Genomic DNA, 98,327 nt, shown 5'->3' on the forward strand with positions numbered 1-98,327 from the left:
CCTGAAAATCATGAAGGCATGGTTTATGTGGTCATGATTCGGTTGATGCTGAGGCGGTTAACAAACAACCGACGAACGAGGAACTTGAAACCTGCTTAACCAGCATTTACAAACACTTTCTTACGATGTGAAGATGCCTTCAAAGCTCATGTGAATAAGTTTTAGGGAAATTGGGATTGAGCGATCGCACTCAAGCTGCAATTGTTGCAGTTAAACGGGGGGCTGCCAATTTGTAAGCAAGCTCACCTAAGGTTTGCATCTGCATACCAATTACGCTTTTTCTCAGAGGTAGCAGTGATTCTACGACGACTACTTAGGCTGCCATGTCGAGAAGCTTGCAAGATGTCCCCAGTAAGCGCCCAAGCCAATAAATGCAAAGATGAGCGCTGCCACAAGTAACACAATGCTTCCAATCGTTCGCAAGAGCCGGTTTTCCTTGAGATGGAGGGCTGGTGCAGAAAAAACGCCTCCTAAGCCAACTAAAACAAACCCAACGCCTGTCAATAAAGGAGTTTTTGTTAATCCCAGGTTGATGATGCGAACGCCAATGAGCAGCGATACAAGCCCTGCAAAGAAGCCATAAACGCCCAGAGTAAAGAGATCCCAACCCATTGCCAGCGTGAGTGAAGTTGCGACAAAGAGAATGCCAAATAGGACAGTTGTTTCGCCGAAGGCAATATTGAAGCTGCCAATAATGGGCCAGGTCAACGTCATGTGTAAGCCAGTGACTAACGCGATCGCACCGACGACACCAAAGCCAGGCACCCAGCGTTTCTGATTTGCCTCACCCAGCCCAAAGTAGACATAGGCAGCTAACAGGGCGAGTCCAGCCGCTAAGTTAATGAGCATGAGTGTAAGGTAATCGACAAACATGAGACTGCCTCCAAATGAATGTTTAGTTTTACCGGAACTTAGACAACTGAAGCAAAATGCTTATTGCCTTTTTGTACGTCAGTTTAGGCTTCCTGAAGCCCTACAACAACAGCATCTATCCACTAACCTCAGAATCTTGCCAAGACTTCGCAACCCTATCACCTTCAAACGCTCATCAGGCTAACTTTGTAATGACTGTTTAACCTGTATCAGGTGCTGCCTTTATTCCCCAGTGATGCTCAAGAGCAGTCGCCGCCGCCACTATCACTGCCACAGCCACCACCGCCCCAACCACCATCGGTGCCGAAGTTAGGGCTTCCATCTGAATACCCGACCGTAGCATTGCTGTAGTCAACGGTTGCTCGATAACCAAGCTTGTGTAGCAGCAATTGCAGGCGATCCACAGAAGCCACTGCAATTACCCCAAACGTAATAAAAAGTGCGCTCAAAAAACTGATGCTGCTTACTTGTGGGTTTTGCTCCTTCATTAGTACAGCCATGATTGAGGCGCTGACAATGGCTAAAAGCGCATAGGTGCCCCAAAACTTAAGCGTTAAGAATGGAAAGAATGCAATCAGACTAATGATGAAAAAACTAGCGCCTAAGAATGTCAAGCTATCGAACTTCGGATTATCCCTATTCAGAAGAGCTATACCAATAACCAGAACCGCACTGACGAAAAACATGAAGAGCGCAGACTTAAGATGACTTGCTTTAGAATTCGGTTGGGTTTCTGAGTTCATATTGATTAACCTCGATCGCGCCCTTTCATCAAACGCTAGCCTTTATTCTCGCACAGACCTTTAAATGAAATTTTTGGGCATCGACTTGGGGTGGAGTTCCGGGGCAAGTGGGTTATGCTGCCTCGATTGGCAGGCTGGCAGGCTAGAACTGGTGGATTTGCGACGAGAGGACGACACCGCAGCCATTCTTGCCTGGGTGGATACCTGCATGGCACCCGATGAATCTGGCGTGATTGCGGTTGATGCGCCAACGCTGATCCCCAATGCAACCGGAATGCGGCTGTGCGATCGCCTCACGCACAAGCATTTTGGTCGCTACCATGCGGGTTCCTATCCTGCCAATTTGGGCTTGCCTTTTGCGGCGCGTACCGTTGCCTTTGGTTTGAGCTTGGAAGCAAAGGGATTCCACCATGCACCTGCGATCGCACCACAGCAGTCTGGGCGACACCAGATTGAGGTCTTTCCTCATCCCGCGATCGTTCATCTCTTTGGGCTAGAGCGAATCTTGAAATACAAAAAAGGCAAATTGGCAGACCGACGTGTGGAACTAGCTCGGCTACAGCAGTATCTGTGCGATCGACTTCCAACCTTTGAACCAGCACTCGATGTCAACCAAAGCAAATGCTTGCCAAACGAAATCCCGCTTAAAGGAACCGCTTTGAAAGCGTTGGAAGATCAACTGGATAGTCTGATGTGTGCTTACGTCGCCGCGCACTGGTGGTACTGGGGTTTAGAACGCAACCTCACCCTTGGCAACCTCGCCGAAGGCTACATCATTGTTCCAAACCTAGTTACAGCGTCCTAATCAGGCGAAGTAGAGCCGGGATAAGGCAGGAGGCAGAGGGCAGAAGGCAGAAAGAAAGAGGAATGAGGAATGTGGATTCCCTTCTACCTCCTGCTTCTACCTTAAGAGATTTCTGAGAGAGAATGTACCGCTTGTAGGGGGCAGGTTTTGCCAGAAGCTTGGCTCATAGCCGATCACGTTGGTATCAAACCTGCCCCTACGGGTCTTTTGTTTGCTAGAAATCGCCTTGAAAACTACAAGCTTGTCTCTCGTTCAAACAAGAACTGTTACATCGTTCAATAATCAACAACTAACAACTAACAACCTCCTAGCTCACTGGAGGCACCTGCGGCAATTCTGGGTCTTGATCTAAATTGCCCATGTTGGGAATATCGACCTCGCCCGTCGTTAGAAAGCGGAACGTTTCTTGATACAGGCTTTGCCAGAAGCGGTTGCTCATATTCTGGCTAACTTCTGTCGGGTCAACCATCGGATGTGGCACCAGATCCATAGCGCGATAGAGATAGTAGCGGTTGCCGTCCTGCTCTGCGCCCGTCTTTTCGTAAAAGTCTTGATTCGTTTGGACGTCTGCTGCATCTTCGTTTTCGGTCAGCACCATGAAAATGGGCACTTTTTTGAGCGAGTTGAGCGATGCAGGACTCATGACCACACCGCCGCCAAAGCGGTCGGCTGCCGTAAAGCAACCCACTGGAAACAGCAGATTTGGATCCCAGCCCATTTCCTTAATGTCGAGCGGACCCGTGAGGTTGACGTATTGCCGCCGTTGCTCGTCATATACTCTTAATAAAGGCGCATAGACTACAGCCTTCCGCACGCGATCGGGCTTTGCTGCCGCCAATGCCAACGCTACGGCTCCACCTACCGATAAACCCACGGTATACACCGCTCCAGGGATCGACGCGATATCTGCCAACCGAGCCTTTGCGTGGGTCAGGTACTCCAAATGGGACGAGGTGAAGTATTCATCGAAATCGGGATCATCGTAGGTTTCGATCGACTGCACAATATCCAACAGGCGTGGCTCGATGCTTACCAACCGCTTGACTAATGCAGCTTGCTGCAACGGGTTCGGCTGGGCGGCAACATTAGGATTGCTAGCAAGGTTAGCAAAGTAAGTCTGTAACACTGGATCTTGTGCCACTTTTGCCTTCAGCGGCACGGCAATTTCGGGCTTAAGGTCAACTTGCGCCCAGTTTTTAGCAGGATTAAGCAGCGAATGTCCAAAGATTGACGGCTGGTAGACATTGAACCCGTTTTGGAACAAGTAATCCGCCAAGCGCCACATTTGATGCGGTTTGGCGCTGAACCCATGAAACAGCATCACCGTACCGAGAATGGGTTTCCCAGGCTCATGAAATAAGTAGTAGGGATAAGCACCCTCGCGTCGATCGGGGTGGCTAGCAAGGCTGGTAATGTAAGCAGCGATCGCCTGCTTTGCCTGGTCAAGTTGCGTTGCTGTAGGGGTTACAGATGGCATTATGCAAAATACTCCTGGGGGCTAGACGGATAAACCGGGTTGCTTGAGAAACGCTAACGCTTCAGGCATAGACTCACGATCGAGTCCTTCATCAGGACAAACTACCCTTCGCCTTGACGTTAAGAAGCTAAAAGAAGCTAAGCGTTTGGAATGGGTATTGTGTTGCCTGCATAGTTACAACTACAAACCTCGCCCAGATTATTCCGCACATCAGAAGATATTGCAATTGCTGCACGCGACGCTTCCCATGTCCCATTAAACCGCTCTGCCATTTCCTACTAAAATTCCCCGCTCTCAGTAAATGCTCTGGCTCACAATTGCCAAAGCCTCCACTAACAGCGGGGAAGCTATTTTACGAACGGTTCTGTGCCCTGCTCTCTAGACGTTCAAGACATAGCTTGAATAATGTAATCAAAGTAGGGCATGGCTTCTGCCGCATCATCTGTCGAAAGTAGCTCTAGAGAAGCCGCTTTCAGGCAGCGAATGGCTTCTGCCATACCAGGAACAGGTACACCCAGAGCGTTGTACATTTCTCGTGCACCGACCAGACCGATCGCTTCGATCGGTTGCTTATCTCCTGCTAGAACACCATACGTCACCAGACGCAGGTACCAGCCATAATCACGCAGGCACAGGGCACGCTGCTTGTCGCCATAGGCATTGCCGCCAGGAGCGATAAAGTCTGGACGCTTTTTCCAAAGTTGCTTACTGGCTTGCTGCACAATTTTTTTCTCATTTTCCGATAGCGTTGCCGCAATGCGGGTACGCTGCTCGCCCGTTTGAAAAAATCCTTGCAAGCCCTGAAGCTCACCCGTGGTGGGATAACGCAGTTCATCGTCGGCTTGCAGAATGACTTGGCTAACTACACTCATAATTATGGTTGTGTCTCTGCGGATATCTCTTTGTAGTTTAACGACTCAAGGGGACACAGCGAAAGGGTAGAGAAAAAACCCTGAGCACAGTTTTACAATAGTTAACATTTGCGTTAGAGAAGAAGGAGCCGGAAGTGGGAGTGAAAAAGGCGATCGCGCCCTCTTTCATCCCCTTGGTTTCAGCAGAATAGTGCCGGTCTGTCGCCATCCACTCATCTAAAACTTCGTGCAACCCGCCTTGCTGAGAGAGTTGATAGTATGGAGGCTTACAGTAATTTTGAAGTATCGTTCACACCGAAGGCGACAGAACGTGTGGTCTTCATCATGCTGTGCCCCTTTTACAATGAGGTCGTGTGTCTTTAACTTCCCTGCCGTCTGAAGATAACTTAGCTGCACCAGTGGAACCTTGGCAGCAAGGACAGGTCGTTGACGTGACCATTACTGACCTGAGCGATAGCGGTGATGGTGTCGGTCGATCGCATGAGCGCGTAGTTTTTGTGCCCGACACGGTGACGGGCGATCGGGTGCGCGTACGACTGTTGCGTGTCAAGCCCCAGTATGCTCACGGCAAGCTGCTAGAGGTGCTGGAACCCTCGCCTCATCGCATTCGCGCTCGCTGCATCGTGGCAGACAAGTGTGGCGGCTGCCAGTGGCAGCACGTTGATTACCCCTACCAACTTGCTGCCAAACACAATCAGGTTGTGCAGACATTAGAACGCATTGGTAAGTTTAGCCAACCGTTAGTCTCTCCCATTCTGGCAGCAGAGGCAGATTTGGGCTATCGCAACAAGGCGACTTACCCACTGGCGCGATCGCAAGCGGGGCAAATTCAGGCAGGCTATTACCAGAAAGGCAGTCATCACATTGTTAACCTCAACCAGTGCCCGATTCAGGATGTCCGGCTGAATCCCCTTCTAGCAGAGGTAAAGCAAGACCTGTACGATCGTGGCTGGGGCATTTATGACGAAAAACTCCATCGGGGCAAGGTGCGCCATCTAGCACTCCGCATTGGGCGACGTACGGGTGAAATGCTGCTGACGCTGGTGGTGAAAGACAAGAACCTATCAGGACTTGAGGAACAGGCAGAGGCATGGCTGGCACGCTATTCCAAGCTTGCAGGTGTGTCGCTGAACGTAAACCCCGATCGCACCAATGCCATCTTTGGGCGCGAGACTGTTTGCGTTGCCGGACACCCCTACCTGCACGAAACCTTTGCGGGGTTGACCTTTCAACTGCGACCCGACACCTTCTTCCAGATCCACACCGAGCAGGCGGAAGCGTTACTGCAAACGATCATCGACGAGTTGCAACTGCAAGGGCATGAGCTGTTGCTGGATGCCTATTGTGGTATCGGGACATTTACCCTGCCGCTAGCAGCACGAGTTCGGCAGGCAATCGGGCTAGAGGTGCAGCCCGAAGCGGTTGAGCAAGCCAGACTTAGCGCCAGCTTGAACCAGTTAGAGAATGTCACCTTTATCGAAGGAGCCGTGGAAACGCTGCTGCCTCAATTGGATGCAAAACCTGATATTGTGCTGCTTGATCCGCCCCGCCGAGGCTGTGATGCTGCGGTGATTGAAGCACTTACTCAGTTGGCACCCGATCGCATTGTCTATATCAGTTGCAATCCTGCTACGCTTGCTCGTGACCTAAAACTTCTCTGCCAGGACAACCAATATCGGTTAGCGCGAGTCCAACCTGTCGACTTCTTTCCTCAAACACCTCATGTTGAGTGCGTCGCCTTTTTGGTACGGTAAGGGCGGTGGAGCGTGATGACGAGCGGGGGAAGGATGAAAATTAGTGAACTGATCGAGAAACTGAGTGCCATCATCGGTCAGCCGTTGCAGTCGGCAGTCAGTGAAGATGCGGAGCTGACGGGTGTTGCTGCGGTCGATGACGCGATCACAGGGCAAATTAGTTACATCGAAGGCGCAAAGTTTGCAGCACAGATCAAAACGACGGCTGCCAGTGCGCTCATTTTGCCCAAGGATGCAGCACTCCAGGCAGCAGCCAGTGATCGTAACATTGCCTGGATCGAAGCACCCGAACCACGGCTGATGTTTGCTCAGGCGATCGCGCTGTTTTACCAACCATTTCGTCTGGCACCATCGATTCACCCTAGCGCTGTGATTGATCCGTCAGTGCAACTGGGAGCGGATGTGGCGATCGGCGCTCATGTGGTACTTCAGGCAGGCGTGCGCGTTGGCGATCGAGTCTGCATTCACCCTAACGTAGTGGTCTATCCAGAGTCACAGCTTGGCGATCGTACGGTTCTCCATGCCAACAGTGTCATCCACGAACGGACCCAGATTGGTGCAGACTGTGTGATTCATGCGGGTGCAGTCATCGGCTCTGAAGGCTTTGGCTTCGTCCCAACTCGTGACGGCTGGTACAAAATGGAGCAGTCGGGCTACGTGGTCTTAGAAGATGGCGTAGAAGTTGGCTGTAACTCCACCGTTGATCGTCCGGCAGTCGGCGAAACCCGCATTGGACGCAGTACTAAACTGGATAATTTGGTGCATATTGGTCATGGTTGCCAGATTGGGCAAGCGTGCGCGATCGCCGCTCAGGTGGGTCTAGCAGGAGGGGTAGAAGTTGGCGATCGCGCAATTCTAGCTGGGCAAGTTGGCGCTGCAAACAACGCAAAGATTGGCGCAGGCGCGATCGCAACCTCCAAGACGGGCGTACACGGCACCGTTGATGCAGGGCAAGTTGTCTCTGGTTACCCCGCTGTTGATCACAAAATTTATCTTAAGTCTTCTGCCATCTACAGTCGCTTGCCGGAAATGTATCAGACCTTAAAGCGGTTGCAGCGACGGTTGGAAGGGGGCGATCGTCCGAAGTCATAAGACGCCACTTGTAGAAGCAAACCATGCAAAGCTCAAGAGCATGAGATGACCCAATAGAGCGCTAGCCATTAAGACTTACCAAGTCGAGCGTCATTCCATGTGACTAAGAACAGTTCACTGCCCTCTGTTCATCGCCCAGCACAGACACTGGATAGCAAATATTTCTCTAGCGAAGGTAACATCGCTCACTTTTATCTTTCCGGCTGGAGAAAGAGATAAAGTACATCCTGAGCTCTGTCCCTCCTACTGTTTAGCTAGCGCCTGCTAACACCACTCAGCTTCAAAACATCCATAAACGTAGCGCAGTAGGTCGGCAACCCAAACGTTTCTGGACTAACGACATGGCGATGGGTGAAGTGCCGATAATGCATGGAGAAACGATCCCAGTCTGCCATCTTGATGCGGAAGAGGGCGATGAAGAGATTTGCCAGCTTTGGTGTAAGAGGAATGCGAAAGTAAAGGCGCTTATTAAGGTAAAGGCAGGTTTCTTCGATCGCCTGATTCACTGTCACCATTTGATTGCCCAACACAAGCTGGCGACGTTCGCCCTCAGCAGGCGGATGATCAATTAAATGACGCACGATCTGAGCAATATCTTTGCCGTGGATAAAGTGAAAACTGCCCTCTGCCTTCAGGAATCGCAGTAGCCACGCCCAGTTAGCAACCTGTACAACGCCAGACGAAACGTGTGATTGCGGTTTGTTAGCATCACCACCTAGCAGGAGCGTGGGAAATAATGTGGTAATACAGGGTGCAATTTTGAGCTTAGGAAACTGTTGAAAGCAGGCGTACTTAGAGCGGATATAGTCTGTGCCGATGCTCTCCGCTTCTTTAAGCGGTTGATTATTGCGATCGAGAATGCTGGCAGTCGCAAAATAGATTGCTTGCTGGCACACCTCTGGGTCAAGCAGGCTCAGAAGGCGAAGCGTTTTCACCACATTGGTTTCGTAAACCTCCTGCGCCCCTCCCCATGCAGTCGCAATCAGCACAGCGCAGTCGATCGTCTTCAGCAAGTCACTGAACTGCTCGATATCGCGCAAATCTGCCTGTAAAATGTTGATACCAGGGCGAGCGTGATAGTCAAACTTCAGCTTCTCTGGATTTCGCACCAGCAAAAAAAGCTCGTGGTTAGTTTCCTGAATCAGAGCTTCAACTACATAGTGACCAATACAGCCACTTGCACCAGTCACAAAAATCCGCTTAAGCGTCATCGGGGTTAAGCATGAACGGCTAACAATTGATCAGCCTGTTTGCCAATTTCAAAGAAGAAGGCAGCATTTTCTTCAGGCGTGTTCGGTAGAATACCATGCCCTAGATTCAGGATGTGCTTTCTATTGCCAGCTTTACGGATTGTGTCAAGAATACGATCGCGGATAAAGTCCTTAGAGCCAAAGAGAACACCCGGATCAAGGTTACCCTGCACAATCATTTCTTTGCCTAATCTTGTCCGCGCATCTGCCATGTCCACCGTCCAATCAACGGTTAAAATGTCGGCTCCAGACTGCGCCATGCGCTCTAGCAGTCCGCCGCTCTCACTCACCAACAAAATCAGTGGCGTGTCAGGATGGGTTTCCTTAATCTGGCGAAAGACTTGCTGTTGATAGGGTAGCGCAAAGGTTTCGTAATCTTGAGGACTCAACTGCCCTGCCCACGAGTCAAACATTTGCACAACTTGTGCGCCACAGTCGATTTGGTAGCGGGCATAAACGGCGATCGCATCCGCTAACTTTGCCAGCAGTTGATGCAGAACCGTTGGGTTGGAAAACGCCATGTGCTTGATGATGGAGTAGGTTTTCGACCCTTTCCCCTCAACTGCATAGGCTGCCAGTGTCCAAGGTGCGCCTACAAAACCTAAGACAGTAGACTGGTTGCCCACTTCTGCCCGTAGCGCTTGCAAGATGGGCTTAATAAAGGGTAAGGAGGCTTCTGGTTCCAATGCATGTAGTGCATTAATCTGCGCTTCGGTACGAATAGGATCAGCGATGATTGGACCTTTGCCTTCAGCAATATCCATCTCAATGCCCAGACCAGGTAGAGGGGTTACAATGTCCGAAAACAAAATAACACCATCGGGACGAAAAGCTCTCCAGGGCTGCAACGAAATCTCGATCGCGACTTCGGGGATTTCTGAGCGCTCACGAAAGGATGGATACTTCTCTCGCAGGTCCCGATAGGCTTTCATGTAACGTCCTGCTTGCCGCATCATCCACACAGGCGGACGGTCTAACGCTTCGCCGCGAGCTGCTCGCAGCAAGTAGGGAACCTCGGTTAACCCGGTCATTTAAGCTTGTCCTAGCACTTTAGTTGCATTCGTTAGCTTATCATCCTGAGAACACCGTTTGGACGATCGTTCCGAGTTCTTAGTATGAAGTCGTCACAAGACATAGAACGAGCGAAAAGTACGACGGCTCAACGAGTGCTTTAGCAAATTAATCAGTAGGCACGATCGAGCATAACGCGACAGAGTTTGTTAGTATGTTTTACTGATGGTGTGCTGGTGTAGCTCAGTTGGTAGAGCAGCTGATTTGTAATCAGCCGGTCGCAAGTTCGAGTCTTGTCACCAGCTTATTGATTAATACGTTTGTACGTCGAAAGATCGTAATTCACAGCTTACTGCTGCTGTTAGTGCAATGAGGCATCCCGTGATCCCTCATTGCACTAAATGTTGTAGCCAAACGCAAGTGGAGCAATGAAACGCTGGTTTAAGCGGTCTGCCACCCTTATATAAGTCATTCTTCAGCTCTAGTGACTGAGGCTGAAGCATAGATTTGACTTATAGCCCAGGTAGAGACAACTAACGGACGATCGCTAATTTCTCCCTCAATGACCTTCAATTCTTAGTTAGCACAAAGCTCTGTCGAACGGTGGGAAGCCCCTATACATTCTCTATCGTAAGAGATGCCTGGTGCATTGCCTGACCCCTCTATGGAAAGACGCAAGCTTCTAACAACTCGCACTAAGCTCAAGGAGTGGACTGAAAAGTCCAAGCAAGATGTTCATTTACTGCTGACCCTTGTACGCTTAACAGCTACGGGGTCAGCGTTCCTGATGCTATACCTAGCTAAACAAAAGCCCCTGCTTGTGCAGGGGCTTCACCATTAGAGATTGAAAGTGATTCAAGAACTAAGCAATTAGTAGGAAGCACTCCGACGGGTCACAGCATAGTAGATGAACAGCGCTACAATCGCGCCCAGTACCGCTACTGCAATGCCACCAATGCTCAACCCAGCTGATGTTAACGCCAGTGTTCCAGTGGTCAAGAAGCTGAAAAGACTACCGCCGACGAACGCACCAACAATACCCAGAATCATGGTGCCCAAGATGCCGCCACCCTGATGCCCAGGAAAAAGAGCCTTTGCGATTGCGCCTGCAATTAAACCTAAAACGATCCAAGCCAAGATATTCATGATGTCAACTCCAGTTGAATAGTGGTCTGAAAAACCTTTGTCATGCTCTTAAGTTAACAGGCGACCTACAGTAGCTGTCCCTATCTAGAGCAGGATTCTATATCAAGCGGAAGGAAGAGAAATAGTCTCTAAAACCTCTGCCCTGAGTTGCAAGGAGAACAAATAAGAGTTGCTGTTAGTTGCCAACTATGTTTAAGCAATTTTAACAAGTGGTAAATCGAGATTTAAATCAAGTAAAAACAAGGTTAGTAAGCCTTCTGGCTCTGGAATAAGGGCAACATGACTAGCAATGCCCAGTGTATCGCTGTGGCGGTAAGACTCTGGCAAGAGCCGCAGCGTTGGTAAGGGAATGTCGATCAAGGTAGGAAGTAGTGCTACCGGGATGCCACGAAATTCATTAGCGGTATTGCGAACGACAACAAGATAGCCAGTTTGAGCTGTATCCATGTTGCTAGTTTGAAACAAGTGCCGCTCTAAATCGAACACAGTTACTTCGCGATCGCCCACATGGGCAATGCCAACACTATTTAAGCCACTGCTGTAAACAGGTGTCTGCTTCAGAATCTTATCAACCGATTCGATGCGAATTGCCAAATTGAGATGCCCAATTTTGCAGGCGATCGCTTTCAGGGTAGGCGCTGTCACGGTTGTCTTTGCTTGCCGAATGTCAGTCATAGACGCATTCACTGAATGATGATTCATGGTTAGTTCCTCTAATTCACGTTGCTACAGCCATTGCAGGTTGCTCAACAGGCTTTAAGATCTGGGTGAGCATCGCGAGAAATTCACGCTCAATATAGGGCTTGGTTGTATAGGTGCTGGCTCCCAGGTGCATGGCTAACTGTCGATGTTTATCACTGCCACGAGAGGTCAACATAGCAACTGGGATGGCTGAAAGCGAGGCATCTTGACGGCGCTGAGTGAGAAATTCAAAGCCGTTCATGTTCGGCATTTCAATGTCGCAAATAACCAGTTGAATGGTTGTATTTTGCTGAAGTTGCTCGATCGCCTCCCGACCATCGCGCGCTTGCAAAACCCGATAGCCTGCTTTCTGCAACGTCAATGCCAGGGTTTGGCGCAGTGCAATCGAGTCATCCACAATCAAGAGTGTGGGTGTTTTGGCTGAGACAAGAGTGGGCTTCGGCTCGGTAGCGCCTGTACGAGACGTTACCGTGGGCAAAGCGGTAGACGACGGAGCAGGACTGGTCAGCTGAGTGCTAGCGGTAATTTGACTAAACAAGGCAACACCGTCAATCACAGGAACCAGGCTTCCATCGCCTAAAATAGTGCAGCCGTAGATATAGCTTGGTGGTGCGATCGCGGCTCCAAAGGGTTTGATGACCAACTCTTGCTCTGTCACCAAGCGATCGATTTCGAGCGCTAGCATTTGATCACCCTGACGCAGCAGGAGTAGCGGGGCTGCCCACGTCTCTGGTGTTGGCACAGCTACTAACGCTTGATTAGGAAGGCTTTCGGGTAAGGGATAGGCGTAATCTAACAAACCAGATAAGGGTTGTACTGGCACGAGTTGATTACGCCAATGGAGAAACGATTGTCCATTGGACTGTTTAATTTGATCAGCTTTGGGAATCAAGATCTCTTCGATACTGTCGGATGGCAACGCTACGGCTGTTGCCCCAACTAGACAAACCAGTAGCTTGGCGATCGTGAGCGTGAGTGGAATCCGCAGCGTAAACGTGGTTCCTTGTCCAGGCTCAGAAGCGACAGTGACAGTACCCTTAAGTGCTTGCAGTTGAGCACATACCACATTTAACCCAACGCCCCGACCGGATAAATCACTGACCTCGCTAGCAGTAGAAAAGCCTGGTTCAAAAAGCAAATTCAAAAGACGGTCATTGGACATACCAGCAGCTTGTTTTGCTGTGAAGTAGCCCATTGCGATCGCCTGCTGACGAATCTTTTCCAGGTTAATACCGCGTCCATCATCCCGAATCTCAATGATGGTTTGGCTTCCACGGTGGTAGGCTCGAATCTCGATCCGACCTTGTTCTAGCTTGCCCTGTTGCAACCGTATTTCAGGCGGCTCAATACCATGATCAAATGCATTGCGGAGCAAGTGCAGTAAAGGATCCTGGAGTTTTTCTAGTACCGCCTTGTCAATTAAAACACCAGTACCACTTAGCTTTAGATTAGTTGGTTTGCCATGTTTGGTCGCTAAATCGCGCAAGGTGCGTGGAAACCGATTGAGTACTTCGCTAAGAGGCAGCATTCTTGCCCACATCAGGTCATCACGTAAGTGATTAAGTTTCTGACGTTGTCCTTCTAACGTTTGATTGGATTGACCGCTCAACAGCACAATGTCACCAACCGTTTCCTCCAATTGGGCAATTTCTTCCAATGTGGCTTGCAGAAGTAGATGGAGGTCGCTGTAGCTATCGAGTTCGAGTGAATCAAAGTCTGCGGAATAAAACCCACGCTGTTGGCTAGTAGGCTGAGTGGTTAACTGTGCTGTGCCGTTAGTCACGCCAGTTGTAATACCATTTCTCGCTTGAGAGCGACTCCAGGAGCTGTGACGATCGGGCGCTATCAACATTTGATCGGATAGATCGCGCAACTGAGTTCCCATAGACTGAAACTTGGCAAACCGACGCAACAATTCCTGAACCGCCGTTTGTAGCTGTTCGTTTTGCAGTGATAGTCCGTTACGGTTAATGGCAAGCTCGCCAACGAGGTTATTCATCCGCTCCAGGCGATCGAGATTCACCCGTACAGAAAGCTGATTGACGGCTTCTGAGGGTGCGGTTGCCCCTGCTGCTGGCTTCTGATACTGCTTGTAATTCGCTGGAATCGAACTGGCGGCTGCGATCTCCGTCTTTACAGGACTGGCGGCAGGCGACATAGAGAGGGGTGGGATTGCCTCAACTGTTGGCAAGTGATCGAAGTCTTGTGTAATTGATTCCATCAAAGCTTGAACACGATCGCCTTTGGTCTGAGATATTGCCTCAGATTCTGGTTGCAGCTCTCCTACTACTGGTAGAACTGGATCAGCACTTTCACCAACTGCTAAATCACCAAAAATAGCATCAAGCGCGAGTACGGCAGCAAGTGGATCAGTTAAATGATTTGGCTCCGCTGTAACAGAGGGTAGCTCGATTGGCGCGATCGCCTGATTTTCAAGCCCGTGATCAACAAACATCTGCTCTATGAGCGCCGTAGGCATCACTGGGAGAGCTTTCCCATTCAGTGCATCGGCATCAAGTTCATTAACCCCGAAAGAGTCTAGAAAAGCGAATTCGGTTGCAACTGGAGCATCACTCCAAACATCATCTAAGGTAGCGCCTGCTGTAATGGAGTCAGTACCGGGCTTGGTAACGGCTGTCTCGCCCCAAAGCTCATCCAGCATTGACAAGGTAGCCATGTCTTCTAGCCCAGCATCTAAAGCAATGTCGTCTAAAGCAGCATCTGAAACAAGATTGAGATCTTCAAGGACTGTAAGCGATGGATGCGTTGAGATGGGAGCCACGATCGCAAACTGGGTCAGGGCGGGGGATGGTGCTCCGCCTTGAGTGCGATCGCCTGCCAATACCTCTAGTTGGGCAACCTGAAAATCTGCCAATGCCAGTGGAGCAATGTCCAACGCTCGATCAGGATGGGCTGCTAGCGCTGCCAAAACGGTTGTAGCGATCGAGCCAAAGCCCGGTAGGGTCAATAGTTCTGCAATGCCTGCAAACACTTCTGCCTGAGCGTGAAGTTCGGCTGCCATCTCATTATTTTGACGACGAGCTAACACCCGTTTCATGCGTTCCATGCCCTCCGCCACATCCACCTCAAAAATGGATGCAGCAATATCCACCCCTAACTCAATGGAGCTAGGTAGGTTGGCACTGGCTCCCAAAAAGTTGTGCAGTTGTGCTTCAAGCTGAGCAAAGACAGGTTCTGCAAGGGCGATCGTTTGTTCGGCATCAGGTTCTTCTCCCGTAGCAATGGCTTCTAACAGCGGCAGGCGGAGACAGTCATACGCTTGTAGTAAACCGCTTTCGAGTGCGTCATCAATCTCCAACTCATCGTGGTGTAACGCTTTGAAGATATCTTCAAGACGGTGAGCCACCATTTTGATCGTTTCCAGCTCAACACAGGAAGCACCCCCTTTGATGGAATGAGCAGCCCGCATCATGTTGTGTATCTTTGCTGTGCTGCGCTCTTGCCTGAGGGTTAGCAGTTCTGTTTCGATTACTTGCAGTAGCTCAGGCGCTTCCTGAATGAAAAACTGGTACGCCTGATCGCGAATATCAGAGTCGATCGCCATAATCTTGCGGGGAATGAAGGGAAGAACGGGCTGGGAGTGGGGAGTAGGGCGTAGGGAGTAAGCTTCGACGTGAGTGCTCAGCCGAACGGGAGTAGGAAAAGGGCGTAGACAATTCCTCAGTCTTTACGCCCTAAACTGTTTGGCAACTCAAGCCTTTAGTTCACTTTGAACTGACCCACGTTAGCTTGTAGCGCTTGAGCTACTGCCAAGAGGTCTTTGAACGAAGTGGATACCTCAGCGGCTCCGGTGGATGTTTTGTTAGCGCTGGCTGCAACATCGTTCATCGTTTGGGACACGGCTTCAGATGCCTGAGACTGGGTTACGGTTGCCTGAGCGATCGCTTCCACCAGGGCACTAATCTGGGCACTGGCAGCAGTGATTTTGTTCAGACTCTGCCGTGTTTCATCCACCAGCTTGGTTCCAGTCACAACCTGCTCTGTACCTGCTTCCATCGCAGCAACCACATCATTGGTTTCTGTTTGAATGTCAGCAACTAGCTTTTCAATATCGGCAGTGGCTGCGGCAGATTGACGTGCCAGCGATCGCACCTCATCAGCAACGACTGCAAAACCACGACCTTCTTCACCAGCACGCGCAGCTTCAATGGATGCATTCAACGCCAGAAGGTTGGTCTGAGCAGCAAACGAACCAATGAGGTTCACGACTTTAGAAATCTTCTGGGACGATTCACCCAACCGCTTCACCTTCTTAGACGTTTCTGCCACTGTTTCTCGGATAGCGATGATGCCATCAACAGTGCGGTTCATAGCGGCATCGCCCTCTTCTACCGTTTTAGCCGCTTGTTGTACGGTTGCTTCGGCTTGCTCAGCGTTAGCAGCAACGGCTTGAATGGAGAGAGACATTTCCTGAATGCGATCGAGCGCAATCGTAATTTCCTTTACCTGCTGCAACGCTTCGCTCGATAGCACTTGTACCGAATCTTCACTGCTTCCCGCCGTTGCCGCTACTTGCTGGGCGGCTGCCTGTACCTGGGTCACAATTTTCCGCAAGCTGCCAACTGTAGCGTTGTAAGAGTCGGCGATCGTCCCGATTTCATCTTCTGTCACTTTGGCGCGAGTTGTCAGGTCACCTCTACTCACTGGGTCAACTTCAATAAGCAATTCCATGGCGCGTTTTTGGAGTGCTTCCTTGCCTTGCCGTTGTTGGATAGCCTCTTGTCCCCGTAGTTCTTCCTGATAGCGGGCTGCTTCCAGGTTGGTTTCAATACTGACCGTCATCTGATTCAATTCGCGGGCAAGAATGCCAATCTCGTCTTGACGTTCCGTTGCTTCTAGCCGTACACCTGAATTTCCTTCTCCCACCTGTTGGGCAAAGCGAGCCAAACGCTTCAACGGACGCGAGAACGTGCCAGCAACGCCAACCGCAAACAAACCTGCTAATGCCAGAGAGCCAACACCAATACCATGACCAATCAACTGCTGCTTCTGCAATACCTGATTAACTTTGTTCTCAGGGTCGCCAACATACAAAATACCGATCGGCTTAGCTTGGGCTGGGTTTAGCGTTCGGCGATGGTCGTATAACGGCTTGTAGAGCGTGAGGTAGGTATCGCCAACAATGTTTGCCCGACCCGTAAAGGTCTTTCCTTGAGTAAGCACCTGATCTGCGACTTCTCGTGAAGCACGAGTGCCAATGGCACGGGTACTTTTATCGCTATAAGGCACATTGGTATTGACGCGCCAATCTTGAGCAAACAGGGTAGCAGTGGCAACACCAGCAGTCTGTTTAACGCGATCCACTACACCAAAGTCACGATTCAAAACTCGACCGACAATCGCACTACCAACAACGCGCCCCTTCACTGATAAGGGGTGAACCGCCATCGCAACCAAACCGATCTTGCCCTGGTCAATGTCGTAGGTGCCTTCTGGTGCAGGCTGCTTAGCTTCTGCCAAGCCTTTTGTGTCTTGCGATCGCACATTAATTGCGGCTTGCTCTGCCAGCCCTAGACGTTTGAGTTGGTCGCTCTTTAACAGCTCTACGCCATCTAGCAGTTTGTTGCGGCTCAGCGCCTCTTTGAAGATGGGTAGATCAGCGAGTGATGCTCCGACTGGCACTGTCACGGGGCGGAAAGTCGCTGGTGCTGGAGCACTACCGTCTTTGGGCAAGGCTGGATAGCTAGCAAAATTCTCTGCCAGAATTTGGTTGTTTTGAGCAATGACTCGCCCTTGGGCGTCAGTCAACACAATAAAGCTTTGTTGCTCCCCCGCTTCCAGGATGTTTGCATCAGCGATGAAGTATTGCAGCCGCGATCGATTAGCAGCAACCTCCTTAGGATTGCTCAAATCAATGGCGGCTGTTTCCACCAGGTGACCGATCGTATTTGCATCAACTTTACTGTCTTCTTGAGCGCTACGGATGCCCTCATCCAACGTATCCATACCGCGTTGCAACCCTACTTGCAACCCATCAATCAGGTCATTCTGAGCAATCCGACCGATACCCTCTGTCACAATTACGGCAGGCACTGCCGCCGCCGCTACCAGCAGCAACGTCAGTTTTAGCCGAATACTAAGGTTATCCCAACTTTGATTGAACTGCCGCCACCAAACAGCGGGCACCTTAGCATTTGGTGATACCTCTGCTGACTCTAGTGGCTGAGGCTGGGAGGTGAGGAGTGAGTCATCTAACGATGTTGGCACTTTGCCATTAGAAGCAGAGGGAGTTGGGCGTTGATCTAGCATGAGCTGTTGTCCTTAAAATTCAGTGATGGTAGAGAGGCTGTCTTGAAGTTTTAGTTGGGCTAGTTGGAGAAAGATTGAACGATCGCATCACCCTCTAAAACCAGAGCAAGTTCTGCCTGAGCGTTCAACCAGTGACCCCGTAGAAATGGTGCTAAAGCGGGTGAAATTGCAGAGGCAGGAGGCGATTGAATTAAATCTGGATTACACCATTCCATGTCTTCTACTCGGTGAACCACCAAGCCCAGCATTTTTCCAGCCTGAATTTGGCTGCTAGTTTGTCGGGTCGTTGCTGAAGGGTGAATCACGACAGCCGTGTAAGTGGAACCGCTCAATGCCTGCTGGTACAAGGGTGTTAATCCGATCAAATGACCCAAATCCACCATCCACAAAATCTCGCCGCGCCAGTTGTGCACACCCATCACACAGGCGGGCAAATGTGGAATTGGGATAATCTGCTCGATCGCAATGGTTAGCACTTCGGTCAATTGGTTCACAGGCAATAATGCTGTAGTGGCTAGTTCCAGATGAAACCGTAAAAACTGTTGACCCACACCTTTAGTTGTTTCGTCAGGCTGGATGAGCGGATCGAGAAAGCGGGTTGTTTCGAGTAGAGACTCAGGTAGCATGGTTATCCTTAGAGCACCAAATACAGGGTTGCTTTAGCCTTTAACTAATTGCTTAACTGTGCGAACGAGTTCTTCCTGGTCGATCGGTTTTGTGATGTAAGCATCGGCTCCTTGCTTCATGCCCCAAAACTTGTCCATGTCAGTGCTTTTAGTTGAACACATCACAACCGGAATCTTGTTAGTAAGAGCATCAGCTTTTAACTCACGGCAAAGCTCAAAACCACTGCAACCTGGCAAAACCACATCCAAAATAATGACATCTGGCTTAATATTGCCAACTTTGGTTAATGCCTCTTCACCACTACTAGCTGTCGCAACATTGAAACCACCCCGTTGCAGGCAAGCGGTGAGAATCTCCATCTCGGTCGAAGAATCTTCAACAACTAAAACAGTACTCATGGAATTTATCCCCTTAAAAGACTAGCGACCGCGCTTAAACCGACGACATCAACCTGAAACACACAACCAACCGAAACAAAGCCGAAACACAACGCGGAATCACACGACTAACCAACTATCAGAGAACTGTTTTGCTGCAAGTGCTTGAGGTGCTTGTGAGCCACCGCCAACACGGTTTCAGCATTCACTGGTTTGCCAAGAAAATCAGACGCGCCGACCATCTTGGCACGCACTCGATCGACGATGCCGTCATTGCCCGTAAGGATGATGATCGGCGTATCGCGGAAAGCAGACACCTTCCGCAACTGGCTACAAATTTCATAGCCATTGGTGTTTGGCATCACCAGATCGAGAAAGATCAGATCGGGTTTGCGGATTAACAGCGTGGCGATCGCCCGTAGCGAGTCCTGCACCCCTATAAAGCGGTACCCAGACTGAGTGAGGATTGTTTCCATCACGCGGCAAACAGCTGGACTATCATCCACACAAGCAACCAGCAAGCCTTCCATTGCCGTTGTAGAGGTACCCACCGTAGAAATTGGTGTCGCGGCAGTCGGGAGACCCGCAAACGGTACAGGAGAATCAGAAACATCTACAAGTTTGACAAAGCCAGCTTGAATGTAGGGTAAGAGAGAACGGGTAACCTCTGCGACATCGCGTTGCCGCTTAACAGCTAAATCTCTCAGCGTGCGCTTACCGTTTAATAAGGTCGCGAGGGTTTGATACGAAACTGCCGAGATTTGCTGCTGTAGTCGCTCTGGCTGTTGAATGATGGGCGCTTGATTGGGTGAGCGATCGACAACCTTTGCTTGCTGCCAGAGTTGCCATTTTTGTTGCACGTCGGCAATCAGCCTTTCAGCATCAAACAAGATTAAGGGCGTAAAAACAGAATTGCTCGACTCAACCAAATAGATAATTTCATTTGCCTGAGTGACATCAAATAGCACCTCAGAAACAATTGACCAGACCACCTTCGAGGCTTGCTCACGGGTAATTTTTTGTTGAGCCACCCAAGAGCACAATGCCTGATACTCCCAACAAACCTTCATGGCTTCTATCGCAGGGCTAGCAAGATCGCTCATGGATTTGAACTGAGCGACATCGAGTTGGGGGCAGTAAGCGGTTAGATTTCGCATCCACCGTCTCACTGGATGGGTTCCGCCAGTAGCATACAAAATACGACCTAGGTAAAAGTAAAACGTCCAGACACTTCCCAAGGGGCTTTTTAGCGACAGTTGCCCACTAAAACGAATAGTCCTCAAGCCATCAAAAAATTGAACCTGCTTTGAAGCATTAAATTCGGTAATGGAAATGTGATCTGGAGATGTTTTACCGTTAGCCATACTCGTTCCTTCTTGTCGGAAATCTTGCTGCTGGTGCTGCGATGACAACTGACCCGTGCTCTGCTGCTGTTGCTGCCTGGTTAAACCTGTTACAGTGCTTGTTATTGCGGGGGTGGATGTAGCCATGATTTCAATCACACGCCTTGAAATGGGGTATTGAGGCGCTTGATTACAAAAGTAGACGGACAAGGTGAGGAACTCGGAAAGACGGACAAGGTTATTCGCCTTTGGGTATGATTCGAGCCGTTCCTAAAAAAGGGATGCCAGAACTAAACACCACCCAGAGTTCCCAGGTTCTTCGGCAACCAGTGAAGATGGCACCTTTCTTCGTTACAGCTTGAGGCTGTTTGGGCACCTTTAGAAGGTTGCAGCCCATCTTGCAGCCCTCACAAAAGTGCGCTGATACTAAGGGTCAGTTTCATGAACTGCCTTTGTTGCTGCCTATGTGATGATTGTTGCGGACGATCGCTCTCAGGGTTCATGCAACGGCATTCAGCTATAGGATCCTTCTAAACCTCAAGCAACGTTTGCAATGAGAATTCTGTTAGTGGATGATGATGAGCACCTTGCCGAATTACTCAGAACGACTCTGACTGAGCAACATTATGTCGTTGATACGGCTGCCGATGGTCAAGCAGGATGGGCACTAGCCGAAAGTCTGACGTATGACTTGATTTTGCTGGATGTAATGCTGCCAAAACTAGATGGCATTAGTTTTTGCCGCCAGTTGCGTGCCCAGGGCAAACAAGTGCCCGTACTGTTACTGACGGCTAGAGACACCAGTAACGACAAAGTAATGGGTTTGGATGCAGGCGCTGATGATTACCTGGTGAAGCCGCTCTGCCTGCAAGAGCTAGCGGCAAGAATGCGGGCGTTACTGCGGCGGGGATCAGTTGTCACCGCTTCGGTGCTGGAGTGGGGCAGGTTGCGTCTTGACCCTAGTAGTTGCGAAGTGACCTACGATCGCGCACCGTTACGCCTCACGCCCAAAGAATATGCGTTGCTAGAACTATTCTTGCGGAATAATCAGCGAGTCTACAGCCGTAGCGCAATTTTGGATCAGCTCTGGTCGTTGGATGACGATCCACCAGGGGAGGATACTGTGAAGACCCACATCAAGGGACTACGGCAGCGGTTGAAAGCAGTTGGAGCCGCCGATTTAGTCGAGACAGTTTATGGTTTGGGGTATCGCCTGAATCAGTCATATGCTCAAACGCCTGCCCAGTCTTCAACACCAGCTTTAGCAGCACCAGATGACCAGCGGCAGCACCAGACTCAGGCTGCGGTGGCAAAAATTTGGCAGCGTGCTCAAGGCAAGGTGCTCGATCGCATCGCTGTTTTAGAACAGGCAGCCCAGGCGCTACAGATGAATCAGCTTGACAGCGCACTGCACGATCAGGCACTGCAAGAAGCTCACAAGCTTGCAGGGTCTTTAGGCACCTTTGGTGCTGACGAAGGTTCTCAGCTAGCACGACAAATCGAGACGCTTTTGCAAGCTAAAGGAGCGCTAAAAAAAGCACAGTTAACCGATTTGCTAGCACTGATAGCCCGTTTACGAGCATCGGTAGACAGTGTACCTTCCCAGCCCTTAGAGCCGAGCAGCGAAACGACAGTGGAGGCACTTACAACGCCAGCAAAAATGCAGCCGCCCAGCGAGCCGTGTCAAGTAACAGAGGCAAGCATTTTCGCGATCGATGATGATCCTTTAATCCTAACGGTACTGCAAACAGTACTAGAACCTTGGGGCTTTCAAGTCACCCCCCTGGACGATCCGCAGCGCTTTTGGGAAATTCTGCCCACCGTCGCACCCGATCTCGTCATCCTCGACATTGAAATGCCTAAGATTGACGGCATCAAACTATGCAGCACACTTCGTAACAATACTCGTTGGGGTTGGGTACCTGTGCTGTTTCTTACTGCCAAAACGGATGCTGCTACGCTCCATCAAATCTTTGAAGCTGGAGCCGATGATTATGTAGGCAAACCGATCGTGGCTCCAGAGTTAGTTGCCCGCATTTGCAATCGCTTGAAGCGCACTCGTAGGCTACGGCATGAGAGCAGCAGCCCTTAAGATAAGGCAATAAGCAGCGATGGCAACGTTTAAATGAATCAGCCGCAATCCTTCGTTAGCAGTCAGCGATCAGTTAGCTATTTTTCGTCAACTGCTGATCGTTCGCTCAAAATTATGTTCACTTCAGTGAAAACTGCTGTAATACCAATTCCCTTTTGACACGCTACAAATCAAGATTCTTCTGCCTGCGGCATTCCCTTTTGAATTGTTATTAGCCTTCCCAAGTTCCTCACAGTTTGAGTTTAGATTTAAACAAGTTAGGTCTGCCTTGAACCACCAACACTGGCAGACAAAAAGCTTGTAAGCCGTCTGGAACTTCGCAGCCGATTGCATATGCTAGCTTCATCAAACCGCCCAAAGTAGCCTTTTAGCTCTTATAGCAATATCACCAAGGTCTAGCAAAACGTCCATGACCCAGGCTCCCCTACCAACCAATGAGTTAGCAAGACTGGCAGCATTGCATCAGTGCCATATTCTTAATACACCTGCTGAGTCTGCATTCGATGATATCACTCGTCTCGCTGCTCATATTTGTGGCGTTTCCATAGCGATGGTGAGTTTAGTTGACGCTGATCGGCAATGGTTTAAGTCAAAAGTAGGCATAGAAGTTAATGAAACGCCACGTGAAATAGCCTTTTGTGCCCATGCTATTTTACAACGAGAGATTTTGATTGTTCCTGATGCTGCTGCGGACGAACGGTTCACCACTAATCTCCTGGTTACGGCTGAGCCTCATGTCCGCTTTTATGCTGGTGTGCCCTTAATTACCTTAGAAGGTCATGCACTGGGAACACTTTGTGTGATTGATCGCGTACCACGCATACTTAGCCCAGAGCAAATTGAAGGATTGGAGATCCTGGCACGCCAAGTAGTGAAGCAACTTGAGTTACGCCGCAATCTTGACGCTTTAGAACGATCGGCGGTTGAGTCAAAACAAACAGTACGAAAACGCATTGGCTTCGCTAGCAGTGTTATTAGCTTTGCAGGTATTACAGCCGCGTTAATGGCACTCAGTGCAATATTTTATCAGAGCGCGATCGACTTCCAGCAGCAGCCCTGGTCGCAAGCGTTGCATTCTGATTCAACCGTTCGGTTTCTTGCTGCCACGTGCTTGGGTTTTGTCATTCTCTCTTTGCTTTTCTACCTAGGCTACGCTGAACTCCAAAAACGTTACTACGCAGAGGAGACGCTGGAGCAAGAGCGTGATTTTACCGCTGCTGTTTTGGATACAGTCGGTGCGTTAGTGCTTGTTCTTGATGCTAAAGGTCGCATTGTACGGTTCAACCGAAACTGTGAGCAGACGACCGGTCATGCCTTCGCCGAAATCAGACACCGACTTTTTTGGGATATTCTTTTGCTGCCGCAAGACGTGGAGCCTGTGAAAGCAGTTTTTGCAGATTTAAAAGCAGGGCAGTTTCCCAATGCCCATGAAAACGCTTGGATGACGAAGACGGGTGAACAGAGGCTCATTGCCTGGTCGAATACAGCGCTGTTAGACGATGATGGTGCTGTCGAGTACGTCATAGGCACAGGGATTGATATTACTGAACGCAAGCAGGCAGAAAATGCCCTTCGCAAAAGTGAGGCAACCAATCGTGCACTGGTTGAAGCCATTCCAGACTTGATGATTCGGATGACGAAAGATGGCACATACCTGGATTTTATTCCTGCTAAAAGTTTCACAGTATTAAAACCACATAATGAGATGCGGGGCAGAAATATTCACGAGGTCATGCCACCCGACATCGCGCAGCAACGCATCCATTACACGCAGAAAGCATTGCAAACTGGTGAGACGCAAGTCTATGAATTTCAGCTACTCCGAGATGACAAAGCCTGTACTGAAGAAGCTCGCATTGTAGTAAGCGGGGAGGATGAAGTGCTGGTCATGGTTCGTGATATCAGCGATCGCAAACAAGCAGAAGAAGCGCTGTTTCAACTAGCGGCGATCGTCGAATCCTCTTGTGATGCCATCATCGGTGTAGCGCTAGACGGCAAAATTACAAGCTGGAATGCCGGTGCTACGAAAATCTATGGCTACTCGGCTGAAGAAACCAGAGGGCGATCAGCGATCGTGCTTCTAGCCGTCTCAACTCACTCAAACGAATGGCTAGAAATGATTGCTGATGAAAATCCAGCGCAGTACTTAAACTATTGCGAAACGCAACATAGCCGCAAAGATGGCAAGTGGATTGATGTCGCGTTGACGATCTCTCCCGTTCGGGATGCAGCAGGCAACAGAACTGGGGCTTCGATTATTGCCCGCGATATTAGCGATCGCCGCGCCATGGAACGTATGAAGGATGAATTTATTTCGGTCGTGAGCCATGAATTGAGAACACCCTTAACGTCGCTTAAAGGCTCACTTAGCCTGCTGCAAACCGGACAAATCGGTAGCCTCTCTGCTAAAGGACAACGGATGCTAGAGATTGCTTTCAGTAGCGCCGATCGCCTCGGTGTCCTCATTAACAACATCCTTGATCTGGAGCGGCTAGGCTCTAGTCAATCTCTGCTTACCAAGCAAACCTTTGATGTTACCGATCTAATGCAACAAGTCGTTAGTGAGATGCAGTTAAGCGCCGAAAAAGCAAATATTGCCGTCTCTATTGCCTCGGCATCCACTCAACTGCATGCCGATCGCGATCGCCTGGTACAGGTTCTCACAAATCTACTTAGTAACGCCATCAAATTCTCCCCACCTGGTACAACAGTTTGGCTAACGGCTGCCTTAACTCAAGAGACAAGCGAAAAGTCAGAGCCAGGGGTGGGCGCTCCAAACCCTGCTGTGACGGTTCAGCCGAACCCTTCGAGCGCAAGTAACCTAACCCTTAACCTTCAACACACCCAGACACAGCACACCCAGAGCCTAACACCCGGCACCCTACTGCTTACCGTTAAAGACCAGGGACGCGGTATCCCAACCGACAAACTAGAGGTAATCTTCGATCGTTTTCAACAGGTTGATGCATCAGATGCTCGTCAGAGAGGTGGTACGGGCTTAGGTCTGACAATCTGCCGGAGCATAGTCGAGCAACACGGCGGGCAGATCTGGGCAGAGAGTGTCCTGGGTAAAGGAAGTACGTTCTACATAACGTTGCCGATAGACATCGCAATGCCGCGATCGCCCGCCTTACTTCAGGGGCAAACTGAAGTTGAAGTTAAACGCTAGCGCTTTTGACACCCCGTAAGCAAAAGCAGTTTTTCATTGACTATAAAGTATTACAAATTATTAGCGAGGTGATGAGTCGTGACAGTTAAACGAGTTTTGATTATTGATGACGAAGATGATATTCGAGAGGTCGCCCAAACCAGCTTAGAAATTATGGGAGGATGGAACGTTTTCACAGCCGCCTCTAGCCACGAAGGCATTACAATGGCTGAAGCGGAACAGCCAGACGCAATCTTGCTTGATGTGATGCTGCCTGATATGGATGGTCCCGCCACTTTTCAAAAACTGCAAGCCAATCCCACAACAGCTCAAATTCCAGTTATTCTACTAACGGCTAAAGCGCAAGCCTCTGACCAGCGCTACTTTGCTGACTTAGGTGTTATGGCTGTGTTAACCAAACCATTTGATCCTGTTACCTTAGCTGATCAGGTTGCAGAAGCACTTGCTTGGAATGTATGATCCCTTGCTGGTATCTATGATCACCCAACGCATCTATGACCAGCTAACGTTAGAATCTTCTCAAGTTCTTCACCTTGCAGGGGTAAATTCACGGTTGAACGATGCGTTGTCCCTGCTCCTACCTTTCAGCATCGTTTGAAGTGAATGGTTCTTTAGCCAAATTGCAAGATGAAAGAACAGAGTACAAGTTTCCCTCCTCATAGTGCAGCCTGCGAACCTCCCGTTGCTCCAAGTCCAAGTAGCGATGATATCGCCGCTTTGGTGAGCTATGAACTCCGCACTCCGCTTACCTCCATTCGGGCAGCACTCGGTTTGTTGATGACCGGAATGCTAGGCACTTTGCCCGAGCGAGGGCAACGCATGTTAGAGATTGCATTAAGCAATACTGACCGCTTAATGCATCTCGTTGAGGTGTTAGAGCGTGAACCAGAGGTAGCCAACAGTTTGACAGTTCCGCTACCTGTAGAGAATGCCCCCGATCCAAATATACAGAGGCTTTTACCTTTAAGCCTTTGGCGACGTCAAGCTTACTACGACAGTCTGACTGGCTTACCCACCCAAGCATTGTTTCTCAGTTGGCTCAACCAGTCTTTTGCACCACTCTCAACCGTAAACCAGCCACAAACGCCACCGCTCATTGCGGTGCTTCTGGTTGATCTGGATCGGTTTCAGGTGATCAACGACAGTTTGGGCTATGACATGGGAGACCAATTGCTGATGAAGATTGCCGATCGTTTAGCTGCTGCTCTCCCAGCAACAGGCGCGGTCGCTCGCTTGCAAGCAGACAAGTTTGCGATTTTACTGCGAGATGTTGCTGCTATGGACCTAGCAGTGGCGGCAGCAGACGATATCCAGCAAGCGCTCACTGCCCCGTTTAACCTGAATAATCAGGAAGTTTTTGTGACAGCTAGCATAGGCATTGCCTGGAATCAAACAGTCTACGATCGTGCCGAACATCTCCTGCATGATGCTGATACAGCCATGTACCAAGCCAAAGCACTGGGTAAAGCCCGTTGTGAAATTTTTGATGTTGGCGTGCGACTGGAAGCAACCTCCCGTTTACGCCTCGAAACAGATCTCCGACTTGCCCTAGAGCGCCAGGAGTTTAAACTTTACTATCAGCCGATCGTCTCCATTGCGACTCAACAAATCACTGGCTTTGAGGCATTGATACGCTGGCAGCATCCAGAAAACGGACTGGTATCACCATTGAAATTTATTGCTTTGGCTGAAGAAACTGGTTTAATTAACCCGATTGGTCAATGGGTATTGCGCGAAGCGTGTCGGCAGCTCTGCCTTTGGCAAGCACAAACCCTGATGGAACCACCTCTAACCGTTAGCGTGAACCTTTCAGCCCAGCAATTCTCGCAACCTGATTTGGTTGAACAGGTGCAACAAAGCCTTGCAGAAACCGGACTAGATCCACGTAGCCTCAGGTTAGAAATCACCGAAAGCGCCATTATGGCGAATCCTGAAACTGCTGCCAGGATGTTGCAGCAGATCAAAACTCTAGGTGTCCAGCTCTATATCGATGATTTTGGCACTGGCTATTCTTCGCTAGCTTATCTACACCGCTTCCCCATTGATACGTTGAAGATTGATCGATCGTTTGTTAACCGCGTCGATGTTGACCTAGAGCAACTGGAAATTGTCCGTACAATCATTCAGCTTGCCTGGAACCTCGGTATCAATGTGATTGCTGAGGGTGTAGAAACATCCAAACAACTAATGCAGCTTAAGGCGCTTAAATGTGATTACGCTCAAGGCTTTTTCTTTTCAAAACCGCTTGATAGTGAAGCTGCTGGTGCCTTTATCAAGCAAAGCTTATCACCCCAAGCTGATGCCATTTAGATAGCTGTCAGCGAACTCTAAGGACGGAGCTTAGAACCGAATAATTACCACCTTATGTAGGAGAAATGCCTCTCTTTCCAAGTTCCTCACCTTTTAGCTTTAGATTCAAAGTAATGCAGTTGTTGGTTTGCCCTCAACCCAACAGCATTCCCCTTGAATCAGTTAATGCTTAGGATGAGCTACAACGATGGAACCTTTGCTAATCAACGAAAAACTTGTTTCACTCTTTAATTTTTGGGCTGATGGCAAATTGCAAAGCGGCATGCGTTGCTCAAACGAATTATTTCGTCAGGTACGCACTTTCGCGTTTGATCAGCGTCAGAGAGTTTACTCGTTGGGCTGGGCGTTAGCAGAGCGAGGCATCCAAGTTGTTATTACCTGGTCGCATCGGGGGTATGGGCTTTGGATTTGCCTCCGTGTACCTCAGACGCTACCGAAGCCTGTGCAAAGAACCCAACCAGGCAGTCGTACAGTGCCTGTTACAAAGCTTGTGGCTACCAAACCGCACCAGATGCGCTCTAAGTATGGGAATGTAAAAAAACGTTCCCTGGCACAGGTAGTTTAGGCGATCGACCAACCATTTCTGGTAATTTAAGGCTGGCTTAGTTGTGCTTGCACAGGGCTGAGTAAGCTGTCACCCGCTGAAAAAGTTCTCTAAAGCAGATTTTGTTGTTTTGCTTCACTGGTAAGTAGGAGGGCTAAATTAAGCACCACTGAGAGACTGGGTTTCGACAGCGCTCAACCCGCCAACACCTAGGACTGAGAGCATTTCGACTTCGCTTAATGTGTCTTATGGATAATTACGCCTAGCTACTTAGTACAACCTTAAAGATCGATCATTCATATATGAAACTGGGTACGTTAAATGAGGCTGAATCGCCTACAGTATTGGACAGAAGGGACTGATGCGTAAGTCAACGAGTGAAAATCGCTCTCAATCTAAGACGATTTCAACTAAATATTTTCTGCTAACGACCCTTCCCTTCCTGGTGATGTTTATGTTTGCAGCCGCGGATAACAGCGGCTCCAATACCGTGCCTGTTAGAGTAGACCGGTGGCTAGAAATTCAGCAGATGGCTGGTCCAGTTACTCTATATCGAGGACAATCCTCTCAACCAGCGCGGGTCGGTCTGCGGCTACAGGCAGTTGGCGATGGAATTAAGACTGGGAGCAAAGCAAAGGTGGTGTTAGCTGCCGATACAGGTATTGGCACCATTAGCGTTTCGGAACAGACCAGCCTACGCATTCAAACATTGCAAGTGGCTCCTGGAAACGGACGCATCACGCGGCTCCAGGTGACAGGTGGGCAAGTGCGCTTGAAGGTGCGACCCTTTACTAATCCTGGCTCTCGCCTAGAGATTCAAACTCCAGCCGGTGTGAGCGGTGTACGAGGCACTGAGTTCGGCGTGAGTATTCAGCCCGATGGCAAAACTGGGCTGGCGACGTTGAGCGGCAGTGTCGTCAGTAACGCACTAGGGAAAGCGATCACAGTGAATGGAGGGTTCCAGAATTTAGTGGTTGCAGGCGAACCGCCGTCTCCTGCAGTGCCCTTGCGAAACGATACCAGCTTGAAAATTGAGATTCGCAAGGAAATTAAAGGCAATGTGCGCTGGGCGCGTCTCATCGGTCAAATCGACTTTGTGAATGGGTTGACGATCGCAGGGCAGCCACAAGTTACTGATCGCAATGGTCGGTTTGACCTGACCTTACCCATTGCCTCCCAAGCACGGGTGCAGGCAGTCGTAACAACGCCGTTAGGCAAAAAGCAGGTGTATGACCTGGCAACCTGGTAAGTTAGGCTGGCGGCTACTTCCCGGTACTGCCACAGCTCTTGTCGTCGGATTGCTGTTTAAGTTGAGCGCCTGGTATCCCCTGGAGCAGCTTTCCTATCAAGCCTTGTTTCGCCTTCGGGGACCAACTGCCTGGGATAAGCGAGTGGTGGTAGTGGTGATCGACGATGCTAGTTTAAAGGCGCTGGGGCGGTTTCCCTGGTCGCGCCAGCGCTATGCTCAACTGCTGAAGGTGTTAACTAAAGCAGACGCCAGTGTGGTTGCCTTCGATATGTTGTGGTCTGAGCCGAGTGCTGAAGATACACAACTGGCAAGTGCAATGGAACAACATGGGCGCGTGGTAGTGGCTCAAGCGCGGGATGACACAGGCGTACCATTGGTGCCAACCCCACTATTGCAGGAAGCAGCGATCGCGGTTGGGCACATCCTTAAACATAAGAACTTAGGTAATCTAACCCAGCAAGTTGATCTTCAGATTCCTGAGCAGGCAGCGCTAGGCATTGCAGCAGTACAGTCCTACGGGCTAGTTCAAGCCCCAGTGAACTTACCTGACCTTAAGCAGCCGTTTTGGATCAATTGGCCGGGTCCGGTGGAAGAAGCAACGTCCTATTCCTTTGTCGAGGTGCTTAAAGGGCAAATTCCACCTCAAGCGTTTAAGGACAAAATTGTTTTAGTTGGCTTGACGGCAATAGGGTTTGATCCATTAAATACGCCATTTAATAGTAATCCGGCTACAGGTGGTGTTTATGAGCATGCTGCTGTCGTTCATAACCTACTACGACAAAACCCGCTGCACCGTGTTCCAGACTACTGGCTGGTACCCATCCTGCTCTTTGGGGGACCGGGCTTGAGCTTCTTTTTAAGCCATTGGCGGTTCAGGCTCCGGTTCGGTAGTTGGTTGTGCTTGAGTGTAACCTGGGTAGGCTTGAGTGTACTGTTGCTTTGGGTTGGCTACTGGTTGCCCGTTGCCTTGCCGTTAGCATTGTTCACCGGGACACTGGGCACAACCTTGCTTTGTGAGCAACTGAGAATGAGTGCCTTGCTGCAACGGCAGGTCAAACATCTTTGGCAGACGTACACTCCAGAGGTGGTGCTTGACAACGTGCGATCGCTGCAACCGACGCTAGCCAACTACTTGCAGCAACCAGTATTAGTCCAGCAGGCAAGCCAACTAGCAGCTTTAGCAGAACAACTGGGGCGATCGCAGTCGGCTCAAGCGGCGATCGCCCGCAGTCTTTCTAGCGGTTTGCTTGCTGCTGATTTAGATGGGCTTGTTTGGTTTTGCAATCCTGTAGCAGCGACTTTGTTGCAGATCCAGGTGGGCGATCGTCTTGACGATCATTTGGTGCCTCAGTGGCTCTCTAAGGCTCAATGGCAGGCAGATCTACAAAGTTTGAAAGCGCAGCAACCCATGAGCGTTCATGAGTTACATCGCGGTGAGCACTGGTTAGAACTAAAGTTAGAGCCACTGTTTTATCAACCGCTGACTGGAGAAACCGCAGGTCAAATGCAGCCCTTAGATGGTCTGTTGCTGATTCTGAATGACATTACAGAGCGTCGTCTTATTGAACAAATGAAAAGTGAACTGGTTGCGCTAGTCAGTCATGAACTTCGCACACCTCTCACATCGATTCAAGGTGCTTTAAAGCTGCTGCAAACTGGGAAGCTGGGCACTCTGCCAGCTAACGGACAGCGGATGCTTGATATAGCCGCCAAAAACACGAACCGCTTGATGCGTTTGACTAACGACCTCCTTGACCTAGAGCGCATTGAGTCAGGGACGGTTAGTTTATCCCAACAGTGCTGCCAGATTGCGGCTCTCTTAGAGCAGGCAGCAGCAGTCATGCAAACATTGGCGGATGAGCAGTCTGTAGTTTTAGCGGTGCATTCCGTCAGTGCAAATGTTTGGGTTGATTCCGATCGCCTACTTCAAGTGCTGATCAATTTGCTGAGTAACGCCATCAAATTCTCCCACCCGGGCGGCAGCATCTGGCTCAACGCTGAGTTCCGGACTGAAGCACTAGAGCATGGCAGGACGATCGAACTGAAGAGCCAAGGTGCAGAACGATCGCCGCACTTATCTGAAGTGGGTCAACACCCAGCACCTTACCTTCTCATTCGTGTCACAGATGAGGGGCGAGGCATTCCCGCTGACAAGCTTGAGGCAGTCTTTGAACGCTTTCAGCAGGTAGAAGCGGCAGATGCTCAACAAAAAGGTGGCACAGGCTTAGGGCTAGCAATTTGCCGCACCATTGTGCAGCAGCATGGTGGACACATTTGGGTAGAAAGTGAATCAGGTCAAGGTTGCACGTTTTGTTTGACCTTACCAAGTCATATTAACCACTGTTAGAGCAGTTGGACAGGCTGAAAGCGGTCGCTCATAGCCAACAAGATTGGCACCTTAAAGCAGTTTTTTATGGTTTTGGGTTGTCAATTTTGCATCGTTGAGCTTTTTAGCCTGCCCTGTTTTAGCTGTTTATTGTATGCACCTCAAGATCAATCGCCAGTTATAAGGTGACGGCGAACTAGCGGGTTTATTGAGGTTGGGCAATGCGCCGATAGCGCGCTTCAATCAACGAGTAAAAGCTGTAAGCGATCAACCCTAGAGCAACGATGCCTAACAACCAGGCACCATAGGGTTGCTGTGCTAACGCCGCTAAGGCACCGCCTAACCCGATCGCTTCGGTGGCATCGTCATGCAAGGCAGCAAGAACGAGAAAGCTCCCAATGATGCCAAACACAATGCCGCGTGCCGCAATCCCAAATTGCCCCAGCCATTTCGCCCACTTGCGCTCGGTCTCACTCATCTGATGGCGTTGAAAATGACGTTGAAAATCAGCTTTATAGGCTTGATAAAGGTACGAAAGCCCTACCCCAATCACCACTAGCCCTGCCAAACAGACTAACCCTTGCCCCCAGGGTTGAGCGATCAAGCGGGCTGTCCAATCCTGAGTTGCATTACTATTGCCCTTGCCATTGCCCATGATGAGCTTTACTGCCGTCAATGCCAACCCAATATAAGCGGTTGCGCTAAAAGCGTAGCCAAGACGCTGCACAAGCTGCTTTGCCTTCATTGGCTCACCAGCGTGTTCCGGATCAAAAACGGTTTGGACAACGCGCCAGAGCGCATAACCTATCAACCCGATCGCCACTAAAGCCAGTAGAAATTTCCCAAAAGGCTGGTCGAGGATAGTTTCTAAGGCTCCGCTCGTATCGGTTGTTTTACCCCCAGTTGTAAAGGCTGCCTGTGCTGCTAAGAATCCAACGACCAAGTAGACAACGCCTTTGGCGGCATAGCCGCATCGTGCCAGTGGTTCAACCCAGGGCTGGGCGGCTGCCTGCCGTGCTGGTTGTTGAAGGTCAGAGAGAGAGGACTTTCGGCGGGACATAAGGATTGTGCTCCAGTGGTGCGATCGAGCGCGTGGCTACCGCTTTGCTTGCTCTATGCCTACAGTTTATGCAGCGGGCAAGAAAAGCGAAGGTTGAGTTGCCAAGCGAAAACAACAACGGGGTTTAAGTTCCTCTAACCTTAATCTAAATAGCATCGTCCTCCCTGTACCTTGCGGGAAGTGAAACCACCTCAGGCAGAGTTTGGTAGAAGGTGGTCATCAGTTTAACGGTCGCGGGTATACATCTATCTAGCTCAGTTCGGTTGCCCACGGTACGCGAGGCTGAGCTTTAGGCGGTTTCGTGACTTTGGTAAACAGTTTGCCTGCTTGCTTCAGGTCAACGTTGCCGCCGCTAATGATGACCCCAATGCGGGCACTGGGAACGTTGACGATGCCCTCTAACAAAGCGGCAGTCGCCAAGGCTCCCGTGGGTTCAACGACGAGCTTCAGGCGTTCCCACAAAAAGAACATAGCGCGCAGGATGGCGGCTTCGGAAACCGTCACCATATCGTGAACGTAATGCAAGACCAGTGGAAAGGTGAGCAGCCCAAGAGACGCAGTACGGGCACCATCAGCGATCGTGTCTGGGTTCTCTACGGTTTGTAGCGTTTTGGCATAGAACGATCGTGTGGCATCATCAGCACGTTTCGGCTCCACGCCAATGACACGACACGAGGGCGATAGGGCATGAGCGGCGATCGCGCAACCCGATAACAAACCACCACCGCCACAGCAAACCAGCAACAAATCCAGCGCTCCCACTTCTTCAATGAGTTCCTTTGCGGCAGTGCCCTGTCCCGCAATCACATAAGGATGGTCGAAGGGCGGAATCAGCGTAAGTCCTCGATCGCCTGCTAATTGCTGACCCAACGCTTCCCGCGATTCAGTCGAGCGATTGTAAGTGACAACTTCGGCACTATAGCCGCGTGTTGCTGCCAGTTTGACGGTGGGCGCATCCTCTGGCATAACGATCGTCGTAGGGATGTCAAGCAGTTGACCCGATAGCGCGATCGCCTGAGCATGGTTCCCTGATGAAAACGCTAGCACCCCGCGCCGACGCTGCTCTTCTGGCAACTGCACCATCGCGTTGTATGCCCCTCGAAACTTAAAGGCTCCAATGCGCTGAAAGTTCTCACACTTAAAAAAGACTTGACTACCGGTTTGACGATCGATTGTCGTTGAAGTCATGACTGGGGTGCGATGTGCTTGCCCCTTGAGGCGCTCGGCTGCGGCTTCGACATCGGCATACGTTACGGGCAGAATGGCATCGATGCTTGCTTCTAAGCGCTCTGGCTGTGTGTTTGGCTGCATAGAATCTGCCATAGCAATACGGTTAAAGACCACTCTTACACCTTACACAAAGCACCCGACATACTTCAGCAACGGCAACGGTTAGCTCCTGTCCATTAGCCCTACAAGCTCAATGCCCTGCTTTAAATTGATTGTTGTTATTCCAGGGCTTCTCGTTCTAGCAATGCCCGTTTGCGCTCAATGCCCCAGCGATACCCGCTCAAGGCACCATTGCTGCGAACTACCCGGTGGCAGGGGATGACAACCGCAAGCGTATTGGCGGCACAGGCTGCCGCAACGGCTCGAACGGCTGTGGGATGCTCAATTTGCTTAGCGACTTCGGTATAACTCATAGTTGTTCCCGGTGGAATTGCCTGCAACGCTTGCCAAACGCGCTGTTGAAACGCGGTGCCCTGAATATCTAGCGGCAGATCAAGTCCACGATCAGGGGTTTCAATCAAGGCGAGCACCTGTGCAACCCAGTGAGAGAAAGCCGGATCAGATGCTTGTAATTGTGCCTTGGGAAAGCGAGCCTGCAACTGTTCTGTCAAAATTTCTGGTGTGTCGCCAAAGTTGATCGCGCAAATGCCTCGGTCGGTTGCTGCAATCAAAACCAAACCCAAAGACGATCGCTCGATCGCAAACCGAATCGCCACGTCTGTTGCCCCTGCTTTGTATTGGCTGGGTGCCATGCCTAGCATACTGGTTGCTCCCCCATAAACCTGACTGCTCGAACTAAACCCAGCGTCGTAAATAGCTTGAGTCACAGAGCGACCTTTTTGCAAGTCATCACGTAGACACTGTTGACGTTGAGCGATCGCATACGCTTTGGGTGTTACGCCCACGATCGCTTTGAACAACCGTTGCAGGTAATAGGGGCTGAGTCCCGCAACTATCGCCAACTCGCTTAAGGACAGTGATGTTTCGGACGTTTCAATCAGGTTACAGAGATGGGTCACCAATTTCACTTGTGCCTCGTGAGGTGATGTAGCGTTTGGCTGGCACCGCTTGCACGGACGAAAACCTGCTTCCTCTGCCTCAGAACAGGTTTGAAAAAAGCGGACATGCTCACGCTTCGGCAGCCGTGACGCACAGGCCGGGCGGCAATACACACCCGTTGTTGTCACCGCATAGAGAAACGCGCCCTCCGCCTGCTGATCGCGCATTAAGACTGCATCCCAGCGCAGTGCCTCAGTCGAAAATGGTTCAGCGATCGTGGGTCGCATAATGTAAGTTCCTCAACATTAACTGGCCTTACGCTACAAAAGGCGCAAACAACCTTTAACCATGATGTTACTCATGGGGCAGGCAACCCACTATCAGATTCTTGCGGTCTCATTCAACTACACCATTCAGCACTTCATGCAGGACAACACTTGCCAAATGATTGCAGCAACTTAAGCGAGCCTTTAAGGCGAATTTTACGTCATCAACCTACGGTAGTTAAAGGACTCGCGCCTCCAGGCTCTTGTGAGCAAGAAGGTAGGGGACAAAAGTAACTCTTTATAGCGTTTCAAGTATGTACTTTCAGCGTTTTAAGTATACAAATGTCAAGCAAGCTGTATCAATCTAACTCACTGTATCGAAGCGTAAATTGCTGAAGGGGGCAACTTTTCACAGGGAATAGTAAACCATTACCGGTTGAACCTACGTTTAAAGCTATGGCTAGCTACCCTTCCACACTGGTCCCTGAAGGTTGTGAACTGTTTTATGACGAAGTAGTTGCTTTACGCAGGCGAGTGGCAGAGCTAGAACATACAGAAGAAACATTGCAGCGATCGCTCAAAGATCTCGCAGATGTCAAATTTGCCCTTGACCAGTCTTCCATCGTAGCGATCACTGACCCAAAGGGTGTAATTACTTACATTAACAATAAGTTCTGCCAAATTTCAAAGTATGCTCCCTGGGAACTAATTGGAAAAACGCATCAAGTAATCAATTCTGGCTATCATCCCAAAGAGTTTTTTATGGAGATGTGGAAAACTATTACAAAGGGACAAGTCTGGCAAGGTGAGGTTAAAAATCGCGCTAAGGATGGATCTTATTACTGGGTAGACACAACCATCGTGCCGTTTCTGAGCAAGCCAGGAGAACCCTATCAATATGTGGCAATTCGCAACGACATTACTGCGTTTAAAGAGACGAAAGAAGCACTACAACAATTGAACGAGCAGTTGGAAGTCAGAGTCGAGCAACGTACAGCAGAACTACAAGCCTCTCAACAAATTCTGAAACGACAAGCTGATGATGTGTCTCAAACGTTGCAAGCACTGCAGCAGACCCAGACGCAACTGATCCAGAGTGAAAAGATGTCTAGCTTGGGGCAATTAGTTGCAGGCGTTGCCCACGAAATCAACAACCCCGTTAATTTTATCTATGGCAATCTAGTTCATGCCGATGAATATACTCAGGATTTGTTGCGTCTTATGGAACTGTACCAGCAGTACCATCCTCAGCCCCATCCTGCCGTTCAAGCAGAATTAGAAGCAGTTGACCTGAACTTTCTAATTGACGATCTCCCCAAGCTCTTGAGCTCAATGCAAGTGGGCGCTGATCGCATTCAAAAAATTGTTTTGTCGCTGCGAAACTTCTCCCGCATGGATGAGGCGGAAATGAAAGAAGTTAATTTGCATGACGGCATTGATAGTACATTAATGATTTTGCAAAGTCGGCTCAAAGCGAAAAGCGATCGACCCAGCATTAACGTCGTCAAGGAATATGGGAACTTACCTGGCATTGAATGCTATCCCGGGCAATTAAACCAGGTATTTATGAACATCTTGAGTAATGCGATCGATGCCGTAGACGAGCGGTTAGAGCATTGTCTTGAGCATCCTGAAACCTACACCCCCACCATTACGATCCAGACCGAGTTGCTGAATGATAACCAAGTACAGATCGCGATCGCGGATAATGGCTTCGGTATTCCTGAGGCAGCGCAACGTCGCTTATTTGATCCTTTTTACACGACCAAGCCAGTCGGCAAGGGAACAGGCATGGGCTTATCGATTAGCTATCAAATCGTGACTGAAAAACATCAAGGCACATTGAGATGCAAATCTAACCCAAATCAGGGTTCCCAGTTTATTGTCACAATTCCACTGGGTCAAACGGTAAGCGGCACCTAGAGCCAAGCCTGAGAGTTAACCAAGAAGTAGAACGATTGAGGTGAGAAGCGATGACACACCCACTCTTCACCTCAATGACTACGGCAGCAACATCTACTTAAACCAGAGCAATTACTATTACAAGCCGTTTCTTTCTAGTTCCCATGGCACAAAAAATGTGACGTACAGTAGTTGAAACAAGGCGTTACAGCTTTACCTTTCACTCTTTGGTTGATTCTCAATACGAAGCCTTAAGCGTCGCAGGTGCAACCTGTATGACCACAACCTTGCCCAGCAGGATGACCATTGGCGCACGCTTCGCCACAGTAGGCTTTGTCATCTTTCATCACTGCATCAGCAACAGAAACAACGCACAGGCAGTTGTCGCAAGCACATTTCATTTGGGTCACAGTAGCCATAGTTTCCACCTTGTTTGGTATACCGATTACCATAACATATGAGCAACTATTCAGATATTAGTTAAAGTGTTCTTTTACACTGTGCCTTGTTGCCGCTGCTTCGTTGCTCCGAACCAGCACTCAGGCTGCTAGCAGTTGGCTGATTTCCTGTGGGGCAAGGTGTGGATGCACAACACCACCATCTTTAAACCAAATCACTCGATTCGTTCGGCGCGCCACATCTGCTTCGTGTGTCACCATCACAACGGTCATACCACTAGCGTTTAGCTCAGTAAAGATATTGAGAATTTCTACAGTAGTGTGCGAGTCTAAAGCACCCGTTGGCTCATCTGCTAGCAGTAGCACAGGACGGTTGACGATCGCCCGTGCAATCGCGACCCGTTGCTGTTGACCACCTGATAACTCAAACGGTTTGTTGTTCATGCGGTTTGCCAACCCAACGCGGGTCAGTGCTTCAACGGCGCGATCGCGGCGTTCACGCTCGGCTACACTGGCATACACCATCGGCAGCATGACGTTTTCGATCGCCGATAGCTGCGGCAACAGATGAAACTGTTGAAACACAAACCCCAGCTTACGATTCCGCACATGAGCCAGAGCCGTATCGTCTAGTTGGGCAACGTCTTCACCATCGAGATAGTAGCGCCCACGTGTCGGTCGATCGAGGCAACCAATCACGTTCATCATGGTGGACTTACCCGAACCAGATGCCCCCATAATGGCGCAGTATTCGCCCTGTTCGACAACTAGATCAACGCCCGCAAGCGCCTGCACTTCTGTTTCGCCAGAACCGTAGATTTTGTAAATGTCTTCGAGGCGAATGATGGTGGAGGTAGGCATGGGGAGGGGGAGAGGAGTGAAGGGGTAGGAGGGTTAGAAAGGTAGGGGGAGAGGGGCGAAGGGGTGGTAAGGATGCAGGGGAAGCAGAGGGAGAAAGGATAAAGTATGAAGGATGAAAGAGTAGTTGGAGTTAGTTCTGGCTTCTGGCTTTATCGGCGTTTCGGCTGAATTCAACGTTGCAACCTGATGCTCTAAGAAACCGGATTTATGGCTCTTAACTCCTAATCCCGCTTTTTAGCCTTTAGCCTTCCGCCTTTTGCCTTCTATCAAGTGCTTCTCAACGCGACGATCGGGTCAAGTTTCGCGGCTTGGCGGGCAGGAACGACACCAAAGAATAAGCCGATACCGCCGGAGACACCGACTGCAAGAGCGATCGCAACGGGTGAAACGCTTGCTTGGAGGGGAGTAATGGCACCAACGGCGAGAATGCCACCGACGCCGATCGTAGTGCCCAGTAGACCGCCTGCTGCCGAGAGCAGTACTGCTTCAATAATGAACTGAATCAGGATGTCTTGCTGCGAGGCACCGATCGCCTTGCGTAAACCAATCTCTTGGGTACGCTCTGTGACAGAGACAAGCATAATATTCATAATGCCAATGCCGCCGACCAGTAGAGAAATACCTGCGATCGCTGCCAGCATTGCCGTCAACCCGCCTGTAATGGTGCCTACAATACGCAGCACGTCCTTTTGCGTTTGCACCGTAAAGTCATCCTGATCAGTAATTTTGTGCCGCAGCCGCAGTAAGTTTGACACCTGAAATTCGGCTGCTCCCACGCTGGCTTTATCTTTAGCAGAGAGCGAGATAAAACTTAAGTCCAAGCCATAGGGGGAGTTGCGTCCTGTCAGGCGGCTGGCTTGAGTGGTCAGCGGTATGTATGCCGCATCATCCTGGTTGCTGCCCAAAAACGCACCTTTTGCCTGCAACACACCAATTACCTGAAAACTGATGCCGCCAATGCGAAGCTGCTGTCCGATCGGGTCTTTGTTGCCAAAGAAACGGGTAGCCATATCGGCTCCTAGCGCTACAACCTGCTTGCTACCATCCACATCTTGCTGCGTCAAAAAGCGTCCTTTTGCCATGTCAAAGCTCCGCACTACCAGAAACTCTGGTGTCGTACCCACGACCAAGGAATTGCTATTGAGATTACGATAGACCACTGGCAACTGGCTCTGGCGTTGAGCAGCCACTTCCGCCACAGAAGGCACTTGAGCCGCGATCGCCTTTGCATCCTCCCAAACCAACGTGCGCGGCATATCATAGCTTCGATTCCTGGCTTCGCCGCTACCCGGTGTAACAAACAAGACGTTGGGTCCCAGCGATTCAAACTGTTCTGATGCCAGTTTTTGGGCACCCTGCCCAATGCCGACCATCGCAATTACCGAAGCATTGCCAATAATGATGCCCAACATCGTCAACGTACTACGTAACTTATTTGCAGTCAGCGTTTTGACTGCCATTTTGCCGCTTTCGAGTAAGTCCATTGGAAGAACGAATGAAGGGGTGAGGAGAGAGGAGTGAGAAGGAAAGAGGGAGGGGGTAGAAGGAAGAGGGCAGAAGGCAGAAGGGAGGAGGCAGAACTAAAAAGCAAAACTTCCTCTGCTTCCTATGCTCACCTGCCTCCCCACTCCCTAATTCTTCTGGTCCACACCCTTCGTAATGTTTTCCAGTTTCTGACCTTCGGGTAGTTCGACGAAGACCTGATTGCCAGCCTGAATGCCGCTAAGGATTTGGGTTTCGTTACCGATCGTTGAGCCGACTGTCACCAATTGGAACCTAGGCTTGTTTTGGGCATCGGGGACAAGTACACCCGTTTGTCCTTTATCAGTGACGATCGCCACGGTGGGTACAATCAGTGCTTGCGGAATTGGCTTGCCAAAGAAGGTAAGGTCAATATCCTTCATGCCCGATCGCAGTAAGTCTTTACCAGAATTCAGCCCGACCCAGACGGCAAACGTCACAACACCCCGTTGCGAAGCGTCTTCTTCAGCTTTAGGAGAAATCCGCTGTACAGTGCCTTTAAACGACTGGTCGGGATATGCCCCTGCCCGAATTTCAACCGTCTGCCCCAACCGAATCTGAGCAATGTCTACTTCAGGCACCTTAGCTTTGATCTCCAGATCACTGGCAAGGTTGGCAACGTACGTCGCTGAAGACGTGCTAGAGGCAAAGCTAGTCGGTGCAACAAACGCACCCACTTCTGCACCTGTCTGCGTGATCACACCATCAAACGGAGCAACGATCACCGCATCCTCTAGCTGAACACCAATCCGATCGAGGCTTGCCTGAGCTGCTGCCACTTGCGCCGCTGCTTGCTGAATTTCTTGAATGCGAGAACCGTTTTTTTGCTGATTGAGCTGCTGCACGAGGCTGTTGTAGCCCGCTTGAGCCTGCTCCACATTTGCTCTGGCGCTCCGTTCTTCGTTCAGCACTTCATCAAGTCGATCGCGACTAATCGCTCCTTCGGCTGAAAGTGCCTGGTTGCGCTGCGATCGCTGCAAAGCCAGATCTAGCCGTGTTTGGGCAGCGGCAATTTGCGCCCTTGCCTGGGTGGCGCTAGCTTCTGCCTGGCTGATCGCTTCGGGGCGGCTACCTGCACGTAACAAGGAGAGATTTGCTTGTGCTTTGGCAAGTTCTGCCTGCGCCTGAGCACGATCGGCTTGTAGTTCTCTCGTTTCCATCCGCGCTACGACCTGCCCTTTTCTAACGCGATCGCCCCGCTGCACTAGCAACGCTTCTAGCCGACCCGCCGTTTTCGGGTTCAAGTTCAGTTCTTTCACTGCCTGCACCTCACCGCTGGCAGTAATGCGCGCCGTAATATCTTTTGCTTGTACAGGTACAGTCAGTTGACTAATGGACTGCTTAGGAGCGGCATTGCGCGCCAGTGGCACAGCTACCGCAGAAACACCAACAATACCTGCTACTACCAGTCCTATTAGCCAGGGAGTGCTTTTGGCTTTACCAACAAGAGGAAGTTGCATAGGGAAAGAGAATCTGTAAATAGAGCGTGAACAGAGCAAGGAGAGAGAATCAAAAATAAAGCCGTTGTCTATTGAAGCAGCGGGGTACATAAAGTTCGGGCGCTAACCAACCTAGGTAGGGCTATCTGTTGCTGTTGGCATCACCTGAGACGTATGCTGCTGCTCCCATCGCTCCATCATGAGCGGCAGTTCTTGCTCTAGAAAGGCATGAATCGCGTGCATTTCTTCAAGACGCTGGCGCAATGGCGGTGCGCTGTCATCAATCAACTTCAACCCCTGTTCAGCAATTTGACGAAATGTTTTGATCTGCGTGATGCGTTGCTTCGTCAACTCAGCCCAGGCATTGGGCTTAATGCGAAAGTAATCTCGCCGTTTGCCAGGCAGACTGGTGCGTTCAATTAACCCCAGTTGCGTAAGTAGACGTGTCATGGTGCTAATTGAGCCTTTGCTCGCTTGCAAAACAGTGGCTAATTCACCCGGCGATTGGTGTGTCGGGTTAGAAATGAGCAACCAGCCCAGAATGCGCCCTGCCATGCGTGGCAAACCGACTAGCTCAAACGAAAGCCCAACCGTTTCGATGAACTGCTGCTGCTCAAGGGGCGGAAACTCAAACGGCAGAGGCTCAAGCAGTGGCTCAGGTTTCATCAGGCTTGGGTCAGTGTTTGGCAAGGATGTTGCACTCATAGCCACAAGCTAACACATCAAGTTCAGTCATTACTGAACAATTAGAAATAACTGGCACGTTTTAGTAATGCTGCAGCGATCACCAAAGGACACGCTGCTTCCTTTATGACCCTGATGTAACAACAAGTGAACACCGTTGTATTGATATTGTCAGGTACTGCAGACGGTTGGTTGTAACCCCCTTCTGTTAGAGTTTTCAGCATCTTTAGATAGATTGCAGCGCCTTACTTTTGAGTATGATGAAATCTATTCATCTTGCTGCTAGTCGATCGCCCATGTTAAGACTGAGTTCTCTATGTCCAATGCATCCGTCCTGGAAGCGTTCGACTTGAGTACTCTTTAGAAAGAACCGAAAGAACTGTCCATTCAATGCTTTTTTTGTAAACATTGCCCAAACCTTTCGGATTAGTCCACCGCTTCGATGCATTCAGTACAATATGCTGACCGATGCCATGGAGCGCTCAGACTGAGTTAAAGCCTATGAGTCCTTCGCCTGACCGTTTCCCCCAATCCTCCAAGCCTCCCTTGCCTGACGAAACTACTCCCACTCCAGAACAGCCCTCTGCTGCTGATCCGACATCAGCGGCTGTTTCTAGGTCTAACGAAGCCAGCATTGATCGCACCTCTACCTCAGGGTCTGATGAGGCATCTGACACATCGCCGTTAGTACCCAAGCGACCGTTAATGCGTCCCGTTAGCCGTCCACAGCCACCAGCAACACCACCCGTTGCTCAAAAGCCTGTAGAGCTCACGGCTATGCCATCCAAGCCTGAGGTGCCATCAGTAGTTGAGAGTAGCCCTGCGGCAGCGCCCGAAGCGATTGCTGGAGATGCCTTGATTCGACAGCAGCCTATTCCACCACCTAGCGAACCGAAGCAATATCGTGCGATCGGGCTAGTGCGGGGTCGGTACACTCCGACTGACGAGCAGTTTACTCGTGGTGCAATGCTGACGAGTGATGGCACGGAAGTGGAAGCGGTGCTACTGGGACGTGTGATGAGCCTGGTGCGAAACCATCTAGATCTAGAGCAACAGCATCTCTGGGTCGTTTATCCCCGCACTCGTGAAATGCGGCAGGACTTGCACGTACAAATTGTCGGCGTTTGGGAGCCAGAGAAGCTGAATAAAGAGGGTGAAGATGCGTCTGAGCTAGAAGCCTCGCCTCAGTCTGATTCCTCCCTAGCAGCACCCGCTAGCAGCACCCCTGAAGACTCAGGGTTTGACGAAAACTACTTCTCGATTCGGGGTGAAGTGGTGTTTTACTCTGCTGAAGAGCAGCAGATTGTGGTTAAAATCCAGCAAGCTCCCCGCAAGACAGCTGATCGTGAAAAAGCCTTCAAACTACGCTTAGACGGTGTTTTAAGCAGCCCTAAAGCACTCGGTTATTTTTGGGATCTTCAGGTCGAACGGCGTGGTGCAGCTCTAGTGGTCACAAGTGGCACCCCGATCGGGTTGGTGCCACCGAAGAAAAAGACTGCTAGTGCTGGGTTCAAACGCACGGGCGATCGTCGTCCGCCACAACGCAAAACACGCCCTGTCGGCGCCAAAAGTGCTGCACCGACTGGCGCACCGCGTCGGGAGCCATTGCCAAAACCAGTCAAGCGTGCTGAACCAGCCAGCGAAGGCTAATAGAGCCACCTTAGTCGATCGCAATTTGTGAACCCCAGGCATCCTGTGGTCGAAATGTTTGGTCGGCTGGTATCGGCGCGACAAACTCTGTCAGCGTAAAGGTTCCGGCTTCAATCCACTGCTTTAACTCCATCGCGACCTGGCGGGAGCGGAACAGGCTGGCAAGCGGCGCGACCCGTACGTTTTTGCCGTCGATCGTTAGCCGTCCTGACTTGAGTTGAGCATAGCTAACCAGCCCAAACGTTGGACGAACTCGTCGTGGAATTGAGAAATCAACCACAGGTGCCACCAGATCTTGATCCTGAACGGCACAATGCGCGACCACCTCTTCTTGCAAAACAGGAAACGGTACACCCACACCCAGCATCAGCGATGGACCATAATTCTTGAAATAGCAACCCCGCACCCAGCGGGTATCCATTTGTTTGGCATCACCAATCAGCGCCAGCGTCGCAGCGGGTCCGATCGGTGTGCGGTTAGGTAGCCGTCGCTGCAACGGAAAATGTTGAGTGCCTTCCCAAGCGACGTAGCCAATGCCGCCACCTAAAAAGATACGGGTGCCAATGCCTATAAGCTGGAGATCGGGATCATTCAGCAGGGGCGCGATCGCACCAGGGTTTGAATAAACGGCGTTACCCAGACGAGGCTGGAGTGGTCCAAGATAGGTCGCCAGGGGACGATCGCCCCCATTCACCCCCACGATAAAGTTTTGATAGAGATTGCGCGGATTGAAGAGATAAAACTGATTAATGGTCTCTCGTGTAATGGTGGTTTCAAATGAGCCACGCGGGTAGCAGTCTGTCACCTGTCCGAGCGCCCGCAGGTGTACTGGATTCCCTGCAATTAAGTCCTCAATCACATAGCCGCCGCCCTTCTCGCGGATTTCTTCGCCATCGATCGCCTCCCCCACCTGCGTTGCGCCCAGGTAAAGATCGACCGCACCAAAGCCCGAATAGGCAGGCACACTGTCCAACCAGCATTGACGAATTTTGATTGGCGGATCGGTGTGTCCCAGGTTGATCATTGCCCCAGACGACTCCATCGGCTCAAAGGTGCCAGTGGTAATGACATCCACCGCCTTCGCCGCCTGAGTGACACCTACCTCAGCGACACGTGCTTTTAGCTCCTCCACCGTCCACACAACGGCACGCTGCTGGCTGATTTTGTCATTAATTTCGGCAATGGTTCGCATAGGGTCAGCGCTAGTTTCTGCTACACCCTACACCCTACACCGTCCGGCTGAATGCTTACAGGAAAGCCCAAACCCTATCCTATGTGGTTACGTCTTCGCACGTTGAGCTAGCGCTGGAACCCGACCCATTAACCCAGTCATGAGCGCCAGAGCAATGCGTCTAGCTAACTGGCTAGTACGCAAAAGCCGCAAACCCAAGCCACGCAGTACAACAAGCGGCAGAATGTTGTTTGAAAAAACGCGGTTGAGAATATCCGTAAAGCCCAAAATCACCACGTTTTCTAACTTGCGCCAGCGTTCGTAGGTTTTTAATACCTGCGCTGCACCAATATCTTTGCCCTGCTGATGCGCTGCCTGGATAATTTGCGCCAGCGCTGCAGCATCGCGAATGCCAAGGTTCACGCCCTGCCCACCAACGGGATGACAGCAATGAGCCGCATCACCAATTAACGCTAACCGGGGCAGCACGTAGCGATCGCTCTGCATAAGCTGAACGGGAAACACATAGCGATCGCCCACAAGTGACAGAGAACCCATTTGATCGCCGTAGCGCTGTTGCAACGCTGCAAGAAAGGCATCATCATCCAATGCCGCGATCGCGGCAGCTTCAGCTCTAGGAACCGTCCAGACGATGCGACAGAGATTGTTAGGCAAGGGCAGAATGGCAAAGGGACCATCTAACTGGAAACGCTCGTAAGCAATATTGTTGTGCGGCTGCTCAGGCTTGATAAAGGCAACGACGCACGCCTGCCAGTACTGCCAGCCATGAGTGCGAATGCCTGCCTGCTGCCGTAGTTGCGACCGTGTGCCATCTGCCGCAACTAGCAGACGAGTCCGCCATTGCTGGGTTGTGCCGTCCTGCATCACGTCTAGCGTTACACCATCATCCTGCATGATCGTCTTAACGAGTGTGGCAGGGCAGAAATAGGTCACATTGGAGCTAGCATTCACAGCCTTTTGTAGCGCCTCTAGCAGTACACGATGCTCTGCCACATACCCTAAGACCTCCGTACCCAGATCCTTTGGCAAGCACTGTACAACTATGGAGTTGGCAGCATCAGAAAGCTGAATCTGGTCGATCAGGTTCACGTCAGCACGCATCTGAGCCCAGACACCGATGCCGTCGAAAATATGGCTGGACAGAAGGTTGATGTGGTAAGCCTGCCCTCTAGCGATCGCGGCAGACTCAGCTTTCGCTTCCAGCAGCGCAATTTGCAAACCAGACTCTTGCAACGCACAGGCTAGCGTCAGACCGACCAAGCCGCCGCCCACAATCACAACATCGTAATCAATCCGTTTCTTAGCGTCCTCATCCAACGTAGTGACAGGAGCAAGGGACGCACTGGGGATTGCTGCTTGTGAGCCGCTGGAAGGCGCGATCGTGTCTAATTGCTCAAGCGTCATCTTAAAGAAACGTCATAAAGAGACTGAGGCTTCGTTACATTCCTTTATTGTGGCGCGAATCAGCACGGGGAGCAAGGTAGCGGTCAGCGATTAGCAGTCAGCTTTTGGAGGCAATACCAATCTCCTTCTACAGCACAAGCTTAAGGGGTTCTCCGTGTCGCCTGTTCTAGTTTAGAGACACGGTTCTCTAGCGCACTGAGCCGATCCTTAGCTTCGATCGCCAGCGTTGCCAGACGATCAATAATTTGGGGATCAGTGGGATCAGTTGGACTGCGTGGAGTTCGGCTAGGCGGTGCACCACGGACGCTGGAAGGATTCTGCCGACTCAGTTGATTTACCTGTGCACGAAGTTGACTGAGCTGCGATCGCAACTGGAAAATATCGGCTTGCAGATTTGCTGCCGACTGAGCAGCAGTGCGTCCCTGCCAGAGCAGTAACGTCAGCAGTGCGATCGCAACCATTAACCCTACACGGCGTAACATTCATCACCTCACGTTGCATCGTTAGAAAACAAGGTTTGGATAAATGTCCAGAACGCCCAGACAAAAACAGAAGCAACCATGAAAAGCATTAGCATCGCCAGTGCTGAGAATGGTGCAATGACGACCATCAGTAGCGCTACGAGCAGGAATAATGTCCAGAGGGGATTTTTCATCTCGCTTCGTTTAGAGATCTACGTTTCTTAGCCTAGCGAGTGAGCTTGCTCATGCCCTCTAGCCTTAGCAGGAGCACAAGCATAAAGTCATTGTTGTGGGGAGCCGTCTACACCCAAGACGGTTAAATCATTGACTAACGTGGGATAGGGGAGCGTTGCTGCAAATAAACCCACAACAGTAAGACAGAGCAACGTTGGCAAAAGCTTAGGTTTAACGAGTTCCATGGTAGTTAGGATGGGAAACACAAAGGAAGAGTTACAAACTATTGCAATTGCTTGACAGCAGTAGTCGTTCTTTCAGTGTGACACATTACTTAGAGTACATAGAGGATCTACATAGGCAGCAAGTGCGATTACGTACGTGACATCAACAAAGGACGATCGCAACTTGCCAGCCTTAACGCTTGCATCACCGTATATGCTCAGTATTGAACTTTGAATTGCTATGCGCTTGTATCGCAGCCCCAGTCCATAAAATCCCTAATAGCTAGGTTTTATAGAAAGCACGGTATGCCAGAGGCTGGGGCAACAATCGTACAACGGTCACAGGTAGCTAAAAGCACACTGATCGAGACCCAGCAGACGATCGCGCTTAGCCTCTCTCGGCAATGCTTAGAACTACTTAAAGATTCTCTTCGTCTGGAGCAAAGTGCAGTATTTTTACGTCATGCCTTACGCAGCGCACCTAATTAGGCGATAAATTAGATTACTCCTATGCAAAAGCCAATGCCGATCCGATCGTACAAAACTGCTTTATGGATCGCCCTTGCTGCCGTCATCGGAGCAGTATGCCTTTACATTCCAATTGCTTTTCTGTCTAATCAAGCGGCTTTGGTGACGGAACTTAATCACCTGGGCGCCAATGCGGCGTTCTTCTTTGTAGTGGGGTTTGCAATCATTACTACCCTCGGCTTCCCTGGCAATCTCTCAACGATCGCGGGGGGTGCCGTCTTTGGGCTGTTTTGGGGCACACTGTGGTCATTAATTGGTGCCACGCTAGGAGCCATCGGTGCCTTTTTGCTGGCGCGCTTCTTTGTCTACGATTGGGCAATGCGTCGCTTTGGTCAAAAGCCATTGTTGCAGCGGCTTAACCGCGCGATCGCTCACCGACCCGTCAATTTTATTTTGGCAGTGCGTTTCTCGCCCTTGTCGCCCTTTAGCCTCGTCAACTTCCTGTTTGGCTTAACGCCTGTTGACCTCAAGACTTATACAATCAGCACCTTCTTTGGCATTATTCCCCTGACGATCGCTCATACCTGGTTGGGGGTAGCTGGTAAAGAGGCATTGAGCGGGGGCGATCGTGTGCCCTTCTTTCTAGCGCTGGGTATGCTGACGCTGCTCTCGGTGCTGCCACTGCTGGTAAAGCAAAAACCTGTAGTGCAAACAGCAAACCATCCCCGTCGAAGCCTGCGACTCTTTAAATAAGCGTTAGGTTAAGCTGCTTTGCTCAACTGCAAGAAAATCCCTACAGTCATCCGAACATGAAGCGCCTCAAAGGCTCCTTGATTGGTTGGTTGTACTACCGAATTGATGATTGGCGAATAGTGTATCAAGTTGAGGAGACACAGCAACGCCTTACGGTGCTACTCATTGCTCATCCGAGTGAGGTGTATCAGTAACCAACTGACAAAAGGCGATCGCACCTTCCCATCGCGCCTTAAAATCAGGAAATGCAAAAACCGCGATCGTCCGTCGAAATTCCTGCCTGTGCCTGGAGCCGTCCCATTGGCTTAGGTTGGGAAAAGCCGTATACCGTCCGCTATATCAGCAATCTGGATGATGGTCCCTGGCATGGAATGCCGCTGGGTGGTTTTGGTGCAGGCTGCATTGGGCGATCGCACCGTGGCGACTTCAACCTTTGGCATATCGACGGTGGTGAGCATATCTTCAAGCCGATGCCAGCCTGCCAATTTAGCGTTTTCGAGCAAGTGGGCGATCACACTCAGGCGTATGCCCTCTGCACTGAGCCGCCGGAGGATGGAACGCTAGGGGCATGGCAATGGTATCCAGCGAGTGGGGAGGCAGAAGGCAGAAGGCAAAAGGCAGAGGAAGCAGGAGAGGCAAGGGGTGTAGGGGAAGAAACTCAAAACTCAAAACTCCCACCTCACACTGGCACTTACCATGCCCTTTACCCTCGCAGTTGGTTTGTTTACGAAAATGTCTTTCAGGCAGAGCTAACGTGTGAGCAGTTTTCGCCGATTTGGGCGCATAGCTACCAGGAAAGCAGCTATCCGGTGGCAGTGTTTCAGTGGCGGGCGCATAATCCCACTGATAAACCCATCACCTTGAGCATTATGCTGACCTGGCAAAACATGGTGGGCTGGTTTACCAATGCGCTGAAGTCGCCAGACGTACAGTTGCGGGATGACGGCAGCCCGTTTTACGACTACCAACCGCGACTAGGCGAAAGCGCAGGAAACTTCAATTCTTTGATCGGCGATGAACATCGGCTCAGCATCGTTATGGCGAAGTCTGAAGATGTTGATACAAAGAATTTAACGTCTCTAACTGAGCCAACCCACTACACACCTAAAGTTTCTGAGGGCGACGGTCAGTGGGCAATTGCTACTCATCTCAACCCCAACCTCTGCGAAGTTTTTTACCATACACGTTGGAACCCTGCTGGAGATGGTTCTGACCTCTGGCAAACCTTTAGCCAAAATGGCTCTCTACCTGATGTCGATAAAGATGATTGTGCGGGGGAGAAAGAGCAGATTGGAGCAGCGATCGCCGTTCGCTTTACTCTACAACCGGGGCAAACACGCCACATTCCCTTTGTGCTGACGTGGGATCTTCCGGTGACAGAGTTTGCACAGGGCATTGAGTATTTTCGGCGCTACACCGATTTTTTTGGACGCAGTGGACAGAATGCGTGGGCGATCGCTCGGACTGCTCTCAAGCATCATCAAACCTGGCGCGAAAAAATTCAGGCATGGCAACAGCCGATTTTAGAGCGAGGTGATCTGCCTGACTGGTTCAAACTAGCGCTGTTCAACGAGCTATATAACCTGACCGATGGCGGGACGCTGTGGAGTGCTGCCGATGAGCGCGATCCCGTTGGTCAATTTGCTGTACTGGAATGCATCGACTATCGCTGGTACGAAAGCCTCGATGTACGACTCTACGGCTCCTTTGCGCTGTTGATGTTGTTCCCCAAGCTCGAAAAAGCGGTGATTCGTGCGTTTGCGAGAGCCATTCCTGCTAGCGACGATCGCACGCGAGTCATTGGCTACTACACGACGATCGGCTCTGAAAGCCCAGCAGCAATCCGCAAAATTCCAGGCGCAACCCCGCACGATCTGGGCGCACCCAACGAACACGTCTGGGAGAAAACCAACTACACCAGCTATCAAGACTGCAACCTTTGGAAAGACCTGCCCAGCGATTTTGTCCTGCAAGTTTACCGCGATTACTTACTCACAGGCGCAACCGATGTGGAGTTTCTTGCTGAATGCTGGGAGGCGATCGTCCAAACTCTCACCTACCTCAAAACCTTCGACTTAGACGGTGATGGCATTCCTGAAAACTCCGGTGCACCTGATCAAACCTTTGATGACTGGAAGCTGCAAGGCGTGAGCGCTTACTGTGGTGGGCTGTGGATTGCGGCGTTAGAGGCAGCGATCGCGATTGGGAAGATTTTGGAGAAGGCAGAAGGCAGAGGGCAGGAAGCAGAGGGGCAGAGGGAGCAGGGGGAGGTTAATCTTTCATCCTTTAGCCTTCAGCCTTCAGCCTTCAGCCTTCAATGCCAATCCTGGCTCGACCAATCCCGCACTGTCTATCAGGAAAAGCTTTGGAACGGTCAGTACTACCGCATTGACAGCAACAGCGGCTCTGATGTCGTCATGGCAGACCAACTCTGCGGTCAGTTCTACGCTCGGCTGCTAGGGCTACCGGATGTGGTGCCAGACGAATGTGCCAGAACGGCATTGCAAACGGTCTACGATGCCTGCTTCGTCAAGTTCAACGAATATCTTGCATCTGGTGCGCTAAGTGCCCAAACATTTACATCTGTGCAGGAAGCAAGAGCGGCTGAGGAGAGAGGTGTAAGGGCGGAGGAAGCAGGGGAAGCAGAGGGAGAAACTCAAAATTCTTCCCCCACTCCCCACTCCCCACTCCCCATTCCCCAATCGATCGGTGCTGCTAATGGTGTTCGTCCCAACGGTGCTCCCGAAAACCCCAATGCGACCCATCCTCTGGAAGTCTGGACGGGCATCAACTTTGGGCTAGCAGCGTTTCTCGCGCAGATGGGCATGACAGATGAAGCGATGCAAATTACCGAAGCGGTGGTGCATCAAATTTATGACAATGGCTTGCAGTTCCGCACACCGGAGGCAATTACTGCCAGCGGCACGTTTCGCGCCTGCCACTACCTGCGGGCGACAGCAATTTGGGCTATTTATGGTGTGTTGAATGGAGAACTGACAAAAGACTAGGCGATCGCCAGTTCCGCTTGTTCCACCTCGACATCCTCCGCTAACCGCTCGATCGCTCGATCAATGAGATCCAAGCCTTGCTGCACGTTCTCGATCGTGCTCAACTGTCCCCGTAGGTCAGCCGCTCCAGCAAAGCCTTTGGAGTACCAGGTCATGTGTTTGCGAGCCTGACGCACCCCGCGATCGCCCTTATATTCCCACAGCATATATAGATGCTCACGGGCACACTGGAGCCGTTCTACAGGCGTTGGCGTTGGCTTCAGGATGCCAGTCTTCAAAAACTGATCGACTTCGCCTACTAGAAACGGGTAGCCCATCGTTCCGCGCGAACACATCACGCCATCGGCACCCGTTTGCTCCAGGCAATTGACTGCTGCTTCCACCGAGAAGATATCACCATTTGCAATCACTGGAATCGATAGAATCTCCTTCACTTTGGCAATCCATTCCCACTTCGCATTCCCGTTGTAGCCCTGCGATCGCGTGCGTCCGTGAACAGTAATCATCTGCGCGCCTGCATCCTCCATCCGTTTGGCAAAATCCAGGATCGTAATTTCTTTATCTGTCCAACCAATGCGGGTTTTGACGGTGACAGGCACATCAACGGCTTTGGTAACGGAACGAACAATCGCCTCTGCTGTTTCTGGATCGCGCAAGAGCGAGGAACCACCACCATTTTTGGTAATTTTGTTCACCGGACAGCCCATGTTGATGTCTACGGTGTCGGCTCCTTCTGCAACTGCCATTTGCGCCGCTTCTGCAAGAAAGTCGGGACGACAATCAAACAACTGAATGCTAATCGGGCGCTCGTTGGGATCGACCTCCATGATGATGGGCAGCTCTTTTACATAGTGCAGCCCCGTTGCATTGACCATCTCGGTATACATCATCGACTCTGGCGCATGACGACGCACCAATCGTCGAAACACCAGGTCGGTAACGCCCGACAACGGCGACTGCAATACGCGACTGTTGACCTCAAAGTGTCCAATCTTCAGTGGTGTGGCAAGCCGTGCTTTGAGGGTAGGAGAAAGGGAGAGCATTGAACCAACGAACCTGATAAGCATCAAGCTCCATCTTATCGTTGCTGAGTTTGCAAAAACTACTGTGTCTGTTGTCTCCAGTGTCTAGCTGCCTCAAAAGCTGACTGAGACAGAGCATCAGCAATTGCCCTACTGAGCAACGATGGCTACGATCGCCGTTCTTATTTAGATGCACGATCGTACAGACTGAGCGTAAATCTAAGCACGATCGCGAATATTCTACTTGCTACTTAATTCAAAAACTATCTGAGATCAGGATTATCGCGATGATTTACTCTCCTCTAAGAAAGCAGTTTGGCTCTTTAGACACCGCTGCATAGAATCACTTTTTGACTCGGAAAATTTATTATCAACTTCCCAGGAATTAAGATTATGTAACGTACCATAGAGCAAATTTCCGAGCGTTGGTTGGTGCAAAACAAGCGTTTCTTTTGTGTCCGCAGTCTTGAAATTAACAACAAAAAAATCAGGTAATGTATGGGGCGAGATCGAAGCAGTGGTGCTGGCTGTTGCCGAGAATCCTTGATAGCAGACACGATCGCCACTAGCTGCAATTTGAATGTATCTGGAGCCAATGCGATACATACCTTCCTGAAGGGGCAAAGCTATAACAGGAACAGTCGAGCAGAGAATTGTTAGAGTGGAGCATAACGTACCCCACAGTGGGACGAAAGAAATTTTCAAATCAATCGTCTTTCCTAAAAGATTCATCATTAGTTGAAGCCTAGCCAGAAAATCTTCGCTTGCATTATATTCAAGGCACTGTTAAATAAACTTTTATGTATAGAAAGTTTAATAAATTGGTGAACTTGAAGAGATAACTTTTCACACTGCAACTAAAACTGCAGCCTATCTAAACAATGGTTAGATGTGCTTCATTCGTCTATCTATTCTAGTTAGGGTCTTTAGACCAATCCTTGTGGTCAAGAAAATTAGTTTAGGCGATTAAGACCAGACCTATCTAGAGATTAGTTTTGAGAGAGAAAATTTAGTAGCTTAGATTACTTTTATTAAAGAGATACATCTACTAAAGCTCATATTCATTTTATGTTTGCAAGCCTGCTAGTCGCTTCGGCAACGAATTTAAGCGATCGCAAGCTAAAAATCTTGCAACGTGTACCCGTTTCTTGATTTTCGACAAGCATTTATTGATTTTGGGTTTGCATTCGTTGAATTTGCATAAGCATTCATTGATTTTAGGTTCGCGTTTCTTGAATTTGCATAAGTTTTACTTAATTCGGGTAAACGTTTCTTGATTTCGGGTCTAGGTTTGTTGATTTTGGGTTTAGGTTTGTCGATCTCAGCAACTAAAAAGCGATAAATCAATCAATTGACGGATAAACCAGAGCCTCAAGCGCTCAAAGCTTATGATAGTCGGCGCTCAATACATTTGCTATGACTGGTCACTAGAGATTCTGAGTGTTCACTGACGACCAACTGCGTCATACTGCGAGCTTGCAGCTAGGCAGTAGCGTTAATGGCGATCGCTATTGCCAGCAGTGCCAGCAATACAATCCTTTGCCAACACTCCCAAAGCATCTCTGTCAAAAGCATGGCAAAACTTGACCAGTCTACAACGATGTATTTTCTAGCCTGCGGTTTACCCTTTGACGAAACCGTAAGCCAACTTGGCTAGTAGGTTGCTATTAAACCGATCGTAGCCTTACGTCAATTGCTGAAACGCTTGCTTTCTAGCCACCAACTAATTTCTGGAACCAATCGTCGTTTAAGAGTTCATCGAAGGCAACATCTTCCCTCGCCTCCTTGCGGTAGCTGCGATTAAATTCGATCGCTTTTTCCAGGCTTTCTAACGCAAAATCAGCTTCACCAAGAAACGCATGGCTAACGGCACGGTTGTAGTAAGCGCTGGCATAATCTGGTTTCAAATCAAGTGCCTTGTTGAAACTAGCGATCGCATCTTTATGGCGACCTAGTTGAGCCAGGGCATAGCCGCGTTTATCCAGCGCTTTGTACGAATCAGGATTGAAGTGAATAACCTCATCAAACGAAGCGATCGCATCTTTATACCGTCCCAACGTTTCCAATGCTAGTCCACGATTCATCCACGCAACAGCATCATCTGGTTTAAACTGCACGGCACGATCGAACACATTAAAGGCATCTTCATGCCGTCGTAAAATGCCCAATGCTACCCCTTTGTTCACTAGGGCTTCGTGATAGTCAGGCTTATTATCTAATGCACTGTCGTAGGAAGCGATCGCGTGTTCATAGCGCTTGAGCCGCGCTAGGCTAATGCCTCGGCTAAACCAGGCTTTATCTTCTTTGGGCTTGAGTTTGAGCATGTGATCAAACGATTCGATCGCAGGTTCGTGGCGCTGGATTTTTTGCAGCACTAGCCCCCGTTGATACCAGATATCGGCATTGTCTGGCTGGAGTTCCACAACTTTGTCATAGCGCAAAATAGCGGCTTCATGATTTCCTTCAGCAAAGAGTTCGTGCCCTTGACTGATGTACTTATTCACATCAATAAAAAGCTCAGGACGGTTTGCTTTCAATAGTTCAAGTTGTCCTACCAAGTCTTGCAGTTTTTGTTGCAGCGTAGCAACCGCTTCTTCAGAAACGGGTGAGGCTTCTGCTAGCTGCTTGAGGATATCATCTTTCTGAGTTTGAGCTTCTGTCTGGAGTGCCGTAAGTTGGGTTGTGAGTTCAGACTGCAATGTTTCGATCGTTTGCAACCCGTCATCTTTTTGTTCTGAAACGGTTGCTTTAAGTTCAGAAATTTGAGCCGTAAATTCGGCTTCTAACGTTTCAAGTTCTGCCAGAATACGATCGCGTTTTTGTTGCGTTTGCTGTTGGGCATCTAACTGAAAACCTGCAATTTGGGGTGTGAGTTCAGTCTTAATCTGTTCTAAATCACTCAAGATCGTTTGCTTTTGATTCTGAGCGTCCGTTTGCAGCGTTGTTAAGGTCTCTGTGAATTCTCGATCAACCGCTTCCAGCTTTTGCATGAGGCGATCGCGCTGTTGTTCAACATCGGTCGTTAAGGCTGAAAGCTGCGGCGAAAAGTCGGCTTGCAGTTGTTCTAGATGTTCGAGAATGCGATCTTTTTGCTGCTGGGCGATCGCTTGCAAATCAACCAGTTGCGCCGTAAATTCTCGTTCCGATGCTTCCAATCGCTGAAGCACTTGCTCCTGCCTCTCTTGCACATCCAGACGAAAATTAGACAGTTGCGGTGTCACATCAGCTTGAAGCTGCTCCAGGTTTTCGAGAATGCGATCTTTTTGTTGATTAGCAATCGCCTGTAGCTCGACTAACTGGGTGGCAAACTCGCGTTCCGAAACCTCTAGCCGTTCCAAGACGCCACTTTGCCGTTGTTGAGCCTCAGACTGAAGCTGTTCTAGACGTGGCGAAAAACCAGCTTTTTCTTGTTCTAACTGTTCTAGAATGCGATCGCGCTGCTGCCTTGCAGACAGTTGCAGATCAAGCAATTGATTCCCAAAGTCACGTTCGGCTCCTGTTAGCTTTTGTAGAATCGCCTGCTGTCGCTCTTGTGCCTCGGCCTGCAGTTGAGACAATTGCGGTGCAAAGTCAGCCGTCAGCGTCTCTAGCCCTTCGAGGCTGCGATCGCGCTGTTGCTTGACGGTTAACTGCAACTCAGCCAATTGCTCGGCAAATGCTCGTTCTGATGCCGCTAAGGCTTGCAGTGTGTACTCTTTTTGCTGCTGCACATCAGACTGTACTGCGTCTAGATGCGGCTTCACATCTGTTTTGAGCTGCTCCAGGTGCCCAATCATGAGCGTTTGCTGGGCAACAGCCGCTGCCTGAAGTTTGGCAAGGTGGGCGGCAAACTCCTGTTCTGACGCTGCCAGTTGTTCGAGTGCGGTAGTCTGCTGCTGCTCAATGTCTGACTGCAAACTCGTAAGCTGTGCTGCAAGAGTGATGCCCAAGTCCTCTAGTGCTTGCTTGGATGTGACAAGCTGCGTTGCCAGATCAGCCAGCATTTTGGTTTTAGACTGCGCCAAGTCAACGATCAAGCTCGACAGTGTATCGCGCTCCTTCGCTACGTCTTGCTGAAACTGCTCGGCTTCCTCGGCAACATCATCTGCGATCGTTTCGACTTCCTCCAGAATGGTCTTCGCATTCTCCCTGGTTTTGGTAATCTGGCTTTCAAGTTCTTGCAAACCCTCTAGCTGCTCTTTGGCACGGGTAGCAATCTCTTGAATCACCGCACGACGCAACAACCATAGCGCCGCGATCGTCGCTGCCAACAGCACAATCAAAATGCCCAGCAACACATTGAACAGGGTTGTCATGCGCGCCAGGGAACGATCGCTGCTACTCTGCGATGGTGCTGACGGTGTATCTGTTTGTAGCTGCGCCAGTGGCAGTGTTTGACTCAGAGATCGTTCAGAGGGGGACGATCGCACAGGTTGCACCGTGGCACCCAGCGAGAGCAACAAGACCGAGAGCGTGATCCCACTTTGGGACAAGAAAGCGAGAACTTCTGGGTGTTGGCGCTTCATCGAGAATCATCCTTAGCTGGCAGTCGATGGTTGCAGTATATCGAAGACGGTGCCGAGCCGTTGCTCGTCTTCATCCAGAGTAATCAAAATTCGGTATGGTAGTCTACCGACAAAGTTTTGCAACGGTCAGCAACTCGCACTCTCATAGCAAAAGGATGAAGGATAAAAGATGTAGCTTGCTTCCGCTCTGCGGTAGGATGAATCGAAATCCTTGCTCAAAGGAAGTTTCAAGGTTTAGTCTGTCCTAACGTTCTCTTCGACTGCCATATCAATAAACTCTAAGTCTGTACCAGCGCAATGTTTAATTACGACAGCAACCCAAGACATTTGTAAAATAAAAAGTAGAGTAGCGCTAACGTACTCCTCTTAGGGGAGTCTTAAAATGGTACAAACTCCTACTAAAAACCTGACGCTAGAAGAGTTTTTACAGTTGCCGGAGACTGAACCCGCTAGCGAGTACCTTGATGGGCTTATCATCCAGAAACCAATGCCACAAGGGGAGCACAGTGCAATTCAGACTGAATTAGCACCTGCAATTAACCTGGTCGTCAAGCCTAACCATATCGCACGGGCTTTTATAGAATTACGCTGTACTTTTGGTGGACGCTCCACCGTACCAGATCTTGCTGTATTTCTGTGGGATAGAATTCCACGCAAGGAAAGTGGTGGAGTCGCCAACGTTTTTCCCCTTGCGCCCGATTGGACGATCGAAATTTTTTCACCTGATCAGAGCCAGACTAAAGTAACCAAGAATATTCTGCATTGCCTCAAGCATGGCACTCAGATGGGATGGCTGATTGATCCAGATGAGCAATCTGTGTTTGTTTACCGACCGGATCAACCGACTACTGTTTATGATGAACCGGGGGCACGCTTACCAGTGCCAACCTTTGCTACTGACTTTAACCTTACGGTAGAAAGGTTATTTAGCTGGTTGATGGAATGAGTTTAGAGATACCTATCTTGCGATCGCTTCAAGCTAACGCTCGACACCATTGAACTCACATTGATTTTTCAACTACGTTGCCCTACTGGCAATCTTGAGTTGGGCACCAAATGTAAGCGTGTTTTAATCAGTCCTAAGCCTTGCAGTTAGTTACCAGCAACGACATTAAGCTTGGTGCCTTTCTCGGTAATGACCTTGAGCGGTAGGGTCGATTGCGACTCACGACGCGGAAACTGGATGAACTGCACTCCTGATTGAGCAGGCTGCACAACCATCACGTATTGCTTACCCGTCCATTGCACACGAGTAACGCGATGAGATAGCACCCATACTTCCGCTATTTTGCCAGTGTTAATCTGAGTGACATCCGTCGAGTCATAGCACTTCCAGAGCGTATCTTCCACCGTCCACAGCCCTGACAAGTAGATGGGTTCCATCCGCAGACTTAGACCATATTGTGTAAATGAGAAGATCTCTTGCTGCCAAAAGCGCTGAGACAGAGCCTTAAGCTGTGGGCTAGCCCTGTTACCCTCGTAACGAGGCAAACTCTGAAGTTTCTTCATTTGATCTGCCTGGGTCGGACGTGCCCACGTTTGCGCCTCGCCGCACACTTTAAAGGGAATGTCTGCGACGGGCTGCGCTGCGATCGCGATCGCACCTGCTGGTGGCGCTTTCGTATTTGACACAGGCGGCACTTTCGTATTCGACTGCGCTGTCACTGCCAGCCCAACACCACCGCTAGTCAAAGCGAGCAAACTGCACCAAATGAGCTTCTGAGACAAATAAAACATGACGGCTCGCACCAAAAAAACGGGTGCGCTTAAAGGTAACTACTGGAAGGTGACTATAGAGGTATGACTGCGAGCGACCGTGACGAACTGTGACTGAAATCGTTGCAGTGTGACTAATCGGTGCCGCCCCAGCTCCAAAAGGGGTTGCCGTTACGAACGCCCTTGCGGAGGATAGCGGTTGTCAGCTGGTTAGCATCACTCATGCCCGTCATGTCGAGGATGAGATACACTTTGCCACCATTGAATCTAAGACGCAGGTAAGAGTGAGTCAGATACGCTTCGCCATCATTCTTTACAATGCGGGCAGTAGCTTTACACTTTTGGTAGGCAGGCTTAAGGGTGCCTACCCAGGTCACGCTAAAGTCATCAGCGGCAGCAATGGCAAACCGATCAGCTAACTGGCTCAGATTGGCACTGCCGTTGATCGCATAGCTGCCCTCGCGGTAAGGCTGCGGCTGTTCCATCAAAGTTACTTTCTCAGGACAACGAACCGTTTGAGGCTCTTGGCGATCGATCGATCGATACACCTGCATCTCAATCTTCCCTGCTTGTGCGGGTGCTGTTGGCACAAGTGCCAAAGCTGCGATCCCAACCCCAACTAGCCACTGCTTCTTCACAACTAACCTACCTTTTTCGCCACAGACTGTTATCTACACTACGAACGAGCGCCCCTCCGGGTGAAGATTTTAGTCGCTGGATCGGTAGACAGTGCTGCTTCACAAGTCACAGTACACTTATCTGTGCCAAATCTGTGATCGATCCCCAGTATTTTCGGAGCAACCAGGAATCTTTTTGAAGCAAATTGGGTTTAGAGGCGGCAACGATCGGGCAAGTTACATGCAAGACGCTGCTGACGTGCAGCTACAACAGTCGCCAGATTAGCGCGTCCGGTCAACGGCAACCGCCAATCCGCCCAAACACCATATGCAAAATCGACGATCGCCCCAATCACCGGCAGTTTAGTTGCGGCATAGACCCAACCCATGCCCAGCACCTCATAGACGCGGCGAAACACTTCGACATTCTGAATCACTGCGCCATCGGGCAAGACGGCATGGATGCGTCCCATAGCAGTTTCAAAGTCAACGCCGCCATGCGCGGCTGGATTATAGCGATCGTCAGCAATATCCACAAAGGCAACTAACCCACGACCGGCATCTCGCTTCTGTAGAAAGTTAACTTCTCGCAGGCATAGCGGACACTCGCCATCGTAGAGCAGCTTGATTTGCCAGGACGGTGCAGCATCTAAAGGCGGAGTATCTTTCAAGGTGTCCTGGTCAATATGGGAGGTCATAGAGCAAGTCTCAACGAAGCAGTTTTGTGAGAATAACAGTTCCCTCTTCCATTATATGAAGAAAAGTAAATGCTCCTCTCAGCAACGGTGAGAAAGATGAGCCGCTTCGTAGAGTTCTTTAAGCAACGACGTACCTTAGAACAGTAATCAGTGTTTCTCTTGCGTCTCTAACCGTTGATCTCTGACTGCTGATCGCTGACCGCTAGCTGTAAACTGGACTCGTTGAGTGAGTTGAGCCACTGTGTCTGTTGCAGAGCGCGTGATTGTACCGCTGGATGTGTCGAGTGAGCGTGAGGCGATCGCGCTGGTTGAACAGTTACCGCAAGTTACCTTTTGGAAAGTTGGCTTAGAACTCTTTGTCAGCAGCGGACCCAATATTTTAACGGCACTGAAAGCGCGGCAGAAACGGATCTTTCTCGATCTAAAGTTTCACGATATTCCTAACACCGTGGCAGGTGCCTGCCGTGCAGCAGCGCGTCATGGGGTCGATTTGGTAACGCTACACGCGACCAATGGCAAGGAGGCATTGCAAGCCGCTCAGATGGCAGCAGAGGCAGGCGCAGCAGAGACAGGGATCGATCCCCCGAAGCTGTTGGCAATTACGCTGCTGACCAGTTTGACAGCGCGATCGCTCGCCTTTGACCTTAAGGTTCCTCTGGAACTACCAGAGTATGTGCTGCACATGGCACTCCTAGCACAGGAGAATGGGTTGGCAGGAGCCGTCTGCTCACCACAAGAAGCTGCGTCACTACGACAGATCTGCGGCAATGATTTTCTGCTGATCTGCCCTGGTGTGCGACCTACATGGGCAGAGGCAAAAGATCAGCGGCGCACCGTTACACCAGCCGCAGCCTTAAAAGCTGGTGCAGATTATCTGGTGATTGGTCGACCCATTACAGCAGCAGCAGATCCCGTGGCAGCGTTCGAGCGCATCTGTGAGGAACTGGCAACGCTAGTAGAGAAGGGATAGAGCCTCAAGGTAATGGAGTGTAAGGTGTAGGTGGCTGTCGATCGGGTAACAGTAGTGAAGCAGAATCGAACGTTCGGGACGATCGCAATCGGGCTTGGCAGCGCTGCACTTTTGGCAGCACCAGCAGGAGCAATCATGGGCGATCGCACCCCACTCCCCACTCTCCACTCCCCACTCCCTACTCCCTACATCGCCCAGAAATTTACCTGTCCCGCCACGCTGGAACCACTAACAACTGCAATGCTGCGGGATTTACCCGGCTACATTAACCGCTCCACGGTTCGGTTAGTGCCACGAAAAACCGCGCCAATCTATGCAATCATTGCCAGCCAGCCAGATTTTACGCCGTTACCGACCAATGCCAGCGAAGACCAGAGCCTGCCTGATGACAACCTGCATCAAATTTTCTTCACTGTGCTGGAGCGGCAGTATGTAGGCAAGGGTGTCGCAGAGTTTCAGCAGTTTCACTGGCTGTTTTTAGCCCGCACTACTGGCGGCTGGCGGCTAGCACTGTTGTTCTCCCAAATTGGCGGTTATCCTGTCGATCGCCAACCCGTCACGCCTCCCCGCGAAAGCAGCCAGAGTGTTACGGCAGACGCAATTCGATCGTGGCTACGCAACTGTGAAGCAGGATCAATCAAGGTCTGATTGATGCAGAAGAGATAAGGCTAAAGGCTAATTTTTTAGATTTCATCCTTTAGCCCTTATCCTTTCCTCCCCACCTCTTACTGCTAGAGCGCAAAACCCTGGATGAGAGTTGATCCCAGGGTGCCTTCAAAGGTCGGTTTTGTTGTGGTAATGAGCACAGCCACTCGTTTACCATCGGGTGAGAGTGTCACCTTACGAATGGCATAGTCCATGATATTGGTGCGGAAATTGCTAAGGGAATCGAGCGATCGCTGCTGTCCGTCGTAGCTTACCTCAAGCTGCATCGCGGCTTTATCCTGGGCACTGGTTTGGCGCAGCCGCAGTTGTAGCCGTGGGCTAGTATCAGTGGGTTTCACTGTCACAGTTTCGGTGCCATCAGCGGCACGTGCGCGTGACAGAATCGGCAAATCCACCCCTGCGACGGGTGGCGTAAGGTTTAAGTCTTGCCGTACTTTCCAGGTTTGCTTCAACAACGCGGTTTCGGCTTCGGCAATCTCTGTTGCTGCCTCTTCTTCGCCATAACGTGTTTCGATGCAGCCATTTTCCACACAGCGGTTAGAGGCAACATTCACAAGCTGTAGCGCGGCTTTGGGGATGCCAGCACCCGTATCCCGTGAGCTTTCTAGATAGATGAAATAGTTGCCATCCGTCGAAAAACCCGCCATGCGAGGGGTTGCCTGAAAAGTGGGTACGACTGCTAGCCGAGGCTTGGCTGCTGGCTGAGTCGCGATCGGCACTTGCGGTTTAACGGCTAGCTCGTTGACTGGTTCGCTAACAGGCGCAGGGTCGATCCCAGGCGCTTGACCCACAGGTTCTGTTTCAGGCAGTGAGCGAACTGGAGAAGTAGCAGACGGTAGCGGTGACGGCGTAGGGAAGCTTTCAGATGGGGTCGCGATCGGGCTGGGCACTTCGGACAACTGCATGGGAGGCGGAGCCTGCGAACACGCAGCTAAAAACACCAATGTCAGAGAGGGAAGCCAGCGACGCGCTTGAGGTTGTTGCCACATAGGAGTAGAGGTGCCAAAGAAACAGGAAACACAGACTATTGGCTTTATGTGTCGCGGTTAGGAGAACTCGCCATGTTTGTGATAGTAAGCAAATACGCTGTGCCTAGAGGCGATTCCGGAGACTGGACTACTACCATTTTACTAATGACGATTGGCAGAAGCGTCCTCCGCTTCAACCCGTGTTAAAGGGAACTGGGTGCAAAAACACTGCGCCAGCGTTTGAACAAAAATAGTGTTGACATAGCCGACTAAGGAAAATCAGTCATCATAAAAGTAGATTCTGCAATGGATTAAAGGGGGTGTGATGTCACTTCTACCATTTCAAAACGCTAGCTCGACTCTGCGCTTTGCTGATCGCCATGAAGCAGGCGAAAAACTGGCGCAGGCTGTTTTACAGCAAGTAACACAGCTTGAACTGACAGCAAAGTTTGTCGTTTATGCACTGCCGAAGGGGGGGCTGCCGATCGCGCAACCGATCGCGCAACGGTTGGGTTGCCCGCTAGATGTAATTGTGGCGAAAAAAATTACCCGTCCTGATAATCCCGAACTAGCGATCGGCGCTGTAACAGCCGATGGCTACGTTGTTTGGGATAGCCAACGCCATAGCAATGCAGCCGTATCCAATCACAGCAACACGCTAAAGAATCAACAAGACACGATCGGAGCGCTAACGTCAGCACACCAGGACGACGTGGCGTTACAAGAGGCTCATGCCCATGCTCAAGCGCAGCTAGAGGAACTTTCGCCCAACAGCCCTCAATTCAGCGCACACGGCGCGATCGCTCTTTTAGTAGACGATGGCATTGCGACAGGTATGACAATGGCAGCCGCGATCGAAGCCGTGCGAGCACAACAGCCTGCCCAACTTTGGATCTGTGCGCCTGTAGCACCTGCTGAACTCATGCCGTTCTTACATACTTACGGTGATCGTGTCATTATCCTGGCAACGCCACATCCCTTTTACAGCGTCAGCCGCTTCTACAAAGCCTTTCCTCAAGTGACGATGGCAGAAGCCGCTGCATATCTGCAAGGCACCTAGCAAGACTCAGGCGAATGCAATACCCCTTAAAGAACAAAGGGTTCTTACTGCTATTGAGACAAGGGGTGAAGAAGTGAAGGAACAAAGGGTTCTCACCGCCATCGAGGTTATTGATTGCTCTCAGTTACAACCCCACTCATTTAATTGTCTACCTTCACCCTTCTTCTCTTTACCTTTCCACCCCTTCACCTCTTTACCCTTCTTCTCTCCTGATCCCAAATTCTCCTCAGCCTGGTCGAACCCTAAGCGATTACCCTAGAATTTAGAGGACTCAGGAAAACGACCCCTGTCAAGGGGAATCAGACTCCTAACGAGCATCTACCCACCGCTCTACGCTTTTTTTTTGCAGATTCATGGCAACTGAAGACCAGATCAGCCTGTTTAACCTTCCTACCAGTAGCAGTGCTCCGCCGCCCCCAGACTTTGACCCAGAGCAAATTCCTACGGCTGCCAGAGTACCCATTCCTGCTGGCACCTATGAGACGATGGAGCAGATGCAGGCGCATTGCAATCGCTGCTTTCGTTGTGCGTTAGGACAGAGCCGCACCAATGCCGTTGTGTCGCGAGGCAGTATGCAGGCTCCCATTATGATTGTGGGTGAAGGACCAGGGCAAAACGAGGACGAGCAGGGCAAGCCGTTTGTTGGCAAATCAGGGCAGTTGCTTGACAAGATTCTGGCATCGGTCAACCTTAGTGCTGAACAGGATGTATTTATTTGCAATGTGGTGAAGTGCCGTCCACCAGAAAATCGTACGCCGACAACGGATGAAGCGGAAGCGTGCAAAGGCTACTTAATGGAACAGATCCGCCTTGTCAATCCAAAGATTATTTTGCTAACCGGTGCTACAGCGTTGAAGGGGCTGCTGGGCATCAAGCAAGGTATTACTAAGGTGCGAGGGCAATGGATTGAACAGGACGATCGCCTGTATATGCCGATTTTTCACCCAGCGTACCTGTTGCGTAACCAATCGCGCGAAAGAGGGCAACCAAAATGGTTGATGTGGCAAGACATTCAGGCGGTAAAAACAAGGCTTGATGAAATTCGGGGAGCATAAATATTAGATCCCCAACTTCTTTAAGAAGTTGGGGATCTAGAGCGTGCGATCGCGCAACGTTAACGGTTTTGCTTAAACGAGGCGAGCCACTCTCGCACTTGTTCACCAGCCGCATCACGACCACCTAAACCGAAGGCGATCGCGATCGCTACTGCCACCGCTCCCAAAAGCAACCCAAACGCAAGATTGACAATGTTGGGTGCAATGCCCATCTGCTGAAGCGCCATTGCCGAAACCAGCGCAATGATCGCCACCCGTGCCGTTTGCCCCAGAATTTTTGACTGGGGTGTATTGGAGCTACTGATGATGCTGAACGCGAGGTTTGCCAGATAAAGCCCGATCGCAAAGACAATCAGCCCTGCAAGAATTTGACCAAACACGGCGAGTAGTCCCACCACGATGGTTTTCAAGCCGGGGAAATTCAATACGTCGATCGCTGCCACCGCTGCAAACAGCACAATGCCAACTAACACAACAACACCGACAATTTCTGACGGTGTGCGCGTGGTCGTGGGTAGGCGTGGGGACGTTGGATCTTGGAGCGTTGTCGGGTCTCCCAGCGAGGGGCTAGGTGCCGAAGACCGGAAGCCAGGAGTAGAAGGCGTTGATTGAAGACCTAACCAGTTAAAAACGTTGTTAAACCCAATGCCGGTCAAAATGTTTGTGACTAGCTCCGCTACAAACTTGCCAATCACGTAGGCTGCAACCAGAATCAGCACCGCCGTAAAGATCTGAGGCAGCGCATTGAGAATTTGGTTCAGCATGGCTGTCGCTGGACCAGAAATCGAGGGAATCTGGAGCGCATCCAGTGCTGCTGTCGCCGTTGGAATGAGAATCAGCACATAGACGATCGTGCCGATAATCCAGGAAAGCGATTGCCCGCCACTGCTACGGCTCAAGCCAAAGCGTGCACCCAGGCGATCGGCTCCTGCTGCCGTCAGCAGGTTTGTGACAATACCGCGCACAATACGGGCAATGACCCAGCCGACCACACCAATCAGCACTGCTTTCAAGATTTTTGGCAGCGCTGCCAAGATCTCATTCAGCAAGTTTTGGACAGGCTGAAGTGGACCTTGCAAATCCAATACGCCTAAAATTAGCGGTAGAAAGAAGAGAAAAATGAGCCAATAAAGGGCAGTGCCCAGCGTTTCACTCAGCGAGAACTGCGTTTCTGTAGGCGCAGGAGCTGTCGTGCCGTACGCTGGCTCTCCGTAGTTTGGCGCTCCATATGTTGGCGCTGGCGTTGCAGGCGGCGGTGGCGGAGCTGTTTGCGAAAGCCGCTCGTCCAACCCAAAGCCCTGTGCGACCCGAGTCACCAGCGTTTTTGCTAGCGTTGCCAGTAACCAGGCGATCGCCACCAAAATGGCAGCCGAACCAAGCTTTGGTAGATAGGAAAAAATCTGATTCAGGAAGTTATTCAGCGGTTGAGAAACCGTTGTTAGATTCAGCGCATCTAAAAAGGCGACGGCTGCTACAACCGCAACGATCCAAAAAACAACGCTGGCAAGCACTTTCTCAATGGGAAACGGTTCACTGCCAGGGCGCTGCCCCATGATTGAAGCCGCAATCCGGTTGTCTATATCGGTTTTCTTGAGCAGACCACCGACTACCTTGCTTAGAATCAAAGCAACGAGCAAACCGACGACAAGAATAAGAATCGCCCCAAGCAGATTTAGCAAGGTGGGGCCTAACGACCCCAGCCCAAGTCCCGCTAAGAAGGGGGTAACAGGATTTGTTTCTACGGGTGCAGCCGACGGGGTCTGCGCCACTAAAGCACCTGAAAATATTAGCGTCTGTATCCCGGATACATACCCAAGTTGCTGCAAAATTTCGTTCATGGTTGCCTACATCACTCTCAAATTCGGCAGAAAACGTACAAAGATAACCTTTGGGTTAAGGTAACTGACTAGATGTATACCCCATAATCGTTAACATCTGAAGGCTAATTTGCGATCGCAGTTGTAGCGCAAGGGCTAATCAAACTGAAAGCAATCAAAGATCCAGTGGTAACAAATAACGCAGTGAAGCTAGAACTATCACTTAAGTTAGAGGCAGTCTTTCACGATATGCCTGTTTATTTCATCTGTCTTGATGAATAAGCTTGATGAGTATGAAAGCCTCGAAGAGAAAAAATATGCCTGAGCCGCAGGTCTTTGAACATTCCATTCAAATTGATGCCAGCGCCACCACCGTAGAACGATGCCTGACCGATCGCACTTTAATGCATCAGTGGCTTAATCCTGCTTTGCGCTGCGAACCGATCGATGAATGGTCGACAGAACTGGGTGGGCGTAGTCGCTTTGTGATTCAAGTCCCCGTTGTGCAGCCTGCACTTAACAGCGTGGTCGTGCAACGCGAACCCGGCTTGATTGTGTGGGAGTTCAACGGCTTCTTTAAAGGGCGCGATCGCTGGGAATGTAACCCTGAACTGCAAGGCACTCGCCTCCTCAACCGCTTTGAATTTGCGATCCCCAATCCACTCATCCGCTTCGGGTTCAATACCTTCGCCGCCACCTGGACTCGTGACGATATGCAAGCACAGCTACGTCGTCTTAAGCGCGTTGCTGAAACCGTTTATCGGAAAATGTAGAGGGAGTGAGGAGTAGGGAGGCTGGGGGAGCAGAGGAAGCAGAGGAAGTTTTGCTTATTAGTTCTGCCTCCTGCCTTCTGCCTCCTGCCTTCTGCCCCCACCTCTTCACTCTTCATCAGCCTCTACCAGAGGGAGCGAACACTGCATCCGCAGGCGTTGAGGTGCTACCTCGTGAGCAGGCGTTTCAGCACCTGTAGGCAACGCTAACACTGTCAGCGTTCCCTGCATCAGCGAAACTAGCATTTGGCTAGTGAGCAAATTTAGCCCTGGTGAAGGGACAGGCGTTGTGGTGTCAGCAGGAGTTTGTAGTAGATCAATGGGTTCACTAAGCGCAGGTGGCGGATCGCTATCAATCCAAATGTGGGCGTATCCCATTTCTGACGACATAGAATCGGATGATATAGAATCTGGCGCTACAGAAACAGAGATCTGAACGCTGCCTTCTTGCATTTGGGCGAGCGTCCCATCAACCAGATGCAGCAACACCCGCTGCAAGCGATGGGGATCGGCAAGAACGTACAGATCCGCCTCAGGCAGTATCACCTGGAGTTGGAGACTGCGATCGACTGCCTGAAGATACGTTAGGTCGTGTATTGTTTGCAGCAGTTCTGCTAGCTGGAGCGGCTGTATTTCCATGTTCAGCCTGCCATGCTCCAGCCTTGCCACATCCAGCACGGTATCTAAAACTTTGATCATTTTCAGCGCTGACTGATTTGCCTGTGCGATAAATGCCCGCTCCTCTTCAGGGTTATCGCACAAGTCTTCCAGAATAAGTTGCTGCATGCCAATCAGTCCATTGAGCGGCGATCGCAACTCGTGGGAGATACGCGCCAGAAAGCCACCCTTAAACTGACTTATTTCGGTCGCTAGCTGATAAGCCACTTGCAGCGATTGCAACTCTGGCTGGTCTGGCTCCATTGGGCAGTCAGGAAGCGCAGTCGATTCAACTACTGACAATCGCGGCGATCGCCAACGGATACTTAAACCCATCCCTAAACCCAATCCCAGCCATATCAGAGCCGTCCAGTCCATGACTTTACAGTGAAAGTGAATGCAGAGTATCGTCTCAGCAAAGCACACTCCCGTACTTTAGAGTGCCTCAATTTAGGTAAAAAGTGAGGGGAAACGCACAGGTGACAGGGTGAGAGGAGTTTTGAGTTTTGAATCGCCTTTAGCCTTTAGCCTTCAGTCCTTAGCCCTCACGCTCCAATCGCACTGCGCCCTGTCGCAAAATTTCCCAATCTTTGCCCGTCCAGCGGATGACCGTTGAAGCTACACCAGAGGGCTGGGGAGCGCGATCGGTTGGCACTAAAGCCTCCTCTTCTGAGGGCAGGAGGGTGAATACCCGCGGAAAGGCAACAGCAATTTCAGCCATTGTTTGCAAAGCGGGTTGACCAGAGCGATTAGCGCTAGTAGTGGCAAGGGCACCCGTTTGAGCAAGAATGGCGATCGCAACAGGATGATGAGGCACTCTCACGCCGATTGTCGTTGGTTGCGTTGGGTTCATGGTTGGCGGAACGCGATCGCTAGCGGGCAACACCAGCGTTAAGGCTCCTGGCAAGTACTGCTCGGCAATTTGCTGCCAGTGCTGACGTTCCGCAGGACTACCAGTGACATACAACCACAGTTCAGCGATCGTAGCTGCCATCAGAATCAATGGCTTATCGAGGTTGCGCTGCTTAGCAGCAAACACCAGATCGGCGCGATCGGGGCGGACGCCAAGTGCAGGCACAGTATCCGTCGGGAAACTGACCAGTGACTCGCCAGAGCGAACCTGAGCAACCAGCGTAGACAGTGAGACTTGAGGCATTCTGGACAACCGTTGTTGCAGATGTGTTGTAGATGAGAGCACTATAGCAACAAAGATTCAACGCGACGGAACCGCAATGTTCCTACGTTTAGCACAGAAGAATAAGGCAACGGCAACGTCTTTGGTCGAGCGTTAAAAAGTACTTTTTTCCTAACAAACAATTTTCAAGGCGAACGGTGTGTCTACATGAAGCAAACGTTAGAGCAGAGGGCACTCTATTTCTACAGCCTGTTTATCTTCTGTCCATTACCAAAGATCGGCGGGGTCGCTAGGAGATCCTAAAGCGCTTTTGCATCAAGCTCTGGCTCGATGGCAGAAGCTAATTAATGTTACAAAAGAGTCTAAGTATTTTGCTACGTTAGATGAACATATTGCAATACCGTGTATGAAAGCAGAACGCTTTAAGAGTCTGCGTAAATACTGTCGAGATGATGCCACATTTGAAGCGTTGCAACAGTCTCTTTGCGACCTCGAAACCTACCAGCAGCAACTCGAAACGCGACTGGAATCATCACAGCGCCAAAACCATGAGCATTCACAACAAGTTCTGTTTCAGGCATCGCTGCTTGATCAGGTTTGCCATGCGGTGATTGCAACCGATCGCAAGGGGCACATTATTTACTGGAATCGGTATGCTGAAGTACTGTTCCAGTGGCAAGCCGCTACGGTTAGCGGGCAAAACATTTACACCTTGCTCGTTGGCAAAAACGGTCAAAAAGTCGCCCGTAAACTGCTGACGCGCACAACAAAGGCAATCCCGTGGCGAGGTGAGCTGCTGTTGCAGCGCCAAGATGGGAGCCAGTTTTGGGCAGAAGTCATTAATGCTTTACTGCATGGTGCTGACGGACAGCCGAGCGGGTTTGTGGGGATCGCGATCGACATTACGGAACGCAAACAGGCACAAGCACTGCTAGAAATGCAGGCAGAAACGCTACACGCACAGATGCAGTTGTTGGATCTAACCAACGACGCGATGATGACGTTTAGCCTGAATGGCGCGATTTCGTTCTGGAACCGAGGCGCACGTGAGCGCTACGGTTGGACAACCATCGAAGCGCTAGGACAGAATGTTCACACTCTCCTGCAAACTCAATTTCCCCGATCGCTCAAGCAGATTAAGGCGCAGTTGCTGCAAGAGGGACGTTGGGATGGCGAGATTATGCATACCCATCGCAACGGCACCACAAGCGTTGTAGCAAGCCATTGGGTACTACAACGCGATGAAAACGGTCGTCCACTGGCGATTCTGGAAACAAGTAGCGACCTTACCCAGCATAAACAAACAGAGGCAGCGCTCAAAACCGCGCACGAACAGCTAGAAGCAGACGTAGCCGCACGCACTGCTGAACTGGCACTGGCAAATGCCGCCCTGCAAGTCGAAATTGCTGAACGGCGGCAGGCAGAGGCAGCTTTGCAGCAAGCCGAAGCAAAATATCGCAGCATCTTTGAGAATGCGATCGAAGGTATTTTTCAGACCACGCTAGACGGACGGTATCTCAGCGCCAATCCAGCCCTGGCAAAGCTACATGGCTACGACTCGCCCGCTGACCTCATCACGCATTTAAGTGACATTCGACAGCAGCTTTATGTAGAGAGCAATCGACGCGACGAGTTTATCCGCCTGATGCAAACCAACGGCACCGTAGAGGAGTTTGAATCGCAGGTCTACCGCAAAGACGGCAGTACCATCTGGATTTCCGAAAACGCTCGTGCAGTCTTTAATGCAGAGGGTGAGCTGCTGTATTACGAAGGCACCAGCGAAGACATTACGGAACGCAAACAGGCAGAACTGGCGTTGCAGCAGAGCGAGGCACGGTATCGAGCGATCGTTGAAGACCAGACAGAAATGATCAATCGCTTTTTGCCCGATGGCACCATTACCTTTGTCAATGAAGCTTACTGCCGGGGGCATGGCAAAACTCACGCTGAACTGATTGGGCTAAACCTCATCTCGCTGGTGCCAGAAAGTATTCGGGAATCGCTGCAAGCAAAAATTGCTGCACTGAGCCACGAGCGCCCAGTGATCACAGCCGTTCAGCCCTTCATAACATTGGAGGGTGAATTGCGTTGGTATCAGTGGATCGATCGGATCATTTGTGATCCGCAAAGCAAGGTGGTCGAAATACAGGGAACAGGACGAGACGTCACCGAACAAAAGAACGCTGAGCAGGCACTGGGGGAAAGTGAAGCAAAAAACAGTGCCCTGCTACACCTGATCCCTGACTTTTGGATTCGGCATCATCGGGATGGCACCAATCTAGACTGCAAAACCGATCGAGCCAGTGAATTGGCACTGCCGCTTGACCAAATCATTGGCAGAAATTTTCAGGAGTATTTACCACAAGAAGTCGCACAGGAACGACTGGCATACATTGCAGAAACGCTGGCAACAGGCGAGGTACAGACCTTTGAGTACCCAATAGAAATCAATGGTGAATGGCGCGAACAAGAGTCGCGGATGGTGGTTTGTGGCAAGGATGAAGTGCTGGCTATCGAGCGCAATATTACCGAGCGAAAGCGCGCAGAACGGCAGCTTTATCAACAAACAGAGCGTGAGCGGCTGCTCAGTACGATCGCCCTTCGGATTCGACAATCACTCAACCTGGAAGAGATCCTCTATCGGACTGTGGCGGAAGTGCGCCAGTTTTTGCAGACCGATCGCGTCCTTATCTACCGCTTTGATGCAACCACCGAAGGCGTGTTGGTAGCAGATTCGGTTGCACCGATATGGGATGTCCGTACAGACAGCAATCTTCATCAAGTCTGGTATCGCGACCAGGCAGCAGTTTATGAGCAAGGAAAAACGTACGTTGTCAACGATTTCTCCCAGCAAGGGGTATCAGCTGACTACCTGACAATCATGCAGCGGTTGGCGATTAAAGCCAAGCTAGTTGTACCGATCCTGCAAAGTGAGCAGCTTTGGGGCATTTTGGCAGTGCATCAATGCTCTCAAGCCCGCCAGTGGCAGCCGTTTGAAATTGCCTTACTAGAGCAACTGGCAACCCAGGTCGCCATTGCCATTCAGCAAGCGCAACTGTTTACCCAGGTGCAGCAGCAGGCACAGCGCGAAAAGCTGCTCAACCAGATCAGCCAGACGCTTAACTCTAGCCTTGATGCCGACTATATCTTGCAAGAGATCGCCAATCTCACTGGCGAAGGCTTCAATGTCGATCGCGTGATGATTCTAACCATTACGAGCGAAGTGGAAGTTAGTCATGAATGGCGCACAAACGATCAGGTGATTTCGGAGCTTAGTTTTAAGGTGCCGCTAACAGACTTTCCTGATCTACTGAATTTAAGCTCTGACTTCCACCAACGTCGCTTCTTCCATGCACCTGATTACAATCGAGTAGCGCTAACCGCTGCCCGTAAACGTCAAATTGAGGAAGCGCAGGTACGCTCCGTACTCTCCTCTCCCATCTTGATTAGTGGTCAGCTTTTTGGGGCTATCTCACTCCATACCACAACCTGCTATCGCACCTTTACAGAAGAAGAAATTCAGCTACTCCAGCGCATTGCCGATCAGGCAGCGATCGCAATCTCTAACGCCCAAAGCTATGAGCGGCTAGAACACCTCGTCCAGCAACGCACGCAGGAACTAGAGCAAGAAAAGCGCCTCTCAGAAGCTGCTAACCGTGCCAAGAGCGAGTTTCTGGCAACGATGAGCCATGAGCTACGGACTCCGCTCAACGCTATTCTGGGCTTATCGCAACTGTTAGAGCAGCAAATCTTTGGTGAGCTAAACGCTAAGCAAGCTGAATATATCAGCCACATTCACAGCAGTGGCGATCACCTCCTCCTGCTAATCAACGATATTTTAGACCTGGCAAAAGTTGAATCCGGTCAAGACAACATCAATCCTATAGAAATCAATGTTTTAGAGCTTTGTACTTATTGTCTAACCCTCATGCGCGAGCAGGCGTACGATCGCGGCTTGCAGTTAATCAGTCAGTTTGACCATGCCGTTCACACCTGTTTTGCCGATGAGCGTCGCCTGAAGCAAATTCTCATCAACTTGCTCTCGAATGCGATTAAGTTCACGCCAACAGGTACCGTCTCCCTCATCGTTGCCAGACAGTCGCAGGGGGTTGCCTTTACAGTCGCAGACACCGGTATTGGTATTGCTGCTGACCAGATCCCACACCTGTTCATGCCGTTCTCGCAGCTTGATAGCCAGCTTAATCGTCAGTATGCCGGTACAGGGCTGGGGTTAGCGCTTTCTCGCAATCTTGCCCGACTGCATGGCGGCGATATTACTGTGACGTCGATCGAGGGTGAAGGTAGCCGCTTTACCCTTTATCTGCCAGATGCTCAAACAGCAGCCCCATCTCAGGTTGTGGCATCTGCGTCATCTATGCCCCAGGCACTTTACACCTCGTCCAAGACAGCGCACCGCATTCTCGTTGTAGAAGATGATCCCTGTAGTGCCATCGTGCTTCAAGATTATCTCCACGCACTAGGGCACCAGGTTGAGCATCTGCGTAATAGCGATCGTTTCTTAGAAACGGTGCAGCACTTACAGCCTCGCTTGATTTTGCTAGACGTACAGCTCACTAGCGATCGTACGGGTCTAGATTTGCTTGCCGCACTTCGCGCTCAACCAACGCTACAAGACATTCCAGTAATTATGGTGACAGCGATGGCGATGGCAGGCGATCGCGAAACATTCATCACAGCCGGAGCAAACGCTTACCTCAGCAAACCGATCGCCATTCCACAGCTTGAGTTGTTGCTATCACAATATTTGTGCGATCCAACAGAGCAGTTGCTTGAAAAACCTGACAGTTAAATTAGGAAGGCTAAATTAAGCACTACTAAGAAACCGGGTTTCAACTGCGTTCATCCTTTTGCTATTGACTGTGCGACTACAGCGAAGGCATTTGAGGAATATGAGCTTCAGTTTCAACCAATAGTTTGCCTGCTTGAATTTCCATACGTTTGACTTTAATTGCCATGCCTTCAATCTCGATGTAAGGCTGCGCTAACAGTTCCTTAAACGTTTGTAGAAGGGCGATCGTGAACTCGATTGAAAGAGCTTCCCCAGGTTCACAAACAAATGATTCTAAGCGTACAGGCTGCTGATCAGTACGGGGCAGAATTATTACTGCAAACCCAACCTGCCGTGTCGTTTCCCGCTCATGCAGAAGCGCAGTACCATCCAGTCCAATCTTGCCATCAGCCGGTAACGTTACTGCAACAGGTTGCCCAAGCTCTACAGTGACGGGTTCTCCTTCCACATTAAGCTTTAACGAAGGCAAGCGTTGGGTAACAGCTTCTGCCTGCATTGCTCGGTTCAAATCAGCTTCTGTCAAGGCAATCTGAGCCGTTGCATCAAGTGGTTGGTCTAACTTTAGTTGCCCCAGCAGAATGCTAAGCGGATTAAACGAAAGGCGATCGGTCTGTACCGCCATCTTGTCTACCCGAACATCCTGCACCACAACGCCCCGCCCGTTAATAGAGACAGAATCTGCCTTACCTTGAGCCGCTTTCAAGACATCCGTGCTGACATCAAGGTTTAAGTCTTCTGCCTCTTCTAACTGGCTAGACAAAGCTGCTTGGGCAGCCTGCGAAATGACCTGTTCATCTAAGCGGGGTTCTTTCGACATAGGTCTCAGCTTTTAGCACTTCAGTACTGATAGCTTAACGGCTGCTAGAAAACCATAAATCTGTAGCATGGCAGACATCGGGCGCAATAAATCTAGCGTAAGGGAAGTTTGACGCGATCAAAGCCCTTGAAACCATCAAGCGTGCCTTGAACATGGGGATCACGATCGCAATCTCCAGTTCACCGGCGCGTGTGGATAGGTCAAAGAACAAAATGAAGCCTCTTTCGATCGAGCCATTTATGCAGCCTGAAACTCGCTCGCAGTTGACTCTTTTGAAAGAGGAAACAATACCTTTTGCTTCATTAGGCTATGCCTGTACATTCGTTCCTCACACAACAAATTATGACGAGCAAGCAAGATTCTAAGAGCCAGCAAAGTGCTTCTAAGGAAACCGAACAAAAGCACCAACAGAGTGGTGCCGCTTCCAAGGCTGTTGCTCCTGATCAAGGTTCTAACAACGACACGCAAGCACTTGACTCTTTACTGGAAACGTTGGGTGGTGATCTGACCTCGATCGACACTGAGGCTGCTCTCGGCGCGATTGACGAGTGGCACGGCACCCTGCAAAAAGCTAAAGAGCCAGCAGTCAAGGAACTTGCGAATGGATTGAAAGAACTGAAGCAACTTCTAAAAGGTGGTAAGGCGACAGGGCATGACATTGGCGAAGTGTTGTCTCACATCGGCGACCAAACCAGCGATATTGCGGCTGAAGCAGATAAGGGCATGAAGACTTCGCTTCAGAAGTTGGGTAAGCAGTTGTCTAAAGCAGGGCAAGCACTTGGCAAAGCCGAAGACAAGGAAGCGGCTGAACAAATCGAGTCGTTGAGCGAAACCCTAGAAGGTGATTTGACTCAGGTCGATACCGATACAGCTATTGGGGCGATCGACCATTGGTACGGCTTACTGCACAAGTCTGATAACGAGAGCTTGCAAGAGATTGCCAATGGGTTGAAAGAACTGAAGCAAACCCTCAAGCGCAAAACTGCCAATGCGTCTGACATTGCCGAAGTCATGACCAAGATTGGGGAACAAACCACCGAAGCGGCTTCAACTGCTCATCGCGGTCTCAAAGGTCCCATCCAGAAATTTGGTAAATTGCTCAGCAGAACAGGCAAGTCGCTAGGGTAAGGCTGACTTGGCAAACCTGAGTAACCTTTAGAAAAGGTTGTCTGAGTGCAGCACAACCTCAAGGACAAAAAGCCTTTTGTCTCTTTAGTTCGTAGCCTGCTTCTCAGCAAGCACTACCGTACCAGATTCAATTTGACACCTTTACGCTTGAACCTAGAGCTTCTTCAAGTTGAAGCTCTGCGATCAAGAGGAATGTGCCAGATTGGGTCTGGTTCTTCGCTTTGGGCGACAAACATACTGTAGAAAAATCCCCTCAACCTTCGTATTCACTGTCGATTTCAATCTCTAACGTCTCTTCGTCAATCCGCACATAGAGAATGTTCGGTCGGCAGCAAACCTGGCAGTCTTCCACATACGACTGCTGACTGCCACCGCTGATATCTACAAACGTAGTGTTTTCTTCGCCACAGTAAGCGCAGTAGTATTCTGCCGTGTTCTGCATAGCGTTCCCTTTAGCCTGATAACTCCACCCTACTGCAATAAGGGGAGCACCTCAGCCGATCGCTTAAAATGTTCCTTGGCGCTTGCTAGGTGTTTGAGTAACGTGGCTTGTGGTAATGGACCTTGCAAATGGCTCCAGGGAAGCGTTTGCTCTAGTTGCCAATTGGTGTAAACGTAGTAATCCAGGTTAGGGAGTTTACCCCGCAGTTCCTTGAAGGCGCGACGGTAGCTGCCTAGTGAATCGCCATAGTGACGGGTCAATTCCAACAACTGTGACAGACGACGATCGCCCCTCGAAAGCAGTGTCTGAATGACCGACCAGTTATAGCTTTCGGGACGAAATTCAATACCTTGTGGGCGCAACTGCTTTTGAAGGAATTGCAGCCGCTTTTCAGCCTGAGTATTCACACCAAACCATTGAAACGGTGTGTGCGCTTTGGGCACGAAGGTACTACAACCAAACGTCAGACGCAATCCTGGCACGGTTTTCTTAATGTCTCGCAGCATTGCCACCGTTTCATCGAGGTCTTCTGGTTCCTCACCCGGTACGCCCACCATCCCGTACAGCTTGAGGTTACTGAGTCCGCCTGCTTTGGCGTTCATCGCTGCCTGGATAATCTCGTCGTTGGTCAGCTTTTTGTTGATAATTTGCCGCAGACGATCGCTCCCACTTTCCACGGCGATCGTAATCGAGCGAGTGTCGTGCTTTGTCAGCGTTGCTGCCAGCTTGGGCGTGACGGTATTTGTCCGCACCGAGGCAATGCTGAGCCGCACGTGATCGTAGTCGGGACGGTTGAGATAATCCAGCAGCGTTTCAAATTCAGGATGTTGGGTGACAGAGGCACCGAGCAAGCCGAGGCGGTCGGTAACAGTCAATCCTTGCGCGATCGCTGGGATTAGCGACTCCTCAACACTTGCCGTCCGAAACGGGAGCGTCAAATAGCTGGCAAGGCAAAAGCGGCACATCTCTGGGCAGCTTCGCACCACTTCGATCATGTAGATGTTTTCCCAGGCAGCTTTCTCGGTGACCACAGTCGATGCCGAAAGGGTATTGCCCCGGTAGGTCTGCTTTTCAATCAGCGCTGGAATGTCTGCATCAATGGGCGCGATCGACGCTAAGGCACCATCAGGGCTGTGATAGGTTGCTACATACAAGCTAGGCACATAAATCCCTGGCACTTGCGCTAAGTGGCGGAGTTGAGTTTGGCGATCGGCATGACGCACTGATCGATACGCAGTGATAAACTCGCCCAGCAACAGTTCTCCATCACCCAGCAAAATGATGTCAAAGAAAGCAGCAAACGGTTCTGGGTTCGCTGTCAGCACAGGACCACCACCAAACACTAGCGGCTGCACGTCCGATCGTTCAGTTGCCCGAATGGGTATTTCTAGCGCTTCTAGTAAATTGAGCACATTTACATAGTCCAATTCCCAGGACAGCGAAAAGCCCAGCAGCTCAGGCTCCGATGGCAACGGCTCCTGTACATCAGTAAACAAGCGGCTCACCTGCACATCAGCCCGTGCTGCTAGAGTTGCCCACACAACCTGATAGCCCAGGCTAGTAATGCCAACGCTGTACTCATTGGGAAACGCAAAGATGGTCGGCACGGCATCAGCCGCAGGCGTTGCCGGAGTGAAAAGCAACCGTTCGGCAGCAAAAGGAGAAGCAGTCATATCTTAAGCAAGAGGAGAGAACGGATTGCAATGTCCTTCCCCTGTTGTAGCTTTTCTTGCACCCTTACCGTTGAACATTTTCTCAGCCGAACGGTTGTCATCGGCTTGAAAACCAAGCAGAGAAGATGCTTGAACCTTTTATCACGCTAGATTAGCTTGCCGTTCAATTTGCTTGCCCTTGAGCAGAAAAGCAAACAAGCTTGCCAGCTCTCTGTAGCTAAGTCCCTAAGCACTTTAAATATGACAGTTCACAGCTTTTTGGCTCATTAAGGCTCTGCTGCATCCGTAAATTAACTGATCGATCGCTGTTTTATTACCGAAATCAAGAAACCTGAACCTGAAATCAACAAACACAAACCTCAAATCAAGAAACGCTTACTTGAATTAAGCAAAACTTATGCAAATTCAAGAAAGCTGAACCTGAAATCAATGAATGCTTATCGAAAATCAAGAAATGGGTATACGTTGCAAGAATTTTCAACGTGCGATCTCTCGGTTTAGTTGGAGCAGGGGGGCGATCAAGCTGATGGTCAATGAAGCCTCATTACAGCGATCGGGCTTTCAGACTGCGAGGTTTGAACCTAATTATCTAAATCAAGGATATTAGACTGCCAGCAGTCAGCCTATATTCTCCATTTAGGGTGAATAGACCGACAAAGCCTGTGTAATAAGTAGTTAGGCTGCTTCATATCTCGGTGAGGACAGTACTCCAATTTCACTCATGGGGAAGCAAGGCTTTAGGATTAAGCAAGTATATCTATACGGTGTCGTAAACCAAGAGGCAACGTAATGAGCCGAATTGTTTTAACCACTATTGGATCTCTGGGGGATTTGCATCCTAAAATTGCGCTTGCGCTTGAATTACGGAAGCGTGGTCATGATGTCGTCTTTGCAACTCACAAAGAATATCAAGACAAAATTGAGGCTCTCGGTTTCGAGTTTCATCGGATGCGCCCTGACAACACTGCGCTTGATGATCCACAAGAAATGGCGCGGATGATGGATCTGAAAACGGGTACAGAGTATGTCATCAAAAATTGGGTTTGCGCGAATTTACGTGAGACTTACACCGACTTAACGGTCTGTACCGAAGATGCAGACTTCATTATTACAGGTGAAGGAGTTGTAGCAGCTCGATTAGTAGCAGAAAAATTAGGAATTCCGTGGGCGTTCGCTGTCCTACAGCCTGCCTCATTTCTTTCGGTTTATGATCCATCCGTCTTGCCTGTACTGCCCTTGCTTGCCAAGTTACGGGGGCTAGGTTCTCTTGCTAACCAAGGCATCATTCGATTATCAAAAGTGTTGTCTAAATCTTGGGCGGAGCCGATCCACCAATTGCGACGCGAGCTTGGCTTACCGCCTCTGATAGGAAATCCATTCATTGATGATAAATACTCACCTTATCTTGTGTTAGCACTGTTCTCTTCAGTCTTTGCAAAGCCTCAACCCGATTGGGCAAAAAATGCAGTGCTCACCGGGTTCGCATTCTATGATGGCAGCGAAGGTGAGACAGAACTTGCACTAGAACTCCAGCAGTTTTTGGATGGAGGCGATCCCCCCATTGTTTTTACTTTAGGTTCAGCCGCAGTGATGGCTCCTAGTCATTTTTATCAAGAAAGTGTTCAAGCCATAAAGCAATTGAACCGCCGTGCTGTTTTATTGATGGGTAAAAATACTCCTTCAGAGGCTCTGCCAGAGAACATATTTGCCATGAGTTATGTTCCCTATGCTCAAATTTTTCCGCGTGCTTGTGCGATCGTGCATCAAGGTGGCATTGGCACAACAGCGCAGGCATTACGGGCAGGTTGCCCAACACTTATAATGCCTTATAGCCACGATCAACCGGATAATGCAGCAAGAGTTGAACGCTTGGGGACATCGCGGACAATTCCTCGAAATCAGTACACAGCAGAACGAGTAGCCAAGCAATTACGTCAGCTATTAGAAAATCCAAGTTATGCAGCTAAAGCTTTAGAAGTTAGAGGTGTCATCCGAGCAGAAAATGGGGTTGGTGTGGCATGTGATGCGATTGAGAAACAACTTCAAGCTGCTTCAATCGCATCATAAGTACCAGCCGCCCAACACGTCACGGCAGCCGATGGACGAAAGTCCTTGGTGCTGAGTTCAAAGTTATCTGCCGCCGCTGCGTTTTGCCGTTGTACTGCTAGTTTTTAGGCGGGTTTATACCTCAAGATTGCCTGTCAGCATCAGAATTGCTTAGGTTACTCTAAAAGTATGTCGGTAAGGTAGCTCTCTTATGAGTGTCGTCATCTCAGATGAAATCCTGCAAGCCTCTCAACTTACACCGAGTGAGTTTCGCCAAGAAATTGCCGTACATCTGTTTCAAACAGGTCGTTTAACGCTTGGCTATGCTAGCCGTTTAGCAGATATGCCACTCAATGCTTTTCGCCAACTTTTAAAGCAGCGCAAAATTGCACTGTATTTCTATGACGTTGAAGATTTTGAGTTGGATTTGAAAAACTTACGAGAGTTAGGGCGATTGTGATTGTTGTTAGTGACACATCAGCAATCACGAATTTGGCAGCAATAGACCAGCTAAGGCTTCTGCCCCTTCTCTATCAGCAAGTTATTATTCCAGAGGCAGTCTATCGAGAACTTGTGGACATTGCTCCGTCCGTACCTGGAAGTGCTGAAGTTCAAGCAGCTAGCTGGCTAGAAGTTAAATTACTTGCTAATCGTGAGATTGTTGAGCGTCTTCAAAGTGAGGCGAGATTAGATCCTGGAGAGTCTGAAGCAATTGCGCTGGCTTTGGAACTTGGAGCAGATCTATTGCTCATTGATGAGCGTCGCGGCAGAGCAGAAGCTGACCGTTTGGGCATCAAGATTACTGGGCTACTAGGCATTTTGATTGAGGCAAAACGGAAACGTTTAATTGTGGCTGTGAAACCTTTGATGGATGCATTGATCGCCACCTCAGATTTTCGAGTATCTTCAGCCCTATACGACCAGATTTTAAATATAGTCAACGAAACTTAGTTGAGGGTGCGATTAGTGGTCCTGACGTAGTACCACAACCCCGGTGCAGCAGGCTGAAGAAGCTTTTGGTGCTGGATTTTAGGAATACTTACAGCCGCTCAACCGGAACGTTGCCAAGTTTTTAGCCATCAGCTTTTTGTTAAGGAACGCTAGAGAATAATTGCTTGCCACACTGTCCCAGCGCTAACCCTATTAAGGAGACACTGCTGAGAATAAGAAAGGTGTTGGGCTTCCTAAGCAGTTTGATTAGGTCATTTCTTGCACCCGCGATCGCTTCAGGTAAGGTCATTGCCAAAATGCCCGCGATCGCACCCATGCCTGCGGCGCTTAAGATGCTCGGCAAGCTCATTGTCTTTGCCCATAGAAACGCGGCTGCCACGCTGATAATGCCTGCGATCGCCATGCTGGCAAACCCCGGCACCGTCCAAGCCAAAAAAACAACCATCGCAAATGCAGTTGCCAATTGCCCTTCTGGAATGCCAAACACGCTACCGACAAAGGCATTGGCAAGTCCTCCAGCTAAACCACTGCTAAGTGTCCACGTGATGACTGGAGGCAGCATCAAGAGCTTTGCTAGGGTGAGGGCAAAGGCAAACGGCAGCACGATCGCTTGTGCCCAAGACGGTGTGTAAGCGAGTAAGAAGCCAACTAGCAGATACCACAGAAAATTGAGCGCCAGCCAGCTAAACGGAATCATGGTCGTTTTCATGGTGTAGTCTTTAGCGCCCTGCGATCGTAGCAACTGCTTAACGCTCACAAAGATCCCGGTTCTTCGCCTGCCGATGGCTGGCACGGTATTCCTGTAACCAGTTGCAGCCTTGAGTGAGCAGTTCATCTAGATTAGCGAGGTGCCATTGCTGAATTTTGCCCGTTTCACCAACCGTAAAAAGTGCCTTACCATCTCCGCTAAACTCCACACCGCGCAGTTGCGTTTGACGGGTGTCAAATTGTGCCAGTTGTCTGCCAGACAGATCCCAAAGGCGGGCAGTGCCATCTTCACCAGCGGTAGCAAGTTGATTGCCATCAGGGCTGAAGCTAATACTAGCAACACTGCCCCAGTGACCATTTAGTTGTGCTAATGGCTTGCCAGAACGATCCCAAAGACGAGCGGTGCCGTCTTCACCAGCCGTAGCAACCTTTGTACCATCAGGGCTAAAGCTCACGTGCAGAATCCAACTGGAGTGCCCTTTGAGTTGAGCAATCGACTGTCCAGACAGATTCCAGAGGCGAGCCGTACCATCTTCGCCAGCAGTGGCGATCGTCTTACCGTCAGGGCTAAAGCTGGTGCTGACCAGCCAGCGATGCCGTCCACGCAGGTAGGCTATTTGCCGTCCCGACACATCCCACAGTTTAGCGGTGCCAGCAGAGCCATCCACGCCCACTGTCATTACATGCTTGCCGTTGGGGCTAACGTCAACGCTCAAAAGCCTGCCCTGGTTGCTTTGCCATGTAGCAACCGCTTTACCAGATGCATCCCAAATTTGCACAGTGCCATCATCCGCTGCGGTGACCAGTTGCTGGGCATTGGGGCTGAAGCTGATGCTTTTGAGCGTGTGCTTAGGACTCTGAAACTGCGCCAACCGTTCTCCAGCGACATCCCAGATCTGGATAGAGCCATTTTCACCCGCGATCGCCACCTGCGAGCGATCAACACTAAAGCCTGCACTGCTAGGCACTGGCAGTCCACCAAAGGCTTTAGTTTCTCTCGCTTGCTGCCTTGACCAGTCCCAAAACCGGACAGAACCATCATCACCAGCAGTCACTAGCATCTGTCCATTGGGGCTAAAATTCACGCTGTTTACAGGTCCCCGATGTCGCCTGAGTACGGTAAGGGGCTGTCCCGTTAGTGTCCAAAGTCGAGTTGTACCATCTGCACCAGCCGTTGCAACATGCTGTCCATCAGGGCTGAAACTAACTTCTAACGCCCTGCCTTGATTAGTCTTCCACTGGCTTTTGCCCTGAATGCGGCTAGGATCAGACAAGTCCCAAAGCTGCACGGCATCATCTGAGCCTGCGGTCGCGAGATACTGACCCTCTGGGCTAAAGCTAAGGCTTAAAACTCTCCCTTTATGCCCACCTAACTGTGCCAATTGTTTGCCCTGAAAGTCCCATAATCTCGTTGTGCTGTCCATGCCAGCGGTTGCCAGGTAAGGACCTTTGGGGCTGAAGCTGATGTCAAAAACCCAGCCAGCATGACCCTTGAGTTGAGCCAGCGGCTTCCCGGCAATACTCCAGAGCTGAACGATGTTGTCTTCACCAGTGGTGGCAAGCACATTGCTATCGGGACTAAAGCTGACGCCTAACACACGCCCGCGATGCCCCTTAAACTGTCGCAAGTAGTTGCCAGACAAATCCCAGAGACGAGCCGTACCATCTTCGCTAGCAGTGGCGATCGCCCGACCATTTGGGCTAAAGGCAAGGCTAAGAATGCGTCCGCTGTGCCCTTTAAACTGAGCCAACTGCTTGCCCTTAAGATCCCACAGACTAGCAGTGCCATCTTCACCCGCAGCGACAATCAGCGCGCCATCAGGACTAAAGCTGACATCGGCAAGCCAACCCTGACCAAAGTCGATCTGGTTGCGTTCGTGAATGCCGCTCAAAATTGTTTGCAGGGCAAGCAGCGGGCTAGTAACGGGGTAGCTCTGCGAGGAGTGCTTGCTGCTGGCGATCGCCTTGCTGGCAGAGGTTTGGTTGGCGATCGTAGCCAGTTCTCGCCCAGTCTGCATTGCCGCTACAAGCGCCTCAATTTCGCCCATCTGGTTGGCTTGAAACCGTTGCAGGATATCCAGCGCTGTCGTTTCCAGACTCTTGATGTTAAGGCTAATGGTGGTTGCACTTAAACGGGTTTGGGCACTGAGCGCCTGTTGCTGCGCCTGCTGCCGGATTTGTTCTGCACTCAGAGCTTTTGCCTCGGCAGTTTGAGCGTCATTCTGGGCAAAGGCAACCCGTTTGCGTGCCTCTAAAAGGTTGTTCTGCAACACTGCCAAGTCTGCCCGGGTAGCAATCATAGTCTGCCGGGTCTGCTGCTGCGATCGTTCTGCACTTTTGGCTTTAGCTTCGGCAGATTGCATGTTGTACGTGGTGACTTGCAGCTTTTTCTCTGCCTGCCGAAGCTCGGTCTGGGTTGCCAGCATTTTTTGGTTTGCTTTGGATGCCAGAAAGCCGGACGCGATCGCTAGTGTTAAAGTCCCAGCCAGAACAACAAAGCCTTTATGAATTGTTCGTCTAGCTTGCTTTTGGGCATCTGCCAGCAACCGTGTAACTTCCTTCTCTGCCTCCAGCGCAATTTGTTTATCTAACGCCTGACTGGCAACCAAAAACTGGTAATCATCATCGCTTAAGCTCTTGTCTACAGCCCACCGTTGCGCCTGTAGCAGCAATGGTCCGCGCAGCAGATGAGCTGCGTCCTGACAGTTGGAACCCATCCAGGCATCCAGGGCATCCGCGTAGGGGCGATGGCTAGAGAGGATTGCAGTGACCCAATCCTGGTTGAAAACAGAGGCATAAATACGGTTACAAAGGCTGAGGCTACCGTGCTGTTCGGTGACAATACCAGACAGCTTGAGTTCCATGCGTTCGGCACTGTCGTCGGCTGACAGTGGTTGACGCTGCAAGATTTTTTGGTAGCAGCCTAGAATGCGGTTGGTGCGCTGTGGATTTCGTAGCAGGCGATCGCGGATAGTCTTCAGGTGCGGTGGTTCGTCCTGCGATTCCCAGTTGTGAATGATATGGGTCTGCACCAGTTGCTCTAGCCACCGTGCCTCTTGCCCAGCACCAACGGCAGCCGGAGCAGCATGAATGAGCTTGCAGAGCTTTTGGGTCAAAAACGGTTGCCCACCCGTCCATGCCAGCACTGCTTGCAGCATGGCTTGAGGATTGTTGGCAGTTGACCGCAAGCCTTCGAGCAAAGGCTGTGCTTCGTCAAGCTGAAAGCCACTAAGGGGAATAGCTTTGCCGATGTTGAAGGGGGTACGGCTTTTGTCTTGAATCAGGTCTGAAGGAGTCGCTACACCCAGCAGGGCAAACGTTAGGCGCTGGTAGTCGGGACGATCGGCACGCTTGTTGTAGCAAGTGCGAATCAGCGCGAAGAAATCGTCAATCAAAAAGTCGAGGCTGAGTACGCTGTCAATTTCGTCAATAAAAATGGCGATCGCTCGATCACTGTCTGCCAGCACCACATCTTCTAAAAACGTTCCCAAGCGCTGCACAGGCGGCAGAAAGCTGTGTTCTCGCCACCACAGCCGTAAATCAACAGGATGAACCAGATCCAGGCTGCTTTCCAGCGAGTAGGCAACCCCAGCGTACCATTGCTCTGGGCTGACGTTTCGGTTGCCAATGCCAGACACATCGATCGCGGCACAGACAACACCTTCAGCTTGCAGTCGGCGCATCGTTTGTACTCGCAGGCTGGATTTGCCTAGCTGCCGGGAATTAAGCACATAGCAAAATTCGCCTGCTTTTAAGCCTTCATACAGGTCGCGATCAGCTTGGCGGGTGACATAGCTTGGCGCATCGAGCGGTAAACTGCCACCAACCTGATATTCATAGCTCAACTCTGCTGTTGCAACCATTACCGCATCTCGATCGTGATACCCCCACCCTGCTTTTATAGCCGCTTCCACCCCTTCACGCACTTACCTAGTTCTTCAACGTCAGCGAGTTTTGGAGCACCTCTACCGTACCATCTGGACTAAGTGTAAGCGTGACTTCAAACCCTGGCACTGTGCGTTTTACAGTCGGCTCAGCTGCTGGCGCTAGGTTAAGGTCAGCTAAATACGTAGCGGCGACTTGCCCGAGCGGCACCACTTGCTGAATCGCACCCTTCGTATCTAACAACAGTCGATAGTGCAACTGAGAAGCTAGCTGCGGCTGTGGTTGCCAGCGCTTTTGCACTTGCTTTTTAATTGCTGCCAGTCGGCGTGATCGTGCCGATGCCTGGTTCATGTCGTCGATCGCGTCCTCCGACAATTTTTCTTCTGGATCACTCAATGGTAAGAATGACTTCATTGAGGAAGCGGCACTGGCTTGAGCCGAACCTGCCTCGGTGGAGCTTGCTTGTATCAAATTTGCCTGAGTCGAACGTGCCTGATTCAAGCTGGTTTGTACAGGACTTGCCTGACTTGTCGTCGTTTGAGTTGGATACTGCGGCAGGGCTTGAGGCAAGACAATGCTATTAGTTTGATCGCCAGTTGCTGGAAAGACCACGATCGGCGTAGACACGATCGGCGTGGAAGAGTTATTGTCGTTCGGCTTCAATGGCATAGGGCACGCAACCCCACAATCAGGGGTAAGGCTGCTGGGAAGGGGTGCAGGCAGAGGCGGCAACGCCACATTAGGCGGCGCAGAGGGCACAGAGACGGCGGGAGCATTAGGCGGCGCAGAGGGCACAGAGACGACAGGAGCATTAGATACAGAGGGCAAAGCAACCAGAGGTATCGATTGGGACGGAGTGTTAGGCACAAACACCGTGCCGCTTTGTGGCACTGGACTCACAGTAGGAGGCAATGCTCGATCAGGGGGAGCAAGCGAACGTACGCGATCAGCAGGCGACGGACCTGGAGTAGCAGGTACTGGCGGAAACGCATTAGTCAGCACGTTGCCACGTAGCAGCGTTCCACCAGGAGCAGCAATTGCCTCTCGTACTGCCACATTTCTGGGCGAAATTTGCACACCTGATCCTGTCAACACAACTTGCCCTGATGGATTAACGGTGAGACCAGTCGCGTTGGTGGCACTCCCGCCTGTAAGCAATTGAGGCAAGGAAAGCACCGGCAGCGTCCAAGCTTCGGCGCGCTCAGTCGGCGTTGGGCGCTGCACGTCTAAACTCAGCATGGCTCCGGGCTGGCTGAGGCGCACCACACTTTGCCCCGGCACTGCTGCCACAACAATTTGTCCCTGTGGAGCAAACAAGCTGCCAGTACTGACAACGGTGCCCCCAAGCAAGGTCAACTGTTGCCCTACGCCGACTGCTAGCCTGCCAGCATTGATAATGGAACCTGGCTGCGCCACGGCAAAAGCATAGCTGCTGGGGTTACCGCCTAACGCTTCGTAATTATTGCTGCCAGAGGCGTTAAACCAGTTGGCACCGAAACCAATGCCAGTCGCTGTTGTCGCAGCAAAGGAGCCAGCAACATTCAGGGAGGCATTCGTACCAAACACAATCCCGGCTGGATTCATCAAAAAGAGATTGGCACTGCTGCCACTAACCTGAATTAATCCATCCAGACGCGAGGCATCGCCCCCAGTCACCCGCACCAGAATGTTGCGATTAGCGGGATTGGCAAGAAAGTTTGCCACTTGAGCTTGGGTCAAACCGAACTGAGACAGGCTGTGAAACAAGTTTGCGCCATCTCCCGAAAGAGTGCCGCCACTAATATCAAAGCGGTTGTCAACGGGAATCACGATCGTGCCTGCATCACCCGGATTCGGCACAATCTGCGCGTGCAGACGCCCAACGCTGATCGTGCTACCAACAGCAATGGCTGCTAGCAATGTTGTAATTTTTCTAGCGATTGGTCTCATGATCTCATCTCGTAGAACTTACATCCCGTAGAACTTAGAAGCAGTAATGTCTAAACGTCGATTCGCCTCTAGCCAACCTTGATGTAGATGCTCTTGCCCTAGACTACCAACGCTAGCGTATGGACTGGCAGTGCCTCAAGCCAGGTTCACACAAACTTCAAGCATTTTGTGCTGATTTATACTGAGCCAGCCTGGTTTAACAGCTATTAAAACGGCTCGATGAGCGGCAAGCCTTAGCCGCGATCAACTCACTGCTGTATCTTTCACTCACGCGTTCACTCAACCTCTACAGAGCTTAGGCAACAAATAACCCTTGCCATCACCACTTGGCTTTATGCCATCTTCACCTAACGGTTTAGGAAAGAAAACTAACGGTATCCCTAATGTTCGGCACCTTATATGAGCAGGCGTTAGGAGTGGCAAACGTTAGGCAGCTAGCAGGCGATCGCGAAAATATTGACGATACAGCTCGTAGCGCAGAGTCACGTTATTTCCATTGAGGTGTACCAGTCCCATGCTATGGAGTTTAAACGCCTGAGATGCTTCTAGGCGTACTGGCTCTGTAGTGGCAACCGCTTTTGCCAAGGCAGCGGCTAAAGCCGGGTACTGCTCTAAATTCCACAGGTGTCGCCGCAGGTGGTCGCTGTAGGGTCCAGCTTCGGTCGGCGCAGTGTGGAGCAACTGCTCTAGCGTCATATCCTGCTTAGCAATGTGGTAGAGAGCAACCCGCACTAGATAGGGATGCCCGCCGACTAAAGTCATCAACTGTTGGATGTGCGACGATCGCCAAGATAACCCGTGGCGTGTTGCTAGATCATGCACGTGCTCAGGGCTAAACTCTGGCAGTTCGATCGGCAATCCTACGTTAAACGGCGACTGATTGCTGTCTAGCGGTACGTAGACTTCAGTTGAATGGACAACGACCAGACGCAGCTTTTGCCAGACAGCACGGTTTTTTGCCTCTTCGTGCCATGCACGCAGTAAGCCAAAAAAGTCTTCGGCAATATGGCGATGCTCAAACACGCGATCGACTTCATCCAGCCCTAGCACTAGTGGGCAATCCATTTCGCGCAACAGATATTGCTCAAAGTAGGCTTTGCAATTAACCTTGCTGCCAAAGATGTCATCCCAGTAATCTTTCAGCTTGTTGGGCAACTGTAGCCCTAACCCCACGCTGGCACAAAACCAACGCAGAAACTTGTCTAAATCAGCAAAAACAGCGCGATCAGCAAGCTGAAAACTCAGCGGCAACGTCACATAGTTTTGCTGCTCTCCATGATAGAGAACGCGTGACATCAAAGAGGTTTTACCCATTTGTCGGGGCGCTTTGATGCGAATTAAGGCTCCCGGTTTGACGATCGTTTCATAGCAGCGTGTCTCGATCGGTGATCGCTCCACATAAAAGGCTGACACTAGATTGACTTGCCCCCAGGGTAGCTCTGGCTCTGCTACAGGTAGGGGCGGTGCATCGGGGTCTTCTACTGCTGTAAAGGACGTGGGTAGTGCCTGAGTCGTCGTCTTGGCAGACAAGGGTTGCGCCTCTGCCAACAGCGTGAGCAGCGTTTGCACCAGCATGGGTGTGTCGAGGGGTGATCGCCATTCCCACTGTTGAAACCCATGCAGATAACCGCGCAAGTTATGGTTTAACGGCAACGCCAGCGAAAAGCCAACCCGCACAGGCAACAGCATTGGCTTGTGGCTAGGATGAGCATCATACGCTTCCCGCGCACGTCGCACTGCCTCTGTCACCATCTCACTAGCAGCGGACTGAGGAGCTAGCAACAGCACAAAGTAATCGCACTGCTCCAGTACCGCACCCAGATGAGGCAACCAGTCGGGCGATCGATGGCTCTCCTCTAAAATCGAGACGTGGTGCCCCACCGCTTGCAGCCTGTCGTGCAACTGTTGAGCAAACCCCAGACTCCCTTCCTGGTTGCCGTGACTGATTACCACTCTGGAACGCTCACGCAAGGCAGGAGACTGCTTGGAACCACTAGATTGTTGAGTGGCAGATTGCTGCATCCCAACTGTCAGAGTGTCAGCAGAAGGCTGCGTCCGAGCGGGCAGTAGCGGCGGGGCAACAGGGCTACCAGAACGTGCTAGTTTGTACCCCGCTTCCTCCAAGGTATGAATCACCGTTCTAGAGTTGATTTTGCCTTCTGGCAAGTCTCCGAGCGCTTCTAGATAGCGGTAGAGGCTGCATAGTGCCACCCGTACACCACCTACCCCTTTGCATAGTTCCTTGGCAATCTCTTTAGGACCCAGCCCCAACAGCAACCCACGCAGGTGCTCTTTTTCTGTTGGAGTAAGCTTTTCGCGCTTGGCAGATGCCAGATCCGCATAAAGTCGTCCCAGATCCCAAAGGGTCTCAGCGCGTGCAAAGGTCTCTCCGGTCTGGCTTGGGGCAGGTGTCATGAGGGCTTATGAGACTTCTAACGTAATGCCTAACGATCTGACTAATGGTTCCTAATGGTCGTTAGTTCAATGTAGCGTAGCCTTTCGCTTATTCTTTCTATCTAGAAGAGCAATGACAACAATGCGTCCCCCCGCCATCTGCAATATCAGATGAAGCTGTTCGTCAACGCTACTTTACCCATTGCCACTTGTGCAACTGTCTTCTTGGAGGTGTCTAACCATGAATTCCATTCACGAAATTGTGCAGCAGGTCCTGACCACAGGTTATTTATCAGTCAGTGCTGAAGAGCAGCTACGGCGGCTTTTAACCAGAGAATACGGTCGGGAAGATTTTTATGCCTTTATGAAACTGCAACAAGCAGCAATGACAGGGCGCGTCAAGCAAGAGTCTCGCGAGATGAGATGCCTGAGCACATCGAGAGCTTAAGCGCCGCTAGAAGGGACGATCGATGAGCAGCGGTGTATGAGCCATGCGATTGAACCAACCTACCCCGTTGTCTGGAGAAGCTATGCTAACCCATAATTGCAAATCTGATCGCCGCCCCTATAGTCTGCCCACCTACGCCAGAGACGTTAGCCCAGCTGCGGGTTTTATCACTGCACCAGCGATCGGCTTCACTGATCTACCGTCTTCAATGTTGTTGAGCGTACTTGTAGATACCATCCCCAAAGGGTTGCTTGTACTCTCAATTGATCGAACCATTGTCTACTGGAACCAAACTGCGAAGCGGCTCTGTCAAACGCTGCCCAGTAGCCAAAGGTATCAAACGACGTTACCAACCGTTATAGCGGAGTTGTGGAAACAGGTCGTAGAGGCGGAGTCAGATACGGAACCAGTCGTGCTGGAGTATCAGACATCGGACGATCGCTCGTTTCGACTGACGGCGTGTTGGCTCACAACTAGCGCAGGCGATCACCTGATTGCAGGCTTTAGCAATCAAACATACATTCTCGTCACGCTAGAAGATCGGGACGAAGTGTTGCAGCAGGACATACAGGCAGAGCAAAAAAAGTTTCACCTCACCAATCGAGAAGCAGAAGTGTGGCTCTTGCTAAAACGAGAATATAGCTACCAGGCGATCGCTACAACGCTCCACATCAGCCTCAACACGGTCAAAACCCACATTCGTAACATTCACGCTAAACGCCACCCTTATCAATCACTACCCGCTTAGGACGATTGCCTTCAAGTTGCTTTCAGGTGTTGCCTCGCTTTGTGCAACTTGCCCATAAATATGGTGTCGATCGAATCACACCGTTCTGGCTTGTAGTAGTGGCTATTCGCACCAGAGCGATCGAGCAGTGTTATCTGGATTTAATGACTTTGGCGAGAAAGCCTTGGTTAGAGATGCTAAGATTTGAGCGATTGCAATCGAAGGCGATGAACGCCCAATGCGATCGCTCACAATAAACTATTCGCTTCTAGGGTTCCGGTCTTGCACGAGTGAGATGACTGGTCCGAGAGAAGCAACCGCTTAGACCTGTAATCAGGTAAAGCGGTCACACGGCGGGAAAAAAGCCCGGGAGAGCCAAGCAACAGAGATTACTGTTGGCGGCTTCCTGGGCTTTGTCGTTTCAGTCGTTTGTTTCACAAGGAGTACATCATGTCTACCGAACCACACTCGATCGATCCAGCCTTAATTACCTGGGATGAAGTCATTCCCGGTGGTGCCTATTGGTCGCGCATCATCAAGCGTGGCACGACGCTTCGCCTTGTTGCGCCAGAAGGTTCTAGGGGCGTTGCGTTTCTCTGCTACAACGCCGACAACACGATCGAACGGTACAACGCTGCCGATACTGCCAAGATTCAGTTCAACGCCTTTTTGAAAAAGGGAATGTTGCTCTACTCCGATATGGGTCGCGTCTTGTTTTCCATCACAGAAGATACCTGTGGTTTGCATGACACATTGGGCGGTTGCAGCAACTTGGCGACCAATTCTAAGTACGGTGAGGGTGATTACAAAAATTCGCGGGATAATTTCTTGCTAGCGCTGATCAAACGCAACCTGGGCAAGAAAGACATCATGCCGAACCTGAACTTGTTTACTCGCATTGCGGTTGATCCAAACGGCAATCTCTTCTGGGCAGAGAAAACCGCGCAACCAGGAGATTTTATTGATTTGCGAGCAGAGATGAATGTGTTAGCGGTGCTGTCAAACTGCCCTCATCCCCTTGACCCCAGCCCCTCGTATGAGGCAAAGCCAATTCGGGCGATCGTCTGGAACTCTCCCGCCTCCACTGCCGATGATCCCCTTCGGACAAGCAACCCAGAAGCAGTACGTGGGTTTCAAAATACCGATGCATATTTGGGGCAGTTGGTTTAGGGAAGGCAGAAGGCAGAAAAGTTGTTAGAAAAAAGCTGACGGCTGACGGCTGCCCACTAAATCAACTCACAATTCAAATTTAGTAGTTCTTCATTTTGAGGATTAAACGATGGTAGCGACAGCAGTTGAACTTGACCCCAAAACTGCGATTTACAATGAGGTATTGCCTGCTCGCAAACCCTGGGCGAAAGTGCTAACGAAAGGACAAGTGCTGCGGATTGTGGATTTAGGCGGCAATCAGGCAGTCGATTTTTTGGTTTATAACGCGGATGATCCGAGTGAGCGGTACAGTGCCCCAGATACAATTCGGGCACAGGGCAACATTTTTATCACCACCGGCACAAAGCTATATTCCAATGATGGCAATGTGCTGATGACGGTGCTCAACGATACCTGTGGACGGCACGATACATCGGGTGGTGCATGTAGCTGCGAGAGTAATTCGGTGCGCTTTGGCTTGGATAAGAAATGGCAGCACGCCTGTGTAGAAAACTTTCTCTACGCCATTAAAGATTACGGCTTGGGCAAACAGGATATGACGAGCAACATCAACTTTTTTATGAATGTGCCTATCAGCGAAGATGGCACCCTCGAAATTGTGGATGGTATTTCTGATCCTGGCAGCACAGTCGAGCTACGGGCGGAGATGAATACGCTGGTGGCAATTTCCAACTGTCCGCAGATGAACAACCCTTGCAATGGCTACAATCCCACCCCGATTCAGTTGATCATTTGGGATGCGGTGTGAGGCTGTGAGGCTGCAGCAACGATGAACAGCCTCACCTAGAATGAGCATGGTTTTGGTTGTAACCTCACGCTTGCGTTTTAAGCGTGGACTGTTCTTGCTCGCAACCAGAAAACTCCTGTTTTGAGTGAGACAATTCCTGCTGAAAACTGGAGCACTGCTGTTCTAAGCTAGATGATTTCTGCTAGAAACAAGAACGTTCTTGTTTTGGAGCTGACAATTTCTATCTGAGATAAGAACATTCCTCTTTGCAACCAGAACACTTCTGTTTTGAGGCAGACAATCCCTATTTGAAATAAGAAAAACTTATCTCTGAGTGATAACGTTCTTGTTCAAAGTAGGAATTGTCTCACTGAAAACCGTAACGATCGCCCTTGAGATAAGAAAATTGCGACTTCAAACTGAAAGGCTCTAAGTTTTTCTTAGAGCCTTTCACATTTACGGTGGAACATTGCTGTTTCAGATAAGCAAACTGGATGCTTATGTTTCACGGTTGCTGTTGGCGATCGCTCACTTCACCGTCGGCGTTTGCTTATGCCACTCAGTTGCTTGTTCGTAAGCATATGCAACTTGCAAAACCTGGTCTTCGCGCAGGACATTACCAACAATTTGCAGACCGATCGGCAAACCTTGGCTGTCAAACCCACAGGGCACGCTGATGCCGGGAAGCCCTGCCAGGTTAACCGGAATCGTCATCAAGTCAATCAGATACATACTGAGCGGGTCAGTTGTTTTGTCGCCTGCTTTAAACGCAGTCGATGGTGCGGTCGGACTTACCAACACATCAACCTGACCAAACGCCTCTTCAAAGTCTTGCTTGATGAGCGTTCGCACTTTTTGTGCTTTGAGATAATACGCATCGTAGTAGCCAGCCGACAGCGCGTAAGTGCCAATCATGATGCGGCGTTTGACCTCTGCACCAAACCCTTCGGCACGAGTGCGAGTGTACATCTCCATTAAGTCTTCAGCATTGGGAACGCGGCTACCGTACTTGACACCATCGTAGCGGGCAAGGTTTGCCGAAGCTTCGGAAGGCGCAATGATGTAGTAAGCGGCAATGCCGTAGCGAAAACGGGGACAGGAGATTTCTTTAACCTCAGCGCCTAGACTTTTAAGCTGGTCGATCGCCCCGTTCACTGCTTTCTCCACATCTGGATCAAGCCCCTCGCCAAACGTTTCTTTAATCACGCCCACTTTCTTACCCTTAAGGTCAGGCGTAAGGTATTGCGTATAGTCAGGTATTTCAACCTTGAGGCTCGTCGAGTCTTGGGGATCATAGCCTGCGATCGCGCCCAGCAAAATGGCAGCATCTTCAACCGACTGGGCAAAGGGACCGATTTGATCAAGCGAAGACGCGAACGCCACCAAGCCATACCGCGACACCAAGCCATAGGTCGGCTTCATGCCCACAATGCCGCAGAATGACGCAGGCTGACGGATCGAGCCACCTGTATCAGAACCAAGAGACACCGTACACTCTCCGGCTGCGACTGCGGCTGCCGAGCCACCCGACGAGCCACCGGGCACTCGTGTGGTATCCCATGGGTTTGCCGTCAGTTGAAACGCCGATGTCTCTGTCGAGCCGCCCATCGCAAACTCATCCAGATTTGTTTTGCCAACGGTCACGGCTCCAGCATCCGCCAGCTTTTGCGTCACTGTCGATTCGTAGGGCGGCACAAAGTTTTCGAGAATGCGTGAGGCACACGTTGTAGGGATGCCTTTGGTGCAGAGGTTGTCTTTAATGCCGATCGGAATCCCCGCCAGCAGCCCGATATCTTCACCGGCTGCAATCTTGGCATCAACCTGTTGCGCCTGTGCTAACGCATGATCTGCTGTGACATGCAAGAAGCTATGCAGCGTTGGCTCCACTGCCTGAATCTGATCGAGTGCCTGTTGAGCCATTTCAACCGCCGATCGCTCTTTGCTGATGAGTTGCTGGTGCAATTCGCGGATCGAAAACCTGCGAATGGATGCCATGCCTTAACCTCGTTCTGACTCTATGTGCAAACTACAGTATACGGTTCAGCGCAAACGCGATCGCGAGGTCGCACTGTGATCGCCTCTTCGATCGCGGTATCTCTTAGCGTGAAGCTAAGCATTTCTGTTTTAGGGACAGATATCGTGTTGACTCTCGCCCGGTGCCTCATAATGAAACGCGCTAATGAGCCGACTGCTTGCATGACTAAGCGCACGATCAAGCGATCGCTAACAGACGGAAAAAGAAGCGGTAAGCCTAAACGATTTGCCGCAGCACTAAGCCATAATGTTGACGGGTTTCAATCCTGTCACCTCATCCACTGCCTTCATGAATTACTGTTCGATCGCCAGCTTTCATCTTGCGCTCTTCATTCCCTTCACGCTGCTTGCAGTCAGCATGAATACGGCTATAGCTAATGCCCAAGCGTCCTTTTACAAACCAATGCCGATCGTTTCTGGCAAGACCCTTACAGATAAGCTGACGAACAAAGATCTTCCCACTGGACAAGGTGGGTTTGCACGTGACTATGTGCTGCCGCTGAAAGAGGGCGATCAAGTGTCGATCGACCTGACCTCCGAAAATTTTGACACGCTCGTCACCCTTATTGGTAACGATGGTTCCACCGTTGCCGAGAATGATGACGGTCCTGACGGCAGCACTAACTCACTGCTTTTTACCCGCATTACCAAAACAGGTAACTACTTCATTCGCGTTCGCGCTTTTGGTGAATTGGCTGGCGGCAATTTCAAGCTCAAGGTAACGCAACTCAAACCGTTATAGCCCCTTTGCATTCCCACCTAGCCCAGCTCACCATCGCCGTGGCTAATCTCTGCTGCTATAATCCCTTTTATCTGGGGCTGTAGCTCAGCAGGATAGAGCGACCGCCTCCTAAGCGGTAGGTCGAGGGTTCGAATCCCGCCAGTCCCGTCAGTCTAAATAGAGTCAAAACCCCTTCTGAAAGGCGTTCTGAAAACAGCTTTGGGAAATAGATCAGCGATTCCTCTAGTATCGCTGATCTATTTTTTTGTAAAGATCGGACTTAATTAGACGTTTTTGGGCATAATTTGGGCGTAAGATGGGCATAATACATTTGTATCAACGAGGTGTGTGCCATGTACTCGGAAGAGGCTCGGAAAAAAGCTTCGAAAGGTTCCGTTCAGATCACGGTGAGCCACAGTCGGTTGCAGCTACGGTTTCGTGTTCAAGGAATTAGTAAGCGGTTTAATCTCTCAATGGGTTTATCGGACACTCCGACAAACCGGAAAGCTGCGGAGCAACGAGCACGACAAATTGAGTTAGACATTGCTTCCGGAAATTTTGATCCGACACTCGCAAAGTACAAGCCTGCGTACTCGCTCAGTATTGCCAGTCCCGACCTTACGCCCAAAACTACGCCTAAAGCGACGCTTGATACACTCTGGGAGAAGTTTATTGAGTACAAGCGCCCTCAATGCAGTCCTTCCACGATGAGGTTGCAGTACAAGACTTTTACAAAGTACTTAAATGAACTCCCTACACATGATCTTGACGAAGCTTCAGTTATTCGTGATCACATACTCAAAAAGATTCCAATTGATTCTGCAAAACGTTTCATTATTCGACTTTCCGCGTGCTGCAACTGGGCAATGAAATCTGGCTGGATTACTGAGAATCCGTTCCAAGGCATGGCCAGCGAGATCAAACTTCCTAAGGGAGAAGGTGGCGAGCTATTCGCGATCAATCCCTTTTCAACTGAAGAGCGGGAAGCGATCCTTGAGGCGCTCCTTGCTAATACTGCCTGTTCGAAGTTCTCTCGGGTAAAGCATTCCCACTACTATCCGTTTGTTTTCTTTCTCTTCAACACAGGTGCTCGCCCATCTGAAGTCATTGCACTTCAGTGGAAGCACATCTCAGATGACTTTCGCTCTATCAGCTTTGTGCAGGCAGTAGTCGAATCCGATCAAGGAGCGGTGTGCAAGCACGGATTGAAAACTCAAGAGCGGCGCAGGTTTCCTTGCAATGAAAAGATGCGGGGGTTTCTGAAAGTGCTTAAGCCAAAAGAGGCCACAGCAGAGACACTCGTTTTCCCAAGCCCTACTGGGAAATGGATTGATTCAAACAACTTTCGGAATCGTATCTGGACTCCTGTCTTAGATAAATTAGCCATTGAGTACCGTAAGCTCTATCAGACAAGGCACACGTTCATTACCCTTGCGCTTGAGAACGGGTTAGATGCAAAGGATGTAGCACGGTTGGTCGGGAACTCACCGGAAATAATCTACCGTCACTATGCCGGGAATAAGCGTGACTTATGTGTTCCAGTCTTTTAGGCGACTAATCTTTTTGTTTTCTGAGCCAAAGAGCCCATTGCTCTGCCACTACAGAAGCTTACGGTGTAAGCACCTTATTCAAGATGTTGCCTGTCTTACAGGTTAGGAATTTCTAGCAATTTGTGCATTAGGAATAGCAATTCTCTTATCAAAATACTAGGTCTCTTATGAACAATAACTCCTTTCTACACCTTCCCAGCCCCTATTTGCTCGCTCCTACAAGTCGATCACAATTGCAGCCAACTTGGCGATCAAATTTTCAGCTGCTGATACAGGTGTTAGAACGCCTGTCAGACCCGGATCTTAACCGACCGCTCTTAGGAACAGATACAGAAAAGAGTTTGCTAATATACCAGCAACTTGTTGTTGGGCAGTTTTTTCGGCAAAACATCAACGCCAAATTCCCCTTTTACAAAGCATCGTCTAAAAGTTTTGAGGCCTGGCTTCAACCTGAAGTTACTTTGTGGAAAAAGTTACTGCTAATGCTTGAGGAACTCTCTAGGAGGAAAAACTTTCATAGCGAAGCTCCTGCACTCATTTTCTACAAGCTTATAAAGGAGAGATTGTTGCTGCTGTTCATTGCTCCTCATGGCTACGAAGAGGGTATAGCAGTGAAAGATTTTTTTGCTCAATTACAATCTCAAAACGCTCAGTTAGAAACTGTTTGTAAATGTATGTGAAGTAGAAGACAACTACGGTCACAAAGGCGCGATACCAGAAGAGTGACATCTACATGGCTTGAGGATATGAGTCAGCCTTACTACGACAGTGACCTGACCGATGAG

Annotated in this window: 79 protein-coding genes, 2 tRNA genes and 1 riboswitch; of the genes, 36 read left to right on the top strand and 45 right to left on the bottom strand. The window is 50.4% G+C overall.

Annotation, left to right across the window (positions count from 1 at the left end):
- Positions 1-309 precede the first annotated feature (309 nt).
- Together H6F86_RS04145 and H6F86_RS04150 are read right to left on the bottom strand one after the other, a co-directional pair.
- Positions 310-873, bottom strand: coding sequence for a DUF981 domain-containing protein (locus tag H6F86_RS04145; RefSeq protein WP_190446850.1), 564 nt, complete (start codon positions 871-873; stop codon positions 310-312).
- Positions 874-1,112: 239 nt separating this feature from the next.
- On the bottom strand, positions 1,113-1,487 hold the full coding sequence (locus H6F86_RS04150; RefSeq protein ID WP_190446851.1) for a hypothetical protein: 375 nt from the start codon (positions 1,485-1,487) through the stop codon (positions 1,113-1,115).
- 193 nt (positions 1,488-1,680) lie between these two features.
- Here H6F86_RS04150 and H6F86_RS04155 point away from each other — a divergent pair, with 193 nt between their 5' ends.
- Positions 1,681-2,421: a DUF429 domain-containing protein gene (locus H6F86_RS04155; protein ID WP_190446852.1), complete on the top strand. Its 741-nt coding sequence runs from the start codon at positions 1,681-1,683 to the stop codon at positions 2,419-2,421.
- A 307-nt stretch (positions 2,422-2,728) separates the two neighbouring features.
- On the opposite strand, the gene H6F86_RS04160 is transcribed toward H6F86_RS04155, so the two are convergent.
- Positions 2,729-3,898, bottom strand: a complete 1,170-nt coding sequence (locus tag H6F86_RS04160; RefSeq protein ID WP_190446853.1) for an alpha/beta fold hydrolase — start codon at positions 3,896-3,898, stop codon at positions 2,729-2,731.
- Between the two features lie 386 nt (positions 3,899-4,284).
- Positions 4,285-4,770: an allophycocyanin subunit alpha-B gene (gene apcD / locus H6F86_RS04165; protein ID WP_190446854.1), complete on the bottom strand. Its 486-nt coding sequence runs from the start codon at positions 4,768-4,770 to the stop codon at positions 4,285-4,287.
- Positions 4,771-5,123: 353 nt separating this feature from the next.
- Here apcD and rlmD point away from each other — a divergent pair, with 353 nt between their 5' ends.
- The gene (gene rlmD, locus H6F86_RS04170) at positions 5,124-6,524 is read left to right on the top strand and encodes a 23S rRNA (uracil(1939)-C(5))-methyltransferase RlmD (protein ID WP_347240082.1); all 1,401 of its coding nucleotides are present in this window, start codon (positions 5,124-5,126) and stop codon (positions 6,522-6,524) included.
- A gap of 33 nt (positions 6,525-6,557) precedes the next feature.
- Positions 6,558-7,616: a UDP-3-O-(3-hydroxymyristoyl)glucosamine N-acyltransferase gene (lpxD, locus tag H6F86_RS04175; protein ID WP_190446855.1), complete on the top strand. Its 1,059-nt coding sequence runs from the start codon at positions 6,558-6,560 to the stop codon at positions 7,614-7,616.
- A 254-nt stretch (positions 7,617-7,870) separates the two neighbouring features.
- Here lpxD and H6F86_RS04180 read toward each other — a convergent pair whose 3' ends face one another.
- Entirely contained in the window at positions 7,871-8,827 is a 957-nt protein-coding gene (locus H6F86_RS04180; protein ID WP_190446856.1) for an NAD(P)-dependent oxidoreductase, read from the bottom strand.
- A 5-nt stretch (positions 8,828-8,832) separates the two neighbouring features.
- Complete coding sequence (gene hemE / locus H6F86_RS04185; protein ID WP_190446857.1) at positions 8,833-9,897, bottom strand: uroporphyrinogen decarboxylase; 1,065 nt, start codon at positions 9,895-9,897, stop codon at positions 8,833-8,835.
- A 212-nt stretch (positions 9,898-10,109) separates the two neighbouring features.
- Between hemE and H6F86_RS04190 the strand changes: the two genes are divergently transcribed.
- Positions 10,110-10,182, top strand: a tRNA-Thr gene (locus H6F86_RS04190).
- Positions 10,183-10,747: 565 nt separating this feature from the next.
- Here H6F86_RS04190 and H6F86_RS04195 read toward each other — a convergent pair.
- From H6F86_RS04195 to H6F86_RS04225, 7 genes are all read right to left on the bottom strand, one after another.
- Positions 10,748-11,023 carry a GlsB/YeaQ/YmgE family stress response membrane protein gene (locus H6F86_RS04195; RefSeq protein ID WP_190446858.1) on the bottom strand — a complete coding sequence of 92 codons (276 nt, stop codon included), beginning with the start codon at positions 11,021-11,023 and terminating at the stop codon, positions 10,748-10,750.
- 192 nt (positions 11,024-11,215) lie between these two features.
- Positions 11,216-11,725, bottom strand: coding sequence for a chemotaxis protein CheW (locus tag H6F86_RS04200; protein WP_199305041.1), 510 nt, complete (start codon positions 11,723-11,725; stop codon positions 11,216-11,218).
- A gap of 16 nt (positions 11,726-11,741) precedes the next feature.
- A complete protein-coding gene (locus H6F86_RS04205; protein ID WP_190446859.1) occupies positions 11,742-15,290 on the bottom strand; it encodes a hybrid sensor histidine kinase/response regulator in 3,549 nt (1,182 codons plus the stop codon).
- Positions 15,291-15,445: 155 nt separating this feature from the next.
- Positions 15,446-17,995 (bottom strand): methyl-accepting chemotaxis protein, encoded by a 2,550-nt coding sequence (locus tag H6F86_RS04210; protein WP_190446860.1) that lies wholly within the window; start codon positions 17,993-17,995, stop codon positions 15,446-15,448.
- Positions 17,996-18,054: 59 nt separating this feature from the next.
- Complete coding sequence (locus H6F86_RS04215) at positions 18,055-18,621, bottom strand: chemotaxis protein CheW (RefSeq protein ID WP_190446861.1); 567 nt, start codon at positions 18,619-18,621, stop codon at positions 18,055-18,057.
- A gap of 33 nt (positions 18,622-18,654) precedes the next feature.
- Positions 18,655-19,020 carry a response regulator gene (locus H6F86_RS04220; protein WP_190446862.1) on the bottom strand — a complete coding sequence of 122 codons (366 nt, stop codon included), beginning with the start codon at positions 19,018-19,020 and terminating at the stop codon, positions 18,655-18,657.
- A gap of 107 nt (positions 19,021-19,127) precedes the next feature.
- Positions 19,128-20,489, bottom strand: coding sequence for a response regulator (locus H6F86_RS04225; RefSeq protein WP_242033356.1), 1,362 nt, complete (start codon positions 20,487-20,489; stop codon positions 19,128-19,130).
- Between the two features lie 406 nt (positions 20,490-20,895).
- Between H6F86_RS04225 and H6F86_RS04230 the strand changes: the two genes are divergently transcribed.
- From H6F86_RS04230 to H6F86_RS04260, 7 genes are all read left to right on the top strand, one after another.
- Positions 20,896-22,434 (top strand): response regulator, encoded by a 1,539-nt coding sequence (locus H6F86_RS04230; RefSeq protein ID WP_190446863.1) that lies wholly within the window; start codon positions 20,896-20,898, stop codon positions 22,432-22,434.
- 409 nt (positions 22,435-22,843) lie between these two features.
- A complete protein-coding gene (locus H6F86_RS04235; RefSeq protein WP_190446864.1) occupies positions 22,844-25,603 on the top strand; it encodes a PAS domain S-box protein in 2,760 nt (919 codons plus the stop codon).
- 78 nt (positions 25,604-25,681) lie between these two features.
- The gene (locus tag H6F86_RS04240) at positions 25,682-26,062 is read left to right on the top strand and encodes a response regulator (protein ID WP_190446865.1); all 381 of its coding nucleotides are present in this window, start codon (positions 25,682-25,684) and stop codon (positions 26,060-26,062) included.
- Between the two features lie 168 nt (positions 26,063-26,230).
- Positions 26,231-27,913 carry an EAL domain-containing protein gene (locus H6F86_RS04245; RefSeq protein ID WP_190446866.1) on the top strand — a complete coding sequence of 561 codons (1,683 nt, stop codon included), beginning with the start codon at positions 26,231-26,233 and terminating at the stop codon, positions 27,911-27,913.
- A 187-nt stretch (positions 27,914-28,100) separates the two neighbouring features.
- Entirely contained in the window at positions 28,101-28,478 is a 378-nt protein-coding gene (locus H6F86_RS04250) for a hypothetical protein (protein WP_190446867.1), read from the top strand.
- A gap of 340 nt (positions 28,479-28,818) precedes the next feature.
- Positions 28,819-29,706 carry a FecR domain-containing protein gene (locus H6F86_RS04255; RefSeq protein WP_199305043.1) on the top strand — a complete coding sequence of 296 codons (888 nt, stop codon included), beginning with the start codon at positions 28,819-28,821 and terminating at the stop codon, positions 29,704-29,706.
- Positions 29,687-32,053, top strand: coding sequence for a CHASE2 domain-containing protein (locus H6F86_RS04260; RefSeq protein WP_190446868.1), 2,367 nt, complete (start codon positions 29,687-29,689; stop codon positions 32,051-32,053). The genes H6F86_RS04255 and H6F86_RS04260 overlap by 20 nt, the downstream gene beginning before the upstream one ends.
- Positions 32,054-32,237: 184 nt before the next feature.
- Here the strand turns inward: H6F86_RS04260 and H6F86_RS04265 are convergent, their stop codons facing one another.
- The 3 genes from H6F86_RS04265 to ada form a co-directional block, all read right to left on the bottom strand.
- Positions 32,238-33,092, bottom strand: a complete 855-nt coding sequence (locus tag H6F86_RS04265; RefSeq protein ID WP_190446869.1) for a DUF1206 domain-containing protein — start codon at positions 33,090-33,092, stop codon at positions 32,238-32,240.
- A gap of 249 nt (positions 33,093-33,341) precedes the next feature.
- Positions 33,342-34,403 (bottom strand): threo-3-hydroxy-L-aspartate ammonia-lyase, encoded by a 1,062-nt coding sequence (locus H6F86_RS04270; RefSeq protein WP_190446923.1) that lies wholly within the window; start codon positions 34,401-34,403, stop codon positions 33,342-33,344.
- A gap of 137 nt (positions 34,404-34,540) precedes the next feature.
- Positions 34,541-35,608: a bifunctional DNA-binding transcriptional regulator/O6-methylguanine-DNA methyltransferase Ada gene (ada, locus tag H6F86_RS04275; protein ID WP_190446870.1), complete on the bottom strand. Its 1,068-nt coding sequence runs from the start codon at positions 35,606-35,608 to the stop codon at positions 34,541-34,543.
- A 435-nt stretch (positions 35,609-36,043) separates the two neighbouring features.
- On the opposite strand from ada, the gene H6F86_RS04280 reads away from it, so the two are divergent.
- Positions 36,044-37,510, top strand: coding sequence for an ATP-binding protein (locus tag H6F86_RS04280; RefSeq protein ID WP_190446871.1), 1,467 nt, complete (start codon positions 36,044-36,046; stop codon positions 37,508-37,510).
- A 230-nt stretch (positions 37,511-37,740) separates the two neighbouring features.
- Here the strand turns inward: H6F86_RS04280 and H6F86_RS04285 are convergent, their stop codons facing one another.
- From H6F86_RS04285 to H6F86_RS04305, 5 genes are all read right to left on the bottom strand, one after another.
- On the bottom strand, positions 37,741-37,908 hold the full coding sequence (locus H6F86_RS04285; RefSeq protein ID WP_190446872.1) for a metallothionein: 168 nt from the start codon (positions 37,906-37,908) through the stop codon (positions 37,741-37,743).
- Positions 37,909-38,028: 120 nt separating this feature from the next.
- The gene (locus tag H6F86_RS04290) at positions 38,029-38,748 is read right to left on the bottom strand and encodes an ABC transporter ATP-binding protein (RefSeq protein WP_199305045.1); all 720 of its coding nucleotides are present in this window, start codon (positions 38,746-38,748) and stop codon (positions 38,029-38,031) included.
- 266 nt (positions 38,749-39,014) lie between these two features.
- Entirely contained in the window at positions 39,015-40,232 is a 1,218-nt protein-coding gene (locus H6F86_RS04295) for an ABC transporter permease (protein WP_190446873.1), read from the bottom strand.
- Between the two features lie 147 nt (positions 40,233-40,379).
- On the bottom strand, positions 40,380-41,729 hold the full coding sequence (locus tag H6F86_RS04300) for an efflux RND transporter periplasmic adaptor subunit (RefSeq protein WP_190446874.1): 1,350 nt from the start codon (positions 41,727-41,729) through the stop codon (positions 40,380-40,382).
- 111 nt (positions 41,730-41,840) lie between these two features.
- Complete coding sequence (locus H6F86_RS04305) at positions 41,841-42,413, bottom strand: MarR family transcriptional regulator (protein ID WP_190446875.1); 573 nt, start codon at positions 42,411-42,413, stop codon at positions 41,841-41,843.
- A gap of 480 nt (positions 42,414-42,893) precedes the next feature.
- Here H6F86_RS04305 and H6F86_RS04310 point away from each other — a divergent pair, with 480 nt between their 5' ends.
- Positions 42,894-44,042, top strand: a complete 1,149-nt coding sequence (locus H6F86_RS04310; RefSeq protein WP_199305047.1) for a hypothetical protein — start codon at positions 42,894-42,896, stop codon at positions 44,040-44,042.
- A gap of 10 nt (positions 44,043-44,052) precedes the next feature.
- Here the strand turns inward: H6F86_RS04310 and H6F86_RS04315 are convergent, their stop codons facing one another.
- The 5 genes from H6F86_RS04315 to H6F86_RS04335 all read right to left on the bottom strand — a co-directional run bounded on the left by H6F86_RS04315 (position 44,053) and on the right by H6F86_RS04335 (position 47,518).
- Entirely contained in the window at positions 44,053-45,234 is a 1,182-nt protein-coding gene (locus H6F86_RS04315) for a homocysteine biosynthesis protein (protein ID WP_190446876.1), read from the bottom strand.
- Positions 45,235-45,321: 87 nt separating this feature from the next.
- Positions 45,322-46,638 (bottom strand): FAD-dependent hydroxylase, encoded by a 1,317-nt coding sequence (locus H6F86_RS04320; protein WP_190446877.1) that lies wholly within the window; start codon positions 46,636-46,638, stop codon positions 45,322-45,324.
- Between the two features lie 140 nt (positions 46,639-46,778).
- On the bottom strand, positions 46,779-47,120 hold the full coding sequence (locus H6F86_RS04325) for a hypothetical protein (protein WP_190446878.1): 342 nt from the start codon (positions 47,118-47,120) through the stop codon (positions 46,779-46,781).
- An 8-nt stretch (positions 47,121-47,128) separates the two neighbouring features.
- Positions 47,129-47,293, bottom strand: a complete 165-nt coding sequence (locus H6F86_RS04330; protein WP_190446879.1) for a hypothetical protein — start codon at positions 47,291-47,293, stop codon at positions 47,129-47,131.
- 87 nt (positions 47,294-47,380) lie between these two features.
- The gene (locus H6F86_RS04335; RefSeq protein WP_190446880.1) at positions 47,381-47,518 is read right to left on the bottom strand and encodes a hypothetical protein; all 138 of its coding nucleotides are present in this window, start codon (positions 47,516-47,518) and stop codon (positions 47,381-47,383) included.
- 489 nt (positions 47,519-48,007) lie between these two features.
- Between H6F86_RS04335 and H6F86_RS04340 the strand changes: the two genes are divergently transcribed.
- The 3 genes from H6F86_RS04340 to H6F86_RS04350 are packed head-to-tail and all read left to right on the top strand — an operon-like array spanning position 48,008 to position 51,726.
- Complete coding sequence (locus H6F86_RS04340; RefSeq protein WP_242033357.1) at positions 48,008-48,718, top strand: TVP38/TMEM64 family protein; 711 nt, start codon at positions 48,008-48,010, stop codon at positions 48,716-48,718.
- A gap of 26 nt (positions 48,719-48,744) precedes the next feature.
- Positions 48,745-48,912 carry a type II toxin-antitoxin system RelE/ParE family toxin gene (locus tag H6F86_RS04345; protein ID WP_277881640.1) on the top strand — a complete coding sequence of 56 codons (168 nt, stop codon included), beginning with the start codon at positions 48,745-48,747 and terminating at the stop codon, positions 48,910-48,912.
- Between the two features lie 51 nt (positions 48,913-48,963).
- The gene (locus tag H6F86_RS04350; protein ID WP_190446882.1) at positions 48,964-51,726 is read left to right on the top strand and encodes a GH116 family glycosyl hydrolase; all 2,763 of its coding nucleotides are present in this window, start codon (positions 48,964-48,966) and stop codon (positions 51,724-51,726) included.
- Here H6F86_RS04350 and dusB read toward each other — a convergent pair.
- The 3 genes from dusB to H6F86_RS04365 all read right to left on the bottom strand — a co-directional run bounded on the left by dusB (position 51,723) and on the right by H6F86_RS04365 (position 57,253).
- On the bottom strand, positions 51,723-52,769 hold the full coding sequence (gene dusB / locus H6F86_RS04355; protein ID WP_190446927.1) for a tRNA dihydrouridine synthase DusB: 1,047 nt from the start codon (positions 52,767-52,769) through the stop codon (positions 51,723-51,725). The genes H6F86_RS04350 and dusB overlap by 4 nt on opposite strands.
- Before the next feature lie 258 nt (positions 52,770-53,027).
- Positions 53,028-53,483, bottom strand: coding sequence for a hypothetical protein (locus H6F86_RS04360; RefSeq protein WP_190446883.1), 456 nt, complete (start codon positions 53,481-53,483; stop codon positions 53,028-53,030).
- A 977-nt stretch (positions 53,484-54,460) separates the two neighbouring features.
- On the bottom strand, positions 54,461-57,253 hold the full coding sequence (locus H6F86_RS04365; protein ID WP_190446884.1) for a tetratricopeptide repeat protein: 2,793 nt from the start codon (positions 57,251-57,253) through the stop codon (positions 54,461-54,463).
- 382 nt (positions 57,254-57,635) lie between these two features.
- On the opposite strand from H6F86_RS04365, the gene H6F86_RS04370 reads away from it, so the two are divergent.
- On the top strand, positions 57,636-58,199 hold the full coding sequence (locus tag H6F86_RS04370; protein ID WP_190446885.1) for a Uma2 family endonuclease: 564 nt from the start codon (positions 57,636-57,638) through the stop codon (positions 58,197-58,199).
- 146 nt (positions 58,200-58,345) lie between these two features.
- On the opposite strand, the gene H6F86_RS04375 is transcribed toward H6F86_RS04370, so the two are convergent.
- The 3 genes from H6F86_RS04375 to H6F86_RS04385 form a co-directional block, all read right to left on the bottom strand.
- Complete coding sequence (locus tag H6F86_RS04375; RefSeq protein ID WP_190446886.1) at positions 58,346-58,990, bottom strand: hypothetical protein; 645 nt, start codon at positions 58,988-58,990, stop codon at positions 58,346-58,348.
- A gap of 113 nt (positions 58,991-59,103) precedes the next feature.
- Entirely contained in the window at positions 59,104-59,607 is a 504-nt protein-coding gene (locus H6F86_RS04380) for a hypothetical protein (protein WP_190446887.1), read from the bottom strand.
- 191 nt (positions 59,608-59,798) lie between these two features.
- Positions 59,799-60,284 (bottom strand): DUF393 domain-containing protein, encoded by a 486-nt coding sequence (locus H6F86_RS04385; RefSeq protein WP_190446888.1) that lies wholly within the window; start codon positions 60,282-60,284, stop codon positions 59,799-59,801.
- A gap of 241 nt (positions 60,285-60,525) precedes the next feature.
- Here H6F86_RS04385 and pyrF point away from each other — a divergent pair, with 241 nt between their 5' ends.
- The gene (pyrF, locus tag H6F86_RS04390) at positions 60,526-61,254 is read left to right on the top strand and encodes an orotidine-5'-phosphate decarboxylase (RefSeq protein ID WP_190446889.1); all 729 of its coding nucleotides are present in this window, start codon (positions 60,526-60,528) and stop codon (positions 61,252-61,254) included.
- A 30-nt stretch (positions 61,255-61,284) separates the two neighbouring features.
- Positions 61,285-61,902 carry a hypothetical protein gene (locus tag H6F86_RS04395; protein WP_190446890.1) on the top strand — a complete coding sequence of 206 codons (618 nt, stop codon included), beginning with the start codon at positions 61,285-61,287 and terminating at the stop codon, positions 61,900-61,902.
- 83 nt (positions 61,903-61,985) lie between these two features.
- Here H6F86_RS04395 and H6F86_RS04400 read toward each other — a convergent pair whose 3' ends face one another.
- On the bottom strand, positions 61,986-62,909 hold the full coding sequence (locus tag H6F86_RS04400; RefSeq protein WP_190446891.1) for a DUF2259 domain-containing protein: 924 nt from the start codon (positions 62,907-62,909) through the stop codon (positions 61,986-61,988).
- 304 nt (positions 62,910-63,213) lie between these two features.
- Here H6F86_RS04400 and H6F86_RS04405 point away from each other — a divergent pair, with 304 nt between their 5' ends.
- Entirely contained in the window at positions 63,214-63,948 is a 735-nt protein-coding gene (locus H6F86_RS04405; RefSeq protein WP_190446892.1) for a phosphoribosyltransferase domain-containing protein, read from the top strand.
- 353 nt (positions 63,949-64,301) lie between these two features.
- Positions 64,302-65,003: a uracil-DNA glycosylase gene (locus H6F86_RS04410; protein WP_190446893.1), complete on the top strand. Its 702-nt coding sequence runs from the start codon at positions 64,302-64,304 to the stop codon at positions 65,001-65,003.
- Positions 65,004-65,062: 59 nt separating this feature from the next.
- Here H6F86_RS04410 and H6F86_RS04415 read toward each other — a convergent pair whose 3' ends face one another.
- Positions 65,063-66,841 (bottom strand): mechanosensitive ion channel, encoded by a 1,779-nt coding sequence (locus tag H6F86_RS04415; RefSeq protein WP_190446894.1) that lies wholly within the window; start codon positions 66,839-66,841, stop codon positions 65,063-65,065.
- Between the two features lie 296 nt (positions 66,842-67,137).
- Here H6F86_RS04415 and H6F86_RS04420 point away from each other — a divergent pair, with 296 nt between their 5' ends.
- A complete protein-coding gene (locus H6F86_RS04420; protein ID WP_190446895.1) occupies positions 67,138-67,593 on the top strand; it encodes an SRPBCC family protein in 456 nt (151 codons plus the stop codon).
- A 105-nt stretch (positions 67,594-67,698) separates the two neighbouring features.
- Here the strand turns inward: H6F86_RS04420 and H6F86_RS04425 are convergent, their stop codons facing one another.
- Positions 67,699-68,625: a HAMP domain-containing sensor histidine kinase gene (locus H6F86_RS04425; protein WP_190446896.1), complete on the bottom strand. Its 927-nt coding sequence runs from the start codon at positions 68,623-68,625 to the stop codon at positions 67,699-67,701.
- A 160-nt stretch (positions 68,626-68,785) separates the two neighbouring features.
- Positions 68,786-69,403 (bottom strand): L-threonylcarbamoyladenylate synthase, encoded by a 618-nt coding sequence (locus H6F86_RS04430; RefSeq protein WP_190446897.1) that lies wholly within the window; start codon positions 69,401-69,403, stop codon positions 68,786-68,788.
- Between the two features lie 385 nt (positions 69,404-69,788).
- Between H6F86_RS04430 and H6F86_RS04435 the strand changes: the two genes are divergently transcribed.
- On the top strand, positions 69,789-74,192 hold the full coding sequence (locus tag H6F86_RS04435; RefSeq protein WP_190446898.1) for a PAS domain S-box protein: 4,404 nt from the start codon (positions 69,789-69,791) through the stop codon (positions 74,190-74,192).
- Positions 74,193-74,268: 76 nt separating this feature from the next.
- Here H6F86_RS04435 and H6F86_RS04440 read toward each other — a convergent pair whose 3' ends face one another.
- Both H6F86_RS04440 and H6F86_RS04445 read right to left on the bottom strand, forming a co-directional pair.
- The gene (locus H6F86_RS04440; RefSeq protein WP_190446899.1) at positions 74,269-75,009 is read right to left on the bottom strand and encodes a DUF2993 domain-containing protein; all 741 of its coding nucleotides are present in this window, start codon (positions 75,007-75,009) and stop codon (positions 74,269-74,271) included.
- 34 nt (positions 75,010-75,043) lie between these two features.
- Positions 75,044-75,220 carry a hypothetical protein gene (locus tag H6F86_RS04445; RefSeq protein ID WP_190446900.1) on the bottom strand — a complete coding sequence of 59 codons (177 nt, stop codon included), beginning with the start codon at positions 75,218-75,220 and terminating at the stop codon, positions 75,044-75,046.
- Between the two features lie 131 nt (positions 75,221-75,351).
- On the opposite strand from H6F86_RS04445, the gene H6F86_RS04450 reads away from it, so the two are divergent.
- Positions 75,352-76,137: a hypothetical protein gene (locus tag H6F86_RS04450; protein ID WP_190446901.1), complete on the top strand. Its 786-nt coding sequence runs from the start codon at positions 75,352-75,354 to the stop codon at positions 76,135-76,137.
- 253 nt (positions 76,138-76,390) lie between these two features.
- Here H6F86_RS04450 and H6F86_RS04455 read toward each other — a convergent pair whose 3' ends face one another.
- The gene (locus H6F86_RS04455) at positions 76,391-76,579 is read right to left on the bottom strand and encodes a CPXCG motif-containing cysteine-rich protein (RefSeq protein ID WP_190446902.1); all 189 of its coding nucleotides are present in this window, start codon (positions 76,577-76,579) and stop codon (positions 76,391-76,393) included.
- Between the two features lie 29 nt (positions 76,580-76,608).
- On the bottom strand, positions 76,609-78,252 hold the full coding sequence (locus H6F86_RS04460; RefSeq protein ID WP_190446903.1) for a radical SAM protein: 1,644 nt from the start codon (positions 78,250-78,252) through the stop codon (positions 76,609-76,611).
- A 789-nt stretch (positions 78,253-79,041) separates the two neighbouring features.
- On the opposite strand from H6F86_RS04460, the gene H6F86_RS04465 reads away from it, so the two are divergent.
- The 3 genes from H6F86_RS04465 to H6F86_RS04475 all read left to right on the top strand — a co-directional run bounded on the left by H6F86_RS04465 (position 79,042) and on the right by H6F86_RS04475 (position 81,249).
- Complete coding sequence (locus H6F86_RS04465; RefSeq protein WP_190446904.1) at positions 79,042-80,319, top strand: glycosyltransferase; 1,278 nt, start codon at positions 79,042-79,044, stop codon at positions 80,317-80,319.
- A gap of 190 nt (positions 80,320-80,509) precedes the next feature.
- The gene (locus tag H6F86_RS04470; protein WP_190446905.1) at positions 80,510-80,758 is read left to right on the top strand and encodes a UPF0175 family protein; all 249 of its coding nucleotides are present in this window, start codon (positions 80,510-80,512) and stop codon (positions 80,756-80,758) included.
- Positions 80,755-81,249: a DUF3368 domain-containing protein gene (locus H6F86_RS04475; RefSeq protein WP_190446906.1), complete on the top strand. Its 495-nt coding sequence runs from the start codon at positions 80,755-80,757 to the stop codon at positions 81,247-81,249. Before H6F86_RS04470 ends, H6F86_RS04475 begins: the two co-directional genes overlap by 4 nt.
- A 139-nt stretch (positions 81,250-81,388) precedes the next feature.
- On the opposite strand, the gene H6F86_RS04480 is transcribed toward H6F86_RS04475, so the two are convergent.
- From H6F86_RS04480 to H6F86_RS04495, 4 genes are all read right to left on the bottom strand, one after another.
- A complete protein-coding gene (locus tag H6F86_RS04480; protein WP_190446907.1) occupies positions 81,389-82,006 on the bottom strand; it encodes a hypothetical protein in 618 nt (205 codons plus the stop codon).
- Positions 81,996-85,883: an AAA-like domain-containing protein gene (locus H6F86_RS04485; RefSeq protein WP_190446908.1), complete on the bottom strand. Its 3,888-nt coding sequence runs from the start codon at positions 85,881-85,883 to the stop codon at positions 81,996-81,998. Before H6F86_RS04485 ends, H6F86_RS04480 begins: the two co-directional genes overlap by 11 nt.
- 4 nt (positions 85,884-85,887) lie before the next feature.
- Positions 85,888-87,771 (bottom strand): filamentous hemagglutinin N-terminal domain-containing protein, encoded by a 1,884-nt coding sequence (locus H6F86_RS04490; protein ID WP_190446909.1) that lies wholly within the window; start codon positions 87,769-87,771, stop codon positions 85,888-85,890.
- Positions 87,772-88,197: 426 nt separating this feature from the next.
- Positions 88,198-90,186, bottom strand: a complete 1,989-nt coding sequence (locus H6F86_RS04495) for an AAA-like domain-containing protein (protein ID WP_190446910.1) — start codon at positions 90,184-90,186, stop codon at positions 88,198-88,200.
- A 220-nt stretch (positions 90,187-90,406) separates the two neighbouring features.
- Between H6F86_RS04495 and H6F86_RS04500 the strand changes: the two genes are divergently transcribed.
- The 5 genes from H6F86_RS04500 to H6F86_RS04520 all read left to right on the top strand — a co-directional run bounded on the left by H6F86_RS04500 (position 90,407) and on the right by H6F86_RS04520 (position 93,258).
- The gene (locus H6F86_RS04500) at positions 90,407-90,613 is read left to right on the top strand and encodes a hypothetical protein (protein ID WP_190446911.1); all 207 of its coding nucleotides are present in this window, start codon (positions 90,407-90,409) and stop codon (positions 90,611-90,613) included.
- A gap of 82 nt (positions 90,614-90,695) precedes the next feature.
- Entirely contained in the window at positions 90,696-91,361 is a 666-nt protein-coding gene (locus H6F86_RS04505) for a LuxR C-terminal-related transcriptional regulator (protein ID WP_190446912.1), read from the top strand.
- Between the two features lie 5 nt (positions 91,362-91,366).
- Positions 91,367-91,597 carry a hypothetical protein gene (locus H6F86_RS04510; RefSeq protein ID WP_190446913.1) on the top strand — a complete coding sequence of 77 codons (231 nt, stop codon included), beginning with the start codon at positions 91,367-91,369 and terminating at the stop codon, positions 91,595-91,597.
- A riboswitch (guanidine-I (ykkC/yxkD leader) is annotated at positions 91,598-91,715 on the top strand. It abuts the gene before it with no gap.
- A gap of 75 nt (positions 91,716-91,790) precedes the next feature.
- On the top strand, positions 91,791-92,510 hold the full coding sequence (locus H6F86_RS04515; RefSeq protein WP_190446914.1) for an urea amidolyase associated protein UAAP1: 720 nt from the start codon (positions 91,791-91,793) through the stop codon (positions 92,508-92,510).
- Positions 92,511-92,619: 109 nt separating this feature from the next.
- Positions 92,620-93,258 carry an urea amidolyase associated protein UAAP2 gene (locus H6F86_RS04520; RefSeq protein WP_190446915.1) on the top strand — a complete coding sequence of 213 codons (639 nt, stop codon included), beginning with the start codon at positions 92,620-92,622 and terminating at the stop codon, positions 93,256-93,258.
- Positions 93,259-93,765: 507 nt separating this feature from the next.
- Here the strand turns inward: H6F86_RS04520 and gatA are convergent.
- Positions 93,766-95,232: an Asp-tRNA(Asn)/Glu-tRNA(Gln) amidotransferase subunit GatA gene (gene gatA, locus H6F86_RS04525; RefSeq protein WP_190446916.1), complete on the bottom strand. Its 1,467-nt coding sequence runs from the start codon at positions 95,230-95,232 to the stop codon at positions 93,766-93,768.
- A 286-nt stretch (positions 95,233-95,518) separates the two neighbouring features.
- On the opposite strand from gatA, the gene H6F86_RS04530 reads away from it, so the two are divergent.
- The 4 genes from H6F86_RS04530 (at position 95,519) to H6F86_RS04545 (ending at position 98,222) form a co-directional block, all read left to right on the top strand.
- Complete coding sequence (locus H6F86_RS04530; RefSeq protein ID WP_242033358.1) at positions 95,519-96,013, top strand: PPC domain-containing protein; 495 nt, start codon at positions 95,519-95,521, stop codon at positions 96,011-96,013.
- 73 nt (positions 96,014-96,086) lie between these two features.
- Positions 96,087-96,160 (top strand) — tRNA-Arg (locus tag H6F86_RS04535).
- A gap of 185 nt (positions 96,161-96,345) precedes the next feature.
- Complete coding sequence (locus H6F86_RS04540) at positions 96,346-97,542, top strand: site-specific integrase (RefSeq protein ID WP_190446917.1); 1,197 nt, start codon at positions 96,346-96,348, stop codon at positions 97,540-97,542.
- Between the two features lie 167 nt (positions 97,543-97,709).
- Complete coding sequence (locus H6F86_RS04545; protein ID WP_190446918.1) at positions 97,710-98,222, top strand: hypothetical protein; 513 nt, start codon at positions 97,710-97,712, stop codon at positions 98,220-98,222.
- Positions 98,223-98,327: the final 105 nt, after the last annotated feature.

This window comes from Phormidium sp. FACHB-592 (assembly GCF_014695795.1).
Lineage (GTDB): Bacteria > Cyanobacteriota > Cyanobacteriia > Leptolyngbyales > Leptolyngbyaceae > Stenomitos.

Excerpts from the sequence above, each read along its gene's own strand:
- H6F86_RS04145 (WP_190446850.1), bottom strand. The coding sequence starts at position 873 with ATGTTTGTCGATTACCTTACACTCATGCTCATTAACTTAGCGGCTGGA.
- H6F86_RS04155 (WP_190446852.1), top strand. The coding sequence starts at position 1,681 with ATGAAATTTTTGGGCATCGACTTGGGGTGGAGTTCCGGGGCAAGTGGG.
- H6F86_RS04160 (WP_190446853.1), bottom strand. The coding sequence starts at position 3,898 with ATGCCATCTGTAACCCCTACAGCAACGCAACTTGACCAGGCAAAGCAG.
- apcD (WP_190446854.1), bottom strand. The coding sequence starts at position 4,770 with ATGAGTGTAGTTAGCCAAGTCATTCTGCAAGCCGACGATGAACTGCGT.
- lpxD (WP_190446855.1), top strand. The coding sequence starts at position 6,558 with ATGAAAATTAGTGAACTGATCGAGAAACTGAGTGCCATCATCGGTCAG.
- H6F86_RS04180 (WP_190446856.1), bottom strand. The coding sequence starts at position 8,827 with ATGACGCTTAAGCGGATTTTTGTGACTGGTGCAAGTGGCTGTATTGGT.
- hemE (WP_190446857.1), bottom strand. The coding sequence starts at position 9,897 with ATGACCGGGTTAACCGAGGTTCCCTACTTGCTGCGAGCAGCTCGCGGC.
- H6F86_RS04195 (WP_190446858.1), bottom strand. The coding sequence starts at position 11,023 with ATGAATATCTTGGCTTGGATCGTTTTAGGTTTAATTGCAGGCGCAATC.
- H6F86_RS04200 (WP_199305041.1), bottom strand. The coding sequence starts at position 11,725 with ATGAATCATCATTCAGTGAATGCGTCTATGACTGACATTCGGCAAGCA.
- H6F86_RS04205 (WP_190446859.1), bottom strand. The coding sequence starts at position 15,290 with ATGGCGATCGACTCTGATATTCGCGATCAGGCGTACCAGTTTTTCATT.
- H6F86_RS04210 (WP_190446860.1), bottom strand. The coding sequence starts at position 17,995 with ATGCTAGATCAACGCCCAACTCCCTCTGCTTCTAATGGCAAAGTGCCA.
- H6F86_RS04215 (WP_190446861.1), bottom strand. The coding sequence starts at position 18,621 with ATGCTACCTGAGTCTCTACTCGAAACAACCCGCTTTCTCGATCCGCTC.
- H6F86_RS04220 (WP_190446862.1), bottom strand. The coding sequence starts at position 19,020 with ATGAGTACTGTTTTAGTTGTTGAAGATTCTTCGACCGAGATGGAGATT.
- H6F86_RS04225 (WP_242033356.1), bottom strand. The coding sequence starts at position 20,489 with ATGGCTACATCCACCCCCGCAATAACAAGCACTGTAACAGGTTTAACC.
- H6F86_RS04230 (WP_190446863.1), top strand. The coding sequence starts at position 20,896 with ATGAGAATTCTGTTAGTGGATGATGATGAGCACCTTGCCGAATTACTC.
- H6F86_RS04235 (WP_190446864.1), top strand. The coding sequence starts at position 22,844 with ATGACCCAGGCTCCCCTACCAACCAATGAGTTAGCAAGACTGGCAGCA.
- H6F86_RS04245 (WP_190446866.1), top strand. The coding sequence starts at position 26,231 with ATGAAAGAACAGAGTACAAGTTTCCCTCCTCATAGTGCAGCCTGCGAA.
- H6F86_RS04250 (WP_190446867.1), top strand. The coding sequence starts at position 28,101 with ATGGAACCTTTGCTAATCAACGAAAAACTTGTTTCACTCTTTAATTTT.
- H6F86_RS04255 (WP_199305043.1), top strand. The coding sequence starts at position 28,819 with ATGCGTAAGTCAACGAGTGAAAATCGCTCTCAATCTAAGACGATTTCA.
- H6F86_RS04260 (WP_190446868.1), top strand. The coding sequence starts at position 29,687 with ATGACCTGGCAACCTGGTAAGTTAGGCTGGCGGCTACTTCCCGGTACT.
- H6F86_RS04265 (WP_190446869.1), bottom strand. The coding sequence starts at position 33,092 with ATGTCCCGCCGAAAGTCCTCTCTCTCTGACCTTCAACAACCAGCACGG.
- H6F86_RS04270 (WP_190446923.1), bottom strand. The coding sequence starts at position 34,403 with ATGCAGCCAAACACACAGCCAGAGCGCTTAGAAGCAAGCATCGATGCC.
- ada (WP_190446870.1), bottom strand. The coding sequence starts at position 35,608 with ATGCGACCCACGATCGCTGAACCATTTTCGACTGAGGCACTGCGCTGG.
- H6F86_RS04280 (WP_190446871.1), top strand. The coding sequence starts at position 36,044 with ATGGCTAGCTACCCTTCCACACTGGTCCCTGAAGGTTGTGAACTGTTT.
- H6F86_RS04285 (WP_190446872.1), bottom strand. The coding sequence starts at position 37,908 with ATGGCTACTGTGACCCAAATGAAATGTGCTTGCGACAACTGCCTGTGC.
- H6F86_RS04290 (WP_199305045.1), bottom strand. The coding sequence starts at position 38,748 with ATGCCTACCTCCACCATCATTCGCCTCGAAGACATTTACAAAATCTAC.
- H6F86_RS04295 (WP_190446873.1), bottom strand. The coding sequence starts at position 40,232 with ATGGACTTACTCGAAAGCGGCAAAATGGCAGTCAAAACGCTGACTGCA.
- H6F86_RS04300 (WP_190446874.1), bottom strand. The coding sequence starts at position 41,729 with ATGCAACTTCCTCTTGTTGGTAAAGCCAAAAGCACTCCCTGGCTAATA.
- H6F86_RS04305 (WP_190446875.1), bottom strand. The coding sequence starts at position 42,413 with ATGAGTGCAACATCCTTGCCAAACACTGACCCAAGCCTGATGAAACCT.
- H6F86_RS04310 (WP_199305047.1), top strand. The coding sequence starts at position 42,894 with ATGAGTCCTTCGCCTGACCGTTTCCCCCAATCCTCCAAGCCTCCCTTG.
- H6F86_RS04315 (WP_190446876.1), bottom strand. The coding sequence starts at position 45,234 with ATGCGAACCATTGCCGAAATTAATGACAAAATCAGCCAGCAGCGTGCC.
- H6F86_RS04320 (WP_190446877.1), bottom strand. The coding sequence starts at position 46,638 with ATGACGCTTGAGCAATTAGACACGATCGCGCCTTCCAGCGGCTCACAA.
- H6F86_RS04325 (WP_190446878.1), bottom strand. The coding sequence starts at position 47,120 with ATGTTACGCCGTGTAGGGTTAATGGTTGCGATCGCACTGCTGACGTTA.
- H6F86_RS04330 (WP_190446879.1), bottom strand. The coding sequence starts at position 47,293 with ATGAAAAATCCCCTCTGGACATTATTCCTGCTCGTAGCGCTACTGATG.
- H6F86_RS04335 (WP_190446880.1), bottom strand. The coding sequence starts at position 47,518 with ATGGAACTCGTTAAACCTAAGCTTTTGCCAACGTTGCTCTGTCTTACT.
- H6F86_RS04340 (WP_242033357.1), top strand. The coding sequence starts at position 48,008 with ATGCAAAAGCCAATGCCGATCCGATCGTACAAAACTGCTTTATGGATC.
- H6F86_RS04350 (WP_190446882.1), top strand. The coding sequence starts at position 48,964 with ATGCAAAAACCGCGATCGTCCGTCGAAATTCCTGCCTGTGCCTGGAGC.
- dusB (WP_190446927.1), bottom strand. The coding sequence starts at position 52,769 with ATGCTCTCCCTTTCTCCTACCCTCAAAGCACGGCTTGCCACACCACTG.
- H6F86_RS04360 (WP_190446883.1), bottom strand. The coding sequence starts at position 53,483 with ATGATGAATCTTTTAGGAAAGACGATTGATTTGAAAATTTCTTTCGTC.
- H6F86_RS04365 (WP_190446884.1), bottom strand. The coding sequence starts at position 57,253 with ATGAAGCGCCAACACCCAGAAGTTCTCGCTTTCTTGTCCCAAAGTGGG.
- H6F86_RS04370 (WP_190446885.1), top strand. The coding sequence starts at position 57,636 with ATGGTACAAACTCCTACTAAAAACCTGACGCTAGAAGAGTTTTTACAG.
- H6F86_RS04375 (WP_190446886.1), bottom strand. The coding sequence starts at position 58,990 with ATGTTTTATTTGTCTCAGAAGCTCATTTGGTGCAGTTTGCTCGCTTTG.
- H6F86_RS04385 (WP_190446888.1), bottom strand. The coding sequence starts at position 60,284 with ATGACCTCCCATATTGACCAGGACACCTTGAAAGATACTCCGCCTTTA.
- H6F86_RS04400 (WP_190446891.1), bottom strand. The coding sequence starts at position 62,909 with ATGTGGCAACAACCTCAAGCGCGTCGCTGGCTTCCCTCTCTGACATTG.
- H6F86_RS04405 (WP_190446892.1), top strand. The coding sequence starts at position 63,214 with ATGTCACTTCTACCATTTCAAAACGCTAGCTCGACTCTGCGCTTTGCT.
- H6F86_RS04410 (WP_190446893.1), top strand. The coding sequence starts at position 64,302 with ATGGCAACTGAAGACCAGATCAGCCTGTTTAACCTTCCTACCAGTAGC.
- H6F86_RS04415 (WP_190446894.1), bottom strand. The coding sequence starts at position 66,841 with ATGAACGAAATTTTGCAGCAACTTGGGTATGTATCCGGGATACAGACG.
- H6F86_RS04420 (WP_190446895.1), top strand. The coding sequence starts at position 67,138 with ATGCCTGAGCCGCAGGTCTTTGAACATTCCATTCAAATTGATGCCAGC.
- H6F86_RS04425 (WP_190446896.1), bottom strand. The coding sequence starts at position 68,625 with ATGGACTGGACGGCTCTGATATGGCTGGGATTGGGTTTAGGGATGGGT.
- H6F86_RS04430 (WP_190446897.1), bottom strand. The coding sequence starts at position 69,403 with ATGCCTCAAGTCTCACTGTCTACGCTGGTTGCTCAGGTTCGCTCTGGC.
- H6F86_RS04435 (WP_190446898.1), top strand. The coding sequence starts at position 69,789 with ATGAAAGCAGAACGCTTTAAGAGTCTGCGTAAATACTGTCGAGATGAT.
- H6F86_RS04440 (WP_190446899.1), bottom strand. The coding sequence starts at position 75,009 with ATGTCGAAAGAACCCCGCTTAGATGAACAGGTCATTTCGCAGGCTGCC.
- H6F86_RS04450 (WP_190446901.1), top strand. The coding sequence starts at position 75,352 with ATGACGAGCAAGCAAGATTCTAAGAGCCAGCAAAGTGCTTCTAAGGAA.
- H6F86_RS04455 (WP_190446902.1), bottom strand. The coding sequence starts at position 76,579 with ATGCAGAACACGGCAGAATACTACTGCGCTTACTGTGGCGAAGAAAAC.
- H6F86_RS04460 (WP_190446903.1), bottom strand. The coding sequence starts at position 78,252 with ATGACTGCTTCTCCTTTTGCTGCCGAACGGTTGCTTTTCACTCCGGCA.
- H6F86_RS04465 (WP_190446904.1), top strand. The coding sequence starts at position 79,042 with ATGAGCCGAATTGTTTTAACCACTATTGGATCTCTGGGGGATTTGCAT.
- H6F86_RS04470 (WP_190446905.1), top strand. The coding sequence starts at position 80,510 with ATGAGTGTCGTCATCTCAGATGAAATCCTGCAAGCCTCTCAACTTACA.
- H6F86_RS04490 (WP_190446909.1), bottom strand. The coding sequence starts at position 87,771 with ATGAGACCAATCGCTAGAAAAATTACAACATTGCTAGCAGCCATTGCT.
- H6F86_RS04495 (WP_190446910.1), bottom strand. The coding sequence starts at position 90,186 with ATGACACCTGCCCCAAGCCAGACCGGAGAGACCTTTGCACGCGCTGAG.
- H6F86_RS04500 (WP_190446911.1), top strand. The coding sequence starts at position 90,407 with ATGAATTCCATTCACGAAATTGTGCAGCAGGTCCTGACCACAGGTTAT.
- H6F86_RS04505 (WP_190446912.1), top strand. The coding sequence starts at position 90,696 with ATGCTAACCCATAATTGCAAATCTGATCGCCGCCCCTATAGTCTGCCC.
- H6F86_RS04515 (WP_190446914.1), top strand. The coding sequence starts at position 91,791 with ATGTCTACCGAACCACACTCGATCGATCCAGCCTTAATTACCTGGGAT.
- H6F86_RS04520 (WP_190446915.1), top strand. The coding sequence starts at position 92,620 with ATGGTAGCGACAGCAGTTGAACTTGACCCCAAAACTGCGATTTACAAT.
- gatA (WP_190446916.1), bottom strand. The coding sequence starts at position 95,232 with ATGGCATCCATTCGCAGGTTTTCGATCCGCGAATTGCACCAGCAACTC.
- H6F86_RS04530 (WP_242033358.1), top strand. The coding sequence starts at position 95,519 with ATGTTGACGGGTTTCAATCCTGTCACCTCATCCACTGCCTTCATGAAT.
- H6F86_RS04540 (WP_190446917.1), top strand. The coding sequence starts at position 96,346 with ATGTACTCGGAAGAGGCTCGGAAAAAAGCTTCGAAAGGTTCCGTTCAG.
- H6F86_RS04545 (WP_190446918.1), top strand. The coding sequence starts at position 97,710 with ATGAACAATAACTCCTTTCTACACCTTCCCAGCCCCTATTTGCTCGCT.